The following is a 111369-nucleotide window of genomic DNA, read 5'->3' as shown; positions in this document are numbered from 1 at the left end:
TGATCGGCGGAGTGTGCGCGGGCCTGGCCCGGCGCTTCGGCATCTCCGCGAACACGATGCGTCTGATCTTCCTGGTCTCGTGCCTGCTGCCCGGCCCGCAGTTCCTGATCTACCTCGGCCTGTGGATCTTCATGCCGGACGAGCGGAAGGCCACCACGGCCTGGTGACGGGCCCACGCCGAAGGGGCGCGCGCCCGGGAGACCGGGTGCGCGCCCCTTCGGCGTACGGAGAGCCGGGTGCGGCCAGGGGTCAGCCGAGCGGCAGGCCCTGCAGCGGCAGGCCGCCGAGGAGGCCGCCCAGCGGGGTGGCACCGAGACCGCCGGCGGCGGCGTCGAGGGGAAGGCTCTGGGTGGCCTGTCCGGCGGCGGCCGGAAGGGTCTTCACACCCTGGTCGAGGCCCTGGCCGAGGGCGCCCTGGCCGGCACCGAGGGACTCGGCGGCGCCGTCGGGGAGCTTGGTGAGGTCGTCACCCACCGGCACGGTCTGGGTCACCAGGCCGAGTGCGTCGGGGGTGGCGGGCGCGACCGGGGCGGCGGAGGCCGTGCCGGCGGCGGCAGCGGCGAAAGCGGCACCGAGAGCGGCGACACCGAGCTTCTTGGCGGCAGACTGCTTCATCTGAAAATCTTCCTTGGGGAATCCGGGGGCTTCCGGGAAAGCCGGGCGGGGAAATCCTGGGAATGCAGAGCGGCTCTGCAACCTAACCAGTGATCGACCCGACCGCAAACACCGGAAAGCGGCCGGGTGTCGTGATTCTCCCGGCCGCTCGGTTCCTCTTGACGGGATGGGGTTCAGCCCGTCGCGCGGGAAGAGTCGCTGGTCGTGGCGGTTTGCTGGAACAGCCATTCGGACTTCAGCTCGGCATATCCGGGCTTGATGACCTCGTTGATCATGGCCAGGCGTTCATCGAAAGGAATGAACGCTGATTTCATCGCATTGACCGTGAACCACTGCATGTCATCGAGCGTGTAATCGAATGCCTCGGTCAGCAGCTCGAATTCACGGCTCATGCTGGTCCCGCTCATGAGCCGGTTGTCGGTGTTGACCGTGGCCCGGAAGTGCAGCTTGCGGAGCAGGCCGATGGGGTGCTCGGCGAAGGAGGTCGCGGCACCGGTCTGGAGGTTGGAGGAGGGACACATCTCCAGCGGGATCCGCTTGTCACGGACGTACGCGGCGAGCCGGCCGAGGGTCACCGAGCCGTCGTCGGCGACCTCGATGTCGTCGATGATCCGGACGCCGTGCCCGAGCCGGTCGGCGCCGCACCACTGGAGCGCCTGCCAGATCGAGGGCAGCCCGAAGGCCTCGCCCGCGTGGATCGTGAAGTGGTTGTTCTCCCGCTTGAGGTACTCGAAGGCGTCGAGGTGGCGGGTGGGCGGGTAGCCGGCCTCGGCGCCCGCGATGTCGAAGCCGACGACGCCGGTGTCGCGGTAGCGGTTGGCGAGCTCGGCGATCTCCAGCGCGCGGGCGGCGTGCCGCATCGCGGTGAGCAGGGCGCCGACCCGGATGCGGTGCCCGTTGGCCCTGGCCTGCCGCTCGCCCTCGCGGAAGCCCTCGTTGACGGCCTCGACGACCTCCTCAAGGGTGAGGCCGGCCTCCAGGTGCTGCTCGGGGGCGTAGCGCACCTCCGCGTACACGACACCGTCCTCGGCGAGGTCGACGGCGCACTCGGCGGCGACGCGGAAGAGTGCGTCACGGGTCTGCATGACGGCGCAGGTGTGCGCGAAGGTCTCCAGGTACCGCTCCAGGGACCCGGAGTCGGCGGCTTCGCGGAACCAGATGCCGAGCTTGTCGGGTTCCGTCTCGGGGAGCTGCTGGTAGCCCTGCTCCCGGGCGAGTTCGATGATCGTGCCGGGGCGCAGTCCGCCGTCGAGGTGGTCGTGGAGCAGCACCTTCGGGGCACGGCGGATCTGGTCCGCGGTGGGGACGCTGGGAGTCTGGCTCGTCATTTTCGCACTCTAGCCCCTACGCGCGTAGAGCGCGCCCCGTGGCGCCGCGTCCGTCCCGGGGTTTTTCGGGTGCGGCCCGGAATCGTGAACACCTAGCGTGGGCCCATGACTTCCGCGACCTCCCCCGCTGAACTGCGGCGCATCCACGGCTTCCTGTCCGGCTTCCACCGACGTCAGGCGGACCGGGTCGTCGAGTTCCCCGGTGGCTTCGCCGCGCTCGACGACCGGTACACGCGTTCCCGGGGGAACAACCATGTGCTGGTCGACGGCTCGACCGACCCCGAGGCGCTGCCCGCGCGGGCGGAGGAGCTGCTCGGCCACCTCCCGTACCGGCTCGTGTACGTCGTCGACGACGAGGTCGCGGCCGCCTGCCGGGGGCCGCTGGAGCGGGCCGGCTACACCCACGCGACCACGTACCTCATGCGGCACACCGGCCCGGTCCCGGCGCACGGCGGGGCCCGGCAGGTGGGCGTCGAGGAGCTGCGCGCCCCGGCCTCGGCGGCCTGGCGCCGGTTCGTGCCGGGGGTGTCGGAAGGTCCACCAGCTGGTGGAGCGGCGGACCGCCCGCCTCGGAGCCGCCGACGACGTACGGTTCCTCGCCGTGCACACCGAGGACGGCGAGGTGGCGTCGTGGGCCGACCTGTATCTCGACCCGGCGGCCGGGATCGCCCGGATCGAGGACCTGGTCACCGCCGAGGCGCACCTGGGGCAGGGCCACGCCGGACGGGTCCTCGACACGGCCCTGCACCTGGCGGCCGAGGCCGGCTGCGACCTCCGCTTCCTGAGCGCGAACAAGGCGAAGTGGCCGCACCGCTGGTACGGACGGAGGGGCTTCGCCATCGCCGACACCATCCACTACTTCGAGAGGGCGTAGCGACACGCCGACACCTGCGGAGGGCCAACGCGAGCCGTTGCCGAGGGCGTTGGTCGAGCACGCACCCGGAAGCAGGGCGTTGTTCGACGTCGGCGTCGGGCACACCGACCCGCAGCTGGTGCTCCCGTGCGGTGGCGCGATGCGTGTCGACGGTCCCGCGCGGCGGATCGCCGTCACGTACTGGATCCCGGCCGAACAAGGGTGCCCCGCCGGACGATACGTAACAGAGACCGCGCGTACGACTGGCGTACACCTCTCCTTCTGAGACTGTTCTGTCATGGCGCACTTCGCACTCGTGGGGCCGCCCGACGCCCGGAGACCCCGGCTCGGTCGGCCTGTTGGAGGATCCCGCACGTCGGCGGCGGTGGGCGGCGTGGTGCTGCTCCTTCCGGACGGCGAGCCGGAGTCGGGGCGGCGCGCCTCCACGCTGGCGCACGCGGCGATGCTGCCGCTCGGGCGCGGACTCGTCCGGGCGGGCCGGTCCGAGGGGCTCGTCGCCCATGTGGTGCGCTACCGGGGGCGCGGCTGGAACGGCGCCGACGCGAACCTCGCGGCGGACGCCTCCTGGGCCGTCGCGGAGGCGGTACGGCGCTACGGCGACGTCCCGGTCTGTCTCGTCGGCCACGGCCTCGGCGGCCGGGCGGCGCTGCGGGCCGCCGGGCACGGCGCGGTCGGCGCGGTCCTCGCGCTCGCCCCGTGGCTGCCGGAGGACGACATGGCGGCGGAGCCGGAGGCCGTACGGCAGCTGGTGGGGCGCCGGGTGCTGCTCGTGCACGGCACGAACGACGCGCGTACGGACCCGGAGCTGTCGTTCCGGTACGCCGAGCGGGCGAAGAAGGCGAACCGCGACACGTGCCGGTTCGAGGTGCACTCGGACGGTCACGCGCTGCGGCAGTACGCGGACGAGGTGCGGGCCCTCGCCGCCGACTTCGTCCTCGGCGCGCTCTTCGCCCGGCCGGTCGCCCGGCCGGTGACCGACGCGATGGCCGCTCCCCCGCCGCTGGGCCTGCGGATGCCGCTCGCGGCGGGCTTCGGGGGCTCACTCCGGAGGTGACGGCTCCTTCGCGTCGGCCTCCGCCGGGAGGTGGGGCGCCACGGGCTCCTTCGGGAGCAGGTGGCCGCGCCTGCCGAGCAGGAACTTCTTGAAGGCGGCCACGGGGGCCGTGTCCGGGTGGCCGTCCAGCCAGGCGACGCCGATCTCGCGGACCGCGCGCGGCGCGGTGACGGTGAGTTCGACGACGCCGGGGCGCGGCACGGCCGGCGGGGGCAGCAGGGCGACGCCGAGGCCGGCGGCGACCAGGCCGCGCAGGGTCTCGGCCTCCTCGCCCTCGAAGGCGATCCGGGGTTTGAAGCCGGCGTCCGCGCACAGGTCGTCGGTGATGCGGCGGAGCCCGTACCCCGGTTCCAGGGTCACGAAGGTCTCGTCGGCGGCCTCGGCGAGGCGGACGCGTTTGCGGCCCGCGAGCCGGTGGTCGTCGGGGACGACGAGCCGGAGCCGCTGCTCGTCGAGGCGGCGGGCGACGAGGTCGGGGGCGTCCGGCACCGGCGAGGTCAGGCAGAGGTCGAGGTCGCCGGCCCGGAGTCGTTCGATCATGGCCTCGCCGTAGTTCTGGACGAGGGTGAAGCGGATCCCCGGGTGGTCGACGCGGAAGGCGCGGATGAGCCCGGGGACGGTCTCGGAGCCCATGGTGTGGAGGAAGCCGAAGGCGACGCGGCCCGCGGTCGGGTCGGCGTCGGCCCGTACGGTGTCGGCGGCCCGCTCGACCTCGGCGAGGGCCCGTTCGGCGGCGGTGAGGAAGCGGCGCCCGGCGGGGGTGAGGGAGACCGTGCGGCCGCGGCGGGCGAAGAGCGTGACGCCGAGGTCCTGTTCGAGGCGGACCATCGCGCGGGAGAGCGTGGACTGGGGGACGCCCATCTCGGCCGCGGCCCTGGTCACATGCTCGTGCCGGGCGACGGCGGCGAAGTACGCGAGCCGCGGGGCGAGCAGCAGTCCCATGTCTTCTTCGTTACTGTTCGGTGACAGGCGAAGCTGTGACCTGTACTCATGCACCATGGGAACGATTACAGCAGTTCCGTGCATTGGACGCATGAAGCGGGGCGTCCTACGTTCGAGACATGCCTTCCGCCAGTACCGAGGCGGCCGCCACCCACGCGTCCGCCGACACCCGCCCCGCCCCTGCCGACACCCGCCTCGCCCCCGGCGCCCCCGGCTACCGCCGTCTGAGCCTCGCGCTCTTCGCCGCCGGCCTCGCCGCCTTCGCGCTCCTCTACTCCACGCAGGCCCTCCTCCCGGCCGTCTCGGCCGAGTTCGGCGCCACCGCGTCCGCCGCCTCCTGGACGGTCTCGGCCGCGACCGGCGCCCTCGCCCTGTGCGTGATCCCGCTCAGCGCCCTCTCGGAGCGCTTCGGCCGGCGCACGATGATGATCGCCTCCCTGTCGGTCGCGGTCGGCATCGCGCTCCTCGTGCCGCTCGCCCCGAACCTGGAGTCCCTGATCGCCCTCCGCGCGATCCAGGGCGCCGCGCTCGCCGGGCTGCCTGCCTCCGCGATGGCCTTCCTCGCCGAGGAGGTCCGCCCCAAGGCGCTGATCGCCGCGATCGGCCTGTTCGTGGCGGGCAACTCGATCGGCGGCATGAGCGGCCGTCTGGTGACCGGCTGGGTGGCCCAGATGTGGGGCTGGCGGGCGGGTCTGGCCGCCGTCGGCCTGACGTCTCTGCTGTGCGCGCTGGCCTTCCGGGCGCTGCTGCCGAAGGCACGGCACTTCACGCCCGGCACGCTCAACCCGAAGGCGCTCGCCCGGACCGTGCGGACACACCTCGCGGACCCGCTGCTGATGCGGCTGTACGTGATCGGCGCCCTGTTCATGACGGTGTTCGGCGCGGTGTACACCGTGATCGGCTACCGCCTGGTCGAGGCCCCGTTCTCGCTGCCGCAGGGCGTGATCGGCTCGATCTTCCTGATCTACCTGGTCGGTACGGTCTCCTCCGCCGCCGCCGGAAGGCTGGTCGGCCGCCTGGGGCGGCGCGGGGCGCTCTACCTGGCGGTCTCCACCACCGCCGCGGGCCTGCTGCTCTCGCTCTCCGACGCGCTGCCGGCGGTCCTCGCGGGGCTCGTCCTGATCACCGCCGGCTTCTTCGCGGGCCACGCGGTCGCCTCCTCCTCGGTGAGCCGTACGGCCACGACCGGCCGCGCGCAGGCCTCGGCGCTCTACCAGTCCGCGTACTACCTGGGCAGCAGCGCGGGCGGCACGCTCGGCGCGATCGCGTTCCACGCGGGCGGGTGGGCGGGCACCGTCCTGATCGGTCTCGTCGCGGTCCTCGGTGTCGTCTCGGTGACCCTGTACGGCAGCCACAGCGCGCGCGTGGAGGCACGGCAGGGTCGGCTCGCGACGTCCTGCTGATTACGGCCGAATCCGCTGCAACTGAGTCGCTCCCCCGGACGTCCTGACAGATAGGACTCTAGGGGGAGTTGACGATCATGAAGAAGATCACGGGTCGAATAGCCGGAAGAGCCGGCATCGCGGCGGGCCTCACCTCGCTGGTGCTGCCGATGACGATCGCGCTCGGTGCGGCTCCGGCGCAGGCGGCGTCCTGCAACGTGACGACGGGCCCGTACCAGAAGCAGGTGGAGAAGTTCCTCGGCCGCACGGCCGACGGACGCCAGTCGCTCGCCGACTGCAAGGCCATCCAGGCCTTCCAGGCGAAGCACGGAATCACCCCGGCCGCGGGCTACGCCGGGACGGTCACCTGGCGCACGATGAACACGATGCTCCAGCAGCGGGCGGCGGGGACCAACCCCAACAAGGACCGCAAGTGTCCGACCAACAAGGGCCGGATCGCCTGTGTCGACCTGACCCGCCAGCTGACCTGGATCCAGGACGGCGCACGCCTCAAGTACGGCCCCGTGCCGGTCCGTACGGGCAAGGACGGCACCGAGACCCGTACCGGCGCGAAGAAGATCTACTGGCGGAACATCAACCACTGGTCGACGCTCTACCACGTCTCCATGCCGTACTCGCAGTTCTTCGACGGCGGGCAGGCCTTCCACTCGACGACCAAGTCCATGTGGAACCCTCCGGGTTCGGGCGGCTGCGTCAACATGACGTCGAGGGACGCCAAGGTCTACTGGAGCCTGCTCAGGAACGGCGACGACGTCTTCATCTACGGGCGCAAGCCGGGAACCTGACCCCGGTTGTCAGTCCCCTGCGGTAGCTTCCCTCTCACCGGCACCGAACGGGTGCCGGTGAGGGGTGAGTGGGGTGTGGACCCGATGAGCGACGCCGCGACCGCGACGACCGACCAACTCGACAAGTACCGCCGGGAGCTGACCGGTTACTGCTACCGGATGCTCGGATCCTCCTTCGAGGCGGAGGACGCGGTGCAGGACACCATGGTGCGCGCCTGGAAGGCCATCGACTCCTTCGAGGGGCGCTCCTCACTGCGGTCCTGGCTCTACCGGATCGCCACCAACGTCTGCCTGGACGCGCTGAACGCGGGCAACCGGAGGGCACGGCCGATGGACCTGACCTCCCCGACGCCGGTCGCGCAGGCGCAGCTCGTCAAGCAGCCGGAGATCACCTGGCTGGAGCCCGTGCCCGACGGGCGGGTGCTGCCCTCGGTCGCCGACCCGGCGGAGACGGCCGTCTCCCGGGAGACCGTACGGCTCGCGTTCGTGGCCGCGCTCCAGCATCTGCCGCCCAAGCAGCGGGCGGTGCTCATCCTGCGCGAGGTGCTGGCCTGGAAGGCGAGCGAGGTCGCCGAGCTCCTCGACACCTCCGTCGCCTCGGTCAACAGCGCCCTCCAGCGGGCCCGCGCGACGCTGGCCGAGCAGGCGCCGGCCGCCTCCGACACCGCGAACCCCCTCGACGAGGAGCAGAAGGCGCTCCTGGAGCGCTATGTCGCCGCGTTCGAGGGCTACGACATGAAGGCGCTGACCGCGCTCCTCCACGAGGACGCGACCATGTCCATGCCGCCGTACGACCTCTGGCTCCAGGGGCACGACGACATCGTCGGCTGGATGCTGGGCGTGGGCGAGGTGTGCGCCGGTTCGAAGCTGGTGCCCACCGTGGCGAACGGCTCCCCGGCCTTCGCCCAGTACCACCCGGACCCGTCGACGGGCGGCTTCAGCCCGTGGGCGCTCATCGTCCTGGAGCTCCGCGACGGCAAGGTCGCCGGGATGGACTTCTTCCTGGACACCGAGCGCTGGTTCCCGCTCTTCGACCTGCCGGCCCGACTGGAGGCGTAGAGGGCCCAGAGGCCCAGGGGCTAGAGGCCCAGGGTCCCGCCGAGTCCGGTGAGCTGGAGCAGGGCCCGCAGGTCGGGCCCCGCTCCGTCGAACCGGATCCGGTGCCCGCCGCGCCCGGCGGCGAGCTTGAGCCGGGCGAGGGCGTCGACGGCGGCGAGGTCGGCGGGCGCGAGGGCGCCGACCTCGCAGACCACGTCCCCGGGCGGCGCGGCCCTGAGCTCGGCACAGAGACGCGCCACCTCGTCCCCGGTGGGGCGGGCGGTCAGGGTCACGACGAGCGGTCGTCTGGTGTCCACACGGCTTGAGACCGGCCCTCGGACCAGAACTCATCGGTGATCACTTCGGCCATAGGGTCGGGGGCATGACTCTTGAGCCCGCCGAACTGGTGATCTTCGACTGCGACGGCGTCCTGGTGGACAGCGAGCGGATCTACTGCCGTGTGGACCGGGAGGTGTTCGCGAGCCTCGGGGCGGAGTTCACCGAGGCGGAGATGGTCGAGTACTTCGTCGGATCCTCGCACGACATGCTCACGGCGATCGTGGAGGAGCGCCGGGGCCGCCCGCTGGAGCCCGACTGGCAGGCGCCCTTCAAGCAGCGGTACGAGGATGCCCTGGACGCGGAACTGACGGCCGTCGAGGGGGTCACGGACCTGCTGGACGCGCTGGCGGTCCCGTACTGCCTCGCCTCCAACGGCAGCCACGCCTCCATCCGGAAGAACCTCGGCCGCGCGGGCCTCCTGGACCGCTTCGAGGGGCGGATGTTCAGCGCCCGCGACGTGGCACGGGGCAAGCCCGCGCCGGACCTCTTCCTGCACGCGGCGGCCGCGATGGGCGTCCCGCCGGAGCGCTGCGCGGTGGTCGAGGACAGCCCGTACGGCGTCAGGGCGGCCCGAGCGGCCGGCATGCGCGCCTTCGGCTACACCGGCGGCCTGACCCCGGCGGCCCGCCTGGCGGGCCCGGGCACGGTGGTCTTCGAGGACATGCGGGAGCTGACGGGGCTGCTGGGAGCGGCCGTCTAGGGCCCGGCCGGCCGTGATCCGCCGGACAGGCACTGGTCGTCAACGGCCCACCAATGCCGAACGGGACCGGTGGGGTTCCACCGGTCCCGTTCGTTCGTGGGCGGTCACCCGCCCTTACGCGATGCGGTCCAGGACGATCGGGTTCGGGGTGAACTCCGTGCCCGGGGCCGCGATGTCCCAGGCCGATCCCAGGGACTGCAGCGCGTAGTCGAACTTCTCCGGGGTGTCCGTGTGGAGGGTCACGAGGGGCTGGCCCGCCGTCACCGTGTCGCCCGGCTTGGCGTGGATCTCGACGCCCGCGCCGGCCTGCACCGGGTCCTCCTTGCGAGCGCGGCCCGCGCCCAGGCGCCAGGCGGCGATGCCGATGTCGTAGGCGTCGAGGCGGGTCAGGACGCCGGAGGACGGGGCCGTGACGACGTGCTGCTCGCGGGCGACCGGGAGGGCCGCGTCCGGGTCGCCGCCCTGGGCCGCGATCATCCGGCGCCAGTGGTCCATCGCCGAGCCGTCGGCCAGCGCCTTCGCCGGGTCGGCGTCCTTGATGCCGGCCGCCGCGAGCATCTCGCGGGCCAGCGCGATGGTCAGCTCGACGACGTCCGCCGGGCCGCCGCCGGCCAGCACCTCGACCGACTCGCGGACCTCGAGGGCGTTGCCGGCGGTGAGGCCGAGCGGGGTGGACATGTCGGTGAGCAGCGCGACCGTCTTCACGCCGCTGTCGGTGCCGAGGCCGACCATCGTGGAGGCGAGCTCGCGGGCGTCCTCGATGTTCTTCATGAAGGCGCCGGTGCCGACCTTGACGTCGAGGACCAGGGAGCCGGTGCCCTCGGCGATCTTCTTCGACATGATCGAGGACGCGATGAGGGGGATCGCCTCCACGGTGCCGGTGACGTCGCGGAGCGCGTACAGCTTCTTGTCCGCCGGGGCCAGGCCGTCGCCCGCCGCGCAGATGACCGCGCCGGTGGTGTCGAGGACGTGCAGCATCTCCTCGTTGGAGAGCAGCGCGCGCCAGCCCGGGATGGACTCCAGCTTGTCGAGCGTGCCACCGGTGTGGCCGAGGCCGCGGCCGGAGAGCTGCGGGACGGCCGCGCCGCAGGCGGCGACGAGCGGGGCGAGCGGGAGGGTGATCTTGTCGCCGACGCCGCCGGTGGAGTGCTTGTCGGCGGTCGGGCGGGAGAGGGAGGAGAACTCCATGCGCTCGCCGCTCGCGATCATCGCGGCCGTCCAGCGGGCGATCTCCGCGCGGTTCATGCCGTTCAGCAGGATGGCCATGGCCAGGGCGGACATCTGCTCGTCGGCGACCGCACCGCGGGTGTAGGCGTCGATGACCCAGTCGATCTGCTCCGGGCTCAGCTCGCCCTTGTCCCGCTTCGTGCGGATGACGGAGATGACGTCCATGGTGGTGCCTCTTTCTACGCGCATAGAGGGGGAAAGGAGGAGCGGCCCTTCCCATCGTGCCGGAAGGGCCGCTCCGAGGTTTACTTCGCGAGGTGGTCCGGGCCGAACGCCTGCGGCAGCATCTCGGCGAGCGTCAGGAACCCGGCGGGCGTCTCCAGGACGAGCTCGGGGCCCCCGAACTCGTACAGCAGCTGCCGGCAGCGGCCGCACGGCACCAGGGACTCGCCATGGCCGTCCACGCACACGAAGTGCGTGAGGCGCCCGCCGCCGGTCGCCTGGAGCTCCGAGACGAGCCCGCACTCGGCGCACAGGCCGAGGCCGTACGAGGCGTTCTCCACGTTGCAGCCGGAGACCGTCCGACCGTCCTCGACACGGGCCGCAGCACCGACCGGGAAGCCCGAGTACGGGGCGTACGCACGGGCCATGGCCTCGCGCGCCGTGACCCGCAGGGCCTCCCAGTCGGCCTCGGAGAGGGCGGTCGTCACTTGCCCTGGCCCTTGCGGTACGGCAGGCCGTCCGCCTTCGGCATCCGCAGGCGCTGCGCCGACAGGGCGAGCACGAGCAGGGTGGTGATGTACGGGGCCGCGTCGACGAACTGGCTCGGGACCTCGTCGGTCAGCGCGTACCAGAGGAAGAAGCCGCCGGAGAAGGCCGCGGAGATCACGCCGACCACGTACTTCTTCTTGTACAGCTGCCACAGGGCGGCGATCAGCAGGAGCAGGGCGACCAGCAGCAGCAGCGCGTGGACGTTCTCGGCGCCGCCGCGGAGCTTGAGGCTGTCGGTGAAGCCGAAGAGGCCCGCACCGAGCGCCATGCCGCCGGGCATCCAGTTGCCGAAGATCATCGCGGCGAGACCGATGTAGCCGCGGCCGCCGGTCTGGCCCTCCTGGTAGATGCCGGTGGAGACGATCGCGAGGAACGCGCCGCCGAGGCCCGCGAGGGCGCCGGAGACGACGACGGCGATGTACTTGTACTTGTAGACGTTCACGCCGAGGGACTCGGCCGCGACCGGGTTCTCACCGCAGGAGCGCAGCCGCAGGCCGAAGGCCGTGCGCCAGAGCAGCCACCAGGTGGCCGGGACGAGCAGCAGGGCGACGATCGTCAGGAGCGACAGGTTGGTGACCAGGCCACCGAGGATGCCGGCCAGGTCGGAGATGAAGAACCAGTGCTTGCCCTGGAGATCGGTCAGCCAGTCCGAGAGACCCGGAACCGTGATCTCGTAGATCTGGTCGATGCGGGGGGACTGCTTGGAGGAGCCGCCCTCGGCCTCGGCGAACGTGAAGTTCGACAGGTACTGGGTGAAGCCCACCGCGAGGATGTTGACCGCCACACCGGAGACGATGTGGTTCACGTTGAACGTGATGGTGATGATCGCGTGCAGCAGGCCGCCGAGCGCGCCGCCGAGGAGACCGACGACGACACCCGTCCAGGGACCCCACTGGTAACCGGCCCAGGCGCCGAACCAGGTGCCGAGCACCATCATGCCTTCGAGGCCGATGTTGACGACGCCCGCGCGCTCGGCCCACAGACCGCCGAGACCGGCGAGACCGATCGGCACGGCGAGCTTGAGCGCACCCGAGACCTGACCCACCGAGGTGAGGTCGTTGGCCCCGGAGACGGCCCGCACGAAGGAGAAGAGCAGGAGACCGGCCGCGACGATCAGCATGATCCACGGCAGGGTGAGCTTGCGGCGTCCGCCGCCCTTGGGCGCGGCGCTCGGCTTGGTGACAGTGCCGGTGCTCATGCCGAGACCTCCTTGTCGGTCTTGATGGCGCCGCCGGCGGCGAGTTCCTCGCCGACCTTCTGCTGCTGGCGGCGGAGGCCGTAACGGCGGACGAGCTCGTACGAGACGACCACGGCGATCACGATGATGCCCTGCATGATCTTGGTGATCTCCTTCGGGTAGCCCTCGGTGTCCAGCGACGAGGAGGCCTTGTCGAGGAACGCGAAGAGCAGGGCCGCGAAGAAGATGCCGACCGGGTGGTTCCGGCCGAGCAGCGCGATGGTGATGGCGGTGAAGCCGACACCGACGGGGAAGTCGAGGCTGTACGTGTGGGACTCGCCGAGCAGCGTCGGCATGCCCGCGAGGCCGGCCAGCGCGCCCGAGAGCAGCATCGAGGTGAGGATCATCTTCTTGGCGTCGACGCCGCTGGCCTGGGCGGCGGACTCGCTGGCGCCGGTGGCGCGCAGGTCGAAGCCGAACCGGGTGCGGTTGAGGACGAACCAGTAGACGACGCCGAGGGCGAGCGCGACGAACGTGAAGCCGTAGATGACTCCGTTGCCCTCGCCCATGTCGATGCCGGGGAACCAGCCGGACTCGGAGATCTCACCGGTGGTGAGGTTGTTCGAGCCCTCGGGCTGGACGCCGAAGTTCTTCGGCAGGATCAGCCAGGCCACCAGCGAGGTCGCGATGGCGTTCAGCATGATCGTCGAGACGACCTCGGAGACACCGCGGGTGGTCTTCAGGATGCCGGCGATGCCGGCCCAGAAGGCGCCGGTGAACATCGCGACGAGCACGATCACGAGGATGTGCAGCGGGCCGGGCAGCTCGATCGAGGCGCCGACGAGGGCCGAGACCATCGCGGCGAGCCGGTACTGGCCGTCGACACCGATGTTGAAGAGGTTCATCCGGAAGCCGATGGCCACGGCCAGGGCCGCCAGGTAGTAGATCCCCGTCTGGTTGACGATCAGGACCTGGATGTCGGCGAACGCGGCGTTGTCGATCATCAGCGTGATCGGCTCGATCGGGTCGAGACCCGTCGCGAGCAGCACCAGGACGGTGAGCACGAACGAGGAGACCAGGGCGAGGACCGGTCCGGCCGCCCCCAGGATCAACTTGTCCTTGTCGAATTTCATCATCGGGCGTCACCGTCTTCGGGCTCTTCGTCGCCTTCGAGCTGACCGCCGGCCGCGCCGGTCATGGCGGAGCCCAGCTGCTCGGGCGTGATGGTGGCGGGGTCGGCGTCCGCGACGAGCTTGCCGCGGTACATGACCTTGAGGGTGTCGGAGAGGCCGATCAGCTCGTCGAGGTCGGCGGAGATGAGCAGCACCGCGAGACCCTCGCGGCGGGCGTCCCGGATCGCGTCCCAGATCTGCGCCTGCGCGCCGACGTCCACACCGCGGGTGGGGTGCGCGGCGATCAGGAACTTGGGCGCGTGGCTCATCTCGCGGCCGACGATCAGCTTCTGCTGGTTGCCGCCGGAGAGGGAGGCGGCGGTGACGTCGATGCCGGGGGTGCGCACGTCGTACTCGCGCACGATCCGCTCGGTGTCCTTGCGGGCGGCCTTCGGGTCGAGGACGCCGCGCTTGGAGTTGGGCGCCTCGGTGACGTGGCCGAGGATGCGGTTCTCCCAGAGGGGCGCTTCGAGGAGCAGGCCGTGGCGGTGGCGGTCCTCGGGGATGTAGCCGATGCCGCCCTCGCGGCGCTTGCGCACCGAGACCTTGGAGATGTCCACGCCGTCGAGGGTGATGACGCCCGCGTCGGGGGTGGCCATGCCCATGAGGGTCTCGATGAGCTCGGTCTGGCCGTTGCCCTCGACGCCGGCGATGCCGAGGATCTCGCCCTTGTGGATCGTGAGGGAGATGTCGTCGAGGAGCTTGCGGCCCCCGGCCGGCTCCTCCAGCACGACGACGGTCTTCGCCGGGTCCGGCGGTGCGGCGCTGGTCAGCGGGGTGCCGGCGACGGCGCCCGCCTCGGTCAGCGTCAGCTTCTCGACCTGGAGCATCGGGACGGTGGTGACCGTCGACTCGCGGGTCTCCGGCGAGGGCAGCTCGCTGCCGACCATCAGCTCGGCGAGCTGCTTGGTGGTGGCGGTCTTCGGGTCGGCGGTGCCGACGGTGGTGCCCCGGCGGATGACGGTGATGTCGTCCGCGACCTTCAGGACCTCGCCCAGCTTGTGCGAGATGAAGATGACGGTCAGGCCCTCGGCCTTGAGCTCGCGCAGGTTGTCGAAGAGCGCGTCGACCTCCTGCGGGACGAGGACCGCGGTCGGCTCGTCGAGGATGAGGATCTGGGCGCCGCGGTAGAGGACCTTGAGGATCTCCACACGCTGCCGGTCGGCGACGCCGAGGTCCTCGACGAGGGCGTCGGGGCGCACCCCGAGGCCGTACGCGTCGGAGATCTCCTGGATCTTCTTCCGCGCCTTGGCGCCGATGCCGTAGAGCTTCTCGCCGCCGAGGACGACGTTCTCCAGGACGGTGAGGTTGTCGGCGAGCATGAAGTGCTGGTGCACCATGCCGATGCCGCGCGCGATGGCGTCACCGGGGCTGGAGAAGGTGACCTGCTGGCCGTCGACCGCGATGGTGCCCTCGTCCGGCTTCTGCATGCCGTAGAGGATCTTCATGAGGGTCGACTTGCCGGCACCGTTCTCGCCGATGAGGGCGTGCACGGTGCCCTTGCGGACCGTGATGGCGATGTCCTTGTTGGCGACGACGCCGGGGAATCGCTTGGTGATGCCGTGCAGTTCTACGGCGGGGGGGCTGGACGCGTTGATGACGCACTCTCCTTGGCCGGAAGGAGTGGGAGCGGGAGGGCAGGGCGGGGTGAAGTTATCGTGCCAGGGAGACATCTACACGCGTAGCGCTGCCGAAAAATGAAAACCCGTACGGGAATGGGCCCGGGGCCCGGTGCGATGGCGGGTGCCACCGCTCCGGGCCCGCGGGCTCAGGTCGTGACCGCCGTCCTTACGGAGCGGTCTTGACCGTGATCTTGCCGTCGATGATGTCCTTCTTCGCCTTGTCCACCGCGGCGATGAGGTCCTTCATCTCCTTGTACTTCGGGTTGGAGTCGGCGAGCGCGACACCGTCCGTGGCGAGGCCGTAGCGGACCTCACCGGACTGCGGCTTGCCGTCCTGGACCGACTTGATCACGTTGAAGACCGAGTCCGAGACGTCCTTGGTGACCGAGGTCAGGATGGCGTCCTTGTAGGAGGCCAGACCCGGCTGGTTGTACTGGTCGGAGTCGACACCGATCGCCCACTTGCCGGCGGCGGAGGCGGCCTCGATCGCACCGGAGCCGGCCAGACCGGCGGCGGCGTAGATCACGTCGGCGCCCTTGTCGAGCTGGCCCTCCGCGGCGGCCTTGCCGAGGTCGGGCTTCGAGAAGCCGTCGAAGTTCGGCGGCTGGGTCAGGTACTGGACGAGCACCTTCGCCTTGGGGTTGGTGTCCTTGACGCCCTGCGCGAAGCCCGCCTCGAACTTCTTGATCAGCGGAACCTCGACACCGCCGATGAAGCCGACCGTGCCGGTCTTGGACGCCTTGGCGGCGGCGACGCCGGCCAGGTAGGAGCCCTGCTCCTCGTTGAAGACGAGGTTGGCGATGTTCGGGCCGGTCTTCGACGTGTCGTCGATGAGGCCGAAGGTGGTCTTCGGGTAGGCCTTGGCGACCTTCTCGATGGCCGGGGCGTAGGCGAAGCCGACGCCGACGACCGGGTTGTTCCCGGCGCGGGCGAGCGCGGTCAGGCGCTGCACCTTGTCGGCGTCGCCCTCACCCTCGGAGGGCTCGGCCTCGGCGCCCTTGACGCCGAGCTCGTCCTCGGCCCTCTTGAGGCCCGCGTAGGCGGCGTCGTTGAAGGACTGGTCGCCACGGCCGCCGATGTCGTACGCGATGGCGGCCTTGGTGGCCTTCGCGCTCGAGCTCGGGCTGGAGCCGGAGTCCGTCGAAGACTTGCCACAGGCGGTGGCGGAGAGGGCGAGCGCCGCGGAGGCGATGCCCACGGTCGTGATCCTGGTGATCCGGCGCAAGAGGAGGGTCCCTTCAAGACTGACCGAAAGCGCCTCTTCCGGCGCTGGTTTCGCGGCGATCGTAACGCGCGTAGATGTCAGTTAAAGACCCGTTCATGAGTCGTTATCGGATCGTCGCGAACCGGCCAGTCGAGGCGACCGGGGGCGTTCGGCCCGGTACCGCCGGTTATATCTCCGGGTCGGGGCGCCGGGAAGCGGGTCGGGGGGCGCCACGCCGGGCCGTTGGGCCGAAGGAGGGACGTCGGTCGGCCGGACGGACGAAGGGTCCGTCCGGCCGGAATCAAGGCTGACGTTTGGCCTGAAATCAGCGCTTTGGTGCCGCGTCGAGCAGCGCCGCCGCCGTGAAGAGCTCCACCGCGGCCTCGATGCAGCGCTCGTCCACGTCGAAGTCACCGGCGTGGAGGTCGCGGACCCGGGTGTCGCCGGGGGTGCGGACGCCGAGGCGGGCCATGGCGCCGGGCACGTGCTCCAGGTACCAGGAGAAGTCCTCGCCCCCGAGGCTCTGCTCGGTGTCCTCGATCGCGTACGGCCCGCGGCGGGCGGTCATCGCGGCCTGGAGCAGCTCGGTGACGGCCGGGTCGTTGACGACCGGGGGGACACCGCGCACATAGGTGACGGTCGACTTGGCCCGGTGCAGGGTCGCGATCTCGTCGATGGCCGCGTGCACCAGATCGGGCGCCTCCCGCCAGGTGGGCAGGTCGAGGCAGCGGACGGTGCCGGAGAGCTCGGCGTGCTGCGGGATGACGTTGCAGGCGTGGCCGGACTCGATGCGGCCCCAGGTGACCGAGAGCCCCGAGCGGGCGTCGACGCGGCGGGACAGGACGGCGGGGACGTCGACGGCGACCCGGGCGGCGGCGGTGACGAGGTCGGTGGTGAGGTGCGGGCGGGCGGTGTGGCCGCCGGGCCCGTCGAGGGTGACCTCCAGGCGGTCGCAGGCGGAGGTGATGGGGCCGGTGCGGAGCCCGATCTTCCCGGCGTCCACCCTGGGGTCGCAGTGCACGGCGATGATCCGGCCGACCCCGTCCAGGACACCGGCCTCGACCGCGTCGGCGGCGCCGCCGGGGAGGACCTCCTCGGCGGGCTGGAAGAGCAGCCGCACGGCGGCCGGGAGGAGGCCCTGCCGGTCGAGCTCGGCGAGGACGAGTCCGGCGCCGAGGACGGTGGTGGTGTGGACGTCGTGTCCGCAGGCGTGGGCGCGGTTGGCCACGGTGGAGTGGTAGGCGACGGTCTTGACGTCGGGGATGGGCAGCGCGTCGAGGTCGGCGCGGATCGCGAGCATCGGCCGCTCGGGGTCCGGGGTGCCGATGTCACAGATGAGCCCGGTGCCGCCCGGCAGGACCTTCGGCGCGAGGCCGGCCGCCTCCAGGCGGGCCTTGAGCGCGGCGGTCGTACGGAACTCCTGGTTCCCGAGCTCCGGGTGCATGTGCAAGTCCCTGCGGAAGGCGATCAGTTCGACGCGCAGGGGTTCGGACAGCGTTCCGGGCAGGGTGACGGAGCCTGGCTCACGGGACTTCAACTGGTTCACCCTTTGAAGGGTAGGCCTCAAGAGAGGTCAACTGCCCGTTGATCACAAAAAGTTCAGCCCGTTAGGGGAAAGAATCACGGTTCGGCAGGCATGAACCCCGTTCCCTATGGGTACGCTCAGCCGAATTCGAGCCGATCGGTCTGGGTTGCCGCCCGTGAGGTGAGCCGGTCGACCTCGTGGGCCGCCGTGCCCGTCACACCGGACAGGAAGCCCTGGGCCCGCGGGGAGGCCGTGGCCCGCAGCCACTCGGGCGCGATCTCGCAGACCGCGACCTTCACCCCGGTGCCGGCGAGGGCCAGCGGCAGGGTGTGCACGACCGTGGACGGGAAGCTGACGACCGTACGGCCGATGGGGCCGCGGCGGGCGATCAGCTCCAGGGGCAGCTCCGGGCGGACCACCTGGAGGCCCGTCTCGACCGCGATCCGGTGCAGCTTCTCGGCGCTCTCCCTGCGGTGCGCGAAGTAGCGGGTGGCGCCGTGGGCGCGGGCGAGTTCCGCCACCACCCGGTCGTAGTGGGCGGCGTCGACCACCCCCGTCTCCACCAGCGAGGTCCCCACCAGGTCCGCGCCGCCGGTGAGCAGCGGCGGCCCGAAGCGGGCCCGGGTCCAGGCGTAGGAGTTCTCGGTGACCGCGATGCCCTCGGGGGCCTCGACGGGCAGCGACGTGAAGATCTCGACCGTACGGCCGGAGGTCGGGGCGAGCCGCTTCTTGGCGAGCAGGGTCACCGGGGCGAGCACCAGCTCGCGCGGGTCGAGGCCGCTGTTCCTGCGGTGCCAGCGCACCAGGCGCTCGCCGCGGCCGACCTGGGCGGCGTACTCCATGGTGGCGGTGCCGTCGTCCACCACGGTCAGGTGCCGGGGGGCGAAGAGGGTGAGGAGGAGCTGGACGTACCGGGAGAAGGGGTCTCCGATGATCACCCGCTCCGCCGAGCGCAGCGGCCGGGCGAGCTCCCGCAGGGTGCGGACGAGCGCGCCCCGGCCGCCGCGGGCCTCCTGCCAGTGCACGGTGAGGCCCTCGTCGCGGGCCAGCTGGGCCATCCGGCGCAGCTGGCCCCGCGACATGGGGTCGGTCGGCGAGAGGACGACGACCGTCAGGGCGGGTGCGGGCCGTGCCGCACCCTGGGTGGCGTCCGTCGAGCGGGGCGCCCGCACGGACGCGTCGGCGTCCGCGGAGTCGGGCGCCGCGGTGACCGAGCCGGCGGGCACGGCGTCCGCCGGGCCGTGCGTGCCGGCGGGTGCCGCGGAGGGCGCACCCGTGGCGGGAGCCTGGGTGTGCGCCCATTCCAGGACGTTGAGGAGCTGGACCGGGCTCTCGACGAACGCCAGCTGCCCGGTCATGCGGCGACGAGGCCCTGGACCCGGCGGAGCTTCTTCATCGGGCCGAGCTCCGACTCGTAGACCTTCTTGACGCCGTCACCGAGGGCGGCCTCGATGGTGCGGATGTCGCGGACCAGGCGCTGCAGGCCCTGGGGCTCGACGGAGGCGGCCTGGTCGGAGCCCCACATGGCACGGTCGAGGGTGATGTGGCGCTCGACGAAGGTGGCACCGAGGGCGACGGCGGCCAGCGTGGTCTGGAGGCCGGTCTCGTGGCCGGAGTAGCCGATCGGGACGTTGGGGTACTCCTCCTGCAGGGTCTGGATGACGCGCAGGTTGAGCTCCTCGGCCTTGGCCGGGTAGGTCGAGGTGGCGTGGCACAGCAGGATGTTCGCGCTGCCGAGGACCTCGACGGCGTGACGGATCTGCGCCGGCGTCGACATGCCGGTGGAGAGGATGACCGTACGGCCGGTGGCGCGCAGCGAGCGCAGCAGCTCGTCGTCGGTGAGGGAGGCCGAGGCCACCTTGTGCGCCGGGACGTCGAACTTCTCGAGGAAGGCGACGGCCTCGGTGTCCCACGGGGACGCGAACCAGTCGATGCCGCGCTTCTTGCAGTGCTCGTCGATGGCGCGGTACTGGGTCTCGTCGAACTCGACGCGGTGACGGTAGTCGATGTACGTCATCCGGCCCCAGGGGGTGTCCCGCTCGATGTCCCACTGGTCGCGCGGGGTGCAGATCTCGGGGGTGCGCTTCTGGAACTTGACGGCGTCGCAGCCGGCCTCGGCGGCCACGTCGATCAGCGCGAACGCGTTGTCGAGGTCACCGTTGTGGTTGATGCCGATCTCGCCGGTGATGTAGACGGAGTGGCCCGGGCCTGCGGTCTTGTCGCCGAGGGTGCGGATACGGGTGTTCATGGTGCCGGTCCTTAGGAGTTGGGGGTGTCGAGCTCGGGTCCGAGGAGCCAGGCGGCGATCTCGCGGATCGCCCCCGAGCCACCCGGGGTGACGGTGACCGCGCGGGCCGCGGCCCGTACGGAGTCGTGTGCGCTGCTCACCGCGACGGGCCAGCCGACGAGGTGGAAGCAGGGAAGGTCGTTGACGTCGTTTCCGGCGTAGAGCACGCGCTGCGGGTCGATGCCCTCGGCCTCGCACCACTCCTTGAGGGCCCGGTCCTTGCGGTCGATGCCGTGCAGGACGGGGATCTTGAGCTTGCGGGCGCGGGCGGCGACGACGGCGTTCTGCTCGGTGGAGAGGATGAGGACGGGCAGTCCGGCGCGGCGCAGGGCGGCGATGCCGAGGCCGTCGCCGCGGTGCGCGGAGACGAACTCGCGTCCCTCGGCGTCCAGGTGGACCCGGTCGTCGGTCTGCGTGCCGTCGAAGTCGAGGACGACGGCGTCGATGTCCGCGAAGCCGGGGGTGGCCGGGGTGTCGAGGAGCGGGGCGAGGACGCGGGCGCGGGCCAGGTCGTGCGGGTCGTCGATCTCCAGGACCCGGGCGGGGTCGGTGACGACGAGCGCCGTACGGCCGAAGAAGCGGTGCTTGTGGGTGCGGAAGCCGGCCGCGTCCATCGCGTAGACGGCGCCGGTCTCCAGGTACTCGGGCTCCCGGTCCTGGCGGCGGGGACGGTGCGCCTTGTCGTGGTTGACGCCGGTGGCGCCGTCCTCGACCGTCTCGCGCCAGAGGAAGCCGTGTGACGGGGCGGCGGTGAAGGCCGTGTCGGCGGCACCGGAGGTGATGCGCTCGACGGTCTCGGCGACCTCGGCGGAGCTGAGGAAGGGGCTGGTGCACTGGACGAGGAGGACCACGTCGGCGGGGCGGCCGTGGGTGGCCTCGAAGGCGTCCATGGCGTGCAGGACCGCGGCCTCGCTGGTGGCGGTGTCGCCGGCGATCTCGGCGGGGCGCTGCACGGCCTCGGCCCCCGCGGTGCGGGCGGCGGCCGCGATGCCGGGGTCGTCGGTGGAGACCACGACGTGGGTGACGGGGCGGGCGCCGAGGCAGGCCCGGACGGCGCGGGCGACCAGGGGGACTCCGGCCACCGGGGCGAGGTTCTTGGCGGGCACGCCCTTCGAACCGCCCCTCGCGGGGATCACGGCGAGCACGGTGGTGGTCATCAGAGTTCTCCCAGACGGCGGATGACGGGGGCGACGCGTTGCACGCCGTGGCGGTACGCGCCCCGCGCGGCCTCCCGGACGACCCTGCGGAGGCCGCTCTCGCGGGGCTCGGGGGCGGTGACGTCCAGGCGGTGGCGGGCCAGGATCCCGGGCAGGTAGCCGGGCGCCGTCTCCGTCGTGTAGTAGGGGGTGATCGGGGGCAGCGCGGGGAGCGCCAGGAGCTCGGTGACCCGGTCGCGGGCCGCGTCGAAGGCCGTGTCGTACGAGCCGTCGGAGGCGACGCCCTGCCGGGCGAGCCAGGTCTCGTCGGGCGTCGGGGCGAGCCCCTTGTCGAGCCGGTCGAAGGAGGCGAGCAGACCGGAGCCGACGAAGTGGTGGTTGCCGAGCACCTCGCGGACGCCGAGGTCGGTGAGGATCGCGGTGGGGATGCGCCGGTGGAGGGCTTCGAGGGCAGCCGTCGAGGAGACGGTCACCAGCAGGTCGGTGCGGTCGAGGACGTCGCCCATGTGCCCGTACACGAGCTGGAAGTTGGCCGGCGGGTCGAGCTCGCGGACCAGCTTCTGGAACGGGTACTCCTCCAGGTGCGTGGTGTGTTCGCCCGGCTTGGAGCGGAGCTTGAGGAGCACCTCGCGGCCCGGGTGGAGCCGGGCGTGCTCGATCAGGCGCCGGAGCACGTAGGCGCGTTCGTTCCGGGTGACCGGCACGGACGGCTGGGCGGCGAAGACCAGGGTGTCGCGGCCGGCTTCCGGGGTGTGCGGGGGGCCGCCGAGGAAGGGCAGCGCCGCCTCGACGACCGAGTCGGCCCCGGCGCCCACTCCTTCGTACACGGCGCGGAAACGCTCCGCGTCGTGACGGGAGTTGGCGAGGACGACGTCGGCGCCGTGGCGCAGCAGCAGGCCGTCGGTCAGCTTCTCGTAGACGACGCCGACATAGCCGGTGACGACCACGGGGCGCCGTTCGAGGCCCAGGTCGGCGAGACCCTGGAGGACGGCCCGTACGGCGCCGCCGACGAGAGCGAGGACGACGACGTCGTACCCCTCGCCGCGCGTCTCCGCGTCCCGTACCGCGCGCAGGAATTCCGCACCGGTCACCTCGCGCGGGGTGGTGGTGGACACCCCGGTCTCGGCGAGCTGGCGTTCGGTGGGGGTTGCCCGTCCGCGCAGGACGAATCCGGTGGGTTCGGCGGTCGCCGTGGTGATGCGGCGCGCCGTGAGGGCGCCCCATTTCCACCGGGTGTCGGAGTCGGCGAGTACGGCGACCCGTACCGCTTCTCTGGTACTTGCTGGCACGCCGAGGACGCTAGAAGGGCATTCCGCTTTTCGGCCCAACTGAGACACAACAAACGGTGAACAGAGCCTCTCCTCCTGCTGAAGTGGGTCGTGAACCGGACTTATGGGGGCTGATTTCCCCTGCCGGGAAAGGTGGTTAATCGGCCCGCCGCTTCGTGTTCACCGAAGAGATGCCCGACGGTCGGTGGGAATGCCGGGACGGCGCCTAGCGTCAACCGCGTGGTCAAGCTCTCCGTCGTCGTGCCGTTCTTCAACGTGCAGACATACGCCCCCGACACCCTCACGAGCCTGCGGGCCAACGCCCGGGAGGACTTCGAGTTCCTGCTTGTCGACGACTGCTCGTCGGACGGGACCCCGGAGATCCTCGAGCGGGCCGCGCGCGAGATCCCGGGTGCCGTCCTGATCAGGCACGAGCACAACGGGGGCCTCGCCACCGCCCGGAACACCGGCCTCGACGCCGCGCGGGGCGAGTACCTCACGTTCCTCGACGGGGACGACTGGCTCGCCCCCGGCTACTACTCCCGCCTCGTCGCCGCGGCCGAGGACCTCGGCTGCGACTTCCTGCGCACCGACCACGTCTCGGTCACCGGCAGGAACCGCGGCATCCGCCGCGCGCCGGTCCCCCTGCGCGGCGAGGTGCTGAACCCGCGGGACGCGATCCTGCCGGCACACCGGACGACCTCGGTCGACTACCCGTACGCCTGGGCCGGGATCTATCACCGGCGGCTCCTCGACCGCGGTCTGCTGCACTTCACGCACGGACTGCGGACCGCCGAGGACCGGCCGTGGATCTGGCGACTGCACCGCGAGGCGAAATCGTTCGCGGCGATCGGTGAACTCGGTGTCTTCTACCGGCGCGGAGTGGCGACCTCACTCACTCAGATCGGCGACATACGGCAATTGGATTTCATCCGCGCATTCGACCAGGTGATCGAAGAGACCGCGAAGGACGCGGACGCCGATCTCCTTCTTCCCAAGGCGGTCCGCACCTATTGCGCGGTGATTTCCCATCACATCGGCTCGATCGAACGTTTCGAGCCGGACGTCGCCCGCCAGTTGAAGGCGATGAGCGCGGGCGCGCTGCGGCGCATGCCGCAGGACGTCCTGGACGAGGCCCTCACCGCGATGGGCGGGGACCGCGCGACGATGCTGCGGAAACTGCGGCGGCGCCGTCCGGCACCGCCGCCGGCACCCGGCGCGGGCCCGGGCGCCGGTACGGGCGCGGCCGCCGCGGAGGTGGCCGCGTGAGCACCCGCCGGACCACCCAGATCTTCTGCGCCTCCACCCTCTACGGCGCGGTGACGATCGCCGCCGCCCTGGACAGCGGCGCCTTCGGCCCCGCCGACCGCCGGATCCTCCTCGTCACCAACAACGCGGCCGTGCCGGAGACGACCCCGCCCCTCGACCAGGCCGAGGGCTTCGAGCGGCTCCGCGGCCGCTTCGACTCCGTCCTGTCGTGGAACGAGACGATCTCCCCGCTCCACCCGGGCGGCTGGACCCCCCGGCCGAGCGACCTGCCGCTCCTCCAGCGCCATCTGCGCAGGATCTGGGAGCTCGGCGACGACCGCGTCGAACTCGTCCTGGAATCGATCCAGGTGACGCCCGCGCTCGCCATCGCCCAACTGCTGCCCGACGCGCCCATCACCGTCTACGCGGACGGTCTGATGAGCTACGGGCCGACCCGCAACAAGATCGACCCGCTGATCGGCGGGCGCGTCGGCCGGCTGCTCCACCTGGACCTCGTCCCCGGCCTGGCGCCGCTGCTGCTCGCCGAGTTCGGGGCGGTGCCGGAGGCCGTACCGACGGAGGCGTTCACCACGTGCGTCGACGAGCTGGCCGGGCCCGCCGGCACGGCCGCCTCCGAGGACGGGCCCGTGCTGCTCCTCGGCCAGTACCTGGCGGCGCTCAACCTGCTGACCGTCGCCGAGGAGGAGGGGCTGCACCTGCAGATGGTCCGGGGCGCGGTCGCCCGGGGCCACCGGCGGCTCGTCTTCAAGCCGCACCCGACGGCACCCGACACCTGGTCGAAGGCGCTGGTGCGGGAGGCGGCGGCGCTCGGCGCCGAGCTGACCGTCGAGGACCGGCCGGTGCTCGCCGAGGTGCTCTACCGCGAACTGCGGCCCGCCCTCGTCGTCGGCTGCTTCTCCACGGCGCTGCTCACCGCGCGGACCTTCTACGGACTGCCGGTCGCCCGGGTCGGGACGCGCGGCCTGCTTGAGCGGCTCACCCCGTTCCAGAACAGCAACCGCATCCCGCTCACCGTCGTGGACGCGGTCGTGCCGCCCCTGGACGGCGGTGCGGAGGCCGGTGCGGAGGACGGCGGGGCGATCACGACGGCCCAGCTGAACGACCTGGTCGCGGCGGTCGGCTTCGCGATGCAGCCGAAGATCCGGCCGGAGCTGCGGGAGCCGGCGGTACGGCACCTGTCCGGGCCGTTCGCCGAGCGCACCCGGCACCACTTCACCCGCCGCCGCCTCACCGTCCTGAACCTGCCCGGCGGCATCCCGCTCCCCCGGCACCCGAGGGTCCGCCGCCTGGCGCGGCGCGCGCTGCGGCTGCGCAAGGCGCTGAAGAGGTAGCGGCCCCGGCGGCGCTCGGCGCGGCGGAGGCGGCCGCGCCACGAGCGGCGGGCCCGGGCCCCGTGCGGGGGACCCGGGCCCGCGGGCACGAACGGGAAGCGGTGTCCCGCCTCGGCCGAGGAGGTGCCCAGCGTCAGGCGCGGACGATCTCCTCCTGGATCTCCGTCACCCACTGGGAGCGGTCCTCGGGGCACTCCAGGTACAGCTCGCGCGCGTAGTGCCGCGTCTCGTACCCGTTGGCCTCGATCCAGCGGGCCAGGGTCTGCGCGGTCGGCAGGATGGTGTCCATCGAGCCCCGGTGGACGACGGTCGCCGCCTCCTCGATGCCGGGCAGCACGTGCACCTCGACGCCCTCCACGGCCGTCCCCTCCGGGACGGTCATGCCGGCGTGCACGAGGACCGATCCGTCGCCCTTGCCCGCGTCCTCGTAGTACGCGATCCCCGGGCCGAACCCGGTGAGCCCGGCGGCTTCGAGGCGGCCGCACAGCTCCTCGTACAGGGGCCCGATGACCGGGCCGATGTGCTGCGGGCCGAAGCTCGCGGCGACCGCGCTCAGTTCGGCGATCCGGACGGCGGGGATCCTCTTGACGACGACGTCCTGGGTGGACATGCGTCCCTCACTTTCGATGGCCCGGAGCCGCGCGCCGACCTGGGCGAGCCGTGCCCGCGCCTCCGCCATGGCCGCTTCCAGCTCGGCCTGGCGCAGACGCAGCATGCCCCGCAGCTCGTCCGCGTCGAACTTCTCGTCGAGGATCGCCCCCACCTGTTCGAGGGTGAAGCCGAGGTCCTTGAGCGCGATGACACGGTTGAGCAGGGCGAGCTGTTCCGCCGTGTAGAAGCGGTAGCCCGTGTGCGGGTCGACCCGGGCCGGGCGCAGCAGTCCGATGGCGTCGTAGTGGCGCAGCATCCGGACCGACACCCGCCCGTGCCGGGCGAAGTCTCCGATGGTGAACATGACGCCCCCTACGGAACGGCCTCACACGGTGTGAGGGTCAAGCGGCGCTGCTGAGGGAGAGCTTCGCGGCGAAGCCGAGGAAGAGGGCGCCGGCGGCGGAGGTGGCCCCGGCCGAGAGCCGCCTGCGGCGCCGGAACGCGGCGGCGAGCCGGGTGCCGCCGAATATCAGCATCGTCAGGTAGAGGAAGCTGCCGATCTCCAGGAGCGTGCCGAGGACCAGGAAGGAGAGCGCCGGGTAGGCGTACGTGGGGTCCACGAACTGCACGAAGAAGGAGATGAGGAAGAGGATGGCCTTCGGGTTGAAGAGGCTGATGACGAGCGCCCTGCGGTACGGGTTCTCCCCCGGCCCGGCCTGCGCCCCCTCGGCCCCGTCGGCCGACGCCTCCGCCACCTCGCCGCGCGAGCGCCACATCTCCCGGGCCGAGCGCAGCATCCCGTACGCCATCCAGGCCAGATAGCCCGCGCCCGCGTACTTCACGATCATGAAGAGCAGGGGCGTGGTCTGGAGCAGCGAGGCCGCGCCGAGCGCGGCCAGCGTCATCAGGACGGCGTCGCCGGTGAAGACTCCGGCGGCGGCCTTGTACCCGGTCCGGGTGCCCTTGCGGGCGGCGACGGACAGCACGTACAGCGAGTTCGGCCCCGGCAGGAGAATGATGAGGACGAGGCCCACGAGATAGGTCGGAAGATCGGTGACACCCAGCATGAAGCGGAGTGTCGCATGTCAGTACGACACTCCGCCTGTGTGTTTCGTATCGCGGAAGATCAGAGCGCGGAGGATCAGAACGGGGATCAGAGCGCGGGGATCAGAACGCGGGGATCAGAACGCGTCGGTCGGGACGTACGTGCCCCAGACCTCCCGCAGCGCGCCGCAGACCTCGCCGACGGTGGCGCGGGCCCTGAGGGCCTCCTTCATCGGGTAGAGCACGTTGTCCGTGCCCGCGGCCGCCCTCCTCAGCTCCGAGAGGGCCGCTTCCACCGCCGACCCGTCCCGTCCGGCCCGCAGGGCGGCGAGCCGCTCGGCCTGCTGGGCCTCGATCGCCGGGTCGACGCGCAGCGGCTCGTACGGCTCCTCGACGTCGACCGTGTAGCGGTTGACGCCGACGACGACCCGTTCGCCGCTGTCGGTCTCCTGGGCGATCCGGTACGCCGAGCGCTCGATCTCGCCCTTCTGGAAGCCGCGCTCGATGGCGCTGACCGCGCCGCCCATCTCCTCGACCCGGCCCATCAGCTCCAGGGCGGCCGCCTCGACGTCGTCCGTCATGCTCTCCACGACGTACGAGCCGGCGAACGGGTCCACGGTCGCGGTCACGTCCGTCTCGTACGCGAGGACCTGCTGGGTGCGCAGGGCCAGGCGGGCGGACTTGTCCGTCGGCAGGGCGATCGCCTCGTCGAAGGAGTTGGTGTGCAGCGACTGCGTCCCGCCGAGCACCGCGGCGAGGCCCTGGACGGCGACGCGGACGAGGTTGACCTCGGGCTGCTGGGCGGTGAGCTGCACCCCCGCGGTCTGGGTGTGGAAGCGGAGCATCAGCGACTTGGGGTTCTTCGCGCCGAACTCGTCCTTCATGACCCGGGCCCAGATCCTGCGGGCCGCCCGGAACTTCGCGACCTCCTCCAGGATCGTCGTACGGGCGACGAAGAAGAAGGAGAGCCGGGGGGCGAAGTCGTCGACGTCCATCCCCGCGGCGACGGCGGTCCGCACGTACTCGACGCCGTCGGCCAGGGTGAACGCGATCTCCTGCGCGGGCGAGGCACCCGCCTCCGCCATGTGGTAGCCGGAGATCGAGATCGTGTTCCACTTCGGGACCTCGGCCCGGCAGTACTTGAAGATGTCCGCGATCAGCCGGAGGGAGGGCTTGGGCGGGAAGATGTACGTGCCGCGGGCGATGTACTCCTTCAGCACGTCGTTCTGGATCGTGCCGGTCAGCCGGTCCGCCGGGACCCCCTGCTCCTCGCCGACCAGCTGGTACATCAGCAGCAGCAGGGCGGCGGGGGCGTTGATCGTCATCGATGTGGAGACCTTGTCGAGGGGAATGCCGTCGAACAGGATCCGCATGTCCTCGACGGAGTCGATCGCCACCCCCACCTTGCCGACCTCGCCCGAGGCGATCGGCGCGTCCGAGTCGTGGCCCATCTGCGTCGGCAGGTCGAAGGCGACGGAGAGGCCCATGGTGCCGTTGGCGATCAGCTGCTTGTACCGGGCGTTGGACTCCACCGCGGTGCCGAAGCCCGCGTACTGGCGCATCGTCCACGGTCGGCCGGTGTACATCGACGGGTACACCCCGCGGGTGAAGGGGTACGCGCCCGGCTCGCCCAGCTTCTCCGCCGGATCCCAGCCCTCCAGGGCCTCCGGTCCGTAGACCGGCTCGATGGGCAGTCCCGACTCCGACTCGCGCGCCATTGGCTGTGCCTCCCGATGAGATTGGGCCCTGCTCACAGCATGCGCGGATCGTGACCTGCGCGCGCAACCGCACACGCGCGGGAAGCATCTCTGGGTACATACGAATCGTCCCGGGGGGCAACAGTGAAGCGGTCTTCTTCCGTCATACGCAGAGTGGTTCTGGCAGCGGCCTCGGTGGCCCTCGCCGCCGGTTGTACGGCCCAGGCGGCCGGCTCCGGAGCTGGCTCGGGGAGCCCGACGAACGCGCCGGCGACCTCGGCCCCCGCGCCGACCGACGCCCCCACCGGGGACGGCAAGGCCCCGTCCCCCTCGGACAGCACTGCGGCGCCCACGGAGACGCCGTCCGGGACGCCTTCCGGCACGCCTTCCGGGACCGCGAAGCCCAAGGCCCTGATGGACGACGGGGACGAGACCGAGCAGGTCCGTGAGCTCCAGGCGCGGCTGCGGCAGCTCACGTACTTCGACCGGGCGCCCACGGGTTTCTACGGGACGATGACGGCGGCCTCGGTCAAGGCCTTCCAGAAGAAGCAGGGTCTGCCCCGGACGGGTTCGGTCGACGAGGAGACCTGGCAGCGGCTGCTCGGCGCGAGCCGGAAGCCGACCGCCGACGAACTGAAGCCGTCGACGACCAACCAGCTGGACACCCCCGACGCGCGGTGCATGACCGGCCGGGTGCTGTGCATCAGCAAGGAGAGCCGGACCCTCGCCTGGATGATCGACGGCAAGGTCGTCTCGTCGATGGACGTCCGCTTCGGCTCGGAGAACACCCCGACCCGTGAGGGCGTCTTCACCGTGGAGCGCAAGGTCCGGCAGGACTGGTCGCGGCTGTACCACACGCCGATGCCGCTCTCGATGTACTTCAGCCGCGGCCAGGCGGTGCACTACTCGGCGGACTTCGCGGCGCGCGGCTACAACGGGGCCTCGCACGGCTGCGTCAACGTCCGGGACCGGGCCAAGCTCACGACCCTCTTCGACCAGGTGAAGGTCGGCGACAAGGTCGTCGTCCACTGGTGACCGGGGACCTCGTCCACCGGTGACCGGGCCCCGTCCACCGGGGCCCGGGAGGGGAAGGGAGAGGGCGCGGGTGGGACCGGGGGAACGTGTCCCACCCGCGCCATGTGCGCGGAGCCGTAGGTACGGGGGGAACCCCGGCTCACTGCGCGGCCGATGACCAGTCGGCTCACTCAGTACTGCGCCGACGGGTCCAGAAGTGTTACACCGGGAGCGGAACGCGTGCGCCGACGCCGATCCCGAGGGGCAGTACGGCGGTGAGCCCGGTGGTGTCGGGGGCCGAGGAGCGGGCCGTGTCGCGGCGGTCCCGGCCGCTGTCGCCACTCCCGCGGTCGCCGTTCCCGTCGCCCTTGGGGTCGTCGTCGGACCCGTCCTTCGAGCCGTCCTCGCCGCTGGCGCCGCCCTCGGGCGCGGCGGTGCCGCCGCCGAGGATCCGGTCGCAGTAGCGGCGCAGGGTCTCGCCGTCGCGCAGGCCGCTCGTGAGCCCCTTGCGGGCGGTGGCGTCGAGCTTCCCCGAGCGGAACGCCCGGCAGGCCCTGAGGATCCTCTCCCGGGCCGTGGTGGCGCTCGGGTCACCGCCCGTGCCGCCGTCCCCGCCGCCGGTCTGCTCGCCCGGTCCGCCCGCGTCCGTGCCCGTGCCGGTGCCCGGAGCGCTCGTACCCGGCTTCGGGGTGCCGGGGCCCCGGGTGTCCGTGCCGTGCCCGTCGGGTGCTCCGGTGGACGGCGGTGTGGTGCCCGTGCCGGCCGAGGGGGACGCGCCGGGCGTGCGGTCACCGCCGCCGCCCGGTTCCGTCGAGGGTGCCTCGGGGTCCTTGCGTATGCCGGGGTCCTCCGAGACGAGCGGGTCGGCGCTCTCCCCCGCCGTGACGGAGCTGGCGGGCGCGGGCCCCACCATGGGCAGCACACCCGTTCCCGCGGCGACGGCGACCCCTCCGACGGTGACGGCGGCGACCGCGGCGGCGAGTCCGTACCGCAGGGAGCGTCCCCAGCGGGGGCGGGCGGCGGGCACGGGGGCGAGCCGCACCCGGCCGAGTTCGGCCTGTTCGGCGCGGTTCGCGGCGGCGGGGGCGGCGGCGCGCTCGGCGTGCGCCTCGCGGAAGGCGGCGAGCGCGGCGGCCTCGCCGGGGAGTTCGGTGCGCGCGGCCGCGGGTACGGCCGGGACGCGGGCCGCGTCGAGGGCTCCGGCCAGGCGCTCGGCCCGGGAACGCGCGTGGTCGTCGACGGCGTCGACCGGCTCGCCGCGGAGCAGCCGCTCCGCGGCCTCCTGGTCGAGCCACTGGTACCGCTCGTCGGCCATCACATGTCCTTCTGCGTACGCGGACGCGATTGCGTCACACCGCCCGGGGCCACGGGCCCCGGCACGCGCCCGCGTTGCGGAGGCACACCGTCCAGCGGGACGACGGCCTCGTCGGCGCCGTCGGGTCCGGCCGTCTCGCCGTCGACGCCGAGGAGTTCGGCCAGTTTCTTGAGGCCGCGGTGGGCCGCGGTGCGGACGGCTCCGGGGCGTTTCCCCAGGGTGTCGGCGGCGGTCTTGGCGTCGAGGCCGACGACGACGCGCAGGACGACGGCCTCGGCCTGGTCCTGCGGAAGCTGGGCGATCAGCTGCATGGTGTGGCCGGTGGCCAGCGCCTCCAGGGCTTCGCCCGCGGTGTCGGACGCGGCGGGCTTGTCGGTGAGTTCGGTCTCGTCGGCGCCCACGGCGGGGCGCCTGCCGCGCATGCGGACGTGGTCGAGGGCGCGGTTGCGGGCGATCCGGGCCGCCCAGCCGCGGAAGCGGTCCGCGTCGCCGTCGAAGCGGTCGAGGTCGCGGGCTATCTGGAGCCAGGCCTCCGAGGCGACGTCCTCCGCCTCGGTGTCGCCGACCAGTGTGCGTATGTAGCCGAGCAACCGTGGATGCACGGCGCGATACACAGTACGGAACGCGTTCTCGTCCCCGTCCTGCGCAGCGAGCACCGCGGCAGTCAGCTCCGCGTCGTCCCCCAGCACTCCCCAAACCCTGTTCGTCGGTCGCGTCGTCGCTTCATCGCGGCTGGTCACCACCGCCACGCCGCCTCGCGCATCTGCACGCTACGTCGTGTCGCGGCGCCGCGTCCACGCGGTCCGGGCTCTTTGTACAACTTGCAACCTTCGGGCGGTGGTGTGCGGGATGCCTCCGGCGCGGTCGCGGTGTGACAGAAAGCGCACTCCCGGCGCTGAATGGAGTACGGAGCCGTGCTGCGGCTCCGTGGACGACGGCCGGGGTCTCTCCTGTGGGGGGTGGCGACCTCGGCCGTCTCCCTTTTTCCCCGCCCTTTCCCGCCCCTCTCTCCAGGGTGTCAACCGACCGTTGACAGCCGACGACTGTCAACCTACGGTTGCCTCATGACGAATCCAGTCGGCATGAATGTCCCTGTCCGCCTCGACGAACTCATCGACGCGATCAAGAAGGTCCACCCCGACGCGCTGGACCAGCTCTCCGACGCGGTCCTCGCGGCGGACCACCTCGGCGATGTCGCCGATCACCTCATCGGTCACTTCGTGGACCAGGCCCGGCGCTCCGGCGCCTCCTGGACCGACATCGGCCGCAGCATGGGCGTCACCCGCCAGGCGGCCCAGAAGCGCTTCGTACCGAAGGGCCCCGACGCCGCCGCCCAGATGGACCCGAACGCGGGGTTCAGCCGCTTCACCCCCCGCGCCCGCAAGGTGGTCGTGGCCTCGCAGGAGGAGGCCCGGACGGCCGCCCACGCGGAAATCGTGCCCGGCCACCTCGTCCTCGGCCTGCTCGCCGACCCCGAGGCGCTCGCCATGCGGTGGCTGACCGGGCACGGCGTGACGGTGGAGGCGGTGCGCGACGCGGTGACCCCGACGCTGCCGCCGCCGACCGAGCAGATCCCGGCGCTCATCCCGTTCGACGCGGACTCGAAGAAGGTCCTGGAGCTGACGTTCCGCGAGGCGCTGCGCCTCGGCCACCACTACGTCGGCACCGAGCACATCCTGCTGGCCCTCATGGAGCACGAGGACGGTACGGGCGTGCTGGCGGGTCTCGGCCTCGACAAGGCGACGGCCGAGCGGGAGCTCGCCGAGGCGATCGCCTCGGCGACGATCGAGGCGCCGGAGGCTTCCTAGGAGTGCCTCAGGCGGTGCGGGCCCGGCGGGAGACGACCGCGCGCAGCACCCGGCCGCCCTCGACGGAGAGTTCACGGGCCCGGCGCAGGCCGGTCGGGCCGTGGGCGACCGAGTCGAGGACGGCCTGCTGACGGCGGAGCTCGCCCGCGAGCAGCGGGCCCGCGCCGTCCGCGTCGCCGGCCCGGCAGCGCTCGACGAGACCGTCGGGCACGTCGGCGGCGTCGTACCGCCCGTGCAGGGCGAGGGCGGTGACGGAGCACGCGGCGGCCCAGCCGCGCAGGGCGTCGGCCGTCCAGGTCGCCGGGGCGTACGCGAGCATGCCGCGGACGGCCCCGGCGTCCGCGCCGTCGTCGCCCGGCTCGCCGTCCAGTTCGACCCGGGCCTTGGCGACGGCCTCGCCCCAGGCCTCGCCGTCGCCGCGCGCGACGGCGGCCCACACGGGGCGCAGGGCGTCGCCCCGGTCACCGGCGAGCAGCGGGAGGCAGCGGTCGAGGCAGGCGAGACCGGCAGCGGCCAGGCCCCGCTCGTCGGCCCCGTCGATCAGTTCCAGCAGGCTCCGGCCCGTCACCGACGTCATGGACGCCTCCTTGCCACCCGATACGGACGCAGTACGTCCCCTACTGCGCCGTGTGGCGCTTTTTCGTCACTGCGCGGCCGGAATCATGCCAGTGGCGCCCGGGCGTTGCCTAGGGTTCTACCGCAGCCCGAGGGCCTTCTCGTTGAAGACCTCGACCGGGCACTTCGCACCGGTGGCCCGCGCGCCGTCGCGGATCCGGCCGTCGCTGGTCACCAACGGAACGCCGTACCCCTCCGCGAGCGCCACGTACGTCGCGTCGTAGGCGGTGAGGTTCGCGTACAACTCACGCACCCGGGGCAGCAGCGGGAGCTGCTCCGACCTGCGCAGCGGCAGCTCGGCGAAGGCCGCGCAGGCGTCGTCCAGCTCACGGGTGGTGATCTTGCCGCCCCGATGACGGCCCAGCAGGGCCGAGGTCACCTCGATGTCGACGAGATAGGGGGCGAGCAGGCGCTCCCCCTTCACCCGCTCCCGCAGCGCGCCGCCGACGGGACCGGCGTCGGCCAGCAGCATGACAAGCGCGCCGGCGTCCATGACGATCACTCGCGCCGCCTTCCCCGGTCGATCTCGTCGAGCACGTCACCCGTCTCCAGGCGAGCCGTGGCCCGCTCCTCGACACGGGCGAGCACGTCCTCGAGCGACGGCGTCGCCGCTTCCTGTTCCAGCAGGGTCCGGGCGTACGCCTGGAGGGACTGCCTGTTGCGCGCGGCCCTTATCTTCAGCTCGGTCAGCGCTTCCTCGGACAGGTCGCGTACATAGAGAGTGGCCATGCGACAACTTTAGTCGCACTGCCAGCAGAATGCTGGCAGATCCGGGTCAGCCGCGCACCTGCGTCGCCAGCGTCCGGAACTGCTCCCAGGTCAGGGTCGGCGTCCTGGCGTCCCAGACCTTCTGGGCGAGGGCCGTCAGGGGCATGCGGATGCCGTTCGCCACCTGGGCCGGGGTCTGGGCCCCCGCCAGGTCGCACCAGACCGCGAAGCGGGCGCCCAGGATCTGGGGGTCGTACCGGGCGGGGACCGGGGTCGTGCCGCGGAGGACCAGGGGGGTCCACTGCTCGTAGATGCGGCGGCCCGTGGGGTACGTGAACTGGTTCGGCTCGCCGAGGACGTAGTACAGGTACTCGTCGTTGAGGTTCACGACCTTGCGGCCCTCGGCCAGGTACTCGGCGGGCGGGCGGGCGCCGATCTCCTTGCCCGTCCAGTACTCGACCTCGATGCGCTGGTCGGCGGTGACGACGCCGCCGCGGAAGAAGCCGTCGTTCCAGGCCTTGGCCGTCTTCCCGGCCGTGCGCACGACGGCGGCGCGGTCGTTCAGCCAGCCCTCCGCGAGGTCCTGGACGCCGGCCTGGGGTCCGTACTTCTGCCGGGCCGCCGTGGCCAGCTGCGGGTACGAGGCGGAGGGGCTGCGGACGGTCAGCGCCTGGTACTCGTCGGCGCCGACGTGGAACCAGCCGCCGGGGAAGAGCGCGGAGTACTCGCGGAGCAGGTCGTCGACGATCTGCGCCGAGGCCGGCTTGGAGATGTCGATGGCGCCCTGCCGCGGGACCCCCTGGACGTTGCGCAGCTGGAGGTCCGGGTGGGCGCGCAGGACGGCGCCGAGGTGTCCGGGCGAGTCGATCTCGGGCACGACGGTGATGTGCAGGCTCTGCGCGAGGGCGAGGATCCGGCGCACCTCCGCCTTGCTGAGGTGCTGCGCGGAGACGATCTCGGGGTGGGAGTCCGAGGCGATCCGGAAGCCCTGATCGTCGGAGAAGTGCAGTCCGAACTGGTTGAGCTTGAGGTCGGCCATCTCGCGCAGCCGGTCCTCGATCCAGCCGGCGGTGAAGAACTTGCGGGCGATGTCGACGTTCAGTCCGCGCTGGGGCTTGGCGGGCGCGTCGGTGACGACGCCCTCGGGCATCGCGCCGGTGCCCTTCACCGACTGCTTGAGGGTGCGGGTGCCGTAGAAGACGCCGGCCTCGTCGGGGCCGGTGATCCGGACCCGGCCGTCACGCACGGTCAGGGTGTACGACTCGCGGGCTCCGGTCCCGCCGAGCGCCAGCTCGACGTCCCCGGGCCCGGCGGCGACGGTGCCGCGGTACGGGATGCCGAGCTCCCCGGCGAGGAGCTTTCCCTCGTCGGCGAGGCCCTCACTGTTCGCCGCGACGACGACCCCGCCGGGGGCCGCGGGCTTCCAGCCGGGTCCCCGGGCGGCCTCGTGGTCACGGACCGCGGGGATGGTGCGGGGCGCGGTGGACAGTGGGTAGGTCCGGGTCGGCGTGGGCGTCGGGCTGGGCGGCGCGCTGGTGGGCGCCGCGCTCGCGGACGTGCCGGAGGTCGTGCCGGAGGGGGCGGCGGCGGACGTGCCCGAGCCGGAAGGTGATCCGCTGGAGCAGGCCGCCACGGTGGCCAGTGCCACCGCCGTCGCCAGGAGTGCGGGGCCCTTGTGGGGCCCCCGTATGGAGTACCGCATCATTCGGAATCCTCCCGTACGGCGGGCGGTCCGGCCAATCGGGGGACACGACGGCCCCGCGAGCGGAACGCATTCGTCCATCACCTGTTCCGAAACTCTCCCTTCCGGGTGAAATTCGCGCATCCGTCGGACACTTCCCTCGTCCCGTCGATAACGTTGCGTCACACCCACCCCACCGCGCCCGTCCCGCGCGCGAGCCGCCCCACCCGTCCCGGAGTACCGGAGCCCACGCTGACCAGCGACACCCACGTCCCCTGCCGCAAGCCGGGCTCCACGGACACGCCTGCCATACCCGCCCAGAACCAGGGCCCGTCCGTCCGTGGCCTCGCGGGCTTCAACGCCGCCTCGCCCGTCGAGGCCGAGGCCCTGCTCCTGTCGTGCTGCCACAGTCTCCGCTGGGCCGAACGGGTGGCGGCGCACCGTCCCTACCCCACCGTCGACGCCCTGCTCGCCGCCGCCGACGAGGCCGGGTACGACCTGTCCCGCGCCGACCTCGACGAGGCCCTGGCCGCCGAGTCCTCGGCGCTGCCGCACCCCGACGCCCCGCCGGCCGCGCGGACCGCGCTGCGGGCCGCCCACGCCGCGTACGAGAGCAGCTTCGGACACGCGTTCGTGATCAGCCTCGACGGAGTGCGGCCCGGAGAGCGTCTCGACCAGGTATTGGCAGGCATTCGGTCACGTCTCGGCAACGAACCGGAGGAGGAGCGCGTGGTCGCCGCCGACGAACTGAGGCGGCTCGCCCGCGCCCGGCTGGCGTTCCGACTCGCGGAGCCCCTCACACCGCGACACTCCGGGCCGTGAATTCGTCCGCAATACGGCGATTCCGGCCTGTGCGATAGTCCGTCCGTGCCTGTTTGATCACACCGATGGACCCCGCGCGAGCGAACCGACAAGTCGTCGCTACGATGACCGGGGCCGGTGGACCGTACCCGGCCGGGTCAGACCGACAGAGAAGCCGGCCGACCCTGATCCCCGCTCCCGGAGGGTTTTTCCGTGCCGGCTGGAACGCTGTACCGCGGCCGGGAAGGAATGTGGAGCTGGGTGGCTCATCGAGTCACCGGCGTCCTCATCTTCTTCTTCCTGTTCGTACACGTGCTGGACACCGCTCTCGTCCGCGTCTCTCCCGAGGCGTACGACGAGGTCGTCGCGACCTACAAGACGCCGATCGTCGCTCTCCTCGAGTACGGCCTCGTCGCTGCCATCCTCTTCCACGCGCTGAACGGCCTCCGGGTCATCGCCGTGGACTTCTGGTCCAAGGGCCCGCGCTACCAGAAGCAGATGCTCTGGACCGTCGTGGGCATCTGGGTCGTGCTGATGGCGGGCTCGCTGTACCCCGTCCTCGGCCACGCCGCACGTGAACTGTTCGGGAGCTGACGCCAGATATGTCTGCTGACACCACCTCCACCACGATCGGTCCCGTCGAGGGCGGCGCCCACTACGACGTGGACAACCCCGCGCCGTACATCGAGGCCCCCCGCAAGCGCACCGGCAAGACCCCGCGCGCGACCCGCGGCAACTTCGAGATGGCCGCGTGGCTCTTCATGCGCCTCTCGGGCGTGGTCCTCGTCGTCCTGGTCCTCGGCCACCTGCTGATCCAGCTCTTCCTGGACGGCGGCGTCTCCAAGATCGGCTTCGCCTTCGTGGCCGGCCGCTGGGCGTCCCCGTTCTGGCAGGTCTGGGACCTCCTGATGCTCTGGCTCGCCATGCTGCACGGCGCCAACGGCCTCCGTACCGTCATCAACGACTACGCGGAGCGGGCCAACACGCGCCTGTGGCTCAAGGGCCTGCTGTACACCGCCACGGTGTTCACCATCCTTCTGGGCACGCTGGTGATCTTCACCTTCGACCCGAACATCCGCTAGGCACGGGGCTGAGGTAATCCACGTCATGAAGATCCACAAGTACGACACCGTCATCGTCGGCGCCGGCGGCGCCGGCATGCGCGCCGCCATCGAGTCGACGAAGCGCAGCCGCACCGCCGTGCTGACGAAGCTCTACCCCACCCGGTCCCACACGGGCGCCGCGCAGGGCGGCATGGCCGCCGCGCTGGCGAACGTGGAGGAGGACAACTGGGAGTGGCACACCTTCGACACGGTCAAGGGCGGTGACTACCTGGTCGACCAGGACGCCGCCGAGATCCTGGCGAAGGAGGCCATCGACGCCGTCCTCGACCTGGAGAAGATGGGCCTGCCGTTCAACCGGACCCCGAACGGCACCATCGACCAGCGCCGCTTCGGCGGTCACTCCCGCAACCACGGCGAGGCCCCGGTCCGCCGGTCCTGCTACGCCGCGGACCGCACCGGCCACATGATCCTCCAGACGCTGTACCAGAACTGCGTCAAGGAGGGCGTGGAGTTCTTCAACGAGTTCTACGTCCTGGACCAGCTGATCACCGAGGTCGACGGCGTCAAGAAGTCCGCCGGCGTCGTCGCGTACGAGCTGGCCACCGGTGAGATCCACATCTTCCAGGCCAAGGCCGTGATCTACGCCTCCGGCGGCACGGGCAAGTTCTTCAAGGTGACCTCCAACGCGCACACGCTGACGGGTGACGGCCAGGCGGCCTGCTACCGGCGCGGTCTGCCGCTGGAGGACATGGAGTTCTTCCAGTTCCACCCGACGGGCATCTGGCGCATGGGCATCCTGCTGACGGAGGGCGCCCGCGGTGAGGGCGGCATCCTCCGCAACAAGGACGGCGAGCGCTTCATGGAGAAGTACGCGCCGGTCATGAAGGACCTCGCGTCCCGTGACGTCGTCTCGCGCTCCATCTACACGGAGATCCGCGAGGGCCGCGGCTGCGGTCCCGAGGGCGACCACGTCTACCTGGACCTGACGCACCTTCCGCCGGAGCAGCTCGACGCCAAGCTCCCGGACATCACCGAGTTCGCCCGTACGTACCTCGGCATCGAGCCGTACACGGACCCGATCCCGATCCAGCCCACCGCGCACTACGCCATGGGCGGCATCCCGACCAACGTCGAGGGTGAGGTCCTGGCGGACAACACCACCGTCGTCCCGGGCCTGTACGCGGCCGGCGAGGTCGCCTGTGTCTCCGTGCACGGCGCCAACCGTCTGGGCACCAACTCGCTGCTCGACATCAACGTCTTCGGCAAGCGGTCCGGCATCGCCGCCGCCGAGTACTCCGCCAAGCACGACTTCGTCGAGCTGCCGGAGAACCCGGAGTCGCTGGTCGTCGCGCAGATCGAGAAGCTGCGCAACTCCACGGGCAACGAGCGGGTGGCCGACATCCGCCGTGAGCTCCAGGAGACGATGGACGCCAACGTGATGGTGTTCCGTACGGAGCAGACCATCAAGACGGCCGTCGAGAAGATCGCCGAGCTGCGCGAGCGCTACGAGAACGTGTCCATCCAGGACAAGGGCAAGCGCTTCAACACGGACCTCCTGGAGGCCATCGAGCTGGGCAACCTGCTCGAACTGGCCGAGGTCATGGCCGTCTCGGCCCTGGCGCGCAAGGAGTCCCGCGGCGGCCACTACCGCGAGGACTACCCGAACCGCGACGACGTCAACTTCATGCGCCACACCATGGCGTACCGCGAGGTCGGCGAGGACGGCTCCGAGACCGTCCGTCTCGACTACAAGCCGGTCGTCCAGACCCGCTACCAGCCGATGGAGCGTAAGTACTGATGGCTACCCCCGTACTGGACAAGGTCGAGGCGGAGTCCGCCGCCTCCCCGTACATCACGGTCACGATGCGGATCCGCCGCTTCAACCCCGAGGTGTCGGACGCGTCGGTCTGGGAGGACTTCCAGATCGAGATCGACCCGAAGGAGCGTGTGCTCGACGCCCTCCACAAGATCAAGTGGGACGTCGACGGCACCCTGACCTTCCGTCGCTCGTGCGCGCACGGCATCTGCGGCTCGGACGCGATGCGGATCAACGGCAAGAACAGGCTCGCCTGCAAGACGCTGATCAAGGACATCAACCCAGAGAAGCCGATCACGGTCGAGGCCATCAAGGGCCTCACGGTCCTCAAGGACCTCGTGGTCGACATGGAGCCGTTCTTCCAGGCGTACCGGGACGTCATGCCGTTCCTGGTCACCAAGGGCAACGAGCCGACGCGCGAGCGTCTGCAGTCCGCGGAGGACCGCGAGCGCTTCGACGACACCACCAAGTGCATCCTGTGCGCCGCGTGCACGTCGTCCTGCCCGGTCTTCTGGAACGACGGCCAGTACTTCGGTCCGGCCGCGATCGTCAACGCGCACCGCTTCATCTTCGACTCGCGTGACGAGGCCGGCGAGCAGCGCCTGGAGATCCTGAACGACAAGGACGGCGTGTGGCGCTGCCGCACGACGTTCAACTGCACGGACGCCTGCCCGCGTGGCATCGAGGTCACGAAGGCGATCCAGGAAGTGAAGCGCGCGCTGATCACGCGTCGCTTCTGACCACTGGTGTTCCAGGGGCCGGGTTTTCCGGCTCCTGGTTCGGTGTTTCGGCCCGCTTCTGTACGCTGCGGCGTGCAGGAGCGGGCTTTTTCTTTGTGAAGGACGGGGACTGATGAGCGAACCGAACCCTTACCGGTCGGAGGAGTACGAGTGGGGCCCCGGGCAGCAGCAGCCGGGCCAGCCCGCCTACGGCTACCCGCACCCTCCGGCGTACCAGCCGACCCTGCCGGGCGGGGTGCCGGTGCCGCCGCAGCAGGTGCCCGGTGTGCCGCAGGGCGGCGGCGCGCCGCTGCTGAGCCTCGGTGACATCACCGTGGTGGGCGACCAGATCATGACGCCGGCCGGCCCGATGCCGCTCAAGGGCGCCGTGTGGAACGCGATGGACATGTCGCGGACCGAGGAGAAGATGCCCACGGTCGCGATCGTGCTCGCGGTCATCTTCTTCATCTTCTGTCTGCTGGGGCTGCTGTTCCTGCTGATGAAGGAGAAGACGACCACCGGCTTCATCCAGGTCACGGTGACCAGCGGCGGCAAGCACCACACGACGATGATCCCGGCACGCGGGCCGGACACCATCCACCAGGTGATGGCTCAGCTCAACTACGCGCGGTCGCTCAGCATGTGAGCGGTCGTCATCGGTGAGGGGGCGCCCGAGGGCGCCCCTTCGTCGCGTCCGGGGCCGGCCTGGGCGGGGCTACCAGTGGCGGGCCGGCTCCGTCGACTCCGCCTCGACCATGACGCGCCGCAGCATGCCGTTGAGGAGGGCCCGCTCCTCCGGGGAGAGGACGCCGAGCAGGCGGTACTCCTCGTGGCCGAGGACGTCCATCGCGCCGAGCCAGGTCTCGCGGCCGGCGTCGGTGAGTTCGACGACGACCCGGCGGCGGTCGGTGGTGGACTGGGTACGGCGGACGAAGCCGCGCTTCTCCAGGGCGTCGAGGCGGCCGGAGACGGAGGCGGGGGCCAGGTCGAGGTCCTGGGCGAGTTCGGAGGGAGCGGCGCTGCCGCCCCGGCCGGCGATCTTGTGCAGGGTGTCGAACTCGTGGCGTTCCAGGTCGAAGTCGACGAGGGACTGCTCCCTGACCCGGCGCAGATGGACGGAGAGCTTCTTCATCCGGGTGACGGCGCCTTCGACGACGGGGTCGAGGTCGGGCAGGACGGGCTGCCAGCGGGCGACGTGCTCGTCGGTCCAGTCCCGCGCGGCACTCGCTTCGCGTGCGGCACTCGGCTGGTGTGCGGCACTCGGCTCACTCGGAGCAGGGGGTTCGCTCGGAGTACGCGGTTCGCTCGGAGTACGCCGTTCCTCGGGTTGCGCCATGGGGTGATCGTACGTCTGCGGGCCGGAAATCACCCGAGAAGTATTTCGTTGACGAATTATTCGGTACCGAAATACTCTTCGGGTCATGACCGCTGCCACCACCACGGCACCACCGCCCGTCCCGCACCCCCTGCGCACCCGCTCCTTCCGGCTGCTCTTCACCGGCCGCACCCTCTCCCTCCTGGGCGACGCAGCCATCCCCGCCGCCCTCGCCCTCGCCGTCCTCGAGGCCACCGGATCCACCGCCGCGCTCGCCCTGGTCCTCGGCTGCGCGATGGTGCCCAAGCTGCTCCTGCTGCCGCTCGGCGGCGTGGTCGGCGACCGGTTCGACGCCCGTACGGTCGCACTCACCACGGATCTCGTCCGCTGCGGCACCCAACTGGTCGTCGGGGTCCAACTCCTCGGCGGCACGCCCAGCCTGGCCGTCCTCGCGGTCTCCGAGGCCCTCGGCGGCGCGGCCGGGGCCTTCGCCATGCCGACCGACGCGCCGCTGGTGAAGGGCACGGTGGCGGCCGAGTCGCTGCACCGGGCCAACGCCGCGATGAGCGTCGCCAAGAGCGCCAGCCGGCTCGGCGGCCCCGCGCTCGCCGGCACCCTCGTCCTGACCGTGGGGCCCGGCTGGGCGTTCGTCCTCGACGCGGCGACCTTCGCCGTCAGCGCGCTCATCCTGACGGCCGTCAAGGTGAAGCGGGTGCCGATCCCGCGTCGCTCGCTCCGCGCCGATCTGGCGGAGGGCTGGCAGGAGGTACGGTCCCGCGACTGGTACTGGACCAGCCTGATCGGCCACAGCGCCTGGAACGGCGCGGCGGCCGTCCTGATGACCCTCGGGCCCGCCATCGCCGTGCAGCGGCTCGGCGGCGGCACCACCTGGGTCGTCCTGCTCCAGGTCGGCGCCGTCGGCTTCCTCCTCGGGGCGCTGCTCGCCGACCGGGTCACCCCCCGGCGCCCGGTCCTCACGGCGAACCTCGGGCTCGCCACGTACGCGCTGCCGCTCATCCTGCTCGCGGTCGCCGCGCCCGCGCCGCTGACGATCGCGGCCTACGGGCTCGCGCAGGCCGGCCTCGGATTCCTCTCCCCCGTCTGGGAGACCGCCGTCCAACGGGCCGTGCCCGCCCACGCGCTGGCCCGGGTCACCTCGTACGACTGGCTCCTCTCGCTGGCCGCGATGCCGCTGGGGTACGCGCTGGCGCCGCTCGCGGCCTCGGCCTGGGGGCCGGAGGTGCCGCTGCTCGTCGCGGCCGTCGCCGTGGGCGGCTGCTGCGCGGCGACGGCGCTGGTGCCGGGGGTACGGCGCTTCCGCTGAGCCACGGCGGGGCCGGTGCTGGCCGGGGCGGCGGGGCCGCCTCGCCCACCGGCCCCGGCACCCCTCAGCGCCCCGCCTCCGCCAGGAAGGCGGTGAGCAGGCGGGCCGTCTCCTCCGGGCGCTCCAGGGCGGGGAGGTGCCCCGCCCAGTCGAGGTCGACGCGGCGGGCGGCGGGCAGGAGGCGGGTGAGGTCGTCGGCGACCGCCCGGAAGTCGGGGAGGTCGTGGGCGCCCACGGCGACGAGCGCGGGGACCTCGATCCCGGCGAGGTCGTCGGCGGTGACCTCGGGGGTGACGGGGTGGAACTCCTCGGGGACGGCGAGCTGGACCTCGAAGGCGTGCCGCTGCATCTCCCGGACGAGCGCGCGGGCCTCGGGACCGGCCTCGGGGCCGAGCCAGGTGTCGACGTTGAGCTCGACCGCGCCGTCGAGGTCGCCCGCTTCGAGCAGTTCGTCCTCGCGGCCGCCCCAGGCGCGCAGCTCGTCGCCGGGCTCGAAGCCGGGGATGCCGGAGGCGAGCAGGGCGAGGGCGGAGACGTGTGCGGGGTGGCGGACGGCGAGTTCCAGGGCGACCTGGCCGCCGAACGAGGAGCCGGCGACGGCGGCCCGCTCGACGCCGAGGTGGTCGAGGAGGTCGCGCACGTCGTCGGCGTGGGTGTGCGCGGCGTCGACGGGGGTGTCGCCGAAGCCGCGGAGGTCGCAGCGGACGACCCGGTGTCCGGCCTCCGCGAGGGCGTGGAACTGCCCGTCCCACATCCGGCGGTCGCAGACCCCGGAGTGCAGCAGGAGAACGGTCGAGGGGCCCTGGCCGGCCACGTCATGAGAGAGCGTCATCCGGCCGACCCTAGGCGGCGGGACCGCCGGCGGCCAGCGGGTTTCCCTCCCGGCCCCACACGTGACTTGAACACGTTCAAAGAGAGGTCTACAGTCATGACCGACAGCTTTTGAACGTGTTCAAGGGAGGGTGGGGCATGGACCTCACTGTCGTCGCGTACGTCGTCTACCTGCTGATCAGCGTGGCCCTGACCGTCTGGGTCGCCCGCACGCTCAGCCGCAACGGAAGGATCTTCCTCGCCGACGTCCTGCACGGGAACGAGAAGCTCGCCGACGCCGTCAACCACCTCCTGGTGGTCGGCTTCTACCTCGTCAACTTCGGCTTCGTCGCCCTCTATCTGAGCCAGGACGACGCCGTCCTCGACGCCCGCGCGCTCTTCGAGGCGCTCTCCGTGAAGCTCGGGGTCGTCCTGCTCGTCCTCGGCGTCATGCACCTCGGGAACGTCTACGTCCTCAACAAGATCCGGCGCCGCGGGGTCATGGAGCGCGAGCAGGTGCCGCCGGTCGGCCCGCAGGGCTGGACCGCGACCCCCAAGGGCGGCCCCTGGGCCCCGCCGGCGCCCCAGGCCTGAGGGGAGCGCCGCCGTGCCGACCCCCGTGGGACGTCTGACCGTGCTGTACGACGCGGACTGCCCGCTCTGCGTGCACCTCAGGCACTGGCTGCTGCGCCAGCGGCAGCTCGTCCCGCTCGACCTCGTACCGGCCGGGTCCCAGGAGGCCCGGCGCCGCTTCCCGGAGCTCGACCACGGCGCGACCCTGCGGGAGATCACCGTGGTCGGGGACCGGGGCCAGGTCTACCGGGAGACCTCCGCCTGGATCGTCTGCCTCTGGGCGCTCGCCGACCACCGGGCCAAGGCCCACTGGCTGGCCACCCCGGCCGGGCAGCCCTTCGCCCGGGTGACCGTCCTGGCGGCGGCGAAGTGGCGCGAGGCCCTCAAGGGTCCGGACCACGGGGCAGGGCCGTACGGAGCCGGGCCGGACCGGGCCGCGGGCTGCGAGGACGGGCGCTGCGAAGTGCCCCGTCCGCCCGGCTAGGCTCGTCCGTGTGACGGACGTGAAGGAAGACAAGAAGGCCCCGAAGAGCGAGCAGACCCGCACGCTCATCCTCGAAACCGCGCTCCGGCTGTTCAAGGAGCGCGGTTACGACAGGACGACGATGCGGGCCATCGCCCAGGAGGCCGGGGTCTCCGTGGGGAACGCGTACTACTACTTCTCGTCCAAGGAACACCTCGTCCAGGGCTTCTACGACCGGATCGCCGAGGAGCACCAGGCCGCCGTCGAGCCCATCCTGACCGGTGACGAGAAGGACCTCACGGCCCGGATCCGGGGGGTCTACCTCGGCTGGCTCGACATCGCGGAGCCGTACCACGAGTTCGCGGCGCAGTTCTTCAAGAACGCCGCCGACCCGGACAGCCCGCTCAGCCCCTTCTCGCCCGAGTCGGAGGGCCCGCGCGAGGCCGCGATCGAGGTCCACCGGCGGGTCATCTCCGGTGCCTCGGTGAAGGTCGACCCGGAACTCAGGGAAGCCCTGCCGCAGTTGCTGTGGCTCCAGCAGATGGGCCTGGTCCTCTTCTGGGTGTACGACCGCTCCGAGGGCGCGGCCAACAGCCGCCGCCTCGTCGAGCGGCTCGCGCCGGTCACCGCCCGCGCGATCTCGCTCTCCCGCTTCCGCATCCTGCGCCCGCTGGTCAAGGAGACGCACGAGCTGCTCGCCGACTTCATGCCCACCGCGGCGGGGATGGCGGCCTCGGGCAAGCCCAAGAAGAAGGCGGGCCCGAAGCCGCCGGAGCCGCACGGGGCTCCGGAGTCGTAGACCCCGGAACCCCGCGGCCCCGGCCATGACGCGCCGGACAGGCCTCAGATCCAGCTGAGCTCCCACAGCCGCCAGATGCCCGTACCGTCCGTCAGGTACTGCGAGCCGGCGACGGCCTCGGTGGCCAGGACGTAGTCCTTCTTCTGCCACAGCGGGACGAGCGGCACGTCGGTCGCGACCTCGTTCTGGATCGCCTTGAAGTCGGAGGTCGCCCGGGAGCGGTCGCTGAACTGCTGCGTCGAGGAGATCAGCTCGTCGATCCGCTTGCTGGAGAACCCGTTGTGCAGGGTGTTCTCGGTGCCGACGAGCGGCGCGGTGAAGCTGTCGGAGTCGGGGAAGTCCGGCAGCCAGCCGACCGTGTACGCGTCGAAGGCGCCCTTCGCGTACTGCTTCTGGAACTCCGTCCACTTGACCTCGACGGTCTCGACCCGGAAGAGGCCGGTCTCCTCCAGCTGCCGCTTGATCTCGGCGGTCTCGGCGCCGTAGGTGGCGTCCGCGCGGTAGCCGAAGGTGAACTTCACCGGCGTCTTGATGCCGGCGTCCTTCAGGATCTTCTTCGCCTTCCTGGCGTTCGGCTCCGGATCGATGTCGTAGAACGCGGTGCTGTGCCCGACGAAGCCCTGCGGGATGAGCGAGTACAGCGGCTCGACCGTGCCCTTGTAGGCGCCCGTGGTGATCGCCGGGCGGTCGAGGACCGCGGCGACGGCCTGCCGTACGGCCTTGTCGGCCATGGGCGAGCCGGGCCGCACGTTGAAGTTGAGGTTGCGGATCTCGGCGCTCTCCGCCTCGGTGACCCGGGTCCCGTCCTGGGGCTCCAGGGCCGAGATGAACTCCGGCGGCAGCTGCCGGTGCGTCACCTCGACCTCCTTCGCCTTCCAGGCATTGGCGAGGTCCGCGGACTGGGCGTAGTACTTCACGCGCACCGGGCCGCCGCCCTTGGTGATGGCGCCTCGGTAGTTCGGGTTCGGCTCCAGGAGCGCGGACTCGCCCGCCTTGTACTCCTTCAGGACGTAGGGACCCGAGCCGTCGACCGCCGAGTCCGCCCGCAGCGTGTTCGCCGGGTAGTGGTCCTTGTCGACGATCGAGCCCGCGCCGGTGGCCACCTTCAGCGGGAACGTGGCGTCCCGGCTGCTCAGGTGGAAGGTGACCTGACGGCCCTGGGCGGAGACGCTCTTCAGGGTCGGGAAGAGGGGCTGCGGACCGACGTCCGTCTTGATGCGCAGCATCCGCTCGAACGAGTACTTGACGTCCTCGGCCGTGATCTTGCGCCCGTTGGCGAACGTGAGGTCGTCGCGGAGCGTGCACTGATAGGTCGTGAGCTTCGAGCCCTCGAACCTGCAGCTCTCCGCCGCGTCGGGAACGGGGGTCGTGAACCCCGGCTTGAACGTCAGCAACGACTGGAAGACGTTGCTGTACATGGCCCAGGAACCGGCGTCGTACGCGCCGGCCGGGTCCAGTGAAGTGACCTCGTCGGTCGTGCCGACGCTGATCGGATCGGTCCGGCCGCCGTCGGAGGGCAGGAGTTGCCAGCCCCCCACTCCGGCGGCCACCAGTACTCCACAAGTGATGAGGATCCGCAGACGGACCGTCGACCGCATTGCCGTGCTTCCTTTATTCGTCCACCCCAGCTGCGACGGCCCCCGGAAACGTCGCGATGGCGTCATCCCATCACACGCTTTTCACAAGTGGAAGAGAAAACTTTCACACCACAGGTATATGTCCGGGAAATGCGAATTTAAGTCGATGAGCAGCACGTATCGGGCCCGGTGCGGGGAGTGATCCCGTCCCGATTACGCCTGCTTCGAGGCGAGTTCGACGATGGTGATGTCCGAGGGCGCCCCGACCCGGACCGGCGGTCCCCAGGCGCCCGCGCCGCGCGAGACGTACAACTGGGTGTCTCCGTACCGTTCGAGCCCGGCGACGGTCGGATTGGCCAGTTCGGCGAGGTAGTTGCCGGGCCAGAGCTGGCCGCCGTGGGTGTGGCCGGAGAGCTGGAGGTCCACGCCGTGGCGTACGGCGTCGTGGACGACGATCGGCTGGTGCGCGAGGAGCACCGCGGCGCGGGCCCGGTCGCGGTCGCCGAGCGCCCGTCCGAAGTCGGGGCCCTGTCCCTCGCTCTCCCCCGCGACGTCGTCGACGCCTGCGAGGTCGAAGCCGGCCGCCACCTCCACGCGCTCGTTGCGCAGCGGGCGCAGCCCGAGCTCGCGGACGTGGTCGACCCAGGCGTCGGCGCCCGAGAAGTACTCGTGGTTGCCGGTCACGAAGAAGGAGCCGTGCCGGGCGCGGAGCCGCGCGAGGGGTTCGGCGGCGGAGCCGAGGTTCTCGACGGTGCCGTCGACGAGGTCGCCGACGACCGCGATCAGATCGGGCTGGGTGGAGTTGATCGTGTCCACGATGCGCTGGGTGTGCGCGCGGCCGAGGATCGGCCCGAGGTGGATGTCGGAGACGACGGCGATCCGGTAGCCGTGGGCGGCGCGCGGGATCTTGGCGAGCGGGACGGTGACCCGCTTGACCCGGGGGCCGCGCAGCACGCCGTACGCGCCGTAGCCGACGGTCCCGACGGCGGCCGCGGCCGCGGCGCCGCCGACGACCCGGGAGACGAAGAGCCGCCGGGAGACCTCGGCGGGGGTCTCGGACGCGGGGGCCGCTTCGGCCGGCTCCTCGGGGGCGGCCGGCGCGTGGTCCGGAACCGGCACGGGGACGGGCGCCGCCACCGTCGCCGCCGCGGGCGCCCCGGCCCGCGCACGCCGGTCGAGCCGGCGGAACAGGAGGGGCCTGACCGCCTCGCCGACGGCCAGGGCGAGGGTCACGTACAGCAGCAGCGCGAGCCACAGGAAGCCGGGCCAGGCGACCACCTGCTGGAGCACGAACGGGGCTCCGGCGCGCGACGAGGCGAGGGCCGCGAACGACAGCAGCGGCAGCACCACGACGACGGCCGTGCCCAGGCGGCGCGGCAGGCTCCCCGGCGTCGTGACGTCACGCACGAGGCGCCGCCACACGTACCGGTGCACGGCGCCGAGCAGCGCGAGCACCACGATCAGAACCAGCAGGAAGACGACCACGCCCCGGACCCCCTCTTCTACCGCTCGCGCGGTCCTAACCGATCTCGCGGCGCGCGGCGCGCACCCCACGCAATCCGAGCACTCCGATCACCGTCCCCAGGTCAAAGGACGTGACGGCAAGCAGCAGATGAACCCGGAAGTAGGCCGTCGGGTCACCGGCGTCGTCGAACGCGAGGCCAGTCCCCACAGGTTCTTGACCAAAGTGATCCATACGCAGCTAACCACTAGCGTACAGAGACCCTGCCGCAAGATCGCCGCAGGCCCGTTCGATACTGGCAGGGCACGGCCACCCCATCTCGAAGGACACCCCATGAAGCTCAGCCGCCGCGTCTCCTGGTTCCTGCTCGCGTTCGGCGTGTGGTCTTGGGTGATCTGGGTGACCTTCGCAAAGAACCTCTGGAAGGACGGCAGCGGCCTCGCGTTCGACGACGCGGGAAACCCGACGGCGTACTTCTGGGTCCACCTCGCCCTCGCTGTCACGTCGTTCATCCTAGGGACGGCCGTCGGCGTGATCGGCTTCCGGGGCGTCCGAGCGAGCAAGAAGTAAGGCCCCGCCGATGCGCCACGGGGAAGGCGCACAGGCGGGGCGGTCTCGCGGGTCAGCCGGAGGTGGGAACCGGCTGCTCGGGGTTGTCCAGCCACGGAGTCCCACCCGTGGCGGTCACGGTCGGACTTGCTTCCGGGAGTCCTTGCCGCTCGGTCCCTCGCCGTGTTGCAGCGACCGGCAGATTCCCGCGTCGGCCGAGCATGGCGGTATGACGGTCAGACAGCCGTTTCTGTTTCTCTCTATGAAAAACACCCTCTCGCCGTCATACCGTCATGGCTCCGCCTGCTGGTCGCCCCGCTGCGGACACAGCAAAGCCCCGGCGGTCCGTCTGGGACTGCCGGGGCTCGGCTCGGGCGTCAGAGGGCAGCCAGCGTCTCTTCGTCGTCCCTTCGGTCCCCATCCGAATCAAGGCGACGCCAGTTGAGCGTCACCCGGTCCTCGACTGCGATGTACCTCCGGGTCTCCGGGTCCCTGCCGGGGCCGACGGAGACGCCCTCAAGGAACAGGTCGAGGAACTCGCGGCGTTTGAACACGTCCCACGCCGCCCATGGGGAACCGGGACCCAGCGGGTCCTCCCCCGGCTCGTGCCACTCCGACGGGACCTGAATCGCGGCGGCAGTCTGCTCGTTCACGTCTTCCAACCTGGCCGTGCACTGGTCCTCGAAAGTCCGGTACTGCGTCATCGTCGCGCGCCACATGGCCAGCTCGTCCCGACCCCGGTAGAGCCCCGCCTTGCGGTCGGCCTGGAGTTCGGCGATGGAGTTGCGGACGTGCTCAAGGTGGGCTTCCGCCTCTCGCCGCTCCTCCTGGACTCCGGACAGGTCACGCTGGAGCGCGAACCGTAGGGCCGCCTGCGCGAGCCACTCCCTGTCCTCGTCGTCATCGGGGTCCGCGCCGGTGAGTCGTGCCCACACACAGCGGGCCACGTGATCGTCAGCGTCCTTGCGCTTGATGCTCAGGCCACCGTGGCCCTTGGGGTTGGCGCACATGTAGTAGTCCTGCCCGCCGTTGTTCTTGCTCTGCCCCAGAGAGCCCGTGCAGATCTCGCAGGTCGCGAAGCGCCAGCCGCTCAGGAGGGTGGGCGTGGCCTCCCCGCCGGGCTGCCTGTTGGTCCGCGTGCGCTTGCTTCGCCGCTCCTGGAGCTCCAGCCACCTGGCCCCCGCGACGACGCCCCGGTGAGGGCTCAGGGGTGCCCCGCCCCCGTCCCGGGCGATCACGTTCACGTACGCCTTGCCCCGCTTCACTCGTTCGCTCGCGAAGCCTCCGACGGCCGGGTGGGAGAGGATCCAGCGGACTGTCTGTGCGCGCCATCGGATGGGGCTGTCCTCCTTCGACACGCGCCGCTTCTTGATGGACTCCATCCGCTTCTCGGTGGCGCGGCGTTCGGCCTCGCCGGGCGCCGGTACGTCCTCCGATTCCAGCGTCGTCGCGATCTTGTTGTCGGAGATTCCGGCGAAGGACAACTCCACCATGCGCTCGACGATCTCGACGTGCTCCGGGTTGTCCTCGTCTGGTTCGAGAACGGACACGACAAGGTCGCCGATCTTCTCGCGGACGGCGCGCATGCCGTACGGGGCGGAGCTGGAGTGCCGGCCGCCGACCGCCCTGATCTCGTCCTTGGCTCCGCGCAGGCGCTCCGCCTTGATGTCACTGCCCTGCTTCGCGAGTGCCGCGATCAGGGCGAAGATCGCGACGCCGATCGGATGCGACGTGTCGAGGAACGGTTCGAGCACGGAGACGAAGCGCACACCGTACTTCTTGAACTCCTTGTCGATCTCCAGCGCGTCGTGCGCGCCCTTGCGGGTCAGCCGCGACAGTTCGTTGACCACCACCACGTCGACCTCGCCCGCGCGCACGGCGGACATGAGTTCTTCGAACGCCGGACGGATCGCATGTGGATCCCAACCGGACTTTCCGACGTCTTTGAAGGCGTGAACGACCTCCCACCCCCGGCTCGCCGCCAGGGCCTCACCGGCTGCCAGCTGTGCTTCCGGCGACGCCTCGGACGAGTCTGGGCGGGCCTTGGACTGTCGGGCGTACACAGCGACTCGTACCGTGTCGAGCTGCTCGGCACCCACGGCCGGAACGAAGGGGGTCAGGGCCTCTCACCTGCTCTTCTCTCTCGTTGAAGCTCTGCCGGTTAGTTACATGTAGAAAGCGATCCAGATGAACCAGCTCCACACCCCGAACGCGAGCAGGAACCAGGAGACGCGACGGCTGAACTTCACGCCCCCAGTATCACCGTCCGCCCCACTGGCCCCGCGGACGGGTGGACGAGCCCGGCCGAACGGCCAGCCGGGGTTCGGATCCTTGTTCCGTACCTGTACGTTCACGACCGTGTCTGCTTCGAAGAAGACCGCTTGGGCGGTCACTGCTGCTCTGTTCCTGCCGCTCGTCGTCGCTGCGCCCGCGCATGCGGACACGAAGGACGAGAAGGACAAGCAGCCCAAGCCCCCGAACGCGATGTCCTCGCTCGGCGGTCCGCTGCTCGCCAACCCCGGTACCCAGGTGAAGCTGGGGCCCGGCGCCCCGGTGCTGCCGAAGGAGCTGTCCGGGCGGTCCTGGATCGTCGCGGACGCCGAGAGCGGCGAGATCCTCGCCGCGCACAACGCGCACTGGCCGCTCGCCCCGGCCTCCACGCTCAAGATGCTCTTCGCGGACACCCTGCTGCCGAAGTTCCCCGACGCCCGGCTCAAGCACCTCGTCACCACCGCCGACCTGGCCGGGATAGGAGCGGGCTCCAGCCTGGTCGGCATCAAGGAGAAGCAGACCTACACCGTCCACGACCTGTGGCTCGGGGTCTTCCTCCGCTCGGGCAACGACGCCGTGCACGTCCTGACCAGCATGAACAGCGGCCTGCGTCAGACCGTGAAGGAGATGAACGACCACGCGGCCGAGCTCCAGGCGCTCGACACGCACGTGGTCTCCCCGGACGGTTACGACGCCCCGGGCCAGGTCTCCTCCGCGTACGACCTGACACTCATCGCCCGCAGCGGCATGCAGAAGCCCGCCTTCCGCGAGTACGCCGCCACGCCCCGCGCCGCCTTCCCCGGCGAGCAGAAGCCGGGCAAGAAGCGCGAGTCCTTCGAGATCCAGAACACCAACCGGCTGCTCACCGGTGACTTCGGCGTCGCCCCGTACCAGGGCATCGCCGGCGTCAAGAACGGCAACACCACGCACGCGGGTGCCACCTTCACCGGTGTCGCGGAGCGCAACGGCAAGGTGCTGCTCGTCACCGTGATGAACCCCTCGTCGAAGGAGCAGCACGCGGTCTACCGCGAGACCGCCCGGCTGCTCGACTGGGGCTTCGCCGCGGCCGGGAAGGTGACCCCGGTCGGCGAGCTGGTGCCGCCGCGGTCCGCCCGTACCGAGACGACCGCCCCGGACGACGGTTCGGTCCCGGCGCCCGGCAAGAACGCCCCGGACGGCACCGTCCAGGCGGCCGCCGCGGAGCGGTCCGGGGGCATCGGGATCGCGCTCGGCGTGGCCGGCGGGGTCCTCGTGCTCCTCGCCGGTGCCGTCTTCCTGGTCAACCGCCGCTGGCCGCTGGCCGGGGCGGCGGGACGTCGTCGCCGTTCCCGCCGGAGCCCGGAGGGGAACCCGGACGTGAACCCGTAGCGGACTCGGACCCGTCGTCGGCCGCGGACTCCCGTCGGGAGCCCGTGGCCGTCCACGCGGCGCAGTACAGCAGCAGCTTCGCCGTGAAGTTGATCCAGAGGAGCAGGGCGACCGGCACGCCGAACGCCCCGTACATCGACTTCGAGGCGACGCCCCTCATGTAGCCGCCGAGCAGCAGCTTCAGCAGCTCGAAGCCGACCGCGCCCATCAGTGCCGCCACGGCGAGCCGGCGGCGCGGCGGGTGCACGCCGGGCAGCAGCGTCAGGACGTACAGCAGGATCAGGAAGTCGGCGACGACGGCGACCAGGACGGCGGCCGTCTGCAGGAGGTAGCCGCCGGCTCCCTCGCCGGAGATCCCGATCCGGTCGGCGCTCCAGCCGACGGCGGTGGAGCCGAGCCAGGACGCGGCGAGCGAGGCGAGGGCCACGCCGCCGAGGCCGACGAGGATGAGCCCGTCCTTGCCCTTGAGCAGGATCGGGTTGCCCTCGATGTCGTCGAGCCCCCACACCGCCCGCAGACAGTCCCGCATGGAGCCGACCCAGCTGATGCCGGTGACCAGCAGGATCGCGCCGGCGACGAGTCCGACGGTGCCGGCGTTGTCGACGAGCCCGCTGATGTTGAGCTGGTCGGAGATGCCGGGCACCTGGTCGCTGATCTTGTCCTCGATCTTGTCGAGCTGCTCCTTGCTGAGGAGTGCGGCCCCGATCGCGGCGGCGACCGTGATCAGCGGGAAGAGGGCGAGGAAGGACACGAAGGTGATCGCGGCGGCGAGCCGGGTCCAGTGGGCCGCGTCGAGGGTCTCGTACGAGCGCCAGGCATGGGTCCGCATGAGCCGGGCGACCCAGGGGCCGATGACGGGGAGCTTGGTCAGCCAGTCCATGTCGTACGTCTGCCCCTCGATCCGTTCGGTGCGCGGAGAGCGCAGTACGAGAATCCCCCGTCGGGGCCCGCGTACCCGCGAACGACATCCCGCACCCCGCGAGCGGCATCCGTGCGCGGCCGTCCGCCGGGGGCTTCGGGCTTCTTTTCCGACACTGCTTTCATCACCCATTTCGACGAACCGCTCCGCAATACCGGCATAAGCGACAGACGCGGCTATACGGTCACCCTCATGGCTGTCGAGACCCTCGTCCTGGACGACGACTGCGAAACGATCACCGGCTGGGGACGCACCGCACCGACCCTCGCGCGCGTGCGGCGGCCCCGCGGTCACGCCGAGGTCGCCGACGCCGTCCGCTCCTCCGGAGCCCGCGGCGCGATCGCCCGAGGTCTCGGCCGCGCCTACGGTGATGCCGCACAGAACGCCGGCGGCACCGTCCTCGACATGACCGGCCTGGACCGGATCCTCGCCGTCGACGCCACCGCCGGGCTCGTCGTCTGCGAGGCGGGCGTCAGCCTGCACAGGCTGATGGAGGCGCTGCTCCCGCTCGGCCGGTTCGTGCCGGTCACCCCCGGCACCCGGTACGTGACCGTCGGCGGCGCGATCGGCGCCGACGTCCACGGCACGAACCACCTGGTCTCCGGCTCCTTCGGCCGGCACGTGACCGCGCTCGAACTCCTCACCGCCGACGGCGAGATCAGGACCGTGCTGCCCGGCACCCCGCTCTTCGACGCCACCACCGGCGGCATGGGCCTGACCGGTGTGATCCTGACCGCCACCCTGCGGCTGCCGCCCGTCGAGACCTCGCTCATGACCGTGGACACCGAGCGCGCCCCCGACCTCGACGAGACGATGGCCCGGCTCGCCGCCGCCGGCCACCGGTACCGCTACTCCGTCGCCCGGATCGACCTGCTCGCCCGGGGCGCCGCCACCGGCCGCGCCGTCCTCACGCACGGCGACCACACCCCGTACGACGCACTGCCCCGCCGCCACCGGGCCCGCCGGGCACCGCTCGCGTTCCGCCCCGTACGGCTGCCCGCGCCTCCGCCGTACGTGCCGGGCGGCCTCCTCGGCCGTACCACCGTCGGGCTCCTCAACGAGCTCCGGTACCGGGCTCCCCGCACGCGTACCGGCGGCGTCCAGTCGCTCGCCGCCTTCCTGCATCCGCTCGACGGCATCCCGCACCGGAACCGGATCCACGGGCGCGCGGGGTCCGTCCCGTACCAGTTCGTCGTCCCGTACGGGCAGGAGGAGGCCCTGCGCAGGGTGGTCAGGCGGATCGCGGACCGCCGCTGCCCCGCCCTCGGCGCCGTCCTCCAGCGCTTCGGCGCGGGAGGCCCCGGCCCGCTGTCGTTCCCCCTGCCCGGCTGGACGCTCGCCCTCGACCTGCCCGCCGGCCTGCCCGGACTCGGCGTCTTCCTCGACTCGCTCGACGAGGAGGTCGCGGGGGCGGGCGGCCGGGTCTACCTCGCCAGGGACTCCCGCGTACGGCCGGAGGCGCTGGCCGCGATGTACCCGCGGCTCGGCGAGTTCCGGGCGCTGCGCGCCGCGCTCGACCCCCGGTCCGCCCTCACCTCGGACCTCTCCCGTCGCCTCGACCTCTAGGAGCCCCCATGAAGGACGCCTTCGGTGCCCCGCAGTCCCTGCTCGTCCTCGGCGGCACCTCCGAGATCGGGCTCGCCACCGCCCGCCGGCTGATCGCCCGCCGCACCCGGACCGTCTGGCTGGCCGGACGCCCCTCCCCCGCGCTCACCGCCGCGGCGGACTCCCTGCGGGCGCTGGGCGCGGACGTGCGCACCGTCCCCTTCGACGCGCTCGACACCGAGTCGCACGAGGAGCGCCTGGGGAAGATCTTCACGGAGGGCGACATCGACATGGTGCTGCTCGCCTTCGGGGTCCTCGGCGACCAGGCGCGCGACGAGTCCGACCCGGTCGCCGCCGTCCGCGTCGCGCAGACCAACTACACCGGCGCCGTCTCGGCCGGTCTGGTGTGCGCGGGCGCGCTCCAGGCGCAGGGGCACGGCTCGCTGGTGGTGCTCTCGTCGGTGGCGGGCGAGCGGGCCCGCCGCGCCGACTTCATCTACGGCTCGTCGAAGGCGGGGCTCGACGCCTTCGCCCAGGGCCTGGGGGACGCGCTGCACGGCACCGGGGTGCACGTCATGGTCGTACGGCCCGGGTTCGTCCGCTCGAAGATGACGGCCGGGCGCGCGGAGGCGCCGCTCGCGACCACGCCGGAGGCGGTCGCGACCGCGATCGAGCTGGGGCTGCGGCGGCGCTCGGAGACGGTGTGGGTGCCGGGGGCGCTGCGGATGGTGATGGCGGCGGTACGGCACGTGCCGAGGGGGCTGTTCCGACGGCTTCCGGTGTGACGTGCGGGGGGGGTGCCCGCGTACGCGCGTCGTGACGTACGCGCGTAGGGGGGGTCCAGAAGTACAGGCGTCCTCACGTACCCGCGTGCGGGGGTCCAGACGTACGCGGGTACGGGCGTCCTGTACGCGCGTCAGACGGGCCGACGTTCCGACGCGTCGGCTCTAGGCCGTGGGCGTCGGTGTGTCCACCGGGCTGCCGCCCTGCGCTGGCACCGCCGAGATGGGGCGGCCGCTGCCGAACTCGTAGTCGTACAGCTTCCGCCAGACCCCGTCCGAGCCCTGCTCGTACAGAGCGAACGAGCGGCAGGTCCAGGCCGCCTCGTACCCGGCGAGCTCCTCGAACGCCCGGTCCATCCCCTCCTCGGAGATGCCGTGCGCCACGGTGACATGCGGGTGGTACGGGAACTGGAGCTCGCGCGCGAGGGGGCCCGCCTCGTCCCGGATCCGGTGCTGGAGCCGGTTGCAGTGGGGCACGCCCTCCTTCAGCTTCACGAAGACGACCGGGGAGAGCGGGCGGAAGGTCCCGGTGCCCTTGAGGCGTACGGGGAAGGGCTGGTGGTCGGCGGCGACACCCGCGAGGTGCGCCTCGATCTCCGGCAGCCGCTCCTCGGCGACCTCCGTCGGCGGGACCAGGGTGACGTGCGTGGGGATGCCGTACGCGGCAGGGTCCCCGAAGCCGGCGCGCCGCTCCTGGAGCAGGCTGCCGTAGGGCTCCGGGACCGCGATCGAAACGCCGAGCGTTACGGTCCCCACGTCGTTCTCCTCCGTCGTCGGTCGACTTGTGTCGGGTGGTGCAGCCGCCAGTGTGCGGCCTGCACCACCCTTTGGGCCAGGGTCCTTGGTCTCAGTGCTTGGCCGGCAGGAAGCCGATGCGCTCGTACGTCTGCGCCAGCGTCTCGGCGGCGACCGCGCGGGCCTTCTCGGCTCCCTTGGCCAGGAGCGAGTCCAGCGTCTCCGGGTCGTCCAGGTATTCCTGGGTACGGGTCCGGAACGGCGTGACGAACTCCACCATGACCTCGGCGAGATCCGTCTTCAGCGCGCCGTACATCTTGCCCTCGTAGCTCTTCTCCAGGTCCTCGACGGAGGTGGAGGTGAGCGTGGACATGATGGTGAGCAGGTTGGAGACGCCGGCCTTGTTCTCCGGGTCGAAACGGATCACCGTCTCGGTGTCGGTGACCGCGCTCTTGACCTTCTTCGCGGTGGTCTTCGGGTCGTCCAGGAGGTTGATGAGGCCCTTCGGCGTGGACGCCGACTTGCTCATCTTGATCGCCGGGTCCTGGAGGTCGTAGATCTTCGCCGTCTCCTTGAGGATGTACGGCGCCGGGATCGTGAACGTCTCGCCGAAGCGGCCGTTGAAGCGCTCCGCGAGGTCACGGGTCAGCTCGATGTGCTGGCGCTGGTCCTCGCCCACCGGGACCTGGTTGGCCTGGTAGAGCAGGATGTCCGCGACCTGCAGGATCGGGTACGTGAAGAGGCCGACGGTGGCGCGGTCGGCGCCCTGCTTGGCGGACTTGTCCTTGAACTGGGTCATGCGGGAGGCCTCGCCGAAGCCGGTGAGGCAGTTCATGACCCAGCCGAGCTGGGCGTGCTCGGGGACGTGGCTCTGGACGAACAGGGTGCAGCGCTCGGGGTCGAGACCGGCGGCGAGCAGCTGGGCCGCGGCGAGCCGGGTGTTGGCGCGCAGCTCGGCGGGGTCCTGCGGGACCGTGATCGCGTGCAGGTCGACGACCATGTAGAAGGCGTCGTGGGTCTCCTGGAGGGCGACCCACTGGCGGACGGCGCCGAGGTAGTTGCCGAGGTGGAACGAGCCTGCGGTGGGCTGGATTCCGGAGAGCACGCGGGGAACGTCAGAGGCCATGCACATCATTCTCTCAGGTGTGGGAACCGATCCCGGACTGCCGGTGTATCAAGAGTGTGAGGACGCGGGAGGGGGGCCTGGTCGACGACGAGGCCGCGGTGATCGCACGGGTCCGCGCCGGGGAGCCGGAGGCGTACGCGGCGCTGGTCCGCGCGCACACGGCGGTCGCGCTGAGAGCCGCGGTGGCGTGCGGCGCGGGCGCGGAGGCCGAGGACGTGGTGCAGCAGGCCTTCTTCAAGGCGTACCGCTCGCTCGGGCGTTTCAAGGAGGGCGCGGCGTTCCGGCCGTGGCTGCTGCGGATCGTCGTCAATGAGACCAGGAACACAGTGCGGTCGGCGGGTCGGCGGCGGGCCGTCGCCGACCGGGAGGCGGACCTGCTCGGAGGTGAGCCGCGGATACCGGAGTCGGCCGACCCGGCGGTCGCGGCGGTGGAGCGGGAGCGGAGCAGACGGCTCCTCGACGCGCTCGACGGACTGGGCGAGGACCACCGGCAGGTGGTGATCCACCGCTATCTCCTCGAACTGGACGAGACGGAGACGGCGCGGGCGCTCGGCTGGCCGAGGGGCACGGTGAAGTCCCGGCTGAGCCGGGCGCTGAAGAAGCTGGGTCTGGTGCTCGGGGAGAGCCTGACGGACGGACCGACCGAAGGACCGGAGGGAGGTGAGGGGCGTGGCTGACGAGGGTCTGCCGGACGAGCTGAGGGAGCTGGGACGGCGGCTGCGGGTGCCGGACGTGGACGGGGAGTCGATGGCCGAGCGGGTGCTCGCCCAGCTCCTCGCCGAGCAGGTGCCGACGCCGGTGCCGGTCCGTCGTCGACGGGACGCGTGGGCGTCGGTACGGGGCTGGGCGCGGGTGCGGTGGCGTGCCCTCGTGGCGGGCCTGACCGGGGTGCTGATCGTCCTGGTGCTCACCCCGCCGGTGCGGGCGACGGTGGCGGAGTGGTTCGGCTTCGGCGGGGTCGCCGTGCGGTACGCCCCGGACGGGCGGCACGTCCCGGCCGGGGGCCCGGTGCCGGGGTGCCCGGAGCCGGTGCCGCCGGCGGAGGCCGGGCGGCTGGCCGGCTTCGAGCCGCTGATACCGGGGGCGCTCGGCGCGCCGGACGCGATAGCGGTGACGGGGTCGGCCGAGCGGGGCCGGGCGGTGATCAGTCTGTGCTGGCGCGACGGGGGGCGGACGGTCCGGCTGGACGAGTTCCCGGCCCGGCTGGACATCGGGTTCGCCAAGCAGGTGCGGACACAGCCGGAGTGGGTCGATCTCCCGGACGGCGCGCACGGGTACTGGTTCGCGGCGCCGCATCTGCTGACGTTCCCGATGACCGACGGGACGGGCACGGCCTGGACCCATGAGGTCCGCACGGCGGGCCCCACGCTCCTCTGGACGAGGAACGGGGGCGCGCTCACCTTCCGCCTGGAGGGCATACCGGACCGTGAGGAGGCCCGGCGGGCGGCGGAGTCGGTCGGCGGCTGACGGGCCGGCCGTACGGGTCAGGCCGGGAGGCCCGGGGCCGGGAAGGCGCCCATCAGGTCGGCGACCTCCGCGCGGACGGCGGCGAGGGCCTGCTCGTCGCCCGTGCCGGCGGCGGCGACACCGCGGTCGATCCAGTCGGCGACCTGGCCCATGTGCTCGGTGGTGAGGCCGCGGGAGGTGAGGGAGGGAGTGCCGATGCGGATGCCCGAGGGGTCGAACGGCTTCCGGGGGTCGTAGGGGACGGTGTTGTAGTTGACGACGATGCCCGCCCGGTCGAGGGCCTTCGCGGCGATCTTGCCCGGGACCTGCTTGGGGGTGAGGTCCATCAGGATCAGGTGGTTGTCGGTGCCGCCGGAGACGAGGTCGAAGCCGCGGGCGAGGAGCGCGTCGGCGAGGGCCTTGGCGTTGGCGACGACGGCGTGGGCGTAGTCACGGAAGGAGGGCAGGGAGGCCTCGCGGAGGGCGACCGCGATGGCGGCGGTGGTCTGGTTGTGCGGGCCGCCCTGGAGGCCGGGGAAGACGGCCTTGTCGAGGGCCTTGGCGTGCTCCTCGCGGGACATCAGCATGGCGCCGCGCGGGCCGCGGAGGGTCTTGTGGGTGGTCGTGGAGATGACGTCCACGTGCGGGACCGGGGACGGGTGGGCGCCGCCGGCGATCAGGCCGGCGATGTGGGCGACGTCGGCGACAAGCACGGCACCGGCCTCGCGGGCGATCTCGCCGAAGGCGGCGAAGTCGATCGTGCGGGGCAGCGCGGTGCCGCCGCAGAAGATCACCTTGGGGCGCTCCTTGAGGGCGAGCTCGCGGACCTCGTCGAAGTCGATGAGGCCCGTGTCCTGGCGGACGCCGTACTGGACGCCGCGGAACCACTTGCCGGTGGCGGAGACGCCCCAGCCGTGGGTGAGGTGGCCGCCCATGGGCAGGGCCATGCCCATGACGGTGTCGCCGGGCTCGGCGAAGGCGAGGTAGACGGCGAGGTTGGCCGGGGAGCCGGAGTAGGGCTGGACGTTGGCGTGGTCGACGCCGAAGAGGGCCTTGGCGCGCTCGACGGCGAGGGTCTCGACCTGGTCGATGTTCTGCTGGCCCTCGTAGTAGCGGCGGCCGGGGTAGCCCTCGCTGTACTTGTTCTGGAGGACGGTGCCGGAGGCTTCGAGGACGGCGGCGGAGACGTAGTTCTCGCTGGGGATGAGGCGCAGGGTCTCGGCCTGGAGGCGTTCCTCGGCGCCGACGAGGGCGGCGAGCTCGGGGTCGGCGGCGGCGAGCGCGGGGTGGGTGTACTGGTGCTGCGGCGTGGTCATGGTGTGTCCTCCGGGCGTCGGCGGGTCCCGGGGCGCTGCGTGAGAGGCGGCGCCACGCGGGACTTCGGTCCCGTGACGCCCAGGCGGGCGGCGTCTCGTGTGGTCTGCCGCGCACGGCTCCCCCGGGGTCGCTTCCCCGCGCGCCAGTCGCCGTGCGTGATTTCAGAGTAGCTGGCGCGGCGCGCGTGAGGTTTCCCGGTCCGGCATCCGAGCGACGATAGAAACAGGGGCCACACCCCCTCGTCGGGGTCACCCCCCGAGCCGCAGGACGAACGGAGATCCCGTGTCGAGCACACAAGACGCGATCGCTTCGGCGGAGGCGCACAGCGCTCACAACTACCACCCCCTGCCGGTCGTCGTCGCCTCGGCGGACGGCGCCTGGATGACCGATGTCGAGGGGCGCCGCTATCTCGACATGCTCGCCGGTTACTCGGCGCTCAACTTCGGGCACGGCAACCGGCGTCTGATCGACGCGGCGAAGACCCAGCTGGAGCGGGTGACGCTGACGTCGCGCGCCTTCCACCACGACCGGTTCGCCGAGTTCTGCACCCGGCTCGCCGAGCTGTGCGGGAAGGAGGCGGTGCTGCCGATGAACACCGGCGCGGAGGCGATCGAGACGGCCGTGAAGACCGCCCGGAAGTGGGGGTACGAGGTGAAGGGCGTGCCGGACGGGCACGCGAAGATCGTGGTGGCGGCGAACAACTTCCACGGCAGGACGACGACGATCGTCAGCTTCTCCACGGACCACGAGGCGCGGGACCACTTCGGTCCGTACACCCCGGGGTTCGAGATCGTGCCGTACGGGGACCTGACGGCGATGGAGGCGGCGGTCACCGAGAACACGGTGGCGGTGCTGCTCGAACCGATCCAGGGCGAGGCGGGGGTCCTGGTCCCGCCGGCGGGCTATCTGGCGGGGGTGCGGGAGCTGACCCGCCGGCGGAACGTGCTGTTCATGGCGGACGAGATCCAGTCGGGTCTGGGCCGGACGGGCCGGACGTTCGCGTGCGAGCACGAGGGCGTGGTGCCGGACGTGTACGTCCTGGGGAAGGCGCTGGGCGGCGGGGTGGTGCCGGTGTCGGCGGTGGTCGCCGACCGGGAGGTGCTCGGGGTGTTCCGGCCGGGTGAGCACGGGTCGACGTTCGGCGGGAATCCGCTGGCCTGCGCGGTGGCCCTGGAGGTGATCGCGATGCTGCGGACGGGCGAGTACCAGGAGCGGGCGGCGGAGCTGGGCGAGCATCTGCACGCGGAGCTGGGGCTGCTCGTGGGCGGCGGGGCGGTGGAGGCGGTGCGCGGTCGTGGGCTGTGGGCCGGCGTGGACATCGCGCCGTCGCACGGCACGGGCCGGGAGATCTCGGAGAAGCTGATGGAGCGGGGTGTGCTGGTGAAGGACACCCACGGCTCGACGATCCGGATCGCGCCGCCGCTGGTCATCTCGAAGGAGGACCTGGACTGGGGTCTGGAGCAGTTGAGGGGGGTGCTGGCGGAGGAGTGACGCCTCGCCGACGCCGGGGGCGGTGCGTGGAGTGACGCCTCGCCCCGGCGGTCCGGGCGCCTCGGGGCTTCCCGCCTTCTCCGCGTACATCGCGAGGCCCTGGAGCAGCGCCTCGCGATGGAGCGGCTGCGTGAGATCGTCGCCGATTTCGAGATCGACCACGATCCGCTGACCCGCGCCGAAGTCGAGGCCGCCCGCGCCCGGTCGCGTCACGACACGGCGCAGGACGGCCCGGCGGGCGGGGCCGCCGCCTGATGCACGGCACCCTGCTCCTGGACAGCGAGGGCCTCTCCCGGCTGCACCGCGAGGACCGCACGGTCCTGACCCTCGTCCAGGCGGCCGCCGAGGAGGGCGTGCGCGTGGCCACCACGGTGACGACCCGCGTGGAGGCCGACCACGACCGCGTCCATCCGGCCCGGATCCGATGGGTCCTGTCGAGGATCGACGTGCACCCCGTGACCAGGGCCGTTTCCGACGAGGCAGCCCGCCTGCTCCGCGAACACCGCCTGCACGGCCACAAGCACGCGATCGACGCCACGCTCGCCGCCGTCGCCCTGAGTGCGCGGGCCCCCGTCACCGTGCTGACCTCGGATCCCGAGGACCTGACGCTGCTCTGCGGGCCCTCCGTCGCGATCGTCAAGATCTGAGCCGCCCGGAGGGACCGCCCCCGGACGGCTAAAGGATCACGTGCGGGAGGAAGCGGGCGTACTCGTCGGTGACGAGGCTCGCCGACTCCCGGATGCCGAGTCCCGCCGCCTCGTCCTCGACGACCCACGCGCCGAGCACCACCCGGTTGCCGTCGAAGTCGGGCAGCGGGGCCAGTTCCTGGTAGCAGCAGGGTTCCCCGTCCCGTACGAACGGCTCCGCGCCTGCCTCGTGCAGGGTGACGCCCGCGCCCTCGCGGCCGAGCAGCGGCTTGGCGACCCAGCCGGTGGTCGTGGCGAGTTCGCGGGGTCCGTCGAGGTAGGCGGGCAGCAGGTTGGGGTGGCCCGGGTACAGCTCCCACAGGATCGCCAGGAGCGCCTTGTTGGAGAGCAGCATCTTCCAGGCGGGCTCGATCCAGCAGGTGGTGCCGGTGCCGCCGCCGTTGTCGAGGGTGTCCAGGACGTGCCGGCCGAAGCGGTCGGTGGTCAGCCACTCCCACGGGTAGAGCTTGAAGCAGCTCCGGATGAACCGGAGCCGGTCGTCCACGAAGCGGCGGGAGAGCCGGTCCCAGCCGATCCGTTCGACGGAGAGCGCCTCGGTCTCCAGTCCGGCCTGCTGGGCGGTCTCGCGCAGATACGCGACCGTCATCAGGTCCTCGCCCAGCTCGTCGCCGTCCGAGTGCGCGAAGTGGAGGGGGCCGGGAGGCAGCAGAGGGGCCTGCTTCCGCCACGCGTCGACGAGCCGTTCGTGGAGGGAGTTCCACTGGTCGGCGCCGGGGAACCGTTCCTCCATCCAGAACCACTGCGGGCTCGCGGCCTCCACGAGCGAGGTGGGGGTGTCGGCGTTGTACTCCAGCATCTTGGCCGGGCCGGTGCCGTCGTAGCGGAGGTCGAACCGCCCGTAGAGGGAAGGGAGTTCGGCGCGCCGCCGCCAGGACTCGGCGACCAGGGACGCGAGCTTCGGATCGGTGATCCCCAGCTCGGCGAACCGGTCCCGCTCGACGATGTGCGCGGCCGCCGCGAGGCACATCGCGTGCAGCTCCTCCACGACCTCCTCAAGGGCCTCGACCTCGGGCAGGCTGAAGGAGTAGTACGCGCTCTCGTCCCAGTACGGACGCAGCGAACCGTCCGGGTAGCGGGTCAGCGGGTAGACGAGCCCCTGCTCCTCCACCGTCTCCTGCCAGCCGGGCCGGGGCTCGATGGTGTGCCGTCGCATGTGCCGGGCCTCTCTCAGCCGCCGCCGGAACCGGAGCAGCCGAAACCGCCGGTGTCGACGGCCTTCTTGTCGAAGCTGCCACCGCTCACGCGGTTGTCGCGTATGGAGCCGCCGTAGTAGTACGAGCCCCGGTGGGTGCTGCCGCCGTTGTCGTCGTCGCTGCCGCCGCCGCTCTCGCACTCGTAGCTGGGCAGCGTCTCCCGGGTCACCGGGTCCACGCACCGCTTGTCCGGGTCGGAGCCGCACGCGGTGATCGTCGCCGCGAGCACACCCATTCCGCCGAGCACCACCGTGCTCGACCTCAGCCTCCGCATGTCCCTGGCCCTCCCCTTCGCAGTCGCGACCGCACAGTGTAGGCCGGTCAATTCCAGCCGCAGCGCCTAGAGTCATTTCGTGCTACTCGGGATGATTTGTGCGCTCGCCTCGTCCGTCTGCTTCGGCGCGGCCTCGGTTCTCCAGGCGATGGGGGCCCGCGCCACGGCGCCGGGGACCGGTGGCGGAGTCGACATCGCGCTGATGTGGCGGGTGCTACGGCAGTGGCGGTACATCGCCGGCCTGAGCATGGACGGCCTCGGGTTCGTCCTGCAGATCGTGGCCCTGCGGACCCTGCCCATCTACGTGGTCGGCGCGGCCCTCGCCGCGAGCCTGGCGGTCACGGCGGTCATCGCCTCCCGGGTGCTGCGGGTGCGGCTCAGCCGGGTGGAGTGGACGGCGGTGGGCGTGGTCTGCGCGGGGCTCGCGCTGCTGGCCCTCGCCTCCGGGAAGGAGGGCCACCAGGACGGCCCCGAGTGGCTGCCCTGGGCGCTGCTCGTGAGCGCCTTCGGGGTGCTGCTGCTCGGCGTCGTGGGCGGGCGGCTGCCGGCGAAGCCCCGCGCCCTCGTCCTCGGCCTCGGGGCGGGATTCGGCTTCGGGGTGGTGGAGGTGGCGGTCCGGCTGATCGACGGGATCGATTTCGCCGATCCGGTCTGGTACGCGCTCCTGGTGGGCGGCGGGGCCGCGTTCGTGCTGCTGACCTCGGCGCTCCAGCGCGGTTCGGTGACCACGGCGACGGCGGGCGCGGTGCTCGGCGAGACGGTCGCCCCCGCGATCATCGGGGTGGCCTGGCTCGGCGACACCACCCGGGAGGGCCTCGGCTGGCTCGCGGTCACCGGCTTCGCGATCGCGGTGGCGGGCTCCCTGACCCTGGCCCGCTTCGGCGAACCGCCGGAGGTGGACGCGAGCGGGCGGACGGTGGAGGCGGGGGCGGCGGGATCGGGCACGGGCCGGAGCCCGGGGCGGGACGCCTCCTAGCCGCCCGCCAGGCCCCGGGGAAGCCTCCTAGCCGCCCCCAGGCGGCGGGCGACGCCGCCTAGACGCCCCCCGGCGCCTGGGGCAGCACCCGGCACAGGGCCTGGAGGGCGCTCTGCCAGGCGCTGTCCGGGGGTGTCGCGTAGCCCACGACGAGGCCGTCCAGGGTCGCCGGCACCGTCGGGCGGCGGAACTGGTCGACGCCCTGAACCGCGAGGCCGTTCCAGGCGGCGGCCCGCAGCACCTCCTGCTCCGTGCCCGGCGGCAGGGCGAGCACGGCGTGGAGACCGGCCGCGATCCCGCTGACCCTCGTCTCCGGCGAGTGCGCGGCCACCGCCGCCACCAGCTGGTCCCGGCGCCGCCGGTAGCGCAGCCGCATCGCCCGTACGTGCCGGTCGTACGCCCCCGAGCCCAGGAACTCCGCGAACGCCAGCTGGTCCGGCGCGCTGGACACCCAGTCCACGACCCCCTTCGCCGCCACCACCTCGCCGACCAGGCTCTCCGGCAGCACCATCCACGCGAGCCGCAGCCCCGGGGCGAGGGACTTGCTCGCGGTGCCGAGGTAGACGACCCGCTCGGGATCGAGGCCCTGGAGGGCGCCCACCGGCTGCCGGTCGTACCGGAACTCCCCGTCGTAGTCGTCCTCCAGGACGAAACCGCCCGAGGCCCGCGCCCAGTCGACGACCTCCGCACGCCGGTCCGGGGGCAGTGCGCCGCCCAGCGGGAACTGGTGGGCGGCCGTCATCAGGACGGCTCCGGCCGAGCCGAGGGGCCCGGACTCCTCGACCCGGGTGCCGCGTTCGTCGAAGGGCAGGACCGGGGTGCCGAGGCCCGCGCCGGTGAGGAGCCCCGCGTGCAGGCCGAGCCCGTACGACTCGATCGCGACGTCGCGGACGCCCCGGCTCCGCAGCACCTGACCGATCAGCATCAGACCGTGCACGAAACCCGCGCAGACGACGATCCGTTCGGGCCGGGCGTACACGCCCCGCGCGCGGGCCAGGTACTCGGCGAGGACGGTGCGCAGTTCGATCCGGCCGCGCGGATCGCCGTACCCGAAGGCCTCGTTGGGGGCGGCGGTGAGCGCCCGCCGGTACGCCTTGAGCCACTCGGCGCGCGGGAAGGACGCCAGGTCGGGGGTGCCGGCCTTCAGGTTGTGCGCGGGCGTGGCGGGCCGGGACTGGGCGCGCGCGGGAGGGGCGACGACGGGCCGGCCCCCAGGGCGGGGCTCGGAGTTGCGGGGCTCGGCGCGACGGGGTGCGGCACCGCGAGGATCCGCCCGGCCGGGCTCGGCGCGACGGGGCTCGGGGCGGCGGGGCTCGGCGCGGCGGGCGACCCGGGTGCCGGAGCCCTGCCGGGCCGTGAGCCAGCCCTCGGCGACGAGTTCGGCGTAGGCGTCGGCGACGGTGTTACGGGCCATGCCCAGGTCCGCGGCGAGCGACCGGGAGGACGGCAGCCGGGTGCCCGCCTCCAGACGCCCGCTGCGCACCGCCTCGCGGAGCGCGTCCATGAGCCCGGCGCGCAGCCGCGGACCGCGCAGTTCCAGATGGAGGTCGGCCCCGAAAGTGGCCCACTTGTTCGCCATACGAATGGACCATACTCCTGAGCCACCTGGCTCGTACGGTGAAGAACATGACCACGCACACGAACACCATCGACACCCTCGACACCACCGCGCCGGCCGAGTACGCCCACGAGCACGCCCCGCGCCTCCCGCTCGCCGAGCGCGTCCCCGAGTTCTACCGGGCGATGCTGCGCCTGGAGACGGCGGCGGCCAAGGGCATCGACCCGACCCTGTACCACCTGATCAAGATCCGGGCCTCGCAGGTCAACCACTGCGCCTTCTGCATCGACATGCACACCAAGGACGCGCTGGCCGAGGGAGAGACCGTCGAGCGGATCGTGCAGCTCTCCGCCTGGGAGGAGTCCCGGCACTTCTACACCGAGCGGGAACTCGCCGCCCTCGCGCTGACCGAGTCCGTCACCGTCCTCACCGACGGCTTCGTCCCCGACGAGGTGTACGCCCGCGCCGCCGAGCAGTTCGACGAGACCGAGCTCGCCCGCGTCATCAGCGCGATCGTCGTCATCAACGCGTGGAACCGGATCGGCGTCACCACCCGGATGACGCCCGGCCACTACACCCCGCGCAGCGCATGAGCCCGACCGTGGGCTCGGCGGCCCAGGTCCTGCACCGCCTCCACCGGGACCGGGTGGCCGGCGATCCGCTGGTGCTGCCCGGCCCGTGGGACGCGGTCAGCGCCCGCGCCTTCGAGGCGGCCGGGTTCCCGGCGCTCGCGACGCCGAGCGCCGGGATCGCCGCCTCCCTCGGGTACGAGGACGGGGCGACCCCGGCGGCCGAGATGTTCGCCGCCGTGACCCGGATCGTCCGGGCCGTCTCCGTGCCCGTGACGGCTGACCTGGAGGGCGGCTACGGGCTGCCGGCGCCCGAACTGGTGGAACGCGTACGGGAGTCGGGGGCCGTCGGCGTGAACCTGGAGGACACCGGACCGGGCGGCGGGCTCAAGGAGCCGCGGGCGCACGCCGAGTGGCTGGCGGAGGTACGGGCCGCCGCGGGACCCGGACTCCTCGTCAACGCGCGCGTGGACACGTACATCCGCGGGGCGTCCGAACCGCTGGAGGAGGCGATCGCCCGCGCCCGTCTCTACGCGGCGGCCGGGGCGGACTGCGTCTACCCGATCGCCGCCCCGCCCGCGGACCTCCCGGCCCTGCGCGCCGCCCTCGGGAACCTCCCGCTCAACGCGCTGGCCGCCCCGGACGGCGGCCCGTCCTTCGCCGAACTCGGCCGGCTCGGCGCGACCAGGATCACCTTCGGCGACGGCCTGCTCCTGCGCGCGCGGGACGACCTGGCCGCGCTGGCGACGAAGCTCCGCGGGAACGCGACGGTTTGAGACGCCCTGCACACCCCTGCACGACACCCCGCGAGGCGCCCCGCGCGGGGCCCCGCCCGTCCACCAGGTCCCGTTCGGCGCCCCGCTCGTCTCAGCCGCCGAGCAGCGCGCCGGCGGCCTGTCCGGCGGCCACGCCCGAGGCGAGGATCCCGGTCACCGCGCCCGCGTCCGTCAGGGCGCGGCGCACCCGGGTGAGCCGGCCCGCGTCCGCGCGGCCCGTGCTCTCGATCTCGTCCTCGGCGCCGGAGAGTTCGCCGCCCAGGGCGGCCGTCTGCTCCGTGGGGACGACCCCGCCGAGGTCGACACGGAGCCGGCGGATGGCCTGGAGCAGTTCCTCCTTGACGCCCCTGACGCCCCTGAGCCCCTGACGCCCCTGACGCTCAACCGGCGCAGCCTACGGCCGACTTGAGGCCCCGTCCCGGAGCATGAAAAACGGCGCCCCCGCGCCGTACGGTCGGTCGTACGGTTCGGGGGCGCCGGGCGCGTGGAGCCGGGACTCAGATGAGGCCGAGCTCGCGGACCGCGTCGCGCTCCTCGGAGAGCTCCTTCACCGAGGCGTCGATCCGGCCGCGCGAGAAGTCGTTGATCTCCAGGCCCTGGACGATCTCGTACTTGCCGTCGGTGCAGGTGACGGGGAAGGAGGAGATGAGGCCCTCCGGGACGCCGTACGAGCCGTCCGACGGGATGCCCATGGAGGTCCAGTCGCCGGCGGCGGTGCCGTTGACCCAGGTGTGGACGTGGTCGATGGCGGCGTTCGCGGCCGAGGCGGCGGAGGACGCGCCACGGGCGTCGATGATCGCGGCGCCGCGCTTGGCGACGGTCGGGATGAAGTCGTCGGCCAGCCACGCCTCGTCGTTGACGATCTCGGCGGCGTTCTTGCCGGCGATCTCCGCGTGGAAGATGTCCGGGTACTGGGTCGCGGAGTGGTTGCCCCAGATGGTGAGGCGCTTGATGTCCGTGACCGAGGAGCCGGTCTTCTTCGCCAGCTGCGTCAGCGCGCGGTTGTGGTCCAGGCGGGTCATGGCGGTGAAGCGCTCGGCCGGCACGTCCGGGGCGGACTGCTGCGCGATGAGGGCGTTGGTGTTGGCCGGGTTGCCGACGACGAGGATCTTGATGTCGTCCGCGGCGTGGGCGTTGATGGCCTGGCCCTGCGGCTTGAAGATGCCGCCGTTGGCGGCGAGCAGGTCGCCGCGCTCCATGCCCGGACCGCGCGGGCGGGCGCCCACGAGCAGGCCGATGTTGGCACCCTCGAAGCCCTTGTTCGGGTCGTCGAAGATGTCGATGCCCTTGAGCAGCGGGAAGGCGCAGTCGTCGAGCTCCATGGCGGTGCCCTCGGCGGCCTTCACGCCCTGCGGGATCTCGAGGAGGCGCAGCTTGACCGGCACGTCCGCGCCGAGCAGGTGGCCGGAGGCGATGCGGAAGAGCAGCGCGTAGCCGATCTGGCCGGCCGCGCCGGTCACGGTGACATTCACGGGAGTGCGGGTCATGGCGATCTCCGTAAGACAGCTGGCGGTGGGGGTCCCTGCCCCTGGTGCGGGATAGCTCTCTTGATCGATCGGTGTCTCGACATGAAGAGATATCCAGCGGTCAGGCTATCCGACCCGGGCCCCGGTGAATCCCCACCCCCTTGTGGTCCGGCTCACTGCCGCCCGTCCGCGCGGCCGCGGTCACCCGTCCGCGCACGCGCTCACGGGCCGGTGGTGCAGCCTTCGCCGCCGTCGGCGAGCCGCCCGCAGGCGCGTGCGGCCGTGGCGGAGGCGACGGCGACCATCGGCGTGTACGCGTCGGTCTCCTTGGCCACCGTGTCGGTGCCGACGGCGACGGTCGCGCGCCGCTCGGCGTCCCCGGCGCGGATCGTCACCGTGTCCCGGGGCGCGCCGCCGGTGAGCCGGGCCCAGGCCGCCCCGCAGGTCTCGCTGTAGCGGACCTCGACCTGCGCGGTGCCGACGACGGCGCGGGCGACGGTGGTGGCGAGGGGGCCGCCGCACCCCATGGCCTCCGGGTCCTGGCCGGTGCAGTCGGGACCCGCGCACCGCACGCCCGGGGGCAGGCTGGTGCGCTGGGTGGTGGGCGGGGCGGTGGTGGCGGGCGGGGCGGCCGCCTTGTCGCCCTCGCCCGGGCCCTCGGAACCGCCGAGGTCGACGAGGAGCAGGGCGGCGGTGACGACGAGCAGCGCGCCCACGACGCCGGTGACGGCGAGCAGGACCTTGCGGCGGCGGGAGTCGGGGGTGCGCGCGGGAGGCGCGTCGGGGGTGGGGACGGGGTTACGGGGCGGGGGCACGGCGGCGCCGGGAGCGGGGGCGCCGGTGGCGGGCGCGCTCGGGGCCGGGCTGCCCGGCGCCGGCGTGCCCGAGGCCGGGGGTGGCGCCGCGGGGCCGGGCCGGTCCAGGCGACGGATCCGCATGGTGCGGTCGTCACCTCCGGGACCGCCGCGGAAGCCACCGTCGCCGTCCTCGGGCTCGCCGTCCCCGCCCCTGCCCCTGTCACCGACCGGCGCGGCCGTGCGGGCCCAGGCCCGCTCCGCGCGCTCCCAGTCGGTCGCGAGAGCCGCCGGGTCGCTTCCGGTCACCTCGGCGAGTGCCACGACGGCGCTCCGGGGCACGGGCTGACGGGCGTTCAGGTACGTGGCCCACGCGGACCGTTCGTGCCCGGTGCGCTCGGCGACGGCCGTGACGCCGAGGCCGCTGCGGTCGATGAGCCGACGGAGCCGTTCCGTGAACGCACGGACGTCCGGGTCGAGTTCCTCCGGCAGCGCCTTCCAGCCAGGCATGGCGGTCCCCCCTTGTCCCGTGCCTCCCGCGTCTCCCCTGCTCCACCGAAGGATGGCAGGTCCGGGAGCGATGCGTGCCCCGGATGCGCGGCGGAGGTACCGGAATGGTCACTTCCGTGCCACAGGGGGTTGCCGGGCCTTGAACCGACCTTGGCACGTACATGACCCTTGATCGCAGCGGCGCCCGCCCTCCCACGGGGGAGAGGGCGGGCGCCGCGCCACCTGCCGTCCGGGTCGCCCGGAGGTCAGCCGACCGTCAGGTGACCGTCAGGTGGAGGACGTCCTCCAGGAACGGGATCCTCAGCCACGGCTGCGGCTGCACCATGAGCGCGAGCAGCACGATCAGGCCACCCATGACCCCGTACGTGATCATGTCCGTGAAGCGGGACCGTACGGCGAGCATGCCCACCGAGGGCAGCACCCGGCGCAGCACGGCCCCCAGGAGGAGCGCCGCTCCGACCAGCATGGTGCCGATGCGGAAGGACTGCGGGAAGGCGTCCGTCCCGACCACGAGCAGACCGAGCCCGGCGAGGCCGAGCACGGTGAGCAGGGGCCACTGCCGGGCGGGCGCCGGGGCGTCACCGGGAGCCGCCCGGCCGCCGCCCTCGGGCCGCGCGGTGTCGGTGGTGAGGCTGGGCGCGGGACGCTTCCAGGCCGTGGCACCACCGGTCGAGGCACCCTGGGAGGCACCTCCGCCCGAAGCACCCCCGGAGGCACCCGCGGTCGAAGCGCCCCCGGGCGCGGCGCCGGCGCCCGAGGGGCGCGAGCCCGAAGCGCCGGAGCCCGAGGCTCGCGCGCCCGACGCCCTGGCGCTCCCGTTCTTCGACGGCCCGTCGGCCGCCCCGTCCGGGGTCCCGGCTGTGCCCGGGGTCCCGGGGGTCACGTCAGAGCGCCGCGGCCGCGCGCTCGGCGGCCTCGACGACGTTGACGAGGAGCTGGGCGCGGGTCATCGGGCCGACGCCGCCGGGGTTCGGGGAGATCCAGCCGGCCACCTCGGAGACGCCCGGGTCCACGTCGCCGACGATCTTGCCCTCGCCGTTGCGGGAGACGCCGACGTCGAGGACGGCCGCGCCCGGCTTCACGTCCTCGGGCTTGATCAGGTGCGGCACACCGGCCGCCGCGACGATGATGTCGGCGTTCCGCAGGTGCGCCGACAGGTCCCGGGTGCCGGTGTGGCACTGGGTCACGGTCGCGTTCTCGGAGCGGCGGGTGAGGATGAGCGGCATCGGGCGGCCGATGGTGACACCGCGGCCGACGACCACGACCTCCGCGCCGTTGATCTCCACACCGTGCGCGCGGAGCAGCGTGATGACGCCGTTCGGCGTGCAGGGCAGCGGGGCGGGCTCGTTGAGGACGAGTCGGCCGAGGTTGGTCGGGTGCAGACCGTCGGCGTCCTTGGCCGGGTCCATCAGCTCCAGGATGCGGTTCTCGTCGATGCCCTTGGGGAGCGGGAGCTGCACGATGTAGCCGGTGCAGGCCGGGTCCTCGTTGAGCTCCCGTACGACCGCCTCGATCTCCTCCTGGGTGGCGGTGGCGGGCAGCGTGCGCTGGATCGAGGCGAGGCCGACCTGCGCGCAGTCGCGGTGCTTGCCGGCCACGTACTTGTGGCTCGCCGGGTCGTCGCCGACCAGGACGGTGCCGAGTCCGGGTGTGATGCCCTGCTCCTTGAGGGCCGCCACACGGACGGTCAGATCGGACTTGATCGCGGCTGCGGTGGCCTTGCCATCGAGAATCTGGGCGCTCATGGAGACATCCTCCCGGATGACCCCCGCCTTGTTCCAATTCGCTCGTGCCGGGCGGGCGGTCACACGGAGCGACGGGTTGCACTTGCACAACTCCGATGCGTATCGACTGGACAAAAAGTCGACCAAGCGACCACGATGATCGGCGAAGTACCGCGGAAAGTGCCGGGGGGAATCCGCTCACATCCCGTGAAAAGTCCTCCGCGCGGGCCGCGTCGTCCCCGCACAGAGAAATTTCACGGAGGAAACCCGCGATGAGCTTCGGTGACCCGAACAACCCGTACGGCCAGCCGCAGGGCCAGGGCCAGGGCCAGCAGCCCGGTTACGGCTACCCGCAGCAGGCCCCCCAGGGCGTGCCGCCGCAGCAGGGCTACGGCTACCCGGCGGCTCCGCCGGTCTCCCCGTACGGCGGGGGCGGCTACCCGGGCATGGCCATGGAGATGCCCGGTGGTGTGAAGGCCGCGCGCGTGATGCTGTGGATCCTCGGCGCGTTCAACGTGCTCGGTGGCATCGCGGCGATCGGCATCTCCTTCGCCGTCGACAGCGAGCTGGAGAAGTCGGGCGCCTCGTCCGCCGACGCCGAGGCGTTCGCAGACCTGGGTCAGGGCATCCTGATCGGCGCGGGCATCGTCTCGCTCATCTTCGCCGTGCTCGGCATGGTGCTCGCCGCCAAGTTCAAGTCCGGCGGCAACGGCGTCCGGATCGGCTCCATCGTCTGGGCCGCGTTCGCCGTGGTGTTCAGCCTCTTCTCGCTGCCGCTCGGCATCGTGAGCCTCGTGCTCGGCGTCCTGATCATCGTCTTCGTGGCGAAGTCGGACGGCTCGGCCTGGTTCAACCGCAACAAGCAGCAGTACTGATCCACACATGGCTGGGGCCCGGTTCCGTACGGAACCGGGCCCCAGCCATGTGTGGCGCGTCAGACCCGCTTGAGGACCGCGAAGCCGTCCGAGCGGTGGGTGATCTCGTACCGCGCCTCGGGATGCAGTTGCGAAGCCAGCTGCTCGGGGTCCGAGACCTGCTGCGACCAGCCGCGCAGGTCGAAGGCGAGGTAGTCCGGGGTGGCGCCCTTCGACGTGCCGACCCAGTAGACCCGGTGGTCCGCCGTGAGGTGGGCGAGGAGCGAGACGTCCGTCTCCACGCTCGCGCCCTCCGGCACCGCGTCGACCGCCGCCCGTGCCTGCTCGGCCCGGATGTCCGTCCGGTACGTCTCCGGCTTCGTCAGCTCCCGCAGCGGCAGGTTCGCCGCGAGCACCAGCGCGACCGCCGTCGCCACCGGGACGACGACCTTCCCGTACGAGGCGAGCCAGGCGCGCGGGGAGGTGCGCACCGAACGGACGCCGTCCACCAGGGCCAGGAAGACCACCGGCATGAGGATGGCGCTGTAGTGCCAGTGCATGCCCCAGTGGTTGGGGTCCTGGGAGAGGAAGCGCCAGCCGAGCGTGGGCAGCACGAGCAGGATCAGGGGGGAGCGCAGGGCGAGGAAGCCGGTGATCGCGAGCAGGAAGACCACCATCTCCCAGCGCTCGCCCGAGGTGAGCGCGTCGCCGATGACCTGCCCGAAGGAGGTCTCGGTGCCCTGCCCGGTCTTCTCGATCTTCGACCAGTAGTCGTACTGGCCGACCCGGCTCGCCGCCGGGATCAGGACGAGGACGGTCAGCGCGAACGCCGCCGCGCCGAAGCCGGCCAGGGCCGCGCCGAGCCGCTTCTGCCCCTTCAGGAAGAGGACCACGCCGACCATCGAGACGGTCAGGCCCATGTCCTCCTTGACGAGGACGAGCGGGGCGGCCCAGGCGGCGGCCGCGGTCCAGCGCCCGAGGAGCAGGGCCCGGCAGGTCAGGGCGAGCATCGGAACGGCGAAGGCGATCTCGTGGAAGTCGGACTTGACGGCTTCCTGGAGCCCCCAGGAGAGCCCGTACGCGAGGGCGAGGCCGATGCCGGCGGCCCGGCTGCCGAGGATCTGCTGGGTGGTGCGGCCGACGACGACGGCGCCGAGGGCGAAGAGCGCGGCCTGGGCGAAGAGCAGCGAGACCGGCGAGGACCAGACCCAGTACAGCGGCGCGAGGAGCGCCGTGACGGGGCTGAAGTGGTCGCCGAGTATGTGGAAGCCGGGGCCCTTGATGTCGACGACGGGGGCCCGGAACTCGGCGTAGGCCCGGACGGACTGCCCGAAGATCCCGAGGTCCCACGAGGGGGTGCGGAAATGCGTGTACTGCACCCAGGAGTAGAGGAAGTACAGGCCGCACAGGACGCCCGCGAGGATCAGGTACGGGCGGAGCGGGGCCGGCGCGAGGCCGTCCGGCGCCTCGGTGCGCGAGGCGCCCGGCGTGCCGGTGCCGGCCTCCTCGGCGGACCTGTTCTGTACGTCCAACACCACGCCCCCACTACCAGTGGTCGACAAAAGAGCAACCCATTAGACCAGAGTCCACTCGATCGGCGGATCGATCACGGAGTGGTCCCGGGCACGGAGAGGGGCGGCCCGCCGGGACAGGTCCCGGCGGGCCGCCCGCCGCTCATGGGGACCGGGTTCACCCGGTCCCGTGCGCACCGATCAGTGGAAGAAGTGACGCGTCCCCGTGAAGTACATCGTCACGCCCGCGTTCTTCGCGGCCTCGACCACCAGCTCGTCCCGCATCGAGCCGCCCGGCTGCACGACCGCCTTCACGCCGGCCGCGGTGAGGATCTCCAGGCCGTCGGGGAAGGGGAAGAAGGCGTCCGAGGCGGCGTAGGAGCCGCGCGCCCGCTCATCGCCCGCCCGCTCGACCGCGAGCTTCGCGGAGTCGACGCGGTTGACCTGGCCCATGCCGACGCCGACCGAGGCGCCGTCCTTGGAGAGCAGGATCGCGTTGGACTTGACCGCGCGGCAGGCCTTCCAGGCGAAGGCGAGCTCGGCGAGCTCCTCCGCGGACAGGGCCTCACCGGTCGCCAGGGTCCAGTTCGCCGGGTCGTCGCCCTCGGCCTGGAGGCGGTCGGTGACCTGGAGCAGCGCGCCGCCGTCGATCGGCTTGACCTCGACCGGGTTGCTCGGGGCGCCCTCCGCCTTGAGCACCCGGATGTTCTTCTTCTTCGCGAGGACCTCGACGGCCCCGTCCTCGTACGCCGGGGCGACGATGACCTCGGTGAAGATCTCCGCTACCTGCTCGGCCAGCGCGACCGAGACGGGGCGGTTGACGGCGATGACGCCGCCGAACGCGGACAGCGGGTCGCAGGCGTGCGCCTTGCGGTGGGCCTCGGCGACGTCGGCGCCGATCGCGATGCCGCACGGGTTGGCGTGCTTGATGATCGCGACGCAGGGCTCGGTGTGGTCGTACGCGGCCCGGCGCGCGGCGTCGGTGTCCGTGTAGTTGTTGTACGACATCTCCTTGCCGTGCAGCTGCTCGGCCTCGGCGAGGCCGCCCGTGCCGTCGACGTACAGCGCGGCGCCCTGGTGCGGGTTCTCGCCGTACCGCAGGACGTTGCTCCGCTCGTACGTGGCGCCCAGGAAGTCGGGGAAGCCCGACTCGTCGGCGGCCGCGTAGTCGGCGGCGAACCAGGAGGCGACGGCCACGTCGTACGCGGCGGTGTGCTGGAAGGCCTCGGCCGCGAGCCGCTTGCGGGCGGTCAGGTCGAAGCCGCCGGCCTGGACGGCCGCGAGGACGTCGGCGTACCGCTCGGGGCTGGTAACGATCGCCACGGACGGGTGGTTCTTGGCGGCGGCGCGCACCATCGACGGGCCGCCGATGTCGATCTGCTCGACGCACTCGTCGGGAGTGGCGCCGGAGGCGACGGTCTCCTTGAACGGGTAGAGGTTCACGACGACCAGGTCGAAGGGCTCCACGCCGAGCTCGGCGAGCTGCTCGCGGTGCGACTCCAGGCGCAGGTCGGCGAGGATGCCGGCGTGCACGCGCGGGTGGAGGGTCTTGACGCGGCCGTCCAGGCACTCGGGGAACCCGGTCAGCTCCTCGACCTTGGTGACCGGCACCCCGGCGGCGGCGATCTTCCCGGCCGTGGAGCCGGTGGAGACGAGCTCGACACCGGCCTCGTGCAGACCGCGGGCCAGCTCCTCGAGCCCCGTCTTGTCGTAGACGCTGACCAGCGCGCGGCGGATGGGCTTAACGGTGTCCGTGTTCACCGACATGAACCTTTCGTCCCTCAATGCGATAGCCGTGCCGGGCGAGGCGCCCCACGACGTCGACGAGCAGTGAGCGCTCGACTTCCTTGATGCGCTCGTGCAGAGCGGCTTCATCGTCCTCGTCCCGCACCTCGACCACGCCCTGGGCGATGATCGGGCCGGTGTCGACACCGTCGTCGACGAAGTGGACGGTGCACCCGGTGACCTTCGCGCCGTAGGCGAGGGCGTCACGCACCCCGTGGGCACCGGGAAAACTGGGCAGCAGAGCCGGGTGGGTGTTGACGACCCGGCCGCCGAAGCGGGCGAGGAACTCCTTGCCGACGATCTTCATGAAGCCGGCCGAGACGACGAGATCCGGCTCGTACGCGGCGGTGGCCTCGGTGAGGGCGCGGTCCCACTCCTCGCGGGTGGCGTGGTCCTTGACCCGGCAGACGAAGGTCGGCAGTCCGGCGCGCTCGGCGCGCTCCAGACCTGCGATGCCGTCGCGGTCGGCGCCGACGGCGACGATCTCCGCGCCGTAGCCCTCGGGGTCCGCGGCGATGCCGTCGAGGAGGGCCTGCAGATTGGTACCGGAACCGGAGACCAGGACGACGAGGCGGGCGGCAGCCACTGGGTCACTCTTTCCGTGGTGTTTGTACGGTCGTACGAACGAATCGCGCCGCTCGATACGGGGAACCCTACGAATGGCTCGACCGTCAGCAACGATACCGGCACACCGGACGGCCCCCACGGGACGGGGGCGGAGCAGGGCGGTAGCGTCAAGGTCCGACGCCGGACGCGCACCCGACCAGCACCGGTCGAGAACACGCACGGCAGCGGACGAGACAGCAGCGGAGACCACGGGTGCGGCCGTGGTCGTGACGACAGAGGGAAGACGTTCAGCAGATGCCGGAACGCCAGTCCACGGACGACAACAACCCGTTCGCGCCGCCGCCCGAGGGCCGGCCGGATCAGCCGTGGCAGCCGCGGCGACCGGAGGGCTCGGACGACGAATCGTCCGGGGACTCCGGTTCGTCGGGGCCGTCCGACGGCCGCTGGAGCCCGCGCCAGCCGGGCCGCTCGGACGACGGCTTCGGCCGGGGGCCCGAGCGCCAGGGCGGCGGCCAGGGAGGACCGGAGGGCGGACCCGGACAGGGTGGCCCCGGCCAGGGCGGCTCCGGCGGGCGGGGGCTGCGCTGGGACCCGACGGACCCGGCGCAGCGCCGTGCGCGGTACGCGATCCTCGCCGGCATGTGGGCCTTCTTCTTCGCGATCTTCGAGATCCCGGAACTGGCGCTGCTGCTCGGCGCCCTGGGCGTCTACTGGGCGATCAGCTCGCTGCGTACCAAGCCGAAGCCGGCCGACGAGCTGTCGCCGACATCACAGCCGGCGGCCGGGCAGACGTCTCAGCCCTCGGGACAGGCCGCGGGGCAGCCCGCGGGCCGACCCTCGGGGCAGGGCGCCACGGCGGCCCCGCTCCGCTCGATGCGGACGGCCGCGATCAGCGGCCTGGTCGCGGCGAGCGTGGCCCTGATGATCGTCGCCGTCGGCTTCACGATGCAGCTCGTCTACAGCGACTTCTACGAGTGCCGTGACGACGCCCTCACCCACGCCGGCCAGCTGGCCTGCAACGACCTCCTGCCGAAGCCGCTGCGCGCGGGCTTCGGGGTCCGGGAGTAGCGGGGCGGACAGCCCCCGGCCCGCGGGCTACGCGGGGGGCGGGGGCGGCGCGCCGGGTTCCCAGGCCGCCGGGAGGTAGTCGTAGGGCTCGAAGGCGGAGTCGTCGTACGGGTCGTAGGCGTCGTACGGCGGGTCGTCGTCGAACCCGGGACCGGCGACGGTCGCCTTCGCTCCGGCCGTTCTCCCGGCGGCGGCCGGGGACGGCTCCGGTGGCGCCTTCTCGCCGTTCGGCCCGTCCGGGGCGGACGTCGTCGGCGGGGGTGCGAGACCGGCGGCGGGTACGGGGCCGGTCGCGGGCCCGGTGGGCGCGGCCGGCACCGGCCGCGCCGCCTGCATCGCCCGCACCTCCTGCACTGCCGAGGCCTCCGCCGGCACCGGCGGGCGCTTCGCGCGCGGGACGCGTCGGCCCCAGGCCCGTACCCCCAGGGCCACCGGCACCCCGACGCAGGCACCCCACAGGACCGTCGCCGCGCCCGTCTGCCACCACACCGGGCCGAACGCCGACAGCCGGGACGTGCCGAGCGGGCCGCCCGCCGCGGCCGACAGCACGGCCACCACCGCGCCGCAGCCCCAGGCCGCGCCCAGCGCCGTCAGTGCCGTGTCCCGGGCCGTCCAGGTCCGCGCCGAGCGGCCCACCCGGCCACCCTGGAGCAGCACGGCGGTGAGCGGGACGGCCGCGGCCGCCCAGTGGATCCAGCCGCCCCGCCCGTCGTCGGGCAGCGCGGCGAGCAGCGGGAAGGGCGGTGCGGCCGGATCTCCGACGAGGCCCAGCGGGGTCGCGAACGCGCCCGTGCCGAGGGTGAAGCCCGGCCCCAGCCCGTACGCGGCTCCCCAGACGGCCATGTTCGGCAGCAGCGCGAGGACCAGCAGCAGCACCGCCGCCCGCCCCGACCACTCCCCCGCGAGACCCGCGTACGCGGCCTGTGCCTCGCCCGCGTGCCAGGCCAGCGAGACCGCCGCGACGGCCGCGCCGCCGCCGAGCAGCGTGACGAGCCCGAGCCCGGCCGCCCGCAGGGCCGCGGCCGCCTGGCGCTGTTCGGGTAGGGGGCGCCCCAACGCCGTCCAGACGCCCGCCCCGGCCGCGCCCACCACGACGGCGGGCAGCCAGAGCCCGGCGCTGAGCGGCTCGGCGGGCAGCGGGCCGCTCTCGCCGTAGACCACGACGGCGGCGGCGACCAGGAGGTATCCGCCGGCCACGGCGCCGACCGCGCCGCTCGCGGAGGGGGGCCGCCGGACGCCGCCGCCGGCCGTGTCGAGGGTGTCGCGGGCGGCCCGGTGGACGAGCCAGACGGGCAGGACGGCCAGGAGCATCGGCACGACGCCGAGGGGCGCCGGCAGTCCGGAAAGGGTGCCCGTACGGACGAGGTCCACGCCGTGCGCGAGCAGCCAGAGCCCGGCGGCCAGGTGCAGGGCGCCGCCGGGTCCGCTGTCGGGGTACGGGGAGCTGATCCAGCCGGCGATCACGAGGACCGCGAGGGCGCCGATTCCGAGTCCGGCGGCGACCCCGCCCCGGACGCAGGCGGTGGCGAGCGCGGTGTAGCGGCCGCCCCGGGCCAGGGGGTGCTCGGTCACATGGGTCACGGGGCCATGCTGCCAACGACACGCGCTTTTGCCGCGTAACAGGCAAACCTCCGTTGTGTCGCTCAAGATACGTTTATGTACTTTTCCGCCCACAGCAGCTCTGCGGGAGGTCGACACCGATGAGCCGGAGCACCGCGGATTCCGCTTCCTCCGTCACCCTGCCGACCCCGAAGGAGCGGCGCAGGTTGCGTGAGGCCCTCGCCCTGAGCGAGGAGCAGGTCGCCGAGGCCATGGGCGTCACGAAGGCCACGGTCAAGGCATGGGAGACCGGGCGTTCGGCACCACGGGGCCGCAAGCGCGAGGCGTACGCGAAGCTGCTCGGCGCCCACGGGCCGGGCGACGCGGCGAGCTCCCCGCACTCGCCGGCAGCTTCCCCGTCGGCCGCCTCGCCCGCTTCGGAGAAGCCGGCGGAGCCACGGTCCCTGCCACCTTCACCCGTACGGCCGCAGGCCCCGGCGAAAGCGCCGGCACCCGCGCCCGCCCCCGCGGCGAACGTCCGGCCCAAGGCCGCGGCCAAGCGGGCCGCCAAGCCGCCGAAGGCCCCCTCCCCGTCCCCGGGCATCGCCGCGGGCCCGGCCCGCAAAGGCACCCCGAGGCCGCAGGAACGGCTGAAACCGGTCGAGGCCCCGCCGGTCGCGGAGGAGAGGCCCGTCGGGCCCCCCGCCGTACCGGGGCTCACCCCCGAGGAGGCGTTCGACGCCCTGTACGCGCACGCGGCGCCCGGTCTCGTCCACCAGACGTATCTCCTGACCGGCCGGCGGCGGCTCTCCCGGGAGTCGGTCGAGCACGCCTTCCACCGCGCCTGGGAGCGCTGGCCCGAGGTCGCCCGCGACGCGGACCCGGTGGGCTGGGTGCGGGCGACGGCGTACGAGTACGCCCTCTCCCCCTGGCACCGGCTGCGTCGTACCCACAAGCACCCCGATGCCCCGCCCACCGAGGCGGGCCGGCGGGCGCTGCTCACGGCGCTCCTCGAACTGCCGGCGCCGTACCGCCGTACCGTCCTGCTCTACGAAGGGCTCGGGCTCGACCTGCCGGAGACGGCCGCCGAGACCGAGGCGAGCACCCCCGCCGCGGCCCACCGGCTGCTGCACGCCCGTACGGTCCTGGCGAAGCGGATCCCCGAACTCGCCGATCCCGACGCCCTGCACGAGCGGCTCGGCGCGCTGGTCACGGAGACGCCGACGACGACCCTCCCGGCGGCCCGCGCGGTCCGGAGCGGCAGCGAGCGCCGGACGCGGACGTGGACGCGCGCGGTGTTGGGGGTGACGGCGGTCCTCATCGGTGTCACCGGCTTCACGGCGGCGACCGCGCCGACCCGCTACATCCCGGTGAACGCCCCCGGCGAGACCGTCAACGGCGTCCCGGTCCGCGGCGGCCCGCAGAAGCTGCGCCCGGAGGACCTGGAGCTCCGCGACAAGCTGCGCTCCGAGCCGAACCCGGGCCCGGAGCGGCTGATCCCGGCCGCCGAATAGCCACCACCGGGCGACCGCCGCCGCATACGAGAGGGCCCCGCCCTCGCCCGGGTGACCGGGCGGGGGCGGGGCCCTCTCGTACAGCTGCCGCGGTGAACCGCGGCTACTTCCGGCTGCTTCAGCCCGCGAGGATCGCGCGCGCCAGCTTGGCCGTCTCGGTCGGCGTCTTGCCGACCTTGACGCCGGCGGCCTCGAGGGCCTCCTTCTTCGCCTGGGCGGTGCCGGAGGAGCCGGAGACGATGGCGCCGGCGTGGCCCATGGTCTTGCCCTCGGGCGCGGTGAAGCCCGCGACGTAGCCGACGACCGGCTTGGTGACGTTGGCCTTGATGAAGTCGGCCGCACGCTCCTCGGCGTCGCCGCCGATCTCACCGATCATGACGATCAGGTCGGTGTCGGGGTCCGCCTCGAACGCCGCGAGGGCGTCGATGTGCGTGGTGCCGATGACCGGGTCGCCACCGATGCCGACGGCGGACGAGAAGCCGATGTCACGGAGCTCGTACATCATCTGGTACGTCAGCGTGCCGGACTTCGAGACCAGGCCGATGCGGCCCGGCTTCGTGATGTCGCCCGGGATGATGCCGGCGTTGGACTGGCCCGGGGTGATGAGACCGGGGCAGTTCGGGCCGATGATGCGGGTCTTGTTGCCCTTCGCCTGCGCGTACGCCCAGAAGGCGGCGGAGTCGTGGACCGCGATGCCCTCGGTGATGACGACGGCCAGCGGGATCTCGGCGTCGATCGCCTCGACCACGGCGGCCTTTGCGAACGCCGGCGGGACGAAGAGGACCGACACGTTGGCGCCGGTCTCCTTCATCGCCTCGGCGACGGAGCCGAAGACCGGGACCTCGGTGCCGTCGAAGTCGACGGTCGTGCCGGCCTTGCGCGGGTTCACGCCACCGACGATGTTGGTGCCGTCACCCAGCATGAGCTTGGTGTGCTTCATGCCCGTGGCACCGGTCATGCCCTGGACGATGACCTTGCTGTCCTTGGTCAGGAAGATAGCCATGGTGTTCTGACCTCGTCCCTTACTTCGCAGCCGCGAGCTCGGCGGCCTTGTCGGCCGCGCCGTCCATGGTGTCCACGCGCTGCACGAGCGGGTGGTTCGCGTCCGACAGGATCTTGCGACCCAGCTCCGCGTTGTTGCCGTCGAGGCGCACGACCAGCGGCTTGGTGACCTCTTCGCCCTTGGAGGCGAGGAGCTCCAGGGCCTGGACGATGCCGTTGGCGACCTCGTCACAGGCGGTGATGCCACCGAAGACGTTGACGAACACGGACTTGACGTCCGGGTCGCCCAGAATGATCTCCAGGCCGTTCGCCATGACCTCGGCGGAGGCGCCGCCACCGATGTCGAGGAAGTTGGCCGGCTTCACGCCGCCGTGGTTCTCACCGGCGTACGCGACGACGTCCAGGGTCGACATGACCAGACCGGCACCGTTACCGATGATGCCGACCTCGCCCTCGAGCTTGACGTAGTTGAGGTTCTTGGCCTTGGCGGCAGCCTCGAGCGGGTTGGCTGCGGCCTTGTCCTCGAGCGCCTCGTGGTCGGGCTGACGGAAGTCGGCGTTCTCGTCGAGAGACACCTTGCCGTCCAGGGCCAGGATGCGGCCGTCCTTGGTCTTCACCAGCGGGTTGACCTCGACGAGGAGCGCGTCCTCGGCGACGAAGGTCTTCCACAGGGTCACCAGGGCCTCGGCGACGCCCTCGGCCACGTCGGCCGGGAACTTCGCCAGGGCCACGATCTCGCGGGCCTTCTCGATGTCGACGCCGTCGACGGCGTTGACCGGGACCTTCGCGAGGGCCTCGGGGGTCTTCTCCGCGACCTCCTCGATGTCCATGCCGCCCTGCACCGACGCCATCGCGAGGAAGGTGCGGTTGGTGCGGTCGAGGAGGTACGAGACGTAGTACTCCGCCTCGATCTCCGGGGACAGCTCGGCGATCATCACCTTGTGGACCGTGTGGCCCTTGATGTCCATCCCGAGGATGTCCGTCGCACGGGCGACGGCCTCGTCCGGGTTCGCCGCCAGCTTCACGCCGCCGGCCTTGCCGCGGCCACCGACCTTCACCTGCGCCTTGACGACGGACTTGCCGCCAAGACGCTCGGTGGCCTCGCGCGCCGCCTCAGGCGTGTCGATGACTTCACCGGCCAGCACCGGTACACCGTGCTTGGCGAAGAGGTCCCTCGCCTGGTACTCGAACAGGTCCACGCGCGTCCGTCCCTTTTCTGATGATCGCGGTTCGTTGTCTGCGTGGGCGTGCCGCGAAGGGCAACGTGACTGCACTGTCACAAGGGAGGCGCACACGGTGACCGTGGACGCGGCATGTCCGTCTCGCAGGTTATCGCCGAGGGACGTGGGTCCCTAAATCGCAGATCACAACCGAGCGGTGATACGGGTCACAGGCTGTAGGGGCCACGGGGTCGGCGGCAGGGGGTGCTCGGTGGCGGCGCGTGGCACGCGTGGCAGGCGGGGCCTGGCCTCCCGGCCCCTCACGACGCGCCGGAACCGCGGGTGAGGGCCGCTCCGGGACGTGTGTGATATGGGACTCAGTGAGGCCCGGGACACCCGTGCGGGTGGTCCGGCGACGACGAATTCCGTACCCGCGGCGCCGGCCGGACGGGAGCCGCGGGAACGGAAGCGGGGACGGGGCGCGGCCGGGCCGGTCGCGTCGGGCCGGTCGCGTCGGGCCGTCAGGCCGCGGGGATCGGCAGGGGGCGCTTCTCCAGTGCGGCGGCCATGATCTCCGGGAACAGGTCGGGGGTGCACGCGAAGGCCGGGGCGCCGAGCGCGGCGAGCGCCGCCGCGTGCTCGCGGTCGTACGCCGGGGCGCCCTCGTCGGAGAGGGCGAGCAGCGCGACGAACTGGACGCCGGAGGCCTTCATCGCCGCGACCCGCTTCAGCATCTCGTCGCGGATGCCTCCCTCGTACAGATCGCTGATGAGGACGACGACGGTGTCGGCGGGGCGGGTGATCTTCGACTGGCAGTGGGCGAGGGCGCGGTTGATGTCGGTGCCGCCGCCGAGCTGGGTGCCGAAGAGGACGTCGACGGGGTCGTCGATCCGGTCGGTCAGGTCCACGACGGCGGTGTCGAAGACGACGAGCCGGGTGGCGATCGACCGCATGGAGGCGAGTACGGCGCCGAAGACGGAGGCGTACACGACGGAGGCGGCCATGGAACCGGACTGGTCGACGCAGAGCACCACCTCCTTCCGTATCGCCTGCGAGGCACGCCCGTGGCCGATCAGCCGCTCGGGGACGACCGTGCGGTGCTCGGGCAGGTAGTTCTTGAGGTTGGCGCGGATCGTCCGGTCCCAGTCGATGTCCCGGTGGCGGGGGCGGCTGATCCGGGCGGAGCGGTCGAGGGCGCCGGTGAGGGTCGCGCGGGTGCGGGTGGCGAGGCGCTTCTCCAGGTCGTCGACGACCTTGCGCACGACGGCCCGCGCGGTCTCCCGGGTCGTCTCGGGCATGGCCTTGTGGAGGGAGAGCAGGGTGCCGACGAGGTGGACGTCCGCCTCGACGGCCTCCAGCATCTCCGGTTCCAGGAGCAGGGTGGCGAGGCCGAGGCGGTCGATCGCGTCGCGCTGCATGACCTGGACGACGGAGCTGGGGAAGTACGTACGGATGTCGCCGAGCCAGCGGGCGACGGAGGGCGCGGAGGCCCCGAGTCCGGCCGAGCGGTCCCGTCCGGTGCGGTCGCCGTCCTGGTTCCCGCGGCCGTAGAGCGCGGTGAGGGCGCCGTCCATGGCGGCGTCGGTACCGGTGAGCGCGCGGCCGGTGCCGTCGGCCTCCCCGCCGCCGAGGACGAGCCGCCAGCGGCGCAGCCGCTCGTCGTGCGCCGCCGCCCCCGTGTTCACGTCGCTGGTCGGGCTGGTGGTCGGGCCGGTGTTCATACGAGGGCCTCCGTGCCGAGGACGAGGTGGAGGAGGGGCAGGACGGCGTCCGCCCGGTCCCGGTCGGGGGTGGGCGCGAAGCCGGGGACGCCTGGGGTGGTGTGCCCGGGGCCGCCGGCCTGCGGGCCGCGGGCGACCAGTTCGCCGAGGGTGCGGCGGACGCCCGGCTCGTATCCGGAGAAGGTGCGCCGCAGCAGCGGCAGGACATCGGTGAAGGCCTCCGCCGGGACGTCCGTCAGCCAGTCGTCGACCAGTCCGAGCAGCCGCTCGTCGTGGACCAGGAGGAGTCCGCCGCCCGAGGCCCCGCCGACGAAGCCGTCGATCCAGGCGGCGGCGTCGGCGGGCGGGGTGCCGGGCGAGAGGGCCCGGCTCATGAGGAGGGCGGCCTCGTCCTCGGCGATCCTGCCCTCGTCCAGGAGGAGCCGGGCGGCGCGGCCCCTGAGGATGCCCGGGATCCGGTCGCGGTCGGCGAGCCGGCGCAGGACGCCGGCCCAGCGGTCGGTCAGGCCGTCCGCTCCGGGGAGCAGCCCGATGGCCTGGTGCACCTCGTCGATCCGCTCGCGCATGGTGCCGGCCGCGTCGGTGTCGAGTCCCGTGCAGGCGGGCGGCAGGCCGACGCAGATCCGTTCGGCGAGGCCGGCGGCGACCTCGGCGAGGGCCGCCGTCCCGGTGCCCCGGACGTCGCCGTAGCGCAGGGAGCGGGCGAGGGCGGGGAGGGCCTGGGCGAGATGGGCGACGTCGGTGTCGAGCGCGGCCCGGTCGGCGAGCGCCCGCATGACGACGGGGAGCGCGTCGGTGAGCCCGGCGAGCAGGCACTGCTCGGCGAGGGCGGTGATGTCGGCGAGGGCCCCCGCCCCCAGGGCCCGGGACCTGGCGCGGGCGGTGGCGGCGGCCTCGACGGTGGTGCCCCAGACGCCGGCCTCGGCGACCTGGACGTGCAGCTCGGGCTCCCAGCGCAGCCGCCAGGTCTCCCGGAAGGTGCCGGTGCCGGAGCGGCCGGTGGCCGGTTCGCCCCAGCCGACGCCGAGGAGGCGCAGCCGGTGCAGCAGCCGGCTGCGCTCCCCGTCCATGTCCTTGCGGAGGTCGAGATCGAGGTCGCGCTCGGTGGCCTCGGGTTTGAGGCGCAGGGTGCGCTGACGGCGGGCCAGATCGCGCTGGAGGGGGACGGCGGGGGCGCCGTCCGGGACCTCGCCGAGGACGTCGCCGACGACGAGCCGGTCCCGGACGAGGTCGAGCGGCACGTCGGAGCCCTCGCAGAGCACGGCGCGGACGGCGTCGGTCGTCTCGTCGAGGCCGGGGTGAGGACGGCCGCGCAGGGCGGCGAGGGTCTCGGCGAGCCGGACGGCCTCGATGACATGGGCGGAGGAGACGAGGTGGTCCTCGGCCCTGAGGAGTCCGGCGACCTTGGTCATCCACCGCTCGACGGGCCGGTCGGGGGCGGCGAAGAGATGCGCGTACCAGCCGGGCGCCTCGATCCCGGCGCCGTACCCGGAGCGGCGGGCGAGCCTGCGGTGGGTCCAGGGGACCCAGGTCATCTCGGTCTTCACCTTGGGCAGGCCCTTGAGCAGGGCCCGGTCGGCGGCGACGGTGGTCTTCCGGGTGAGGGCGGGGACGTGCCAGGCGCCGCAGACGACGGCGACGGCGTCGCCGAACTCCTTGCGGGCGGCGCGCAGCCGGATCCGCATATGGGCCTCGCGGACGAGGTCGCGGGGATGCCCGCCGTGGCCGTACGCCTCGCGGAGCGCGCCCATCGCCTCGGCGAGGGCCTCGAAGGGGGCGGTGGGGTCGTCGCCGCCGCGGAGTTCGACGACGTCCTCCCACCAGCGCTCGGCGTCCTCGTACCCGGCGACCCGGGCGAGTTCGGCGACCGGGTCGATCCGCAGGCCGCTGCCGGAGACCTCTTCCTCCCCGTCGTCCCAGGTGGGGTCGGCGGCGGCCAGGCCGTGCGCGGCGGGCAGGTCGATGAACCGGACGGCGGCGCCCCGGTCGAGGGCCCAGCGGATCGCGACCCACTCGGGCGAGAACGCGGCCATCGGCCAGAACGAGGCCCGCCCGGGGTCGTCCACGGCGTGGGCGAGCAGGGCGACCGGCGGCCGCATGCCGGGATCCCCGGCGAGCTCCACGAGCGCGTCGGCCTCGGCGGGGCCTTCGACGAGCACGACGGCGGGCTTCGCCGCCTCCAGCGCGGCCCGCACTCCCCGCGCGGACCCGGGCCCGTGGTGCCGCACCCCGAGCACGAGCGGCCCGCCGGAAGGGCCACGGCCGGAGGCGGAGGTGACTGCGGAAGGAGAGGTGGATGCGGAGGGAGAGGTGGAGGCGGAGGCGGCCCCGGCCGTGGACGGGGACGTCATCCGCTCACCTCGCGGCAGGCGCGGTAGAAGTCCTTCCAGCCGTCCCTCTCTCTGACCACCGTCTCCAGGTACTCCTGCCAGACGACTCGGTCGGCCGCCGGGTCGCGGACGACCGCGCCGAGGATGCCCGCCGCGATGTCCGCCGGGCGCAGGACGCCGTCGCCGAAGTGGGCGGCGAGCGCGAGCCCGCCGGTGACGACGGAGATCGCCTCGGCCGTGGAGAGCGTCCCCGAGGGGGACTTGACCCGTGTCCGGCCGTCGGCGGTGACGCCGTCCCGCAGCTCGCGGAAGACGGTGACGACCCGGCGGATCTCGTCGACGCCGTCCGGGACGGACGGCAGGGCCAGGGAGCGCCCGAGCTGCTCGACGCGGCGGGCGACGATGTCGACCTCGGCCTCGGGGGTCGCGGGCAGCGGCAGGACCACCGTGTTGAAGCGGCGGCGCAGCGCGCTGGAGAGTTCGTTGACGCCGCGGTCCCGGTCGTTGGCCGTGGCGATCAGGTTGAAGCCGGGGACGGCCTGCACCTCCTGGCCCAGCTCGGGGAGGGGGAGGGTCTTCTCGGACAGGATCGTGATGAGCGTGTCCTGCACGTCGGCGGGGATACGGGTGAGTTCCTCGACGCGCGCGGTCATGCCCTGCGCCATCGCCCGCATCACGGGGCTGGGCACGAGGGCCTCCCTGCTGGGGCCGTGGGCGAGCAGCCGGGCGTAGTTCCAGCCGTACCTGACGGCCTCCTCGGGGGTGCCGGCGGTGCCCTGGACGAGGAGGGTCGAGTCGCCGCTGACGGCGGCGGCGAGGTGCTCGGAGACCCAGGTCTTGGCGGTGCCGGGCACGCCGAGCAGGAGCAGTGCCCGGTCGGTGGCGAGGGTGGTGACGGCGACCTCGACGATGCGGCGCGGGCCCACGTACTTGGGTGTGATCACCGTCCCGTCGGGGAGGGTGCCGCCGAGGAGATAGGTGGCGACGGCCCACGGCGAGAGGCGCCAGCGGGCGGGTCGGGGCCGGTCGTCGGCGGCGGCGAGCGCGGCGAGTTCGTCGGCGAAGGCGTGCTCGGCGTGCGGCCGCAGGACCTCGGTCACGGTCTGCGGCCGCCCCGGTCCGGTGTCCGTCTCGGCACCGGAACGGGGCTGCGCGATGGTTTCGGGCACGGGCATGGATCCCCCTCCAGATCGTTCGATCTGCTGTGGGATCCACCGTGCACCATGCCACTGACAATCAGATGTCACCGCTGGTCAGGGGCTGTTGAGGGGGTGAGGGACGGTCAGCCCACGACCGGGGAGACGGCGACGCAGCCGCCGGCCATGGCCTGCTCGGCCTTGGCCTCCTTGATGACCTTGCCCTGGTAGACGACCTTGCAGGTGAGGTCGGCGGGGGTGAGCGAGACCGGCATGACGGCCGGCGGCATGATGCCCTTCAGCTTCACGGTCTTCTTCCACGGCGTGGCCGGCTTCTTCTCCGACTCGACCTTCGGCGCCATCGCGGTGCCGTCGCCCGCGTGGTAGTCGATGGACTCGATGCCCGTGCCGGTGACCTCGTACGTGACCTCGTAGGTCTCGGTCACGGACTTGTCGACCTGGTCGACGGCCTTCTCCGCGGCCTCGGAGCAGGCGCCGAGGCCGAGGGCGAGGCCGGCGACGGCGAGGGCCGAGACGGCGGTGCGGGCGGTGCGCTTCATACGGGTTCCCCCTGGACGGTTCGTGCGAGTCGGTTGATCCCGCCAGGAGAATGGTAAAGGAAGGGTAAAGCGGCTTCTCCTTCCGCCCTCCCCCGAGCCCGCACTCCCGGGCCCCGGGCGTTGTCAGTGGCGGCCTCTACCGTCGAGGACATGAATGCCATGGGGGTGCGCTGGACGGCTGAGCAGGTGCTGGCACTGGCTCCTGACGACGCCTCGCGCAGAGCGGGAAGCAAGCTCGGCACGGCCGGACCGTGGTCGGGCAGAGGCAGCGGAGGGGGCGCGGTCTGGGGTCTGTGCAAGGGCAGCGGCCGCGTGCCGTACCGGACGGTGGTCGACACGACCGGGCCCGCGTACCTGTGCGAGTGCCCCAGCCGCAAGTTCCCCTGCAAGCACGCGCTCGGCCTGCTGCTGCTCCAGGCCTCGGACGGGACGGAGGGTGAGGAGACCACCGCACCCGACTGGGCCGGGCGGTGGCTCGCGGCGCGCCGCGCGCGGGCCGGGAGCGGCGCCCGCGGGCCCGAGGGCGGCGCCGGCGGCCCGGCGGATCCCGAGGCGGCGCGCCGCAGGGCCGAACGCAGAGCCGCCCGGATCACCTCGGGCGCCGAGGAGTTGGAGCAGCGGCTCGCCGACCTGCTGCGCGGCGGCCTGGCGGCGGCCGAGCAGCGGGGGTACGGGCTGTGGGACGAGACGGCGGCCCGGATGGTCGACGCGCAGGCGCCCGGACTCGCGGGCCGGGTCAGGGAGTTGGGGGCGATACCGGGCTCGGGCCCCGGCTGGCCGGTACGGCTCCTGGAGGAGTGCGCGCTGACCCACCTCCTCGACCGCGCCTGGCTCACCGCCGACCGGCTGCCCGCGCCGTTCGCGACGACCGTACGGACCCGGGTCGGCCTCCCCGCCCCGGTCGACGGCGTCCCGGTGCGCGACCACTGGCTGGTGCTCGCCCAGTACGACGCGGCCGACGCCCGGCTGACCACCCGGCGCATCTGGCTCCACGGCACGGCGAGCGGGCGCACGGCACTCCTGCTGTCCTTCGGCGCGGCGGGGAGGGCTCCCCAACTGGCGCTCCCCGTGGGCGCGGTGCTCGACGGCGAGCTGACCCCGCACGCGGGCGCCGGGCAGCTCCGTGCGGACCCGGGCGAGCGGTTCGTGCCCGTCGAGGGCCGCGCCGCCGCGCCGCCGGGCGGACCGGTGGGCTCGGCCCTCGCCGCGTACGGCCGCGCGCTGCGCGAGGACCCGTGGCTGGAGTCCTGGCCCGTGACCCTGAGCGGGGTCGTCCCCGCGCGCGCGGAGTACGGCTGGCAGCTCGCCGACGCGGACGGCCGCGAGGCGCTGCCGCTGACCCCCGCCGCCCAGTCCCGTCCCGGGCTCTGGCGGCTGGTCGCCCTGTCCGGCGGGGCTCCGGTGGCGGTCTTCGGGGAGTGCGGGCACCGGGGGTTCACCCCGCTCGCCGCCTGGTCCCCGGAGAACCCTGGAGAAACGGTCCCTCTCATATGACCCCCGCCCACGGAACACCGTCCGACCGGAGGAACCCGATGGAGACGGACACGACGGTCCCGACGCCCGGCGCCCTTCCCACGGAGGACGGCGGCTGGGAGGAGCTCGTCACCTCGGCCCTGCTCGGTACGGACCGCCGGGTGCCCGCCCGGCTCGCCGGACTGCCGGGCGGCGACCTGCCGGGCGCCCTGCTCGACGCCGCCGCGCTGCACACCGTACGGCGCAGGGCGGGACTGCGGCCCGGGCCCGCGGCGCCGCCACCGGAGCCCGCGCCCGAGGACCACCGCCGGCCGCTGCCCGGGGACGCGCGCCGACGGCTCGACCAGCTGCTCGCCGGCCGGGCCGCGCCCTCGCCCGCCGGGCGGCGCGGGGCCGCGCCCGACCTGGCCGAACTCCTCCCGCAGTGGCTCGCCCTCGCCAACGAGCGGGGGTTCAAAGCGCCGGCCGCCACCCTGCCCGCCCTCCTCGACGCGGCCCGGGCCCGCACCGATCTGCGGCCCCAGGCCCTTCAGCTGGCCGGGCCGCGCGGCCTGTGGCTGGCCCGGCTCAACCCCGAGTGGCGGTTCGCCCTGCGCGGCGCGGGCGCGGGCAGCTCCCTCCCGGACCCCGGGGACCAGAAGGGGGTGCGCGCCCTGTGGGACGAGGGCCTGTTCGCCGAGCGGGTCGCCCTGCTCGGCGCCGTACGGACGCGGGACCCGGCGGCCGGTCTCGCCCTCCTCGCGTCCACCTGGTCCGCAGAACGGGCGGAGGACCGGCTGATGTTCCTCGACTCGCTGCGGACCGGACTGTCCGGCGCGGACGAGGAGTTCCTGGAGGAGGCCCTCGGCGACCGCAGCCGCAACGTCCGCGCGACCGCCGCCGAACTGCTCTCCGCCCTGCCGGCCTCGGCGCTCGCGGGCCGGATGGCGGGCCGCGCGGTCACCTGCGTCGGACTCGACCGGACGGCGGAGTCGCCCACGATCACCGTGGAGGCCCCGCACGAGTGCGACTCGGCCATGCAGCGGGACGGCCTCGCGGCGACACCGCCCGCCGGCCGGGGCGAGCGGTCCTGGTGGCTGGGCCAGCTCGTCGAGGCCGCGCCGCTGTCCTGCTGGCCGCCGAGGTTCGGGGGGCGCGGCCCGGAGGAGATCGTGGCGCTGCCGGTCGCCGACGACTGGCAGGCCGAGCTGCACGCGGCCTGGTGCCGGGCGGCCGTACGGCAGCGGGACTCGGCCTGGTCGCGGGCGCTGCTCGGTTCCCCGGCGACCCCGCCCGCGACGGGCCCCGGCACGTCGTCGCTGGCCGAGCGGGCCCAGCTCCTCTCGACGCTTCCGCCGGAGGAACGGGCGTGCTGGGTCGGGTCGTTCATCGCGGCCCACGGTCTGTCGGAGGCGTTCCAGCTGCTCGGTGTCTGCCAGGTGCCGTGGGCGGAGCCGCTCGGCGGGGCGGTGATCGACGCTCTCGACATCGCGCGGGAGGCGGGCAGTTACCCGTGGAGCTTCAGCGGGGTGATGGGGCTCGCGGAGCGCTGCCTCGCCCCGGAGGCGGCCCGGCAGCTGGAGTCCCTGACGGCCCGGCCGGAGGAGGCGGACGACATCTCCCCCGGCGCGGGCGGCTATTGGTCCGAGGCGTTCCAGCGGCTGGTCTCCACGCTGCGGCTGCGCGAGGCGATGAGAGCCGAACTCACGGAACCGGCGCGGTAGACCGGCCCGACGGGCCGGTCCGCAGACCGGACCGGCCCCCGCACGCCCGGCCCAAGTGTCCCCGCACCCTCAAGGACCCCGGCACACCCGAGAGCCACCGACACACCCACGCCCCCGGCACACCCGAGAACCACCGGCACCCTCAAGGACCCCGACACGCCCAAGGCCCCGGCACGCCGAAGGGCCCTTCCGTACGGAAGGGCCCTTCGAAGCTGCGGCACGTGTCGCCGGCACGGATTACGCGGCCACGCGGACGTTCGCGTTCACCCAGTCGACGATGGACGCGGTCGTCGCGCCCGGCGTGAAGATCTCCGCCACGCCCTTCTCCTTCAGCGGCGCGATGTCCCCGTCGGGGATGATGCCGCCGCCGAAGACCTTGATGTCCTCGGCGTCACGGTCCTTGAGAAGCTCAAGGACCTTCACGAAGAGCGTGTTGTGCGCGCCCGAGAGGATCGAGAGGCCGATCGCGTCGGCGTCCTCCTGGATCGCGGTGTCGACGATCTGCTCGGGCGTCTGGTGGAGGCCGGTGTAGATGACCTCCATACCGGCGTCGCGGAGTGCCCGCGCGATCACCTTGGCCCCGCGATCGTGGCCGTCGAGACCCGGCTTGGCAACCACCACGCGGATCGGACCGGTCACACCCATCACTGCCTCCACATGCGACCCCCGCGCGTCTTTGCCGGGGAGGTGAACGAACGTTATCCCCAGCATCCCGCACCCGGCTGTTTCGCGGCGGCGAGCGAGGGGGAAATCACACGTGGGACATGTTCGCTCTGCGTCGTACCCCGCTTTCGGGCCCTCTTCCTGGGCCCACCAGCCGCAAGCGGGGCACGGTCGCGAAGGGAGCCGCGACGAGGTCGCCGCGCCTCCGTGCCGCCGTCCGTGCGGCACGGGGGCGCGGCGTACCGGCGTACCGTCCGGCCCCCCGTGCCGATCGGGAGGTCGACGATGGAGTTCACCAAGGTCACCGCCCTGATGAAGGCCACCGCCCTTGAGCTCGCGATCCTCACCGGGCATCTCGTCCTGTACCCCTCCGGGATCGTGGCCGAGCGCCTCTCGCCCGCCCCGCCCCCGTCCGTCACCCCGGGCCGGCGGCCGGTCGTCCTGCTGCACGGTTTCGTCGACAACCGCTCGGTCTTCGTCGTCCTGCGCCGCTCCCTCGGCCGGAGCGGCCGTGACTGCGTCGAGTCCCTCAATTACTCACCGCTCACCTGCGACCTGCGGGCCGCCGCCGAGCTGCTCGGCCGCCGGGTGGACGAGATCCGCGCCCGTACGGGACACGCCGAGGTCGACATCGTCGGGCACAGCCTGGGCGGGCTCATCGCCCGTTATTACGTACAGCGGCTGGGCGGTGACAGCCGGGTGCGCACCCTGGTCACGCTGGGCACCCCGCACTCCGGCACGAGCGTGGCCCCGCTCGCCGACGCGCATCCGCTGGTGCGGCAGATGCGGCCCGGTTCGGAGGTGCTGCGGGAGCTCGCCGCGCCGTCGCCCGGCTGCCGGACCCGGTTCGTGAGTTTCTGGAGCGATCTGGACCAGATCATGGTGCCGGCGGAGACGGCGCGGCTCGACCACCCCGACCTGCTCGTGCACAACGTGCGGGTCAGCGGGATCGGTCATCTCGCGCTGCCGGTGCACCCCACGGTGGCCGCCGGGGTGCGGGAGGCCCTCGACGCGGGCGGTACGGAGGCCCCGGGAGCGCGTGAGGAGGAGCCGGGCGCCACGTCCGTGGCGTGACACTCCGGGACCGTTCTTCGAACGTCGATCGAACACAAGGCCAAGGCTCTCTCCGTGAGCTGGCGAAACACGGCCGATTGCCCGTTTCCTACGGCCTCCAACACCGCCGAAGATTGTCGGCTACGCATACCGCCGGGTACAGTCGCGCCACTGCTTACCCCCGGGACACCCCTCGTCGGGCCCGCCCCGGACTGGTCCTGCTGCCGAGGCGAGAGAGACGTTGGTGAACGACCAGCACCCCCACGCCGGGTACGTCGGAGACGGCGCCCACCCCACCGGTAGTTTCGCCACCGACCCTCTCTTCGGCGCCTACGGCGACGGCGGGTCGGACCAGAGCGGACAGTGGAACCTCGGCGGATACGACGTCACCGGCACGTACGGGACGGCGGAGCAGTACGGAACGACGGCCGGGCAGTACGACGCCACGCAGTACGCCGCGACCGGCCAGTACGACATGACGGGGCAGTACGCCACCACCACCGGGCAGTACGAGGCCACCGGCTCGTACGACACGACCGGTCAGTGGGACACCACCGGGCAGTGGAACACCACCGGCGCCTACGACACCACCGGCACGTACGGGACCTCGACGGGTCCGTACGAGACGACGACCGGGCAGTACGACACGACAGCCACGCAGCACGGCACCGCCCCCGCGTACGACACCACCGGCCAGTGGGACGCGTCCGCCTGGACCGAGGCTCAGCACACCGGCCAGTACGAGACCCTCCACGCCGGCGCCTACGCCGCTCAGGGGTCCTACGGGTACGAGTCCTACGACGCGACCGGCCAGTGGGCCGCCCCCGCCTTCGCGACCGACACCGGCGCCTACGACGCGACCGCGTGGAACCAGGCGGCCCCGGAGGCCGAGCCGGTCGTCCCCCATCAGTACACGCCGGGTCCCGAGCACACCGCCGAGTTCGCGTTCGAGTACCTCCCCGAGACCGAGGCGGCCACCGGCGAGGCCCACACGGACCTCGACGACATCGAGCCCGCCCACGACCGGGCCGATCGCGACGACCACGAGGACGAGGACGGCGACCGTCACGAGGCCCGCGAGGCCCACGACGAGCACGACGACCAGCCCGCCGGCCTCGACGACCAGCCCGCCGTCGAGGTCCGCACGGACTCTCCCCTCGCCGGCCGCCCCGTGCGCCGCTCCTCCACCGGCAGCCGCGGCCGGCGCCGTACCCCCGCCAAGCGCTCCGCGCTGCTGACCGTCGCCGTTCCCTCCGCCTGCGTCATGGGCGTCGCCGGCATCGCCGCCGCCTCCGTCGGCGGGCTCGCCGGAGCCGGCGCCGACGGCGCGAAGAAGGAGGACACGACCGCGCTCGCCGCCGCCGACCCGGCGTCCGTGAAGCAGGTCGCCGCCAACAGCGCCCTCGACACGCAGCTCGCCGCGCTCAGCGCCGATGCCCGCGACTTCGGCGACCGCGCCAGCCGCACCCAGGAGCGCATCGACCTCAAGGCACGCCAGGCGGCCGACAAGAAGAAGCGCGAGGAGGAGGCGGCCCGCAAGGAGGCGCTGCGTCCCAAGTACATGCTGCCGGTGGAACTCCACCGGCTCAGCGCGCGCTTCGGCCAGTCCGGTGTCAACTGGATGTCCGTGCACACCGGCATCGACTTCCCCGTGCAGACCGGCACGCCCGTGATGGCCGCGACGGACGGCACCGTCCGCACCCAGATCAACAGTGCCTACGGCAACATGGTGATCGTGACCGCGCCCGACGGCACCGAGACCTGGTACTGCCACCTCAGCAGCGCCAAGATCCGCTACGGCCAGGTGAAGGCCGGCGACGTCATCGCGTACTCCGGCGACACCGGCAACTCCACCGGCCCGCACCTGCACTTCGAGGTCCGGCCGGGCGGCGGCTACGCGATCGACCCGCTGGCCTGGCTGCGCAGCCACGGTCTCGACCCGACCAGCTGACCTCAGGCCTCCGCGTCACACCTCAAACTTCACGCCTCACGCCTCACATACGCGAGCGGGCCCCGGCTTCTTCGGCCGGGGCCCGCTCGCGTACGCCGTCTCCGCCGCTACAGCTTCTCGACCGGCGCGTACCGCAGCAGCAGCCGCTTCGGCTTCTCGTCGCCGAAGTCGATCGTCGCCTGGGCGTCCGCGCCCGCGCCGGTCACCGTCATGACCGTGCCGAGGCCGAACTGGTCGTGCGTGACCCGGTCACCGACCTGGAGGGAGATCACCGGCTTCTCCCCCGCACGCCGGGTCGCGAAGCCCGAGGGGCCGGAGCGCGAACGGGAGGAGGAGAGCGAGGAGGTGATCCCCGAGGTCGGCCCGGCGGGCTTCACCATCGGACCGGTCCGCTTCCACTCCAGGTACGCGGGCGGGATCTCCTCCAGGAAGCGCGAAGCCGGGTTGTACGAGGGCTGGCCCCAGGCGCTGCGCATCGACGAGCGCGTCAGGTAGAGCCGCTCCCGCGCGCGCGTGATGCCCACGTACGCGAGGCGCCGCTCCTCCTCCAGCTCCTTCGCCTGGCCGAGGGCGCGCATGTGCGGGAAGACGCCGTCCTCCATGCCCGTCAGGAACACCACGGGGAATTCGAGGCCCTTCGCGGTGTGCAGCGTCATCAGGGTGATGACGCCCCGGCCCTCCTCGTCCTCGTCCGGGATCTGGTCGGAGTCGGCGACGAGCGCGACCTTCTCCAGGAACTCGGCGAGGGTCGCGGGCTCCTCGCCGCGCTCCTGCTCGAACTCCAGGGCCACGGCGGCGAGTTCCTGGAGGTTCTCGATCCGGGTCTCGTCCTGCGGGTCGGTCGAGGCCTGGAGCTCGGCCAGGTAGCCGGTGCGCTCCAGGACGGCCTCCAGGACGACGGCGGGGCCGGCGCCGGACTCGACGACGGTGCGCAGTTCGTCCATCAGCGCGTTGAACCGCTTGACGGCGTTCGCCGAGCGGGCCGCCATGCCGTACGCCTCGTCGACCCGCTTGAGGGCCTGCGGGAAGGTGATCTTCTCGCGCAGCGAGAGGGCGTCGATCATCGCCTCGGCGCGCTCGCCGATGCCCCGCTTGGGGACGTTGAGGATGCGGCGCAGCGGGACGTTGTCCTCGGGGTTGGCGAGGACGCGCAGGTAGGCGAGGACGTCCCGGACCTCCTTGCGCTCGTAGAAGCGCACGCCGCCGACGACCTTGTAGGGCAGTCCGACGCGGATGAAGATCTCTTCGAAGACACGCGACTGGGCGTTGGTCCGGTAGAAGACGGCGACGTCTCCGGCCTTGGCCTCGCCCGCGTCGGTGAGCCGGTCGATCTCGTCGGCGACGAACTGGGCCTCGTCGTGCTCGGTGTCGGCGACGTAGCCCGTGATCTGCGAGCCCGCGCCGGCGTTCGTCCAGAGGTTCTTGGGGCGACGGGACTCGTTGCGCTCGATGACGGCGTTCGCGGCGGAGAGGATCGTCTGCGTGGAGCGGTAGTTCTGCTCCAGGAGGATCGTCGTCGCGTCCGGGTAGTCCTCCTCGAACTGGAGGATGTTGCGGATGGTGGCGCCGCGGAAGGCGTAGATCGACTGGTCGGCGTCACCGACGACGCACAGCTCGGCGGGGCCGAGGTCCTCGTAGCCGGTGCCGACGAGCTCCCGCACGAGGGTGTACTGGGCGTGGTTGGTGTCCTGGTACTCGTCGACGAGGACGTGCCGGAAGCGGCGGCGGTAGTGCTCGGCGACGTCCGGGAACGCCTGGAGCAGATGGACCGTCGTCATGATGATGTCGTCGAAGTCCAGGGCGTTGGCCTCGCGCAGCCGCGCCTGGTACATCCGGTAGGCCTCGGCGAGCGTCTTCTCGAAGCCGTCGACGGCCTGGTCGGCGAAGGTCTCCTCGTCGATCAGCTCGTTCTTGAGGTTCGAGATCTTGGCGCTGAAGGACTTCGGCGGGAACTTCTTCGGGTCGAGGTCCAGGTCGCGGCAGACCAGCGACATCAGGCGCTTGGAGTCGGCGGCGTCGTAGATCGAGAAGGAGGACGTGAAGCCGAGCTTCTTCGACTCGCGGCGCAGGATGCGGACGCAGGCGCTGTGGAAGGTCATCACCCACATCGCGTTGGCACGCGGCCCGACGAGCTGCTCGACGCGCTCCTTCATCTCGCCGGCGGCCTTGTTCGTGAAGGTGATCGCCAGTATCTGGCCGGGGTGCACGTGCCGCGTGCCGAGGAGGTGGGCGATGCGGTGGGTGAGCACCCGGGTCTTGCCGGAGCCTGCTCCGGCGACGATGAGCAGCGGGGTGTCGGTGTGCACGACGGCGGCGCGCTGCTGCTCGTTCAGCCCGTCCAGGAGCGCGGCGGTGTCCACGACGGGGCGGGGGGCGCCGTCGCGGTAGTGGGTGTCCCGGGCGGGCGGGGGCGCGTCGAAGTGCTCCCCGAAGAGGTCGTGCGGGACGTCCTCCCCGGCCGGGGAGCCGTGCTCGTGGTCCTCGGGGTGGGGCGGGGGCTCCTCCGAGGAGTGGTTCTGGAGGCCGGCCAGGAAGCTGTCGTCAAAGAGGCTGCTCATCGCCTCACGAGTCTAGGACGCCCCACCGACATCCGGGCCCGCCTTCGGGACCCGCCTTCCTCGCCGGGCTGCGGTACCGGTCACATCCGCACGGTCGGCCGCTGCCCGGAGGGGTCCCGGGTCACGTCCCGGGGGTCACGTCCAGAGGGTCGCGATGAAGATGTTCGCCATGGTCAGACCGCCGACGGCGGCGAAGAGACCCTTCTCGACGCGCTCCTCGTCGCGCTTGACGTAGACGAGGGCGAGGATCACGACGAGGATCCCGAGCTTGATGCCGACCTTGAGGTTGTTGACGCTCTGGTCGTCCGCCTGGTTCAGGCCGACCAGCGCGACGCCGGTGACGAGCATGGTCAGCGCGCCGTGCAGCATCGCGGGGCTGAAGCGGGCCGTACCGGCCCCCATCGCCTTCATCTGGGTGAGGAATCCGCCCAGCAGGGCGGCGATACCGATGATGTGCAGGGCGACGAAGACATTGATGAGTACGTCCATGGGCCGGAGCCTAACCGGGGCCTTAGCACCGCCTTCCGGCCGGGTCCACCCAGTCCGTCGCTTCGGTCGGACGGCCGCCGGAATGCCCCTCGGCCCGGCACCCCGGGCGAAAGACATCGGTCACCGACCGCCAAGTGCCGCCAATAGCGGTCATCCCGCCGCCCGGGCGTGACCCCAGGTTTAGCGTCCTTCACCAGGTGGCCGGCTCCCCACCACCGCCGGCGATCCGGCGGTTGTCGGTCACCCCCGCCGAGAAAACCCGGCGGCGGACCGTCTCCCCTGTGCGGTCCGCCGTCGGCCCGGCGGGCCCGTTTCCCCCAGGCAGAGGATGTGACCCGCCCTCGTGGCAGCACACCGAAAACCCAGGCAGTCCCCCCTCGGTGGCCAGGCGGGCCGCACCGCCGCCACCCTCGCGCTCGCCTCCGCCGCGACCGCGACGCTCTTCGAGGGGTCCGGGCACGCCGAACCCCGTCCCACCACCGCCCAGGTCAAGGAGAAGGTCGACCGGCTGTACGAGGAGGCCGAGGTCGCGACCGAGCGGTACAACGGGGCGAAGGAGAAGGCCGACGAGGCCCGCGCCGCGTTCGAGCGGCTGCGCGACGAGGCCGCCCGCAGGACCCAGCGGCTCAACACCGCGCGGGACGGGCTCGGGGCCATGGCCGCCGCCCAGTACCGGTCCGGGGGCCTCGACCCCGCCGTCCAGCTCGCCCTCACCTCGAACCCCGACCAGTACCTGGAGCGGGCCGCGCTCGCCGAGCGGGCCGGGGACCGGCAGGCCGCCGCCGTCAGCGCCGTACGCCGCGAGCTCGCCGCCGTCCGGCAGCTGCGGGCCGAGTCGACGGGGCACCTGGACGCGCTGCGCGCGCACGAGACGGAGCTGCGTCGGCAGAAGGCGGCCGTCCTCGGCAAGCTCCAGGCGGCACGGACCCTGCTCGCCCGGCTGACCGCCGAGGAACGCGCCCGGTACGAGGCCGCCGAAGCGGGCCGCGACGGCTCCGGCACCTCGGCCGGGAACGGCGGCAGCGGAGGTACGGGCGCGGCGCCCGCCGCCGTACGCGCCGACCGCTCCTCGGGGGGCGACCGCGGGCCGGTGACCGCGCCGAACGGCCGGGCCGCCGAGGCCGTCTCCTTCGCCCGCGCCCAGCTCGGCAAGCCGTACGTGTGGGGGGCGACGGGCCCCTCGGCGTACGACTGCTCGGGCCTCACCCAGGCGGCCTGGCGCGCGGCAGGCGTCTCGCTGCCGCGCACCACGTACACCCAGATCAACGCGGGCCGGCGGGTCTCCCGGTCCCAGCTCGCCCCCGGTGACCTGATCTTCTTCTACTCCGGGATCAGCCACGTCGGGCTCTACATCGGCGGCGGCCAGATGATCCACGCCCCCCGCCCCGGCGCACCCGTGAGGGTCGCCCCCATCGACGAGATGCCCTTCGCGGGAGCGACCCGGGTGGGCTGATCAGACCAGGCGTCGGGCAGTGGCCCAGCGGGTCAGTTCGTGGCGGTTGGACAGCTGGAGCTTGCGCAGCACCGCCGAGACGTGCGACTCGACCGTCTTCACCGAGATGTAGAGCTGCTTGGCGATCTCCTTGTACGCGTATCCGCGGGCGATCAGCCGCAGCACCTCCCGCTCCCGCTGGGTCAGCCGGTCCATGTCCTCGTCCACCGGCGGCGCGTCCGTCGACGCGAAGGCGTCCAGGACGAATCCGGCGAGCCGGGGCGAGAAGACGGCGTCGCCCTCCTGGACCCGGAAGATCGAGTCGACCAGGTCGGTACCGGTGATCGTCTTGGTGACATAGCCCCGGGCACCGCCCCGGATCACCCCGATGACGTCCTCGGCCGCGTCCGAGACGGACAGAGCGAGGAAGCGCACCGGGTCTTCCGCCGCGCTCATCAGGCTCGCGCAGCGCCGCAGCACCTCGACCCCGCCGCCGCCCGGCAGATGCACGTCGAGGAGGACGACCTCCGGGCGGGTCGCCGTGATGACGGTGACCGCCTGGTCGACGTCGGCGGCCTCGCCGACCACCTCGACGCCGGTCACATCGGTGCGGCCGATCTCGGCCTGCACTCCCGTACGGAACATCCGGTGGTCGTCGACGAGCACCACCCGCACCCGGCGCTCCGTGCCCGCCCCCGCCTCGGTTCCGGTCGCTTCCCCGGTCTCGTCGCTCATCCGTCCGCCCTCTCCATCTCAAGCTCCACTTCGGTGCCCCCGCCCGGCACGGACCGCAGCCGGGCCGTGCCGCCGTTGCGCTGCATCCGGCCGATGATCGATTCTCGTACGCCCATCCTGTCCTCGGGGACCGCGTCCAGGTCGAAGCCCGGCCCCCGGTCCCGGACAGAGACGAACACCGTGCGGCCCTCGACCTCCGCGTACACCTGTACGGCCCCACCCTCGCCACCGTACTTCGCGGCGTTGACCATCGCCTCGCGCGCGGCCTGCATCTGCGCGACCAGGCCCTCGTCGAGCGGGCAGTCGCCGACGACGACCACCTCGATCGGGACCCCGTGCTTGTCCTCGACCTCGGCCGCCGCCTTCCTCACCGCCTCGGCGAGGGTCTCGGGCTCCTCGTCCCTGCCGGTGCCCTCGGGCTTGTAGAGCCAGTTCCGCAGCTCGCGCTCCTGGGCGCGGGCCAGCCGGCGGACCTCGCCCGCGTCCTCGGCGTTGCGCTGGATCAGGGTGAGGGTGTGCAGCACGGAGTCGTGGACATGGGCCGCGACCTCGGCGCGCTCCTGGGCGCGGATGCGCATGGTGCGCTCCTCGGTGAGGTCCTGCGACATCCGGACCAGCCAGGGGCCGGAGAGCAGGGCTATGCCGGTGAGGACGGCGACGGCGGCGGTGAGTGCCGTGCCGAGCTGGGCGACGGAGCCGCGGACCACCACGAAGACGGCGAGGCCGGTGCCGACCAGGGCGACGCCGACGAGACCGCGGGCGAGCTGGAGGGCGCGCGTGCGGCGGCCGGGGTCGGTCCAGCTGGCCCGGCGGGCGTTGTCCGCCTGGCGCCAGACCAGGGCGACGCCGACGCCGACGAGGAGCAAGGGCCAGACGTACCGGCCGGACTCGCCGTCGACGCTGATGTTCCCGATGAGGAGCGCGGCGCCGATCGCGAGCACGATGAGGGCGAAGAGCTGGCCCCGGTCGGGCTTGCGCAGTCTGCGGCGCCCGTCGGGGGTGGTCTCGAAGACGGGGCGCGGGGCGGTCCGGCCGCCGACGCCGAGCGGGACGACGATCCAGAAGGCCGCGTAGATCAGGAGACCGAGACCGTCCAGGAAGCACATGACCACGAAGGCCATGCGCACCCAGACGACCGGCAGCCCGAGGTGGCCAGCGAGGCCGCGCGCGACACCGCCGAGCCATCGCCCGTCGGCGCTCCGGTAGAGCCTGCGCACGGGCGGTTCGTCGGTCTCGGTGACACGAGCGGCTGCGGACATGCACCGATCGTCACACGTTCGGCCCGCCCTGGACATCAGGGTCGGCCCTGAGATCGTCCCTGGTGCCGCCTCGGGGACGGTGGGGCGCCGAATATCAGGGTCGGGCCAGGGTCGGCCCCGGTGCCGCTCGGCGTCACGGGCCGTCACCATGGACGCATGACGAGTTCGATGCCTTCGCAGCACGAGGCCCCGCCGCCGGCGGAGGCCGTCTCCGCCCCTCCCTTGCGGCGCTCGCGCGGCAGCAAGGTCGTGGGCGGTGTCTGCGGTGGCCTCGGCCGGTACTTCGACCTGGACCCGGTGATCTTCCGGGTGGTGATCGGTGTGCTCGCGGTGCCGGGCGGCCTCGGGCTGATCTTCTACGGCTTCGCGTGGCTGCTGATCCCGCTCGACGGCGAGGAGGAGAACGACGGGCGCAGACTGCTGACCGGCCGTGTCTCCGGGGGCACGCTGGCCGCCATACTGATGGCGCTGGTGGGCTGCGGGGTCTTCCTGTCGATGCTGCACAGCGGGTCGATGCTGGGTTCGGCCCTGCTGGTGGCGTTCGCGCTGTCGTCGGCGGCGATCTGGTCGCGGCACCGGCAGGCCGGCGCGGTGGAGGCGGAGGGACGGGCGGACGCGGCGACGGCCTCCCGGCCGGTCGCCGAGGCCCCGCCCGAGACCAAGGCCCCGCCGCTCGTCGAGTTCCCCTCGTGGTGGCGGGACCCGATCGTCAAGGACGGCTCGACGGGCAAGGTGGCCATCGGCTACCTGTGGGGGCCGCACGGCATCGTGGACAAGGACGGCCTGGTGGACGGCGAGGTGCCGAAGCCGGGCGGCCAGTGGAACGCCGGGCCCGACGCTCCCGGTCGTCCGAAGCCCTCGATCCGGCGGAGCCCGTACTCGATCGGCGGTCTCGTCTATCTGCTCGCCATGGTCGCGGCGGTCGTCGGCACCTCCCTGACCTGGGAGAGCCAGCCGCTGGGCACGAGCCTGCAGACCGGTCTGGTCGCAGCCCTGGCGGTGTTCGGCCTCGGTCTGGTCGTCAGCAGCTTCCTGGGCCGGACCGGGTTCGGCACGATCTTCCTCACCGTGGTCACGGCGGGTCTGCTCGCACTGACCACGGCGGTGCCCAGCCAGATCACCACGGAGTGGATACGCGAGACGTGGAAGCCGTCGTCGGTCGCCGCCGTGCAGCCGCGCTACGAGCTGGGGACCGGGGTCGGCACGCTCGATCTGTCGACCCTCGCGGTCCCGGCGGGCACGACCGTGTCGTCGTCGATCGAGGTGGGCGCGGGGCAGCTCAAGGTGATCGTCCCGAAGAACGCGGTGGTGAAGCTCCACGCCCAGGTGGGACTCGGCGATCTGCGGCTGCCGGGCGAGCCGGCGAACGACATCGACATCTCGCCGGACCGGGACGTCACCCGGACGTTGAACCCGCCGGCCGGGACCACCCCGGCGGGCACCCTCGACCTCTCTCTCGAGGTCGCCGTCGGACAGGTGGAGGTCACGCGTGCTGCTTCATGAGTTCCGCCCCGGCAGGATGATCGCCGGCCTCACCGCCCTCGCACTGGCCGGGCTCTACGCGGGCGACGCCACCGGGGCCTGGACGACCCCGTGGTACGTCGTGTTCCCGGTCCTCTTCGGCGGCCTGGGCACGGCCGGCCTCGTGACCTGGATCGTCTACCGCGTCCGGCGCCGCTCAGCGAGGAGCCGGTCGAGAGACAGCACCGACGCCCCGGCCAGCACCAGCGGCAGCCAGGCCATCAGATAGGCGAGGTCGTTGCCGAGATAGTACGGGTTCACCTGCCAGCTGACGGTCAGCCAGAGGCTCAGCGAGATCAGCGCGCCGCCGAGCGCCGCCACGCGCGCGAAGAGACCCACCAGGGTCCCGATCCCGACGGCGAGCTCCCCGAAGGCGATGGCGTAGCCGAAGCCGGCGGGGTTCTTGAGGGCGAGGTCGACCAGGGCGGGGATGGCCGAGCTGTCGCGGACGCCGGTCATCATCTCGCCGATGGAGCCCGTGCCGGAGTCGGCGAAGAAGGCGGAGTCGGTGAGCTTGTCGAACGCGGCGTAGATGAAGGTGACTCCGAGGAAGACCCGCAGCGGGACGAGGGCGTAGCGGGAGCCGAGTGCCTTCCACCGGTCGAGCGCGCCGGCGAAACCGGCACGGCCCGTGCCGCCCGCGCCTCGGCTGCCGTCCGGGCCGTTCGTACCGCCCGCGCCTCGGGTGCCGTCCGGGCCGCCCGTGCCGCCCGCGTCACCGGTCCCGCCGGCCGTGCCGTCCGCCCGGTCCGCGTGTCCCGTCATCGTCGGTCACCTCTCCTCGCCCCGTACGACTGTTCGCGGAACGATTCTCCCCGCCCGGCCCGTGAAGGGATACGCGAAGGAGGGCCGGAGGGATCAGTCCACGACGTCGATCGTGACCCGGTTGGTCTCGACGCCCGCCGCCGTCACGACCGAGACCTCCACCCGGCCCGGTTCCACGTCCGCCGGGAGGGGGACGGTCAGGGCGGCGTCGGTGGGGTTGGCGAAACCGCCCGGGACCGGAACCAGCGGCACATGGGCGTGGACCGGACCGATACGGACGACCAGACGGGTCAGCGGGTCGGGAGCACCGGCCCCGGGCGGGACGAAACCGCAGCCGCGGATCTCGATGTCGTCACCCGTGCGGATCGGGGCGTCGAGGTCTCCCGCCTCCCGGGACCTGACCACGGAGTGGATCGTGGGGCGGACGCCCTCGGTGTACTTCGCGGCGAGGTGCCAGACGGCCGAGACGCCGACGAGGAGCACCAGGGACCAGGGCACCCCGGGGAGCCCGGCCGGGTCGTGGGCGAGGGCGACGGCCGTCAGGACCAGGACGGAACCGGAGACGAGGACGTACTGGACGTCGGCGAGCGCGGCCCGGCCGCTGTCGTCGCAGAGCAGGTCGGCGGCGCGCGGCCGGTCGGCGCGCACCTTCTGGAGACGGCGGGACGCGATCCCCGCCGCGACGACGAGCCGGGCGGTCACGGTGACGGCCGACACCAGGGCGAGGACGGTCAGCAGGCCGGCGCCCCGGGCGAGCCCGAAGGCACGGGCGCCCGGGGACTGGAAGGCCAGGAGGACCAGGGCGTAGCCGAGGAGGAGGAGCCAGGCCGCGGCGACGGCGCGGGAGGTGGAGAGCCGGTTGTCCTCCCCGATCAGCGGGGCGAGCAGTCCGCCGCGGGACCGGTGGGCGTGGGCGGCGGCGCTGAGCAGGACGGCGAGGACCAGGGCGGTGCAGAGGCCGGCCGTCCGGGCGCCGGTCCAGCCGCCGCCGACGGCGGTGAGGGCCTGGCCGAGGAGCAGGACGACGACGGCGCCCCAGACCGCGGCGAGTCCCCCGCGCCGTACCCGGTCGAACCAGGCCACGCCGGCCTCCCGGCCGTGCAGGGCCACCGCGCGGGCGGACTGGGCGAGCTCGTCGGAGACCCACTGGCGGGCGGCGACCGGGGAGTGGGCGACGGCCGCGGGGACACCGTGCCCGGCGGCGAGTTCGTCGCGCCGCGCGAGGAAGGCGGCGACGGCACGCCGGTGGCCGGTCTGTCCGCAGTGGGCGCAGCCCGCGCAGGCCGTCGCGTGCTCGCCGTACTGTCTCGCCTCTTGAACCGCCACGGTGCTCACTTCCCGAGCTCACTTCACGACACGTACCGGTGCGTCCCGGAGGGTCAACCAGCCGTTGGTTCCAGGGAATTGTGTCGTACCGGCGGCTCCCGCACCTGCCGCGTGCGCCCCGCCGGAGGGTGATTGCCGCGCCATCGCATTGACGTACAGAAGGGTGAAGCGATGGTGTTACGACAGGAGTTCGGGCTCCGTGCGGCTGATCCTGCGCCAGAGGGGCTGGTAGTTGATCCAGGCGACGAGGTCGCTGCCGAGCTGTTCGCGGGTCGCGACGGCCTCGCGGTGGTCGATCAGGACCGGTTTCCCGGCCGCCCGCGCGACCAGCTGCACCTGGGCGCAGCGCTCCAGTGCGATGAACCACCAGGCGGCTGCGTCGACGGAGGCGCCGACGGTGAGCAGCCCGTGGTTGCGGAGCACGATCGCCTTGAACGTGCCGAGCGCGAGGGCGATCCGGCGCCCCTCCTCGGGATCCACGGTGACGCCGGTGTAGGCGTCGTAGAGGGCGTGGTCCTGGTAGAAGGCGCAGGCCTCCTGGGTGATCGGGTCGAGGAGCTCGCCGAGCGAGGCGAGGGCCCGGCCGTGGAGGGAGTGGGTATGGGCGACGGCCACGGCGTCGGGCCGGGCCCGGTGGACCTGGGCGTGGACGGTGAACGCGGCCTGGTTGACGTGCTGCCCGCCCCGTACGACCTGCCCGTCGCCGTTGACCAGGATGAGGTCGCTGGCGGCGATCTCCTCGAACGGCGCCCCGAAGGGGTTCACCCAGTAGCAGTCGGGGAGTTCGGGGTCGCGGGCGCTGATGTGGCCCGAGACGCCCTCCTCGTAACCGAAGCGCCCGAAGACCCGGAGCGCGCCGGCGAGCCGCTGTTTGCGGTGGGTGCGTTCCTCCTCGGCCGTCGCGTGGACGGGCGGCATGGCGAAGTGGAGCCGGTCGACGGGAACGGGGTCGGGTATCACGCTCATGCGCCGGAAGGTAATGCCCGGCCGGTCAAGTCACCAGAGTCCGGACGCCACGGAAAGACGCCTTCGTGAGGGGCCGGACACGACGAAGCCGGACACGACGAAGCCGCCGCCCCCGAGTGGCGGGGCGACGGCTTCACACACCTACGGGAGGGACTACTCCCACTCGATGGTGCCCGGCGGCTTGCTGGTGACGTCGAGGACGACCCGGTTGACGTCCTCGACCTCGTTGGTGATGCGGGTCGAGATCTTGGCGAGCACGTCGTACGGCAGGCGCGACCAGTCGGCCGTCATGGCGTCCTCGGAGGAGACGGGGCGCAGCACGATCGGGTGACCGTAGGTGCGGCCGTCGCCCTGGACGCCCACGGAGCGGACGTCGGCGAGCAGGACGACCGGGCACTGCCAGATCTCGCGGTCGAGGCCGGCCGCGGTGAGCTCCTCGCGGGCGATGGCGTCGGCCTCGCGCAGCAGGTCCAGGCGCTCCTTGGTGACCTCGCCGACGATGCGGATGCCGAGGCCGGGGCCGGGGAACGGCTGGCGCTGGACGATCTCCTCCGGCAGGCCGAGCTCCTGGCCGACCATGCGGACCTCGTCCTTGAAGAGCTGGCGCAGCGGCTCGACGAGCTCGAACTCGATGTCGTCGGGGAGGCCGCCGACGTTGTGGTGGGACTTGATGTTGGCGGTGCCGGTGCCGCCGCCGGACTCGACGATGTCCGGGTAGAGGGTGCCCTGGACGAGGAAGGCGACCTCGGGGCCCTCTTCCTGGAGGATCTCCAGCTGCGCCTGCTCGAAGACCCGGATGAACTCGCGGCCGATGATCTTCCGCTTGGTCTCGGGGTCGGAGACGCCGGCGAGGGCGGTGAGGAACCGCTCCTGCGCGTCGACGACCTTGAGGTTGACGCCGGTGGAGGCGACGAAGTCCTTCTCGACCTGCTCGGTCTCGCCCTTGCGCATGAGGCCGTGGTCGACGTACACGCAGGTGAGCTGCGAGCCGATGGCCTTCTGCACGAGCGCGGCGGCCACGGCGGAGTCGACGCCGCCGGAGAGGCCGCAGACGGCGCGCTTGTCGCCGACCTGGGCGCGGATGGCCGCGACCTGCTCCTCGATCACGTTGCCCGTGGTCCAGCTGGGCTCGATGCCGGCGCCGCGGTAGAGGAAGTGCTCCAGGATCTGCTGGCCGTGCGTGGAGTGCAGCACCTCGGGGTGGTACTGGACGCCGTAGAGCTTCTTCTCGTCGTTCTCGAAGGCGGCGACCGGCACGACGTCCGTGGACGCGGTGACGGTGAAGCCCTCGGGGGCGGCGGAGCAGGCGTCGCCGTGCGACATCCACACGGACTGCTCGACCGGGGTGCCCTCGAAGAGGGTGGAACCGGCCTTGGAGACGTGCAGCGGGGTCCGGCCGTACTCGCGGGCGCCGGTGTTGTCGACGGTGCCACCGAGGGTCGTCGCCATCAGCTGGAAGCCGTAGCACATGCCGAAGACGGGGACGCCCGCCTCGAAGATCGCACGGTCGAGGCGCGGGGCGCCCTCGGCGTACACGGAGGACGGGCCGCCGGAGAGGATGATCGCCTTCGGGTTCTTGGCCAGCATCTCGGCCACCGGCATGGTGGACGGGACGATCTCGCTGTAGACCCGGGCCTCACGGACGCGGCGGGCGATGAGCTGGGCGTACTGGGCGCCGAAGTCGACAACGAGGACTACGTCCGGGTTGGTGACGTCGGGCGCGGCAGCGGGGGTCGCTGATGACACTACGGCGGCCTTCCGGCGGTAGGAGGAGGGTCCCCCGAAGGGGGTGCTATTTGTCGATTCTACCGGCGCGCCGGTGGCGCTTTTCGTCTCACCATCCGAACCCGGGTTGGCTCCGGTCCGTCGCCGGGGTCCATACTGTTCCCATGCGCGAGCTCACGACCTTCGTCTTTACCTATGGCAACCGGCCCACCGGCTGCCATGGTCGTGCTGCTTGAGCAACTGACAAGCGACTTCCCAGGCGCCCCGGGCTGACAGCCCGGGGCGTTCTGTCGTTCCCGGGCCGGTTCACCCGAGGGCATCCGACACCCCAGGAGCCCCGCCATGACGACGAACACCGCCACCCCCGAGAAGACCGGCGCCCGCACCGACGAGGCGGCGACGCTGATCGGCGGCGCCCGTGACCGCATCGACGCGCTCGACGACCGGATCATCGGTCTCATCCAGGAACGGATGGCCGTCTCGGCCGTCATCCAGGAGGCGCGGATCTCCTCCGGCGGCCGCCGGGTGAACCTGGCCCGCGAGATGGAGGTCCTCGGCCACTACAGGGACGCTCTCGGCAAGCCGGGCACGGCGCTGGCGATGACGATGCTGGAGCTGTGCCGGGGCCGCATCTGAGCGTGCGCCCGCGTGACCGGGGCGCGTCGCCGCGGCCGAGCGTGCGCTCGCGTATCCGGGTGCGTTCCCGGATCTGAGTTCGGGCCCCCTCTCACCCGTACGGCGCGTGACCGGCTCCGGCCCGGCTTCGTTGGTCCGGGTGTCCGTGCCAGCCAGGGGCGGGCCCGTAAAGAAACCACGCGTGGCTTCGCTGGGGCGTGTGGCGTACTTCTGGTACGTCGTGGGACCTCGCACCAGCGCTTGTGACAGGGCAGCAGGGGACAGCAGCCCGGTCACCCAGAAGGAGCGGTCGGCCCCGGGGACGCCCGGGGCCGGCCGCAACCGACCCCGAACCCGTCTCGTCCCCTCAGAACCCCCTCCCACGCGGCGCAACCCCCCGGCGCCGCCCCGCTCGGCACCGCCGCTGCCCTGACACCGGTGCCGACCCCAAGGGCCCCGTGCCGCGACCGGAATCGCGGCACGGGGCCCTTGTTCGCGCGCACCCCCACGATGTGACACGCGTCACACGAAGATCCTGTGCAACCGCTACAACCATCCCCGCCGGTCGCGGGTCATCTATGCAGCAACACCAAAGCTGGTAGGGGCGCTGCACTCGGAGGGGGGTGCAGCGCCCCTTACCTGTGTCGGCTCATGACGCCTTCGGCGGAACCGCCGGCATCCCCAGGAACGGCAGCCGCAGCGCGCCGAATGCCTCCGCCGGGACCGCCGGGGACTTGGGCTCGATCGCCGCGATCCGTACGTACGCCTCGCCCTGCCGCGGCCGCGGGTCCGCCTCGCCCTTGTTCGGCCAGAAGGACATCGCCCGCTCCGCCTGAGCGGTGATCGTCAGGGACGGGTTCACGCCGAGGTTCGCGGAGACGGCGGCGCCGTCGACCACGGAGATCCCCGGGTGCCCGAAGAGCCGGTGGTACGGGTCGATGACACCGGACGCGGCGTCCGCGCCGATCGGGCAGCCGCCGAGGAAGTGCGCGGTCAGCGGGGTGCCCATCAGCTCGCCGACGTTGGAGCCGGCGAAGCCGTTGATCTCCTCGGCGAGGAGGCTCGCGGCCCGGGTCGCCGCCTCGATCTGCGTCGGGTTGGGGGCACCGTGGCCCTGGCGGGCGGTGAGCAGGCCCTTCCCGATGCCGCCCGGCTTGCGGTAGGTGGTCAGCGAGTTGTCCAGGGACTGCATGACGAGGCCGATGATGGTCCGCTCCGACCAGCGCCGGTTGGACAGCGAGCGGGCCGCGAGCGCGGGGTGCTTGACGATCTCGAGCAGCCACCTGCGGACCCGGTGCGCGCCGTACGGCACCTGGAGGATCGTCAGCGCGCCCATCGAGTTGGAGCCCTTGCCGTACCGGACGGGCTCGATGTGGGTGTTCTCGTCGGGGTGGATCGAGGAGGTGATGGCGACGCCGCGGGTGAAGTCGGCCCTCTCCTTGCCGTGCTTCTTGCGGTAGCGCCGGTCGGTGGTCTGCGAGCCGACGAGGCCCTCGGAGTTGGTACGGGTCAGCTCGCCGAGCCGGGCCGAGATCCGGGGCAGCAGGCCGGTGTCCTTCATCCGGTGCAGCAGGGTCTGCGTGCCGTACGTGCCGGCGGCGATGACGACCTCGCGGGCCCTGAAGGTACGGCCCTTGCCCTTCCTCCGGTTGTCGGAGGGGAGGGTCTTGACGGCGTAGCCGCCCCGCGAGTCCTCGGTGACCGCGACGACCGAGGTCATGGGGTGGACGACCGCGCCCGCCTTCTCGGCGAGGTGGAGGTAGTTCTCGTTGAGGGTGTTCTTGGCGCCGTGCCGGCAGCCGGTCATGCACTCGCCGCACTCGGTGCAGGCCTTGCGGGAGGGTCCGGCGCCGCCGAAGAACGGGTCGGGCACCTCGCCGCCCGGCTTCGCCTTCGCCGTCCCGTCGCCGTCCTGCCCGTCCCCGAAGAACACCCCGACGGGCGCCATGTGGAAGGTGTCGCCGATGCCCATGCTCTGCGCGGTCGCCTTGAGGTGGACGTCCGACGGGGTCATGGTCGGGTTGATCCGGACGCCGAGCATCCGCTTGGCCTGGTCGTAGTAGGGGCT

General features: G+C 72.4%; 103 protein-coding genes, 1 pseudogene and 1 riboswitch (2 of these 105 cut by a window edge). Of the genes and pseudogenes, 43 read left to right on the top strand and 61 right to left on the bottom strand.

Going from position 1 to position 111369, the window contains the following annotated elements:
• Window positions 1–167, top strand: the 3' portion of a protein-coding gene (locus ACIP8Z_RS19905) for a PspC domain-containing protein (RefSeq protein ID WP_319310396.1). 34 nt of this gene lie to the left of the window's left edge; only the last 167 of its 201 coding nucleotides appear in the window; the start codon falls outside the window, past its left edge; the stop codon is at window positions 165–167.
• A gap of 82 nt (window positions 168–249) precedes the next feature.
• Here the strand turns inward: ACIP8Z_RS19905 and ACIP8Z_RS19900 are convergent, their stop codons facing one another.
• Both ACIP8Z_RS19900 and ACIP8Z_RS19895 read right to left on the bottom strand, forming a co-directional pair.
• Complete coding sequence (locus ACIP8Z_RS19900; RefSeq protein ID WP_319310398.1) at window positions 250–615, bottom strand: hypothetical protein; 366 nt, start codon at window positions 613–615, stop codon at window positions 250–252.
• A gap of 173 nt (window positions 616–788) precedes the next feature.
• Entirely contained in the window at window positions 789–1943 is a 1155-nt protein-coding gene (locus ACIP8Z_RS19895) for an adenosine deaminase (RefSeq protein WP_402085029.1), read from the bottom strand.
• 547 nt (window positions 1944–2490) lie between these two features.
• On the opposite strand from ACIP8Z_RS19895, the gene ACIP8Z_RS19890 reads away from it, so the two are divergent.
• Together ACIP8Z_RS19890 and ACIP8Z_RS19885 are read left to right on the top strand one after the other, a co-directional pair.
• Complete coding sequence (locus tag ACIP8Z_RS19890; RefSeq protein ID WP_402085027.1) at window positions 2491–2817, top strand: GNAT family N-acetyltransferase; 327 nt, start codon at window positions 2491–2493, stop codon at window positions 2815–2817.
• Between the two features lie 277 nt (window positions 2818–3094).
• Complete coding sequence (locus ACIP8Z_RS19885; RefSeq protein ID WP_402085024.1) at window positions 3095–3871, top strand: alpha/beta hydrolase; 777 nt, start codon at window positions 3095–3097, stop codon at window positions 3869–3871.
• On the opposite strand, the gene ACIP8Z_RS19880 is transcribed toward ACIP8Z_RS19885, so the two are convergent.
• On the bottom strand, window positions 3857–4870 hold the full coding sequence (locus ACIP8Z_RS19880) for a LysR family transcriptional regulator (RefSeq protein WP_402085022.1): 1014 nt from the start codon (window positions 4868–4870) through the stop codon (window positions 3857–3859). The genes ACIP8Z_RS19885 and ACIP8Z_RS19880 overlap by 15 nt on opposite strands.
• A 62-nt stretch (window positions 4871–4932) precedes the next feature.
• Between ACIP8Z_RS19880 and ACIP8Z_RS19875 the strand changes: the two genes are divergently transcribed.
• The 3 genes from ACIP8Z_RS19875 (at window position 4933) to ACIP8Z_RS19865 (ending at window position 8060) form a co-directional block, all read left to right on the top strand.
• Entirely contained in the window at window positions 4933–6216 is a 1284-nt protein-coding gene (locus ACIP8Z_RS19875) for an MFS transporter (RefSeq protein WP_402085020.1), read from the top strand.
• A gap of 77 nt (window positions 6217–6293) precedes the next feature.
• On the top strand, window positions 6294–7001 hold the full coding sequence (locus ACIP8Z_RS19870; RefSeq protein ID WP_402085017.1) for a L,D-transpeptidase: 708 nt from the start codon (window positions 6294–6296) through the stop codon (window positions 6999–7001).
• A gap of 84 nt (window positions 7002–7085) precedes the next feature.
• The gene (locus ACIP8Z_RS19865; RefSeq protein WP_384232264.1) at window positions 7086–8060 is read left to right on the top strand and encodes a sigma-70 family RNA polymerase sigma factor; all 975 of its coding nucleotides are present in this window, start codon (window positions 7086–7088) and stop codon (window positions 8058–8060) included.
• Window positions 8061–8080: 20 nt separating this feature from the next.
• Here ACIP8Z_RS19865 and ACIP8Z_RS19860 read toward each other — a convergent pair whose 3' ends face one another.
• Window positions 8081–8356: an STAS domain-containing protein gene (locus ACIP8Z_RS19860; protein ID WP_402085014.1), complete on the bottom strand. Its 276-nt coding sequence runs from the start codon at window positions 8354–8356 to the stop codon at window positions 8081–8083.
• A 65-nt stretch (window positions 8357–8421) separates the two neighbouring features.
• On the opposite strand from ACIP8Z_RS19860, the gene ACIP8Z_RS19855 reads away from it, so the two are divergent.
• A complete protein-coding gene (locus ACIP8Z_RS19855) occupies window positions 8422–9078 on the top strand; it encodes an HAD family hydrolase (RefSeq protein ID WP_402085011.1) in 657 nt (218 codons plus the stop codon).
• A 114-nt stretch (window positions 9079–9192) separates the two neighbouring features.
• On the opposite strand, the gene ACIP8Z_RS19850 is transcribed toward ACIP8Z_RS19855, so the two are convergent.
• The 11 genes from ACIP8Z_RS19850 to ACIP8Z_RS19800 form a co-directional block, all read right to left on the bottom strand.
• A complete protein-coding gene (locus tag ACIP8Z_RS19850) occupies window positions 9193–10470 on the bottom strand; it encodes a thymidine phosphorylase (protein ID WP_073910196.1) in 1278 nt (425 codons plus the stop codon).
• A gap of 80 nt (window positions 10471–10550) precedes the next feature.
• Window positions 10551–10955 (bottom strand): cytidine deaminase, encoded by a 405-nt coding sequence (locus ACIP8Z_RS19845; RefSeq protein ID WP_402085009.1) that lies wholly within the window; start codon window positions 10953–10955, stop codon window positions 10551–10553.
• On the bottom strand, window positions 10952–12214 hold the full coding sequence (locus ACIP8Z_RS19840) for an ABC transporter permease (RefSeq protein ID WP_319310418.1): 1263 nt from the start codon (window positions 12212–12214) through the stop codon (window positions 10952–10954). Before ACIP8Z_RS19840 ends, ACIP8Z_RS19845 begins: the two co-directional genes overlap by 4 nt.
• Complete coding sequence (locus tag ACIP8Z_RS19835) at window positions 12211–13329, bottom strand: ABC transporter permease (RefSeq protein ID WP_402085007.1); 1119 nt, start codon at window positions 13327–13329, stop codon at window positions 12211–12213. The genes ACIP8Z_RS19840 and ACIP8Z_RS19835 overlap by 4 nt, the downstream gene beginning before the upstream one ends.
• Window positions 13326–15038 carry an ABC transporter ATP-binding protein gene (locus ACIP8Z_RS19830; protein WP_402085005.1) on the bottom strand — a complete coding sequence of 571 codons (1713 nt, stop codon included), beginning with the start codon at window positions 15036–15038 and terminating at the stop codon, window positions 13326–13328. Before ACIP8Z_RS19830 ends, ACIP8Z_RS19835 begins: the two co-directional genes overlap by 4 nt.
• A 115-nt stretch (window positions 15039–15153) precedes the next feature.
• The gene (locus tag ACIP8Z_RS19825) at window positions 15154–16212 is read right to left on the bottom strand and encodes a BMP family protein (RefSeq protein WP_402085003.1); all 1059 of its coding nucleotides are present in this window, start codon (window positions 16210–16212) and stop codon (window positions 15154–15156) included.
• A gap of 304 nt (window positions 16213–16516) precedes the next feature.
• Window positions 16517–17737, bottom strand: a complete 1221-nt coding sequence (locus ACIP8Z_RS19820; RefSeq protein ID WP_187623480.1) for an amidohydrolase — start codon at window positions 17735–17737, stop codon at window positions 16517–16519.
• A 116-nt stretch (window positions 17738–17853) separates the two neighbouring features.
• Window positions 17854–19074: a hypothetical protein gene (locus tag ACIP8Z_RS19815; RefSeq protein WP_402085000.1), complete on the bottom strand. Its 1221-nt coding sequence runs from the start codon at window positions 19072–19074 to the stop codon at window positions 17854–17856.
• Window positions 19071–19964 (bottom strand): N-acetylneuraminate synthase family protein, encoded by an 894-nt coding sequence (locus tag ACIP8Z_RS19810; RefSeq protein WP_030318398.1) that lies wholly within the window; start codon window positions 19962–19964, stop codon window positions 19071–19073. The genes ACIP8Z_RS19815 and ACIP8Z_RS19810 overlap by 4 nt, the downstream gene beginning before the upstream one ends.
• A gap of 11 nt (window positions 19965–19975) precedes the next feature.
• Window positions 19976–21160 carry a cytidylyltransferase domain-containing protein gene (locus ACIP8Z_RS19805; RefSeq protein WP_402084998.1) on the bottom strand — a complete coding sequence of 395 codons (1185 nt, stop codon included), beginning with the start codon at window positions 21158–21160 and terminating at the stop codon, window positions 19976–19978.
• On the bottom strand, window positions 21160–22449 hold the full coding sequence (locus tag ACIP8Z_RS19800) for a DUF6716 putative glycosyltransferase (protein ID WP_402084995.1): 1290 nt from the start codon (window positions 22447–22449) through the stop codon (window positions 21160–21162). The genes ACIP8Z_RS19805 and ACIP8Z_RS19800 overlap by 1 nt, the downstream gene beginning before the upstream one ends.
• Before the next feature lie 219 nt (window positions 22450–22668).
• Between ACIP8Z_RS19800 and ACIP8Z_RS19795 the strand changes: the two genes are divergently transcribed.
• Window positions 22669–23697 (top strand): glycosyltransferase family 2 protein, encoded by a 1029-nt coding sequence (locus ACIP8Z_RS19795; protein WP_402084992.1) that lies wholly within the window; start codon window positions 22669–22671, stop codon window positions 23695–23697.
• Window positions 23694–25028: an alpha-2,8-polysialyltransferase family protein gene (locus tag ACIP8Z_RS19790; RefSeq protein ID WP_402084990.1), complete on the top strand. Its 1335-nt coding sequence runs from the start codon at window positions 23694–23696 to the stop codon at window positions 25026–25028. Before ACIP8Z_RS19795 ends, ACIP8Z_RS19790 begins: the two co-directional genes overlap by 4 nt.
• Window positions 25029–25161: 133 nt before the next feature.
• On the opposite strand, the gene ACIP8Z_RS19785 is transcribed toward ACIP8Z_RS19790, so the two are convergent.
• From ACIP8Z_RS19785 to ACIP8Z_RS19775, 3 genes are all read right to left on the bottom strand, one after another.
• A complete protein-coding gene (locus ACIP8Z_RS19785) occupies window positions 25162–25983 on the bottom strand; it encodes a MerR family transcriptional regulator (protein WP_402084988.1) in 822 nt (273 codons plus the stop codon).
• 37 nt (window positions 25984–26020) lie between these two features.
• Window positions 26021–26686: a leucine efflux protein LeuE gene (gene leuE, locus ACIP8Z_RS19780; RefSeq protein WP_402084986.1), complete on the bottom strand. Its 666-nt coding sequence runs from the start codon at window positions 26684–26686 to the stop codon at window positions 26021–26023.
• 114 nt (window positions 26687–26800) lie between these two features.
• Window positions 26801–28381 carry a methylmalonyl-CoA mutase gene (locus ACIP8Z_RS19775; RefSeq protein ID WP_402084983.1) on the bottom strand — a complete coding sequence of 527 codons (1581 nt, stop codon included), beginning with the start codon at window positions 28379–28381 and terminating at the stop codon, window positions 26801–26803.
• A 153-nt stretch (window positions 28382–28534) separates the two neighbouring features.
• Between ACIP8Z_RS19775 and ACIP8Z_RS19770 the strand changes: the two genes are divergently transcribed.
• A complete protein-coding gene (locus ACIP8Z_RS19770) occupies window positions 28535–29395 on the top strand; it encodes a peptidoglycan-binding protein (RefSeq protein WP_402084981.1) in 861 nt (286 codons plus the stop codon).
• 199 nt (window positions 29396–29594) lie between these two features.
• Here ACIP8Z_RS19770 and ACIP8Z_RS19765 read toward each other — a convergent pair whose 3' ends face one another.
• Complete coding sequence (locus ACIP8Z_RS19765) at window positions 29595–30689, bottom strand: hypothetical protein (protein ID WP_402084978.1); 1095 nt, start codon at window positions 30687–30689, stop codon at window positions 29595–29597.
• Window positions 30689–31378 carry an RNA polymerase sigma factor gene (locus ACIP8Z_RS19760; RefSeq protein WP_402084975.1) on the bottom strand — a complete coding sequence of 230 codons (690 nt, stop codon included), beginning with the start codon at window positions 31376–31378 and terminating at the stop codon, window positions 30689–30691. Before ACIP8Z_RS19760 ends, ACIP8Z_RS19765 begins: the two co-directional genes overlap by 1 nt.
• Window positions 31379–31753: 375 nt before the next feature.
• On the opposite strand from ACIP8Z_RS19760, the gene ACIP8Z_RS19755 reads away from it, so the two are divergent.
• Window positions 31754–32497: a Clp protease N-terminal domain-containing protein gene (locus ACIP8Z_RS19755; protein WP_402084972.1), complete on the top strand. Its 744-nt coding sequence runs from the start codon at window positions 31754–31756 to the stop codon at window positions 32495–32497.
• A gap of 7 nt (window positions 32498–32504) precedes the next feature.
• Here the strand turns inward: ACIP8Z_RS19755 and ACIP8Z_RS19750 are convergent, their stop codons facing one another.
• The 4 genes from ACIP8Z_RS19750 to ACIP8Z_RS19735 form a co-directional block, all read right to left on the bottom strand.
• Window positions 32505–33074, bottom strand: a complete 570-nt coding sequence (locus tag ACIP8Z_RS19750; RefSeq protein WP_402084969.1) for a hypothetical protein — start codon at window positions 33072–33074, stop codon at window positions 32505–32507.
• Between the two features lie 117 nt (window positions 33075–33191).
• The gene (locus ACIP8Z_RS19745) at window positions 33192–33605 is read right to left on the bottom strand and encodes a type II toxin-antitoxin system VapC family toxin (RefSeq protein ID WP_402085327.1); all 414 of its coding nucleotides are present in this window, start codon (window positions 33603–33605) and stop codon (window positions 33192–33194) included.
• Between the two features lie 5 nt (window positions 33606–33610).
• A complete protein-coding gene (locus ACIP8Z_RS19740) occupies window positions 33611–33841 on the bottom strand; it encodes a FitA-like ribbon-helix-helix domain-containing protein (protein WP_073910259.1) in 231 nt (76 codons plus the stop codon).
• Window positions 33842–33887: 46 nt separating this feature from the next.
• Entirely contained in the window at window positions 33888–35525 is a 1638-nt protein-coding gene (locus ACIP8Z_RS19735) for a glycoside hydrolase family 20 protein (RefSeq protein ID WP_402084966.1), read from the bottom strand.
• A 228-nt stretch (window positions 35526–35753) separates the two neighbouring features.
• On the opposite strand from ACIP8Z_RS19735, the gene ACIP8Z_RS19730 reads away from it, so the two are divergent.
• The 6 genes from ACIP8Z_RS19730 to ACIP8Z_RS19705 all read left to right on the top strand — a co-directional run bounded on the left by ACIP8Z_RS19730 (window position 35754) and on the right by ACIP8Z_RS19705 (window position 40547).
• Entirely contained in the window at window positions 35754–36323 is a 570-nt protein-coding gene (locus ACIP8Z_RS19730) for a 2-oxo-4-hydroxy-4-carboxy-5-ureidoimidazoline decarboxylase (RefSeq protein ID WP_402085324.1), read from the top strand.
• A gap of 192 nt (window positions 36324–36515) precedes the next feature.
• Window positions 36516–36896: a succinate dehydrogenase, cytochrome b556 subunit gene (gene sdhC, locus ACIP8Z_RS19725; protein ID WP_015035721.1), complete on the top strand. Its 381-nt coding sequence runs from the start codon at window positions 36516–36518 to the stop codon at window positions 36894–36896.
• 8 nt (window positions 36897–36904) lie between these two features.
• Window positions 36905–37384: a succinate dehydrogenase hydrophobic membrane anchor subunit gene (locus ACIP8Z_RS19720; protein WP_073910267.1), complete on the top strand. Its 480-nt coding sequence runs from the start codon at window positions 36905–36907 to the stop codon at window positions 37382–37384.
• A gap of 25 nt (window positions 37385–37409) precedes the next feature.
• Window positions 37410–39164: a succinate dehydrogenase flavoprotein subunit gene (gene sdhA / locus ACIP8Z_RS19715; RefSeq protein ID WP_030318425.1), complete on the top strand. Its 1755-nt coding sequence runs from the start codon at window positions 37410–37412 to the stop codon at window positions 39162–39164.
• The gene (locus ACIP8Z_RS19710; RefSeq protein WP_030318427.1) at window positions 39164–39922 is read left to right on the top strand and encodes a succinate dehydrogenase iron-sulfur subunit; all 759 of its coding nucleotides are present in this window, start codon (window positions 39164–39166) and stop codon (window positions 39920–39922) included. The genes sdhA and ACIP8Z_RS19710 overlap by 1 nt, the downstream gene beginning before the upstream one ends.
• Before the next feature lie 112 nt (window positions 39923–40034).
• Window positions 40035–40547 (top strand): hypothetical protein, encoded by a 513-nt coding sequence (locus tag ACIP8Z_RS19705; RefSeq protein ID WP_055599751.1) that lies wholly within the window; start codon window positions 40035–40037, stop codon window positions 40545–40547.
• 69 nt (window positions 40548–40616) lie between these two features.
• On the opposite strand, the gene ACIP8Z_RS19700 is transcribed toward ACIP8Z_RS19705, so the two are convergent.
• Window positions 40617–41237 (bottom strand): MarR family winged helix-turn-helix transcriptional regulator, encoded by a 621-nt coding sequence (locus ACIP8Z_RS19700; RefSeq protein WP_402084961.1) that lies wholly within the window; start codon window positions 41235–41237, stop codon window positions 40617–40619.
• An 85-nt stretch (window positions 41238–41322) separates the two neighbouring features.
• Between ACIP8Z_RS19700 and ACIP8Z_RS19695 the strand changes: the two genes are divergently transcribed.
• Window positions 41323–42540, top strand: a complete 1218-nt coding sequence (locus tag ACIP8Z_RS19695; RefSeq protein WP_402084958.1) for an MFS transporter — start codon at window positions 41323–41325, stop codon at window positions 42538–42540.
• Between the two features lie 64 nt (window positions 42541–42604).
• Here ACIP8Z_RS19695 and ACIP8Z_RS19690 read toward each other — a convergent pair whose 3' ends face one another.
• Window positions 42605–43372 carry an alpha/beta fold hydrolase gene (locus ACIP8Z_RS19690; RefSeq protein ID WP_402084955.1) on the bottom strand — a complete coding sequence of 256 codons (768 nt, stop codon included), beginning with the start codon at window positions 43370–43372 and terminating at the stop codon, window positions 42605–42607.
• Window positions 43373–43509: 137 nt separating this feature from the next.
• On the opposite strand from ACIP8Z_RS19690, the gene ACIP8Z_RS19685 reads away from it, so the two are divergent.
• From ACIP8Z_RS19685 to ACIP8Z_RS19675, 3 genes are read left to right on the top strand one after another with little or no spacing between them, the layout of a single operon-like run.
• Window positions 43510–43944 carry a hypothetical protein gene (locus ACIP8Z_RS19685; protein ID WP_402084953.1) on the top strand — a complete coding sequence of 145 codons (435 nt, stop codon included), beginning with the start codon at window positions 43510–43512 and terminating at the stop codon, window positions 43942–43944.
• 13 nt (window positions 43945–43957) lie between these two features.
• Window positions 43958–44407, top strand: a complete 450-nt coding sequence (locus ACIP8Z_RS19680; protein WP_402084951.1) for a thiol-disulfide oxidoreductase DCC family protein — start codon at window positions 43958–43960, stop codon at window positions 44405–44407.
• Between the two features lie 10 nt (window positions 44408–44417).
• On the top strand, window positions 44418–45185 hold the full coding sequence (locus ACIP8Z_RS19675; RefSeq protein WP_402084949.1) for a TetR/AcrR family transcriptional regulator: 768 nt from the start codon (window positions 44418–44420) through the stop codon (window positions 45183–45185).
• 44 nt (window positions 45186–45229) lie between these two features.
• Here ACIP8Z_RS19675 and ACIP8Z_RS19670 read toward each other — a convergent pair whose 3' ends face one another.
• The 3 genes and pseudogenes from ACIP8Z_RS19670 to ACIP8Z_RS19660 all read right to left on the bottom strand — a co-directional run bounded on the left by ACIP8Z_RS19670 (window position 45230) and on the right by ACIP8Z_RS19660 (window position 48499).
• Window positions 45230–46783, bottom strand: coding sequence for an ABC transporter substrate-binding protein (locus ACIP8Z_RS19670; protein ID WP_402084946.1), 1554 nt, complete (start codon window positions 46781–46783; stop codon window positions 45230–45232).
• Window positions 46784–46975: 192 nt separating this feature from the next.
• Window positions 46976–48247, bottom strand: a complete 1272-nt coding sequence (locus tag ACIP8Z_RS19665) for a metallophosphoesterase (protein WP_402084944.1) — start codon at window positions 48245–48247, stop codon at window positions 46976–46978.
• A gap of 34 nt (window positions 48248–48281) precedes the next feature.
• Window positions 48282–48499 (bottom strand): annotated as a pseudogene (locus ACIP8Z_RS19660) (SCO4848 family membrane protein).
• A gap of 58 nt (window positions 48500–48557) precedes the next feature.
• On the opposite strand from ACIP8Z_RS19660, the gene ACIP8Z_RS19655 reads away from it, so the two are divergent.
• Window positions 48558–48794: an SCO4848 family membrane protein gene (locus tag ACIP8Z_RS19655; protein WP_359675957.1), complete on the top strand. Its 237-nt coding sequence runs from the start codon at window positions 48558–48560 to the stop codon at window positions 48792–48794.
• Between the two features lie 356 nt (window positions 48795–49150).
• Here the strand turns inward: ACIP8Z_RS19655 and ACIP8Z_RS19650 are convergent, their stop codons facing one another.
• The gene (locus tag ACIP8Z_RS19650) at window positions 49151–50836 is read right to left on the bottom strand and encodes a recombinase family protein (RefSeq protein ID WP_402085321.1); all 1686 of its coding nucleotides are present in this window, start codon (window positions 50834–50836) and stop codon (window positions 49151–49153) included.
• Window positions 50837–51131: 295 nt separating this feature from the next.
• On the opposite strand from ACIP8Z_RS19650, the gene ACIP8Z_RS19645 reads away from it, so the two are divergent.
• Window positions 51132–52412, top strand: coding sequence for a D-alanyl-D-alanine carboxypeptidase family protein (locus tag ACIP8Z_RS19645; protein WP_402084942.1), 1281 nt, complete (start codon window positions 51132–51134; stop codon window positions 52410–52412).
• On the opposite strand, the gene ACIP8Z_RS19640 is transcribed toward ACIP8Z_RS19645, so the two are convergent.
• Window positions 52324–53292 carry a YihY/virulence factor BrkB family protein gene (locus ACIP8Z_RS19640; RefSeq protein WP_402084939.1) on the bottom strand — a complete coding sequence of 323 codons (969 nt, stop codon included), beginning with the start codon at window positions 53290–53292 and terminating at the stop codon, window positions 52324–52326. The two genes, ACIP8Z_RS19645 and ACIP8Z_RS19640, sit on opposite strands and share 89 nt — an antisense overlap.
• A 231-nt stretch (window positions 53293–53523) precedes the next feature.
• Here ACIP8Z_RS19640 and ACIP8Z_RS19635 point away from each other — a divergent pair, with 231 nt between their 5' ends.
• Together ACIP8Z_RS19635 and ACIP8Z_RS19630 are read left to right on the top strand one after the other, a co-directional pair.
• Entirely contained in the window at window positions 53524–54897 is a 1374-nt protein-coding gene (locus ACIP8Z_RS19635; RefSeq protein ID WP_402084937.1) for an FAD-binding oxidoreductase, read from the top strand.
• A gap of 8 nt (window positions 54898–54905) precedes the next feature.
• Complete coding sequence (locus ACIP8Z_RS19630; RefSeq protein ID WP_402084934.1) at window positions 54906–55661, top strand: decaprenylphospho-beta-D-erythro-pentofuranosid-2-ulose 2-reductase; 756 nt, start codon at window positions 54906–54908, stop codon at window positions 55659–55661.
• Window positions 55662–55823: 162 nt separating this feature from the next.
• Here the strand turns inward: ACIP8Z_RS19630 and ACIP8Z_RS19625 are convergent, their stop codons facing one another.
• The gene (locus tag ACIP8Z_RS19625; protein WP_402084932.1) at window positions 55824–56414 is read right to left on the bottom strand and encodes a 2'-5' RNA ligase family protein; all 591 of its coding nucleotides are present in this window, start codon (window positions 56412–56414) and stop codon (window positions 55824–55826) included.
• Between the two features lie 91 nt (window positions 56415–56505).
• The gene (gene trpS / locus ACIP8Z_RS19620) at window positions 56506–57519 is read right to left on the bottom strand and encodes a tryptophan--tRNA ligase (protein ID WP_402084930.1); all 1014 of its coding nucleotides are present in this window, start codon (window positions 57517–57519) and stop codon (window positions 56506–56508) included.
• A 56-nt stretch (window positions 57520–57575) separates the two neighbouring features.
• Here trpS and ACIP8Z_RS19615 point away from each other — a divergent pair, with 56 nt between their 5' ends.
• Both ACIP8Z_RS19615 and ACIP8Z_RS19610 read left to right on the top strand, forming a co-directional pair.
• On the top strand, window positions 57576–58196 hold the full coding sequence (locus tag ACIP8Z_RS19615; protein WP_402084928.1) for an RNA polymerase sigma factor: 621 nt from the start codon (window positions 57576–57578) through the stop codon (window positions 58194–58196).
• Window positions 58189–58986, top strand: coding sequence for a hypothetical protein (locus ACIP8Z_RS19610; RefSeq protein WP_402084926.1), 798 nt, complete (start codon window positions 58189–58191; stop codon window positions 58984–58986). The genes ACIP8Z_RS19615 and ACIP8Z_RS19610 overlap by 8 nt, the downstream gene beginning before the upstream one ends.
• 17 nt (window positions 58987–59003) lie before the next feature.
• Here the strand turns inward: ACIP8Z_RS19610 and glyA are convergent, their stop codons facing one another.
• Entirely contained in the window at window positions 59004–60281 is a 1278-nt protein-coding gene (gene glyA / locus ACIP8Z_RS19605) for a serine hydroxymethyltransferase (protein ID WP_402084924.1), read from the bottom strand.
• Between the two features lie 70 nt (window positions 60282–60351).
• Window positions 60352–60442: riboswitch (ZMP/ZTP riboswitch) on the bottom strand.
• Between the two features lie 122 nt (window positions 60443–60564).
• Between glyA and rocD the strand changes: the two genes are divergently transcribed.
• From rocD to ACIP8Z_RS19590, 3 genes are all read left to right on the top strand, one after another.
• On the top strand, window positions 60565–61773 hold the full coding sequence (gene rocD, locus ACIP8Z_RS19600) for an ornithine--oxo-acid transaminase (RefSeq protein ID WP_402084922.1): 1209 nt from the start codon (window positions 60565–60567) through the stop codon (window positions 61771–61773).
• 117 nt (window positions 61774–61890) lie between these two features.
• Entirely contained in the window at window positions 61891–62028 is a 138-nt protein-coding gene (locus ACIP8Z_RS19595; RefSeq protein ID WP_402084920.1) for a hypothetical protein, read from the top strand.
• Window positions 62028–62420, top strand: a complete 393-nt coding sequence (locus ACIP8Z_RS19590) for a type II toxin-antitoxin system VapC family toxin (RefSeq protein WP_402084918.1) — start codon at window positions 62028–62030, stop codon at window positions 62418–62420. Before ACIP8Z_RS19595 ends, ACIP8Z_RS19590 begins: the two co-directional genes overlap by 1 nt.
• A gap of 28 nt (window positions 62421–62448) precedes the next feature.
• On the opposite strand, the gene ACIP8Z_RS19585 is transcribed toward ACIP8Z_RS19590, so the two are convergent.
• Together ACIP8Z_RS19585 and ACIP8Z_RS19580 are read right to left on the bottom strand one after the other, a co-directional pair.
• A complete protein-coding gene (locus ACIP8Z_RS19585) occupies window positions 62449–63633 on the bottom strand; it encodes a glutathionylspermidine synthase family protein (RefSeq protein ID WP_402084917.1) in 1185 nt (394 codons plus the stop codon).
• Window positions 63634–63647: 14 nt separating this feature from the next.
• Window positions 63648–63947 carry a hypothetical protein gene (locus ACIP8Z_RS19580; RefSeq protein ID WP_319310496.1) on the bottom strand — a complete coding sequence of 100 codons (300 nt, stop codon included), beginning with the start codon at window positions 63945–63947 and terminating at the stop codon, window positions 63648–63650.
• Between the two features lie 91 nt (window positions 63948–64038).
• Here ACIP8Z_RS19580 and ACIP8Z_RS19575 point away from each other — a divergent pair, with 91 nt between their 5' ends.
• Entirely contained in the window at window positions 64039–64923 is an 885-nt protein-coding gene (locus ACIP8Z_RS19575; RefSeq protein WP_402084914.1) for a hypothetical protein, read from the top strand.
• A 58-nt stretch (window positions 64924–64981) separates the two neighbouring features.
• Here ACIP8Z_RS19575 and ACIP8Z_RS19570 read toward each other — a convergent pair whose 3' ends face one another.
• Complete coding sequence (locus tag ACIP8Z_RS19570; protein WP_402084911.1) at window positions 64982–66502, bottom strand: PLP-dependent aminotransferase family protein; 1521 nt, start codon at window positions 66500–66502, stop codon at window positions 64982–64984.
• A 47-nt stretch (window positions 66503–66549) separates the two neighbouring features.
• On the opposite strand from ACIP8Z_RS19570, the gene ACIP8Z_RS19565 reads away from it, so the two are divergent.
• Together ACIP8Z_RS19565 and ACIP8Z_RS19560 are read left to right on the top strand one after the other, a co-directional pair.
• The gene (locus ACIP8Z_RS19565; protein WP_402084908.1) at window positions 66550–67074 is read left to right on the top strand and encodes a carboxymuconolactone decarboxylase family protein; all 525 of its coding nucleotides are present in this window, start codon (window positions 66550–66552) and stop codon (window positions 67072–67074) included.
• Window positions 67071–67826: an isocitrate lyase/phosphoenolpyruvate mutase family protein gene (locus ACIP8Z_RS19560; RefSeq protein ID WP_402084906.1), complete on the top strand. Its 756-nt coding sequence runs from the start codon at window positions 67071–67073 to the stop codon at window positions 67824–67826. Before ACIP8Z_RS19565 ends, ACIP8Z_RS19560 begins: the two co-directional genes overlap by 4 nt.
• Window positions 67827–68323: 497 nt before the next feature.
• Here ACIP8Z_RS19560 and ACIP8Z_RS19555 read toward each other — a convergent pair whose 3' ends face one another.
• From ACIP8Z_RS19555 to ACIP8Z_RS19540, 4 genes are all read right to left on the bottom strand, one after another.
• Window positions 68324–69313 carry a malate dehydrogenase gene (locus ACIP8Z_RS19555; RefSeq protein WP_402084904.1) on the bottom strand — a complete coding sequence of 330 codons (990 nt, stop codon included), beginning with the start codon at window positions 69311–69313 and terminating at the stop codon, window positions 68324–68326.
• 200 nt (window positions 69314–69513) lie between these two features.
• The gene (locus ACIP8Z_RS19550) at window positions 69514–70596 is read right to left on the bottom strand and encodes a DUF2690 domain-containing protein (RefSeq protein WP_402084902.1); all 1083 of its coding nucleotides are present in this window, start codon (window positions 70594–70596) and stop codon (window positions 69514–69516) included.
• Between the two features lie 256 nt (window positions 70597–70852).
• Window positions 70853–71479, bottom strand: a complete 627-nt coding sequence (locus tag ACIP8Z_RS19545; RefSeq protein ID WP_402084899.1) for a DUF3017 domain-containing protein — start codon at window positions 71477–71479, stop codon at window positions 70853–70855.
• Window position 71480: 1 nt separating this feature from the next.
• A complete protein-coding gene (locus ACIP8Z_RS19540) occupies window positions 71481–72341 on the bottom strand; it encodes a bifunctional methylenetetrahydrofolate dehydrogenase/methenyltetrahydrofolate cyclohydrolase (protein ID WP_187623434.1) in 861 nt (286 codons plus the stop codon).
• A 251-nt stretch (window positions 72342–72592) separates the two neighbouring features.
• Here ACIP8Z_RS19540 and ACIP8Z_RS19535 point away from each other — a divergent pair, with 251 nt between their 5' ends.
• A complete protein-coding gene (locus tag ACIP8Z_RS19535; RefSeq protein WP_319310511.1) occupies window positions 72593–73195 on the top strand; it encodes a hypothetical protein in 603 nt (200 codons plus the stop codon).
• Between the two features lie 59 nt (window positions 73196–73254).
• Here ACIP8Z_RS19535 and ACIP8Z_RS19530 read toward each other — a convergent pair whose 3' ends face one another.
• The 3 genes from ACIP8Z_RS19530 to purN form a co-directional block, all read right to left on the bottom strand.
• Window positions 73255–74709, bottom strand: coding sequence for a DUF2079 domain-containing protein (locus tag ACIP8Z_RS19530; RefSeq protein WP_402085319.1), 1455 nt, complete (start codon window positions 74707–74709; stop codon window positions 73255–73257).
• 177 nt (window positions 74710–74886) lie between these two features.
• A complete protein-coding gene (purH, locus tag ACIP8Z_RS19525; RefSeq protein WP_402084896.1) occupies window positions 74887–76452 on the bottom strand; it encodes a bifunctional phosphoribosylaminoimidazolecarboxamide formyltransferase/IMP cyclohydrolase in 1566 nt (521 codons plus the stop codon).
• Complete coding sequence (gene purN, locus ACIP8Z_RS19520; RefSeq protein WP_328943000.1) at window positions 76427–77056, bottom strand: phosphoribosylglycinamide formyltransferase; 630 nt, start codon at window positions 77054–77056, stop codon at window positions 76427–76429. The genes purH and purN overlap by 26 nt, the downstream gene beginning before the upstream one ends.
• A 275-nt stretch (window positions 77057–77331) precedes the next feature.
• Here purN and ACIP8Z_RS19515 point away from each other — a divergent pair, with 275 nt between their 5' ends.
• Window positions 77332–78105, top strand: coding sequence for a hypothetical protein (locus ACIP8Z_RS19515; protein WP_402084894.1), 774 nt, complete (start codon window positions 77332–77334; stop codon window positions 78103–78105).
• Between the two features lie 27 nt (window positions 78106–78132).
• Here ACIP8Z_RS19515 and ACIP8Z_RS19510 read toward each other — a convergent pair whose 3' ends face one another.
• Window positions 78133–79686 carry a DUF6350 family protein gene (locus ACIP8Z_RS19510; protein ID WP_402084892.1) on the bottom strand — a complete coding sequence of 518 codons (1554 nt, stop codon included), beginning with the start codon at window positions 79684–79686 and terminating at the stop codon, window positions 78133–78135.
• Between the two features lie 119 nt (window positions 79687–79805).
• On the opposite strand from ACIP8Z_RS19510, the gene ACIP8Z_RS19505 reads away from it, so the two are divergent.
• Entirely contained in the window at window positions 79806–81158 is a 1353-nt protein-coding gene (locus ACIP8Z_RS19505; protein ID WP_402084889.1) for a helix-turn-helix domain-containing protein, read from the top strand.
• A gap of 118 nt (window positions 81159–81276) precedes the next feature.
• On the opposite strand, the gene sucD is transcribed toward ACIP8Z_RS19505, so the two are convergent.
• The 6 genes from sucD to ACIP8Z_RS19475 all read right to left on the bottom strand — a co-directional run bounded on the left by sucD (window position 81277) and on the right by ACIP8Z_RS19475 (window position 89067).
• Complete coding sequence (sucD, locus tag ACIP8Z_RS19500) at window positions 81277–82161, bottom strand: succinate--CoA ligase subunit alpha (protein ID WP_015035673.1); 885 nt, start codon at window positions 82159–82161, stop codon at window positions 81277–81279.
• Between the two features lie 19 nt (window positions 82162–82180).
• A complete protein-coding gene (gene sucC / locus ACIP8Z_RS19495) occupies window positions 82181–83359 on the bottom strand; it encodes an ADP-forming succinate--CoA ligase subunit beta (protein WP_033210588.1) in 1179 nt (392 codons plus the stop codon).
• Between the two features lie 482 nt (window positions 83360–83841).
• Window positions 83842–85041: a VWA domain-containing protein gene (locus ACIP8Z_RS19490; protein WP_402084887.1), complete on the bottom strand. Its 1200-nt coding sequence runs from the start codon at window positions 85039–85041 to the stop codon at window positions 83842–83844.
• Window positions 85038–87392 (bottom strand): DUF5682 family protein, encoded by a 2355-nt coding sequence (locus ACIP8Z_RS19485; RefSeq protein ID WP_402084884.1) that lies wholly within the window; start codon window positions 87390–87392, stop codon window positions 85038–85040. Before ACIP8Z_RS19485 ends, ACIP8Z_RS19490 begins: the two co-directional genes overlap by 4 nt.
• Window positions 87389–88546, bottom strand: coding sequence for an AAA family ATPase (locus ACIP8Z_RS19480; RefSeq protein WP_319310529.1), 1158 nt, complete (start codon window positions 88544–88546; stop codon window positions 87389–87391). The genes ACIP8Z_RS19485 and ACIP8Z_RS19480 overlap by 4 nt, the downstream gene beginning before the upstream one ends.
• Before the next feature lie 107 nt (window positions 88547–88653).
• Window positions 88654–89067, bottom strand: a complete 414-nt coding sequence (locus ACIP8Z_RS19475) for a hypothetical protein (RefSeq protein WP_266968490.1) — start codon at window positions 89065–89067, stop codon at window positions 88654–88656.
• Window positions 89068–89217: 150 nt separating this feature from the next.
• Here ACIP8Z_RS19475 and ACIP8Z_RS19470 point away from each other — a divergent pair, with 150 nt between their 5' ends.
• Both ACIP8Z_RS19470 and ACIP8Z_RS19465 read left to right on the top strand, forming a co-directional pair.
• Entirely contained in the window at window positions 89218–90561 is a 1344-nt protein-coding gene (locus ACIP8Z_RS19470; RefSeq protein WP_402084882.1) for an SWIM zinc finger family protein, read from the top strand.
• 38 nt (window positions 90562–90599) lie between these two features.
• Window positions 90600–92243 (top strand): DUF5691 domain-containing protein, encoded by a 1644-nt coding sequence (locus ACIP8Z_RS19465; protein ID WP_402084879.1) that lies wholly within the window; start codon window positions 90600–90602, stop codon window positions 92241–92243.
• 237 nt (window positions 92244–92480) lie between these two features.
• On the opposite strand, the gene ACIP8Z_RS19460 is transcribed toward ACIP8Z_RS19465, so the two are convergent.
• The gene (locus tag ACIP8Z_RS19460; RefSeq protein ID WP_073910412.1) at window positions 92481–92888 is read right to left on the bottom strand and encodes a cobalamin B12-binding domain-containing protein; all 408 of its coding nucleotides are present in this window, start codon (window positions 92886–92888) and stop codon (window positions 92481–92483) included.
• 303 nt (window positions 92889–93191) lie between these two features.
• Between ACIP8Z_RS19460 and ACIP8Z_RS19455 the strand changes: the two genes are divergently transcribed.
• Window positions 93192–93980 carry a lipase family alpha/beta hydrolase gene (locus ACIP8Z_RS19455; RefSeq protein ID WP_402084876.1) on the top strand — a complete coding sequence of 263 codons (789 nt, stop codon included), beginning with the start codon at window positions 93192–93194 and terminating at the stop codon, window positions 93978–93980.
• Window positions 93981–94203: 223 nt separating this feature from the next.
• A complete protein-coding gene (locus ACIP8Z_RS19450) occupies window positions 94204–95910 on the top strand; it encodes a M23 family metallopeptidase (RefSeq protein WP_402084873.1) in 1707 nt (568 codons plus the stop codon).
• 107 nt (window positions 95911–96017) lie between these two features.
• On the opposite strand, the gene pcrA is transcribed toward ACIP8Z_RS19450, so the two are convergent.
• Together pcrA and ACIP8Z_RS19440 are read right to left on the bottom strand one after the other, a co-directional pair.
• Entirely contained in the window at window positions 96018–98468 is a 2451-nt protein-coding gene (gene pcrA, locus ACIP8Z_RS19445) for a DNA helicase PcrA (RefSeq protein WP_402084871.1), read from the bottom strand.
• 135 nt (window positions 98469–98603) lie between these two features.
• The gene (locus ACIP8Z_RS19440) at window positions 98604–98957 is read right to left on the bottom strand and encodes a hypothetical protein (RefSeq protein ID WP_319310543.1); all 354 of its coding nucleotides are present in this window, start codon (window positions 98955–98957) and stop codon (window positions 98604–98606) included.
• A gap of 343 nt (window positions 98958–99300) precedes the next feature.
• Here ACIP8Z_RS19440 and ACIP8Z_RS19435 point away from each other — a divergent pair, with 343 nt between their 5' ends.
• On the top strand, window positions 99301–100410 hold the full coding sequence (locus ACIP8Z_RS19435; protein ID WP_402084868.1) for an NlpC/P60 family protein: 1110 nt from the start codon (window positions 99301–99303) through the stop codon (window positions 100408–100410).
• Here ACIP8Z_RS19435 and ACIP8Z_RS19430 read toward each other — a convergent pair whose 3' ends face one another.
• Together ACIP8Z_RS19430 and ACIP8Z_RS19425 are read right to left on the bottom strand one after the other, a co-directional pair.
• Entirely contained in the window at window positions 100411–101124 is a 714-nt protein-coding gene (locus tag ACIP8Z_RS19430) for a response regulator transcription factor (RefSeq protein ID WP_209496414.1), read from the bottom strand. It abuts the gene before it with no gap.
• Window positions 101121–102383 carry a PspC domain-containing protein gene (locus ACIP8Z_RS19425; protein WP_402084865.1) on the bottom strand — a complete coding sequence of 421 codons (1263 nt, stop codon included), beginning with the start codon at window positions 102381–102383 and terminating at the stop codon, window positions 101121–101123. The genes ACIP8Z_RS19430 and ACIP8Z_RS19425 overlap by 4 nt, the downstream gene beginning before the upstream one ends.
• 156 nt (window positions 102384–102539) lie before the next feature.
• Between ACIP8Z_RS19425 and ACIP8Z_RS19420 the strand changes: the two genes are divergently transcribed.
• On the top strand, window positions 102540–103886 hold the full coding sequence (locus tag ACIP8Z_RS19420) for a PspC domain-containing protein (RefSeq protein ID WP_402084863.1): 1347 nt from the start codon (window positions 102540–102542) through the stop codon (window positions 103884–103886).
• A gap of 156 nt (window positions 103887–104042) precedes the next feature.
• Here ACIP8Z_RS19420 and ACIP8Z_RS19415 read toward each other — a convergent pair whose 3' ends face one another.
• The 4 genes from ACIP8Z_RS19415 to guaA all read right to left on the bottom strand — a co-directional run bounded on the left by ACIP8Z_RS19415 (window position 104043) and on the right by guaA (window position 108707).
• Entirely contained in the window at window positions 104043–104669 is a 627-nt protein-coding gene (locus ACIP8Z_RS19415) for a DoxX family protein (protein WP_402084861.1), read from the bottom strand.
• Window positions 104670–104762: 93 nt separating this feature from the next.
• Window positions 104763–105995 (bottom strand): hypothetical protein, encoded by a 1233-nt coding sequence (locus ACIP8Z_RS19410; protein ID WP_402084858.1) that lies wholly within the window; start codon window positions 105993–105995, stop codon window positions 104763–104765.
• A 177-nt stretch (window positions 105996–106172) separates the two neighbouring features.
• A complete protein-coding gene (locus ACIP8Z_RS19405) occupies window positions 106173–106961 on the bottom strand; it encodes a class II aldolase/adducin family protein (RefSeq protein ID WP_402084856.1) in 789 nt (262 codons plus the stop codon).
• 153 nt (window positions 106962–107114) lie between these two features.
• Entirely contained in the window at window positions 107115–108707 is a 1593-nt protein-coding gene (guaA, locus tag ACIP8Z_RS19400) for a glutamine-hydrolyzing GMP synthase (RefSeq protein ID WP_402084854.1), read from the bottom strand.
• A gap of 321 nt (window positions 108708–109028) precedes the next feature.
• Between guaA and ACIP8Z_RS19395 the strand changes: the two genes are divergently transcribed.
• Window positions 109029–109322 (top strand): chorismate mutase, encoded by a 294-nt coding sequence (locus tag ACIP8Z_RS19395; protein WP_319310555.1) that lies wholly within the window; start codon window positions 109029–109031, stop codon window positions 109320–109322.
• Window positions 109323–109950: 628 nt separating this feature from the next.
• Here ACIP8Z_RS19395 and ACIP8Z_RS19390 read toward each other — a convergent pair.
• On the bottom strand, window positions 109951–111369 hold the 3' portion of the coding sequence (locus ACIP8Z_RS19390) for a GMC oxidoreductase (RefSeq protein ID WP_402084851.1). It continues 393 nt past the right edge of the window; 1419 of the gene's 1812 nt are visible here — the last part of the coding sequence; its start codon lies off the right edge, out of view — the gene reads right to left on this strand; the stop codon is at window positions 109951–109953.

Source organism: Streptomyces sp. NPDC088553 (genome assembly GCF_044752965.1).
Taxonomy (GTDB): domain Bacteria; phylum Actinomycetota; class Actinomycetes; order Streptomycetales; family Streptomycetaceae; genus Streptomyces.
The sequence above is the reverse complement of the archived record's forward strand: the minus strand, read 5'-3'. Positions and strand labels throughout refer to the sequence as shown.

Bases quoted from the DNA above. Each gene is read 5' to 3' on its own strand.
- ACIP8Z_RS19880 (WP_402085022.1), bottom strand. From the start codon at position 4,870: ATGGTGCATGAGTACAGGTCACAGCTTCGCCTGTCACCGAACAGTAAC.
- ACIP8Z_RS19735 (WP_402084966.1), bottom strand. From the start codon at position 35,525: ATGATGCGGTACTCCATACGGGGGCCCCACAAGGGCCCCGCACTCCTG.
- ACIP8Z_RS19785 (WP_402084988.1), bottom strand. From the start codon at position 25,983: ATGTTCACCATCGGAGACTTCGCCCGGCACGGGCGGGTGTCGGTCCGG.
- ACIP8Z_RS19810 (WP_030318398.1), bottom strand. From the start codon at position 19,964: ATGAACACCCGTATCCGCACCCTCGGCGACAAGACCGCAGGCCCGGGC.
- ACIP8Z_RS19885 (WP_402085024.1), top strand. From the start codon at position 3,095: ATGGCGCACTTCGCACTCGTGGGGCCGCCCGACGCCCGGAGACCCCGG.
- ACIP8Z_RS19395 (WP_319310555.1), top strand. From the start codon at position 109,029: ATGACGACGAACACCGCCACCCCCGAGAAGACCGGCGCCCGCACCGAC.
- pcrA (WP_402084871.1), bottom strand. From the start codon at position 98,468: ATGAGCAGCCTCTTTGACGACAGCTTCCTGGCCGGCCTCCAGAACCAC.
- ACIP8Z_RS19635 (WP_402084937.1), top strand. From the start codon at position 53,524: ATGGCTGTCGAGACCCTCGTCCTGGACGACGACTGCGAAACGATCACC.
- ACIP8Z_RS19555 (WP_402084904.1), bottom strand. From the start codon at position 69,313: ATGACCCGCACTCCCGTGAATGTCACCGTGACCGGCGCGGCCGGCCAG.
- ACIP8Z_RS19765 (WP_402084978.1), bottom strand. From the start codon at position 30,689: ATGGCCGACGAGCGGTACCAGTGGCTCGACCAGGAGGCCGCGGAGCGG.
- ACIP8Z_RS19430 (WP_209496414.1), bottom strand. From the start codon at position 101,124: ATGAGCGACGAGACCGGGGAAGCGACCGGAACCGAGGCGGGGGCGGGC.
- ACIP8Z_RS19480 (WP_319310529.1), bottom strand. From the start codon at position 88,546: ATGCCCGTGCCCGAAACCATCGCGCAGCCCCGTTCCGGTGCCGAGACG.
- ACIP8Z_RS19830 (WP_402085005.1), bottom strand. From the start codon at position 15,038: ATGTCTCCCTGGCACGATAACTTCACCCCGCCCTGCCCTCCCGCTCCC.
- ACIP8Z_RS19900 (WP_319310398.1), bottom strand. From the start codon at position 615: ATGAAGCAGTCTGCCGCCAAGAAGCTCGGTGTCGCCGCTCTCGGTGCC.
- ACIP8Z_RS19690 (WP_402084955.1), bottom strand. From the start codon at position 43,372: ATGACGCTCTCTCATGACGTGGCCGGCCAGGGCCCCTCGACCGTTCTC.
- ACIP8Z_RS19535 (WP_319310511.1), top strand. From the start codon at position 72,593: ATGAGCTTCGGTGACCCGAACAACCCGTACGGCCAGCCGCAGGGCCAG.
- ACIP8Z_RS19640 (WP_402084939.1), bottom strand. From the start codon at position 53,292: ATGGACTGGCTGACCAAGCTCCCCGTCATCGGCCCCTGGGTCGCCCGG.
- ACIP8Z_RS19425 (WP_402084865.1), bottom strand. From the start codon at position 102,383: ATGTCCGCAGCCGCTCGTGTCACCGAGACCGACGAACCGCCCGTGCGC.
- ACIP8Z_RS19750 (WP_402084969.1), bottom strand. From the start codon at position 33,074: ATGACGTCGGTGACGGGCCGGAGCCTGCTGGAACTGATCGACGGGGCC.
- ACIP8Z_RS19490 (WP_402084887.1), bottom strand. From the start codon at position 85,041: ATGAACACCGGCCCGACCACCAGCCCGACCAGCGACGTGAACACGGGG.
- ACIP8Z_RS19415 (WP_402084861.1), bottom strand. From the start codon at position 104,669: ATGACGGGACACGCGGACCGGGCGGACGGCACGGCCGGCGGGACCGGT.
- ACIP8Z_RS19580 (WP_319310496.1), bottom strand. From the start codon at position 63,947: ATGCGGAGGCTGAGGTCGAGCACGGTGGTGCTCGGCGGAATGGGTGTG.
- ACIP8Z_RS19595 (WP_402084920.1), top strand. From the start codon at position 61,891: ATGGAGCGGCTGCGTGAGATCGTCGCCGATTTCGAGATCGACCACGAT.
- leuE (WP_402084986.1), bottom strand. From the start codon at position 26,686: ATGCTGGGTGTCACCGATCTTCCGACCTATCTCGTGGGCCTCGTCCTC.
- purH (WP_402084896.1), bottom strand. From the start codon at position 76,452: ATGTCGGTGAACACGGACACCGTTAAGCCCATCCGCCGCGCGCTGGTC.
- ACIP8Z_RS19515 (WP_402084894.1), top strand. From the start codon at position 77,332: ATGCCGGAACGCCAGTCCACGGACGACAACAACCCGTTCGCGCCGCCG.
- ACIP8Z_RS19505 (WP_402084889.1), top strand. From the start codon at position 79,806: ATGAGCCGGAGCACCGCGGATTCCGCTTCCTCCGTCACCCTGCCGACC.
- ACIP8Z_RS19470 (WP_402084882.1), top strand. From the start codon at position 89,218: ATGAATGCCATGGGGGTGCGCTGGACGGCTGAGCAGGTGCTGGCACTG.
- ACIP8Z_RS19540 (WP_187623434.1), bottom strand. From the start codon at position 72,341: ATGAGCGCCCAGATTCTCGATGGCAAGGCCACCGCAGCCGCGATCAAG.
- ACIP8Z_RS19560 (WP_402084906.1), top strand. From the start codon at position 67,071: ATGAGCCCGACCGTGGGCTCGGCGGCCCAGGTCCTGCACCGCCTCCAC.
- trpS (WP_402084930.1), bottom strand. From the start codon at position 57,519: ATGGCCTCTGACGTTCCCCGCGTGCTCTCCGGAATCCAGCCCACCGCA.
- ACIP8Z_RS19775 (WP_402084983.1), bottom strand. From the start codon at position 28,381: ATGGCGCGCGAGTCGGAGTCGGGACTGCCCATCGAGCCGGTCTACGGA.
- ACIP8Z_RS19755 (WP_402084972.1), top strand. From the start codon at position 31,754: ATGACGAATCCAGTCGGCATGAATGTCCCTGTCCGCCTCGACGAACTC.
- ACIP8Z_RS19695 (WP_402084958.1), top strand. From the start codon at position 41,323: ATGACCGCTGCCACCACCACGGCACCACCGCCCGTCCCGCACCCCCTG.
- ACIP8Z_RS19465 (WP_402084879.1), top strand. From the start codon at position 90,600: ATGGAGACGGACACGACGGTCCCGACGCCCGGCGCCCTTCCCACGGAG.
- ACIP8Z_RS19570 (WP_402084911.1), bottom strand. From the start codon at position 66,502: ATGGCGAACAAGTGGGCCACTTTCGGGGCCGACCTCCATCTGGAACTG.
- glyA (WP_402084924.1), bottom strand. From the start codon at position 60,281: ATGACCACGCCGCAGCACCAGTACACCCACCCCGCGCTCGCCGCCGCC.
- ACIP8Z_RS19655 (WP_359675957.1), top strand. From the start codon at position 48,558: ATGAAGCTCAGCCGCCGCGTCTCCTGGTTCCTGCTCGCGTTCGGCGTG.
- ACIP8Z_RS19460 (WP_073910412.1), bottom strand. From the start codon at position 92,888: ATGGGTGTGACCGGTCCGATCCGCGTGGTGGTTGCCAAGCCGGGTCTC.
- ACIP8Z_RS19590 (WP_402084918.1), top strand. From the start codon at position 62,028: ATGCACGGCACCCTGCTCCTGGACAGCGAGGGCCTCTCCCGGCTGCAC.
- ACIP8Z_RS19550 (WP_402084902.1), bottom strand. From the start codon at position 70,596: ATGCCTGGCTGGAAGGCGCTGCCGGAGGAACTCGACCCGGACGTCCGT.
- ACIP8Z_RS19705 (WP_055599751.1), top strand. From the start codon at position 40,035: ATGAGCGAACCGAACCCTTACCGGTCGGAGGAGTACGAGTGGGGCCCC.
- ACIP8Z_RS19875 (WP_402085020.1), top strand. From the start codon at position 4,933: ATGCCTTCCGCCAGTACCGAGGCGGCCGCCACCCACGCGTCCGCCGAC.
- ACIP8Z_RS19670 (WP_402084946.1), bottom strand. From the start codon at position 46,783: ATGCGGTCGACGGTCCGTCTGCGGATCCTCATCACTTGTGGAGTACTG.
- ACIP8Z_RS19455 (WP_402084876.1), top strand. From the start codon at position 93,192: ATGGAGTTCACCAAGGTCACCGCCCTGATGAAGGCCACCGCCCTTGAG.
- ACIP8Z_RS19855 (WP_402085011.1), top strand. From the start codon at position 8,422: ATGACTCTTGAGCCCGCCGAACTGGTGATCTTCGACTGCGACGGCGTC.
- ACIP8Z_RS19575 (WP_402084914.1), top strand. From the start codon at position 64,039: ATGATTTGTGCGCTCGCCTCGTCCGTCTGCTTCGGCGCGGCCTCGGTT.
- sucD (WP_015035673.1), bottom strand. From the start codon at position 82,161: ATGGCTATCTTCCTGACCAAGGACAGCAAGGTCATCGTCCAGGGCATG.
- ACIP8Z_RS19745 (WP_402085327.1), bottom strand. From the start codon at position 33,605: ATGGACGCCGGCGCGCTTGTCATGCTGCTGGCCGACGCCGGTCCCGTC.
- ACIP8Z_RS19710 (WP_030318427.1), top strand. From the start codon at position 39,164: ATGGCTACCCCCGTACTGGACAAGGTCGAGGCGGAGTCCGCCGCCTCC.
- ACIP8Z_RS19840 (WP_319310418.1), bottom strand. From the start codon at position 12,214: ATGAGCACCGGCACTGTCACCAAGCCGAGCGCCGCGCCCAAGGGCGGC.
- ACIP8Z_RS19865 (WP_384232264.1), top strand. From the start codon at position 7,086: ATGAGCGACGCCGCGACCGCGACGACCGACCAACTCGACAAGTACCGC.
- ACIP8Z_RS19850 (WP_073910196.1), bottom strand. From the start codon at position 10,470: ATGGACGTCATCTCCGTCATCCGCACGAAGCGGGACAAGGGCGAGCTG.
- ACIP8Z_RS19740 (WP_073910259.1), bottom strand. From the start codon at position 33,841: ATGGCCACTCTCTATGTACGCGACCTGTCCGAGGAAGCGCTGACCGAG.
- ACIP8Z_RS19720 (WP_073910267.1), top strand. From the start codon at position 36,905: ATGTCTGCTGACACCACCTCCACCACGATCGGTCCCGTCGAGGGCGGC.
- ACIP8Z_RS19895 (WP_402085029.1), bottom strand. From the start codon at position 1,943: ATGACGAGCCAGACTCCCAGCGTCCCCACCGCGGACCAGATCCGCCGT.
- ACIP8Z_RS19700 (WP_402084961.1), bottom strand. From the start codon at position 41,237: ATGGCGCAACCCGAGGAACGGCGTACTCCGAGCGAACCGCGTACTCCG.
- ACIP8Z_RS19805 (WP_402084998.1), bottom strand. From the start codon at position 21,160: ATGACCACCACCGTGCTCGCCGTGATCCCCGCGAGGGGCGGTTCGAAG.
- ACIP8Z_RS19440 (WP_319310543.1), bottom strand. From the start codon at position 98,957: ATGGACGTACTCATCAATGTCTTCGTCGCCCTGCACATCATCGGTATC.
- ACIP8Z_RS19420 (WP_402084863.1), top strand. From the start codon at position 102,540: ATGACGAGTTCGATGCCTTCGCAGCACGAGGCCCCGCCGCCGGCGGAG.
- ACIP8Z_RS19685 (WP_402084953.1), top strand. From the start codon at position 43,510: ATGGACCTCACTGTCGTCGCGTACGTCGTCTACCTGCTGATCAGCGTG.
- ACIP8Z_RS19815 (WP_402085000.1), bottom strand. From the start codon at position 19,074: ATGACCGGGCAGCTGGCGTTCGTCGAGAGCCCGGTCCAGCTCCTCAAC.
- ACIP8Z_RS19585 (WP_402084917.1), bottom strand. From the start codon at position 63,633: ATGCGACGGCACACCATCGAGCCCCGGCCCGGCTGGCAGGAGACGGTG.
- ACIP8Z_RS19405 (WP_402084856.1), bottom strand. From the start codon at position 106,961: ATGAGCGTGATACCCGACCCCGTTCCCGTCGACCGGCTCCACTTCGCC.
- sdhA (WP_030318425.1), top strand. From the start codon at position 37,410: ATGAAGATCCACAAGTACGACACCGTCATCGTCGGCGCCGGCGGCGCC.
- ACIP8Z_RS19835 (WP_402085007.1), bottom strand. From the start codon at position 13,329: ATGATGAAATTCGACAAGGACAAGTTGATCCTGGGGGCGGCCGGACCG.
- ACIP8Z_RS19870 (WP_402085017.1), top strand. From the start codon at position 6,294: ATGAAGAAGATCACGGGTCGAATAGCCGGAAGAGCCGGCATCGCGGCG.
- ACIP8Z_RS19485 (WP_402084884.1), bottom strand. From the start codon at position 87,392: ATGACGTCCCCGTCCACGGCCGGGGCCGCCTCCGCCTCCACCTCTCCC.
- ACIP8Z_RS19475 (WP_266968490.1), bottom strand. From the start codon at position 89,067: ATGAAGCGCACCGCCCGCACCGCCGTCTCGGCCCTCGCCGTCGCCGGC.
- ACIP8Z_RS19630 (WP_402084934.1), top strand. From the start codon at position 54,906: ATGAAGGACGCCTTCGGTGCCCCGCAGTCCCTGCTCGTCCTCGGCGGC.
- ACIP8Z_RS19565 (WP_402084908.1), top strand. From the start codon at position 66,550: ATGACCACGCACACGAACACCATCGACACCCTCGACACCACCGCGCCG.